Genomic DNA, 89,634 nt, shown 5'->3' with positions numbered 1-89,634 from the left:
CGGCCGTCCGGCGTTCCCGGCCCGTCCTCAGGCCGCCGGGGCCGCAGGGGTGACCGGGGCCGCCGGGGCCGCGTCGGTCTGCAGCGGCACCGGCAGCGGCAGCGGCTCGGACAGGAAGGCCAGCACGTTGTCGACCACCGTCGGCTCGGAGAGCACCCGCCGGTGGCCGAGCCCCCGGGTGGTGATCAGGTGCAGCTGCTCCTCGCCGTACGCCGCCCGCAGCAGTTGCGCCTGCCGGTACGGGACGACGTCGTCCCCCTCGTCGTGCACCGCCAGGATCGGGGCGGTGACCAGCTCCGGGCGGCGGGTGGCGTCGAAGCGCCGCCAGACGTCCCCGGCGTCCGGCAGCAGGTGCCGTTCGATCCGGCGCACCAAGTCCCGCTCCAGGCGCTCGTTCAGGCCCAGGATGGCGGTGAACGCCTCGACCAGGTAGGTGAATTCGGCCAGCCCGGCGATCGAGGCGAGCCGGCCCACCGGCACCCCCTCGGCCATCGCGAGGAAGGTGCAGCACGTTCCGAAGGAGTGCGTGACGGCGGCCTCGAACGGGCCGTCCTGCTCGGCGAGCCGACCGATCAGCTCGCGGTACTCCAGGATCGTGACGCTGCGCCCCCCGGAGTCGCCGTGGCCGGGCGCGTCGAAGGCGACCGGGCTCATCCCGAGGTCCAGCAGCCCGCGCACGTACGGGGTGAAGCGCGAGGCCCGGGAGCGCCAGCCGTGCACCAGCAGCACCGGCCGCGCGCCGTCGCCCCACCGGTAGACCCGCGTCCGCTTGCCGTTGACCAGCAGCTCCGCGGTGCGCGCCCGGTCGTGCAGTTCGCGCTCGGCGGGGCGGACCCGGCTGCGGCGCACCGGGTGCCGGAAGAGCTCGTAGGCCACCCGTCCCGGCGGGGCGGTGGCGAGTAGGGAGGCGGCGTTCAGCGTGGTGCGCACGAGGGCGGTGGCTGGCATGGCCGAGATATTAGCACGACCGTTCGTGCAGTTTAGAAGGCGAGAAAAAGGCCCTGCGGACGGGCGGAACGGGCCGGGCTCAGGGCGGAACGGATCAGGCTCAGGCCGGGGGGAGGCCCAGCAGGCGGCGGGCCGCCCGGAGCATCCGGTCGTAGCGGGACGGGTCGTCGTGCAGCACCGCCAGGCTGTTCGCGCTGTCCATCAGGCCGGTCAGCAGCATGGCCAGCTCCTCCGGGTCGGTGCCCTCGGGCAGTTCGCCGGCCGCCGCGGCCGCCCGGGCCAGGTCGGTCACCAGGCCCTCCCACTCCAGCGCCGACTGCGCCAGCGCGTCCCGCACCGGGCCGGGCCGGGCGTCGAACTCGGCCGTCACCTCGTAGAAGAAGCAGCCGCCGTCGAAGACCCGGCCCCGCGAGTACTCCAGCCACTGCTCGCACAGCGCCAGCAGCCGCCGCACGCCCTCGGGCCGCTCCAGCACCGGGGCCACCACCCGGTCGTGGAAGATCCGCCGGGCCGCCCGGACGGTCGCCAGCTGGAGCTCCTCCTTCGAGCCGAAGCTCGCGAACACGCCGCTCTTGCTCAGCCCGAGGTCGGTCGCCAGCCGCCCGATCGACAGCGCCTCCAGGCCCTCGACCGAGGCGATCTGCACGGCCCGGCCGAGCACCGCCCGCCGGGTCTCGTTGCCGCGCTGGATCCGGCCGTCGGTGGCGGAGTCGATGACCACGGGAGCACCTCCGGCGGGTCGGGTCGGGACACCCGTCAGGGTACGCCGCGGCGGGCGTCAGCCGGTGTGCTCGTCCGGAAGGTACGGGGTCTCGCGCAGGAACAGCGCCCCGCAGGTGTGGCAGTTGTGGTCGGGGTCGACGGTCCAGCGGGTGGCGTCCTGGACGGGGGCGTCGGCGGACAGTTCCCTGCCGCACAGCGCGGTGAGGTCCGCGTCGCGGACGATGTGCCAGCTGACCACGGAGTCCGTGGCACCGGTCGGGTCGGTCTCGGCGCGCATCTGGTGCATCATGATCACCATGGTCCGCCGCCCGGACCGGCCCGGCAATTCGCGCTGCCGCCTGCGCCCCCGTCGCCGTCAGCGCTCCGCCGGGGCCTCCGGCAGCAGCTCGCGGACCTCGATCGGCAGGTTCATCGGCCTCCCGTCGTGTCCCGGCACCGCGGAGACCCGGGCCGCGATCTCGACCGCCCGCGCCTCGTCCGCGCAGTCGACCAGCCACCAGCCGTACAGGAACTCCTTGCCGTCCGGGAACGGCCCGCCGGTGACGACCGGCTCCCCGCCGGTGGCCCGGACGATCCGGGCGGTGGCCGGCTCCGCCAGGCCGCGCGCCTCGACCAGCTCGCCGGTGGCGGTCAGCTCGGCCGCCGTCCGGCGCACGTGGGCGAGGTGGGCGGCGGTGGCCTCCGGGCTCCAGGTGGGGATCGGCGGGACGCGGGTGTCGTCCTGGCTGAAGTGCAGTTGCAGCACGTACCTCACGGCGGGCTCCTCGCGGTGCGGGCGTTCGTCCTTCCGTACCCCGGTCGGAGCCGGGGCGCCGTTCTCGACACCCCGGCCCGCGCCGCCGCGCGCGCGGCGGGTCAGACGTTCGGGCGCAGCGCCCGCCAGGCCGCCAGGGTGGCCAGCAGCAGGGCGGCGCCGGAGATCGAGAAGCCGATCCGGGCGTCGACGTGCTGGGCGACGAAGGTGACGGCGAGGCCGGTGAGCGGGAGGGTGCCGGTCATCGCGCTGCCCCACAGGGCCATCACCCGGCCGCGCATCTCCGGGGCCGAGCGCAGCTGGGCCAGGGTGTTCGCGGTGGCGATGAACCAGATCGAGGTGAGGCCGACCGCGACCATGCCGGGCACCGCGACGTAGATGTTCGGCGACAGCGCGGTGAGCAGGATCGCCGCGGAGGTGGCCAGCGCCAGGCTGCGCACCCGGCGCGGGGTGGGCTCGGGCGAGCCGGCCGCCAGCAGCGCGCCGGGCAGGCCGCCGATGCCGAACGCGGCCATCAGCAGGCCGTACCCGCCGCCGCCCGCGCCCAGCGAGTAGCTGACCAGCGGCGGGAGGGTGAGCCCCATCGCGAAGATCAGACCGCTGGCGGCGGACATCGGCAGCAGGCCGCGGATGAGCGGGGAGCGCCAGGCGTAGGAGAGGCCCTCGCGGGCCTTCGCCTTGGGCCCGCCGGTGGATGCGCGGCGCGGACCGCCGTCCTCGGGGCGGAGCTTGACCAGGGCGAACAGCGGGGCGGCGTAGGCGAGTCCGTTGAAGACGAAGCAGAACCCGGGGCCGCTGGTGGCGAGCAGCGCGCCGGCGATGCTGGGGCCGATCACCCGGGAGGCGTTGAGCGCGACCTCCCAGAGTCCGACGGCGCTGGCCACCGCGCCGGCGCCGACCAGGTCGACCACGAAGACCTGCCGGGCCGTGGAGTCGACGGTGGTGATCAACCCGGTGCAGAGCGAGAGGGCCAGCAGCACCCACAGCCGGATCCCGTCGAAGGCGGCGATCAGGGCCAGCGCCAGGCTGATCGCCATCATCAGGCTCTGGGTGACCAGCAGCAGGCGGCGCCGGTCCGACCGGTCGACCAGCGCGCCGGCCCACGGGCCGAGGAGCAGCGTCGGCCCCCAGGCGCAGGCCGTCTGGACGGTCAACCAGACGGCGTTGTGGGTGAGTTCGAGGATCATCCAGGACATCGCGACGCCCTGGGCGAGGCCGCCGGACGCGGACGTCAGCTGGCCGTAGAACCAGAGGCGGAAGTCCCGTCCCTGCAGTGCGTTGCCCATCCGGGACAGTGCGCGACGGGATGCGGAGGCGGGCTCCGCGGCTGTGGTGGTCATGGTCCCCTCCGGTGGCCGGTCTAGACCTTAACCGGGGAGTCGGGAGCGTCCGCCAGCGAGTTTCGGACCGTGAGACGCCCGGGAGCGGGACGGGGGTCGGACACGAACGGGCGGCCGGTGGCCGCGCGGGAGGCGGTGCGCGGCAGGGCGGCGGCCGCTCAGGAGGCGGTGCGCAGCAGGGCGGCGGCCGCTCAGGAGGCGGTGCGCAGCAGGGCGGCGGCCGGGCCCGGGGTGAGCAGCTTGTCGAAGCTGACGGTAGCGCCGCGCAGCGGGTGGGTGCGGAGCTGAACGCGGTCGGCCAGGGCGTGGATCAGGAACAGGCCGCGGCCGCACTCGGCGTCCAGGTCGGGCACGGCGTCGGCGGCGGGGCCCGGCGGGACGGGGCACGGCAGCGGGGGCAGCACGTGGGTGTCGTACGGGGCGGGGCGGTCCGCGGCGGGCCGGCGGGCGGTGAGCACCCGGGCCGGGACGGAGGCCCGGCCGCGCCGGGTGCGGCAGCGCGGGGCGGGCCGCTCGGCGGCCGGGCGGCGCGGCGCGGCCGGCCGCGGGGCCGGGCGCTCGGCGACGGCGGCGGGGGCGGAGGAGGGCGCGGGCGCGGCCGGGCTGGTGTTGGCCACCTCGATCCGCAGCAGGTCGCCGCTGCGCGAAGCGGTGACCTGGAAGGTGCCCCCCGCGTGGGCGGGCGCGGCGTGCTCGACCGCGTTGGCGCACGCCTCGGTGAGGGCGAGGCCGAGGTCGAAGGCGACCTGCGGGTCGACTCCGGCGGCGTCCATGGCCCCGAGCAGGATGCGGCGGGCGAGCGGCACGCTGGCCGGATCGCGCTTGAGGTGCAGAGTCCACCAGATTTCCACGGGAGATCCCTCCTGGCTGCGGCTCCACATACAACTAGCTATCTCCCCGGCGGTGCACGGCGAACCGTCCGCACGAGCCAAGCCCGCCCGTTCGGCGGATGGACTGGTCCCGTCGGGTGTGCCGATCAGCGCGCGGACGGGTGAGTGCGCCGGTCGGTTTCTCGCCATTCGGGGCCGGTTCACGCCCCTGCCCCGGGGGCGGTTGTAGGCGGTGAGATGATGGCCCGGCCATGACTGACCCCACCGCCGCCGCCCGCCGGGGCGCCGCCGTGCCCGCGCGCCGGGTGCCGGTGGCGGCCTGGGACCTGCGGTTGCTGCGGGCGGTGCCGTTCGCGCTGGTGTGCACGCTGGTCGCGGCCTTCGGGCACGCGCGGGCGGGTGGCGCGGTGGCGCCGGACGTGCTGCTGCTGGGCTTCGCCGCGGTGTGCGCGGCGGCCGCGCTGGTCGGCGGGCGGGAGCGCCCGCTGGCGGCGATCGCGACGGCGCTGGCCGGCGGGCAGCTGGGACTGCACCTGCTGTTCCACTTCTTCGGCGGCGGCCTGGGCGGCGGTGCGCCGATGGCGCACGCGCAGATGGCCGGAGCCGGCGCCGCGGACCCGCTGGCGGTCGTCGCGGGCCGGCTGCTGTGCGACGACGCCCCCGGCAACGGGCTGACCGTCGTCCCGCTGGACACCACGCCGGAACAGGTGGTGAGCGCGGCCGGCCTGGACCCGCAGGCGGTGGTCGCGGCCGCGGCGCCGCACGCGGCGGCCGGCTGGCTGGGGCTGACCCCCGGCATGCTGCTGGGCCACCTGGCGGCGGCGCTGGTCGCGGGCTGGTGGCTGCGGCGCGGCGAGGCCGCGCTGTGGCGGCTGGTGCGGACCGCCGCGCTGACCGCCCGGGAGTGGGCCGCCCCGCTGCGCGGCGCGGTGGCGCTGCTGGGCGCACTGCTGCTGGGTGCCGGGCACCCGGTCGCGCCGCGCCGGACCGGGCGCCCGGAGGACTGGCCGCTGCCGGTGGCGGCGGTGCTGCGGCACAGCCTGCCGCGCCGGGGACCGCCCGCGGTGGCGTTCGCGCGCTGATCGGGACCGGGCAGGAACGCCGGGACCGGGCGCGCACCGCTGCCCCCGTGCCCGCGCCGTGAGCGGGCCGGACGAGTCCCGCTCCTCCCCCCGTGCCGACGCGGCAGCGCCGCGCGGCCCCCTTCCTCAGGAGTCCCCTGATGCGTTCGCTTTCCGCCCGCCGTTCCCTCGGCGCGCTCGTGGTGGCGGCCGGCGCCCTGCTGGCGTCCGCCGTTCCCGCCTTCGCCCACGTCACCGTCCAGCCCGGCAGCGTCCAGCAGGGCGGGTACAGCGCCGTGGCGTTCCGGGTGCCGAACGAGAGCGACACCGCCTCCACCGTGAAGGTCGAGGTCAACCTGCCGCTGGACCACCCGATGGCCTCGGTCCGCACCCAGCCGGTTCCCGGCTGGACGGCGGTGCTGGAGAAGTCGAAGCTCGACAAGCCGCTGGACTCGCACGGCCAGCAGATCACCGAGGCCGTCTCGAAGATCACCTGGACCGCGAACGACGGCACCAAGATCGGCCCCGGGCAGTACCAGGACTTCGCGGTCTCGCTCGGCGCGCTGCCGACCGACACCGACACGCTGACCTTCAAGGCGCTGCAGACCTACGACAACGGCGACGTGGTCCGCTGGATCGAGGAGGCCAAGGACGGGCAGCCCGAGCCGTCCAAGCCCGCCCCGACGCTGAAGCTCTCCAAGGCCGCCACGGCCGACGCCACCGCCGCGGCCGACCACCACTCGGCCGACTCCAGCGGCACCGAGCAGGCCGCCGCGTCCGGCACGAAGGGCTCCGACTCGACGGCCCGCACGCTGGGCGTGGTCGGCATCGTGGTCGGCGTGGCCGGCGCCGCGCTCGGCGCGGCCGGGCTGCGCCGCCGCTCCGGCCAGTCCTGAACCGCCGCCGGGACGGGGCCGCGCGCCCCGTCCCGGCGCTCCGCCCTCCCCTCCGCCCTCCCCCTCCGCACGAGCACCCCGCACCGAGCGCTCCCGCGCTCCCGTGCTCCTGCCGCTCCCCGTACCGACCGCTCCCGTACGAACAGGAAAGTCCCGTGGCCTCCCTCCACCGCCCCCGCCCCCGGCTGCTGACCGCCGCCGCCCTCGTCCTCGGCGCCTCGCTGGCGCTGTCCGCCTGCTCCTCCTCCGGTGGCGGCGGGGAGAGCACCGGGGCGGCGAAGGTCAGCAAGAAGGCGTCGACCAGCCAGTACCAGGGCACCGTGCTCGGCAAGAACTTCGACAAGCCGGACCTGGTGCTGGACGACACCTCCGGGCAGCCGTACGACCTGCGGGCGAAGACCGCGGGCAAGACCGTGCTGCTGTTCTTCGGCTACACCAGCTGCCCGGACGTCTGCCCGACCACGATGGGCGACATCGGCGTCGCGATGTCGAAGCTGACCGCCGAGCAGCGGGAGAAGCTGGCGATCGTGTTCGTCTCCACCGACCCGGAGCGGGACACCCCGCAGGTGCTGCGGACCTGGCTGGACTCGATGGGCAAGGACTTCATCGGGCTGACCGGCGACCTGTCGAAGGTGAAGACCGCGGCCAAGCCGCTCGGCATCCTGGTCGAGGACCCGGTGGTGGACGCCAAGGGCGCGGTCACCTCCACCCACGGCGCGCAGGTGCTCGCGTTCATGCCCGGCGACGACAAGGCGCACCTGCTGTACATGGCGGGCACCTCGATCGACGTCTACAAGCACGACCTGGAGCTGATGGCGAACGGGGTGGCGGTGTGAGCAGCCGGTCGTTCCGGCGCTCCGCGCTGCTCGGGGCGGGGCTGGCGGCCGCGCTCGCGGTCGGCGCGGGCGCGGTGGCGCTCCAGTCCGGCGGCTCCGGCGGCGCGCCGCGGCTGACCGTCGCGGACCCGTACATACCGCTGCCCGCCACGCCCGGCGGGATGGGCGCGGGCTACCTGACCGTCCGCAACGCCGGCGGCGCGGACACCCTGGTGAGCGTGAGCAGCCCGGCCGCCGGGTCGGTGACCATGCACCGGTCGACCGACAGCTCGATGGAGCAGGTCGAGGCGATGGACGTCCCGGCCGGCGGCACCCTCGACCTGTCCCGCGGCGGCGCGCACCTGATGATCATGGACTGGACCGAACAGCCCTCGCTCGGCGACGAGTTGGAGCTCGACCTGCAGTTCGCCAAGGCGGGCCGGGTCGTGGTCAGGGTTCCGGTGAAACCGCTGACGTACCGTCCGGGTAGCTGATCGGCGATGGCGACGAGGAGAGGCACGCACGTGGTGACAGGGGTGAGGCGGCGGCTCGGCGCGCTGCTGGCGGTACTGGTGGCCGCGCTCGGACTGGTGCTCGGCGGGGCGACCGCGGCGTCCGCGCACGCCACCCTGGAGGGCACCGACCCGGAACGGGGCTCGGTGGTGGCGACCGCGCCCGCCGCGGTCACGCTCACCTTCAGCGAGGGCGTCTCGCTGTCCACCGACTCGGTGCGGGTGCTCGACCCGCAGGGCAACGCGGTCGACGACGGCAAGCCCGACCACGTCGACGGCCGGGCCGCCACCGCCCGGGTCGCGCTGCGCTCCGGCCTCGCGAACGGCACCTACACGGTGGCCTGGCGGGCCGTCTCGGAGGACTCCCACCCCGTCGGCGGCGCCTTCACCTTCTCCATCGGCGCCCCCTCCGACACCTCGGTGAACCCCGCCGCCGTGCAGGGCGCCAAGGCCGACGGCGCGGTCGCCTTCGCCTACGGCACCGCCCGCACCGTCGCCTACGCCGCCTTCGCCCTGCTGGTCGGCGCCGCCGCGTTCGTGATCGTGGTGTGGCCCGGCGGCGCGGCCGTGCGCGGCGTGCAGCGGCTGCTGATGACCGGCTGGGTCGCGCTGCTGCTGTCCACCGTCGCCGTGCTGATGCTGCGCGGCCCGTACGAGCGCGGCAGCGGCCTCGGGCAGTCCTTCGACCTGTCGCTGGTGCGCGCCACCCTGGACGAGCGGATCGGCACCGCGCTGGCCGCCCGGCTGCTGCTGCTCGCCGCCGCGGGCGTCTTCCTGTCGCTGCTGGTCGGCCAGCTGGGGACCCAGCAGCCCAAGCCCGCCCCCGCCCCGGAGGTCGACGCCGCCGCCGACGCCGCCGACGCCGCCGGACCCGAGGACGAGGAGGAGGCGGAGGAGGCGGAGCTGCGCCGGCTGGAGCGGGCCGCCGCCGAGCGCCCGCAGCGCGACACCCGGCTCGGCCTCGGCCTGGCCGGACTCGCCCTCGCGCTCGCGCTGTCCGCGACCTGGGTCGGCGCCGACCACTCCTCGGTCGGCCTCCAGGTCCCGCTGGCGCTCCCGCTGGCCGCCCTGCACCTGCTCGCGATGGCCGGCTGGCTCGGCGGCCTGGCCGTCCTCGCCGTCGGCCTGCGCCGCGGCCTGCCCGCCGCCGCCGTCGACCGCTTCTCCAAGCTGGCGTTCTGGCTGGTCGCGGTGCTCGTGGTCACCGGCGTCTACCAGTCCTGGCGCGGCCTCGGCTCCTGGAGCGCGCTGGTCGACACCTCGTACGGGCGGCTGCTGCTGATCAAGGTCGGCTGCGTGGCGGCGATGCTCGGCGTCGCCTGGATCTCCCGCGCCTGGACGGCCCGGCTGCGCGGGACCGACGAGGCGGCGAGCGAAGCGGCGGCGGACGCGAACGCTGCGCGTGCCGGGGGGACGGCGGGCACGGCGGAGGCGGACGCGAACGCTGCGCGTGCCGGGGAGACGGCGGGCACGGCGGTGGGCGCCGGGGCCGGCGGGGCTGACGACGCCCGGGGCGAGTGGGCCACCGAGGCGCCGACCACTGCCGGGGACGTCATGGACGTCACGAGCACGGCGGAGGCGGCGACGGGTGGCGAGGGCGCTGCGGGTGACGGAGCGGGCGCAGGCGCAGGCGCCGCGAACGCGGCGGGCGCCGGAGGCGTCGCGGGCACGGCGGTGGGCGCCGGGGGCCCGGTGGACGTCGCGGATACCGCAGGGGCAGCGGCGGCGGGTGGCGAGGGCGCTGCGGGCGCCGGGGACGTCACGGGCACCGCGAACGTCGCAGGCACCGCAGGGGCAACGGCGGCGGGCGCCAGCACCGTCGCGGGCCAGCCGGACGACGACGTCCGGGGTGCCGGGGGCCGGGGCGAGGATCCGGCGCGGGCCGCCCAGTTGGCCCGCCAGCGGGCGGTGCGCGACCGCGCCCGGGGCGAGCGGGCCGCCGTCGGCTCCCCCGCCCGGGCCGGGTTGCGGCGCAGCGTGGTGGTGGAGACCGCGGTGGCGGTGGCGGTGCTGGTGGTCACCACCATGCTCACCAACTCGCCGCCCGGACGGGTCGCCCAGGCGGTCGCCGACGCGCCCGCGACGGCCGGTGCGGGCGCGAGCGCCTCCCCGGTGCCGGGGCGGACCGAGGAGCTGGAGCTCCCGTACGACACCGGCGGCCGGACCGCCAACGCCAAGGGCACCGCGGTCGTCACCGTCAGCCCGGTCGCCACCGGCCCGAACGCGGTCACCCTGAAGCTCACCGACTCCGCCGGGCAGCCCGCCGAGGTGCCGGAGCTGGAGCTCGCCTTCACCCTCCCCGACCGCGACCTCGGCCCGCTGCCCGTGACCCTGCAGGCGCAGGGCACCGGCAGCTGGACCGGCACCGCTCAGCTGCCGCTGAACGGCGTGTGGGTGGTCTCGGTGACCGTCCGCTCCTCCGACATCGACCAGGTGACGGCCACCCGGCAGCTGAAGGTCGGGCCGTGAGCGGCGGATCGGCCGGGCTGTCCCGGCGGGCGGTGCTCGGCGGGGCCGGGGCCGGGCTCGCGGTGGGGGCGGCCGGCGGGGCGTGGGGCGGGCGGGCCTCCGCGCACGCCCCGGCCGACGGGGTGACGCTGGGCGCGGCCCGGGTGCCGTTCCACGCGGCCCGGCAGGGCGGGATCGTCGAGCCCGCCCAGGCCCGGGTCGAGTGGGCGGCGTTCGACCTGCTGGCCAGCACCGGGCGGGACGGGCTGGCCGCGCTGCTGCGCGGCTGGTCGGCGGCGGCCGCCCGGATGGCCGCGGGCGAGCCCGCCACCGAGGGCGAGAACCAGATCGCGCTGGACGCCGGACCCAGCTCGCTGACCGTCACCTTCGGCTTCGGCGCCACCCTGTTCGACAAGGCCGGGCTGGCCGACCGCCGCCCCGCCGCACTGGTCGAGCTGCCCGCCTTCCCCGGCGACGCGCTGGACCCGGCCCGCTCCGGCGGCGACCTGTGGGTGCAGATCGGCGCGGACGACAGCCTGGTCGCGGTGCACGCGCTGCGGGTGCTGATGCGGCTGGCCACCGGGCTGGCCGCGCCGCGCTGGCTGATGTCCGGCTTCGCCCGCACGCCCGGCGCGACGCCGCACCCGATGACCGGCCGCAACCTGATGGGCCAGGTCGACGGCACCAACAACCCGCGCCCGCAGGACCCGGAGTTCGACGCCACCGTGTTCGCGGCCGGCGGCGACTGGATGGCCGGCGGCAGCTACGCGGTGCTGCGCCGGATCCGGATGCTGCTGGAGGGCTGGGACACCCTGCCGCTGGACAAGCAGGAGCGGATCATCGGCCGCCGCAAGAGCGACGGCGCCCCGCTCTCCGGCGGGCCGGACGCAGTCGAGCGCACCCCCGTCGACCTGGCCGCCACCGACGGGGACGGCGTCCTGCGGATCGCCCCCGACGCGCACGTCCGGGTCGCCGCGGCGGCCTCCAACGGCGGGGCGGCGATGCTGCGGCGCGGCTTCTCCTTCCACGACGGCCTGCTGCCCGACGGCTCCCCGGACGCCGGGCTGCTGTTCGCCGCGTACCAGGCCGACCCGGCGCGCGGCTTCGTGCCGGTGCAGCAGCGGCTCTCCCGCGGCGACGGCCTCTCCCGGTACCTGCGGCACGAGGCGTCGGCGCTGTTCGCGGTGCCGCCGGGCGCCCCCGCGGGCGGGTACGTGGGGCAGCAGCTGCTGGAGGGCTGAGGACGGCGGCGCGGCCGCCCGGTCCGCTGCCCGCAGAGCGGGACGGGGCCGGGCGGCGCCGGGAAAGTGGCTATGGTGAGGAACGGGCCAGGGGTGCCCACGCGTAGGCGCAGTGAGTTCGGAGGCGGTCATGTCGGCGACCCGTTACACCTATCTCGGGCCCGCGGGCACCTTCACCGAGGCGGCGCTGCGCACCCTGCCGGAGGCGGCGACCCGGGAGCTGACGCCGGTGGCCTCGGTCTCGGCGGCGCTGGACGCGGTGCGGGCCGGTGAGGCCGCGGGCGCGATGGTGGCGATCGAGAACTCGGTGGACGGCGCGGTCACCACCACCAGCGACGAGCTGATCAACGGCAGCCCGCTGATGATCTACCGCGAGGTGCTGCTGCCGATCTCGTTCGCGGTGATGGTCCGGCCCGGCACCACCGCGGGCGACGTGAAGACGGTCAGCGGCCACCCGGTGGCGCAGCCGCAGGTGCGGCACTGGCTGGCCGCGAACCTGCCCGACGCGCAGTGGGAGTCGGCGGCGTCCAACGCGGAGGCGGCCCGGCTGGTCCAGGAGGGCCGCTACGACGCGGCGGTGGCGGGGGCGTTCGCCGCGGAGCTGTACGGGCTGGAGGTGCTGTCGGACGAGATCCACGACGTGGCGTCGCCGACCACCCGGTTCGTGCTGGCGGGCCGTCCCGGGCGGGTGTCCTCGGCGACCGGCTGGGACAAGACCTCGATGGTGGTGTGGCTGCCGGACGACCACCCGGGCGCGCTGCTGGAGCTGCTGCAGGAGTTCGCGGTGCGCGGGATCAACCTGATGCGGATCGAGTCCCGGCCGACCGGCGAGGGCATGGGCAACTACTGCTTCCTGATCGACTGCGAGGGGCACCTCAGCGAGCGGCGGGTCAGCGAGGCGCTGATGGGCCTGAAGCGGATCTGCCCGCAGGTGCGCTTCCTCGGCTCCTACCCGCGGGCCGACAAGGGCACCGCCTTCCCGCTCCGCAACGGCACCTCGGACCTGGACTTCGCGACCGCCGCAGACTGGCTCTCGCGCTGCCTGGACGGGCGCGGGGAGCTCTAGGCGCCGCTCCCCGCCGGGGAGGGGGACGACCCGGGCCGGGCGGGGCCGTGCGCGGTCCCGCCCCGTTCACTTCCGACACGCCCGGACGTCACCTGGCCGGCGCAGCCCCGTTCACCAGCGGCGCTGCCGGGCCGGCCGGGCGCGGGGGCGGGCGGGGCGGTTCATCCACAGGACGGCGGGCGGCGTCCACAGGCGGGGTTGTCCCCAGCTGACGGGCAGTTATCCACAGGGACGGGCCCGAGTCGACAAAACGGTAAAGAAACCACCAGGTCCGGTCAGATCATCTGCTAGGGCCGCGTAGTGGACTAATCGGACCAGAGTCGCCCTTGCGCCGACAAATCACCTGGGCGAGCGAGCGAATTCCCTCACCCGGGAAGCCGAATCGAGGTTTGAAACCTGGAATTCCCGGTTCGGACGTCTGCGGACCTTCGGTTCCGCACTGTCCACAGGCCCGGGGGCGATCCTGTGGATAACCCGTCTGCAGGCGGGTTGTCCACCGGGGTTATCCACAGGCGGAGCAGAGTTATCCCCAACCCCGGACGGCCTTCCACCACCCTCTCCCGGGGGCGCGCGGGACAGGATGCCACAATTACGGACAGCCGGTACATAACCGCTCAACCCGCCGCGCGGCCGGGACCCGCCCCCGACCCGACCGGGCGGCGTCCCGGAGCGGCCCCCGCCCACCGGTAGGCTGGGGGCCGTGATCGACCTCCGCCTGCTCCGTGAAGACCCCGAGCGAGTGCGCACCTCGCAGCGCTCCCGTGGCGAGGACGTCGACCTGGTCGACGCCCTGCTCTCCGCCGATGAACGCCGCCGCGCGTCCGGCACCCGCTTCGACGAGCTGCGCGCCGAGCAGAAGCAGCTCGGCAAGCAGGTGGCCGCCGCCAAGGGCGAGGAGAAGGCCGCCCTGCTGGCCCGCACCAAGGAGCTGGCCGCCGAGGTGAAGGCCGCCGACGCCGCCCAGGGCGAGGCGAAGGAGGAGGCCGAGCGGCTGCAGCGCTCGCTGGCCAACCTGATCGACCCGGCCGCCCCGGTCGGCGGCGAGGAGGACTTCGTCACGCTGGAGGAGATCGGCACCCCGCGCGACTTCGCCGCCGAGGGCTTCGAGCCCCGCGACCACGTCGAACTGGGCCAGCTGCTCGGCGCGATCGACACCGAGCGCGGCGCCAAGGTGGCCGGCTCCCGCTCCTACTACCTGACCGGCCCCGGCGCGCTGCTGGAACTGGCCCTGGTCAACATGGCGATGGCGCAGGCGTCCGCGGTCGGCTTCACCCCGATGATCACCCCGGCCCTGGTGCGCCCGGCCGCGATGGACGGCACCGGCTTCCTCGGCCAGGCCGCCGAGAACGTGTACTACCTCGCCGACGACGACCGCTACCTGGTCGGCACCAGCGAAGTACCGCTCGCCGCCTACCACATGGACGAGATCCTGGAGGCCGACCGGCTGCCGCTGCGGTACGCCGGCTTCTCCTCCTGCTTCCGCCGCGAGGCCGGCACCTACGGCAAGGACACCCGCGGCATCATCCGGGTGCACCAGTTCGAGAAGGTGGAGATGTTCGTCTTCACCACCCCCGAGGACGCCGAGGCCGAGCACCGCCGCCTGCTCCAGTGGGAGAAGGACTTCCTGAACGCGCTGGAACTGCCCTACCGGGTGATCGACGTCGCCTCCGGCGACCTCGGCGCCTCGGCCGCCCGCAAGTTCGACATCGAGGCGTGGGTCCCGACCCAGGGCAAGTACCGCGAGGTCACCTCCACCTCCAACACCACCGAGTACCAGGCCCGCCGGCTCTCCATCCGGATGCGCGACGCCGAGGGCACCCGCCCGCTCGCCACCCTCAACGGCACCCTGGTCGCCGTCCCCCGGGTGATCGTCGCGCTGCTGGAGAACCACCAGCGGGCCGACGGCTCGGTGGTCCTGCCCGAGGCGCTGCGGCCCTTCCTCGGCGGAAAGGCCGTGCTGGAGCCGGTCACCAAGTAACCCGCCCCCTTCCTCCAGGAGCACCGCGCACCATGAGCACCGACTCGCTGCCCTACCGGCTGGTCGCCACCGACCTCGACGGGACGCTGCTCACCAGCGCCGAGAACGTCTCCGCCCGCACCCGCGAGGCCCTGGGCGCGGTCACCGCGCTCGGGGCGAAGCACATCATCGTCACCGGCCGCTCGGCCGGCTGGACCAGGCCGGTCCTCGACGAGATCGGCTACACCGGGATAGCGGTCTGCGGGCAGGGCGCCCAGGTCTACGACGCGGGCGCGCACAAGCTGCTCACCTCCGTCACCCTGGACCGGCAGCTGGCCGCGCTCGCCCTCGCCAAGATCGAGGCCGAGGTCGGCCCGCTGGCCGTCGCCGCCAACCAGGACGGCCTGGACGGCGAGGTGCTCGCCGGGCCCGGCTACCGGCTGCGGATCGGCGCCGAACTCCCGCTCCGGGAGGTCTCCCCCGACCTGCTGCTCGCCACCCCCGTCAGCAAGCTGTACATCCAGCACCCCGACCTGACGGACGACCAACTCGCCCACGCCGCCTGGTCGGTGGCCGGTCAACTGGTCGGCATCACGATGGCCGGCGAGGGCATCGTCGAACTCCTCCCGCTCGGCCTGACCAAGGCCACCGGCCTCTCGCTGGCCTCCCGCCGACTGGGCGTCACCGCCGCCGGGACCATCGCCTTCGGCGACATGCCCAACGACGTCCCGATGTTCAACTGGGCCGGGTACGGCGTGGCGATGGGCAACGCGCACGGTCAACTGCGCGCGGTGGCCGACGAGGTGACGGTCAGCAACGACGAGGACGGCGTCGCCGTCGTGCTGGAGCGGGTCTTCGGACTCGGCTGACCACCGGCGAGCCGCGAGCCGTGCTCGGACGGCCGGGCGGCGCTGCCGCCCGGCCGTCCCGCGTTCGCGGTCCCGGTCCCGGTCAGCCGAAGCTGAGGTCGGAGCAGGCGTCCTGGTCCGCGGAGCGGGCCTCCCCGGCGACCTCGGAGGAGACCGGGCCCGGGTCGGAGGGGGCCGCCGCCGTCCCGCCCCCCGCCGTCGCGGCGTAGTCCTTGCCGAGGACCAGCGTGACGGTGCCCGCGGCGCCGCCCGCCTCGACGGTCGCGCCCGGGAACAGCGCGGCGACGGCCTGCGCGTGCGCCTTCTGGGCGGCCGAACCGTACTGGACCACCGTGGTGGCGTGGTTCTGGCTGGCCGCGTTGCCGGTCGAGGTGACGGTGTAGTGGGCGCCCTTCAGGGTGTCGGCGGCCTTGAGGCCGAGTCCGGCCGTGGTGGTGCCGTTGTAGACCGCGACCTTCACGCCGGTGCCGTCGGCGGGCGGGGCGGGCGCCTCGGTGGGTGACGCGGACTCGGTCGCGGGCTCGGACGGGGCCGGGGAGGCGGCGCCGGCGTCCTGCCCGTCCAGGGTGCGGTCGGCCTTCAGCGAGGCCCACAGCTGGTCGACGTCCGGGTGGTTGAGGCCGATCCGGGCGCCCTCGTAGTGCCAGGGCGTGGTGATGAACTTGATGTCGTGCAGGTCGATGTTCTTGAGCGTCATCGCCAGGCCGGTCAGCTTGTCGATGCTGTCCAGGCTCTCGTCCACGGTCAGCGACTTGGTGGCGGCGTCGGCCAGCGGGTACAGCGTGGTCGGGCTCATGCCCTCCGACTTGACCTGCTTGATCAGCGAGGAGAGGAACGCCTGCTGGCGCTTCATCCGGCCGACGTCGGAGCCGTCGCCGATGCCGTGCCGCAGCCGGACGTAGTCCAGCGCGGACTGGCCCTCGACCTTCTGCATGCCCTTCGAGTAGATCAGCTTGCCCTTGCGGGGCAGGTTCGGGTTGAGGTCGCGCTCGTAGATGTCGTTGGGCAGGCAGACCTCGACGCCGCCGACCGCCTTGGTCATCGCGGCGAAGCCCTCGAAGTTGACCACCATGGTGTGGTCGATCCGCAGGTTGGTGAGCTTCTCCACGGTGTTCTGGGTGCAGGCCGGGTTGCCGTCCTTCAGGTCGCCCACCGAGAAGGCGCTGTTGAACATGACGTTGCTCTGCGGACCGGTCCAGGTCTTGTTCCCCAGCATGCACTTGGGTATGTCGACCAGCGCGTCGCGGGGGAACGAGACGCCGACGGCGTGCTTGTGGTCGGCGTAGACGTGCAGCAGGATCGTGGTGTCCGAGCGGGCGCCGCCCTCGTCGCCGCCGCCGAGGTCCTTGTTGTCGCCGTCGCGCGAGTCCGAACCGATCAGCAGGATGTTCATCGGCTTGTTGCCGTTGGCGTCCGCCTCCGCCTCCGGCGGGCGGCTCTCGCTGACGCCGGCGCTGTCCCAGGAGGAGATGTTGGCGTTCAGCCGCCAGTAGAGGAAACCGCCGGTGCCGACCACGGCGAGGCTGGTGCCGACCAGGCTCCAGATCACGATGCGCTTGGTCCGGCGGGGCTTGCGGCGCCCCTGCTGCGCGGCCCGGCGGGCCTCGGCCCGGCCACCGCCCTCCGGCGCGCCCCCGGCGTCCGGCCCCGCCGAGCGCCGGCCGCCCCGGCCCTGCTGCTGCGCGGCCCGGCGGGCCTCGGCCCGGCCGCCGGTCGGAACGGCCTGCCGGTCGTCCGCCCGGCCGTGCGGCGCCCGCGGCCGGGGTACGTCGTCACGCCGTGGCGCATCCTGCCGGTACGGATCGCCCTGCGGGGGGAGGTTCTCCCACCAGCCGGCGTCCTCGTCCGACGTCCCCGCCCTGCGGCCTGTCATACCTGCACCCTTCACCGGAGGCCGCCTTCGGGCGCCTCTACCGCCGCTCCCCCGCCGTTCGCGTCATCGCCGACGGACGGAAGGAAGCCGGAGAGCGGAGCATACAAAGGGATCATTTCCGAGTCACTGCCCGGGGCACGCTCCGTGCAGTGGAACGCGCGTACGCGGATCGCCGGTTCCCGGGCCCGGGTGTGAGGCGCGCAACGCCCCGGAAGCGGCCCCACCAGCGGGAGGGGGCCACCGCGGGCGGGAAGGGCGGGGTAGTCGGGGTCGGCGGGGCGGGCGGGGTGCCCGGCGCGAGCGCGGCGGCGCGTGAGGCGGATCCTCGAAAGTGACGGAGCGTCAAAAACCTTTCCAAAGAATGCTCTTCACCCGTACTTGCGCGCAATTGCCTTGTTAGGCGGGGGTGTTGGAGTCACCCGTCCCCGGTTCCCGTCGAAGGTTCGCCGGCGCAAAGAAGCTGCAACCGGGGTCTGCAATATGCTGCAGCCGAATCCCCGTTCTGCCGCTGTTGCGCCTGGCATATTTCTCGTTGTCAGCAGCACGCAAGAGCAAGCAGACAAGGAGCACCACACCGTGGCTCACCGGGGGAACACCAGGCACGAGCTGTCCGAGAGACCGACCGGCGCCACTGTCGCCGGCGCGTCCGCCCTGACCGGCGGCGACCTCTTGATGGCGCCCGTGGGCAGCGGCGGTTGGGACTACACCACCCCGGTACCGTTCACCAGGTAACCACACCAAGGCACTTGAGACTTCAGGGAAAAGACATGCGGACGATTCGGACGAACTACCTGTTGGCGGCGGCGGGAATTCCAACCTTGCTGCTGGCCCTGGGCGCCCTGTTCACGCGCTCGGCGTCCGGCGTCAGCACCATCGGGTACGTGCTTCTCGGGCTGGGATTCGTCGGAGCCGTCGGAATGGGCGTGGCGCTGGGCCTCAAGATTCGGGGCAGGGGTTGACCGGGACCGGGTTGGACATCGTCCTCGACGGTGTGACCAAGCAGTACGGCGGACGAGCGGCCCTCGACGCGGTGAGCTTCACCGCGCGGGCCGGTCGGATCACCGGGTTCATCGGACGCAACGGCGCCGGCAAGACCACCGCGATGCGGATCCTGCTGGGCCTGGCCGCGGCCGACACCGGCAGCGCGACCATCGGCGGCCGGACCCACCTCGGTCTCCCGCCCGGCACCGTCGGGCACCTGCTGGAACCGGCCTTCCACCCCGGCCGGAGCGGACGCTCCCACCTGCGGATACCGACGACCGCGCTCGGGCTCGACCCGGCCGGCATCGAGGACGTGCTGGGTGACGTCGGCCTGCTGGAGGCCGCCGACCGCCGGGTGCGCGGCTACTCGCTGGGCATGCGCCAGCGCCTCGGCCTGGCCAGGGCCCTGCTCGGGACCCCCCGGGCCCTCATCCTCGACGAGCCGACCAACGGCCTCGACCCCGACGGCGTGCTGTGGCTGCGCGGGCGGCTGCGGAAGGCCGCCGACGAGGGCGTCGCCGTCCTGGTGAGCAGCCACCTGCTCAGCGAACTGGAGCACCTCGTCGACGACGTCGTCTTCCTGCAGGGCAAGGTGCTCTGGCAGGGCAGCCGCGAGGACGCCGCCCGGGAGTCCACCGACGGCAGCCTGGAACAGCTCTACCGCCAGCTCAACGGAACCGGAGTCGCCGCATGAGCGCCGCAGTGACCAGTGCAGCGCCGGCCACCGGCGGAGACCTGAAACGCGCCACCGCGGCCGAGTGGGTGCGGACCCGCACCACCAGGACCTGGTGGGGGCTGCTGCTGACCACCGTGGGCATGGCGGCGATACAGACGCTCGGCGCCACCGCCACCGTCGGCAAGCCGGACGGACTGGACGCCAACACCCCCGAGGGGCTGCACCAGGCCCTGAGCAGCGGCTTCTTCGCCGCGCTGTTCGCGGCCGTCCTGGGGGCGCTGCTCGTCAGCACCGAGTTCCGGCACCGCACGGCCGGGGACTCGATCGTCCTGGTGCGCAGCCGGGAGACCTGGCTGCTCGCCAAGGTGCTGGTCGCCTCGGTGCTGGGCCTGCTGTACACGGTCGTCGGTCAGTTGACCGTGCTGGCCGTCGGAGTGCCGGTGCTGCAGTCCAAGGGCATCGACCACATCGACCTGTGGCACGGCGAGGTGTTCTCCACGATCTGGGGCACCTTCCTGCTCGGTCCCTTCGCGGCCGCCTTCGGCGTCGGCGTCGGCGCCCTGGTGCGCAACCAGGTGGCCTCCGTCGTCGGGCTGGTGCTCTACACCGTGCTGCTGGAGGGCGCGCTCGTGCAGTTCGTGCCCTCGGTCGGCAAGTACCTGCCGGGCGGAGCCATCGCGGCCATCGCCGGTGACCCCACCGTGGAGCACCTGTCGATGCCCTGGGGCTTCCCGCTCTACGCGGCCTGGGCCGTGCTCGTCCTGCTGGCCGGCACCAAGCGCCTGGCCGCCCAGGACGTCAACGGCTGAGGCACGCGATCACCATGGACTTCCCCGCCCGTCGCGGCGGGGGGACGCGCTCGCCGCGACCGCGGCGGGCGCCCGTTCCGAGACCTCCGTGAAGGAGGTGAACATCATGCAGAACACCACCGTCCTGGCCGACCTCTCCGAGGTCGAGGAGCTGGAGGACCTTCAGGCCCCCGGCTTCTGGGAGGGCGTGGCGCTGGGCGGGGCCTTCGGGGCCGCCCTCGGCACCGGCATCGGCATCGGCCTGGCGATCACCTGATCCCGACCCGCTCGCCGCACCCTGTTCCGATCGTCAATCCGCTGTTCGTAGAAGGGAAGTGAACAACCATGAAGGACTCCGTCGTGATCGACCTCGCTGAGGTCGAGGAGCTGGAGGAGCTGCAGGCTCCGGGCTTCTGGAGCACCGTTGGCGGCTTCGCCGTCGGCACCGTCGTGGTCGGTGGCGGCATCGTCGGTGGCATCGCCATCGGCGTCGCGATCACCTGATCCCGACCCGCTCGCCGCACCCCGTTCCGATCGTCAATCCGCTGTTCGTAGAAGGGAAGTGAACAACCATGAAGGACTCCGTCGTGACGGACCTCGCTGAGGTCGAGGAGCTGGAGGAGCTGCAGGCTCCGGGCTTCTGGAGCACCGTTGGCGGCTTCGCCGTCGGCACCGTCGTGGTCGGTGGCGGCATCGTCGGTGGCATCGCCATCGGCGTCGCGATCACCTGATCCCGACCCGCAGGTCAGCAAGTCCCCGGGCCGGCACGGGCGGAAGCACCGTGCGGGCAAAAAAACACGCTCCCTGATGGGTCGACAGCCTGGCAGCTAACGACAACCCGTCACAGGAAGCGCAAATGATGTGAACCAGAAGGAGGTTAGCACATGACGAAGGAACTGATCCAGAGCGAGAGCGAGCTGCTCGTCGAGGAGTTGGAGGAGCTGCAGGCTCCCGGCTTCTGGGACGGCGTGGCGCTGGGCGGTGCGTTCGGGGCCGCCCTCGGCACCGGCATCGGCATCGGTCTGGCCATCACCTGATCCGGTAGCACCTGATCCGGAACGGGGCGGCGGCCTTCGGGTGAGAGCCCGGCGGCCACCGCCCCGCCCTGTTTCCGGCCCCGTTCCCGGCTCCGCTCCCGCCCGTGGAAGCGGGACCGGGAGCGGGACCGGAGGCACCGGACCGCGCACTGATCGACGCGCCCGGCGACACCGGGCGCCTGACCCACCGACCTCCGGAGGAGAACGAGCGTGAGTACGGCCCAGGTTGCGGCCGCGGTGACCGGCCGTGGCCACGACGACATCCTCGACCTGGTGATGCGCCCCGACCTCGACTTCGTCGCGGACGCGGACGGCAGCCGGGTGATCGTGGTCGACCCGGTGCGCGGGCGGCAGCTGCGGATGGCCGGCGGGGCCGCCGACCTGCTGCGCTCGCTGGACGGGACGCGGACCACGTCCTCCCTGATGGACGACCTGGGCGTCGACGACCCGGGTCCGGTCGACCGGGCGCTGGCGCGGTTCGCCGAGCTGGAGCTGACCACGACGAAGGCCGGCGCGGCCGCCCCCGCCGAGCCGCGCAAGGTGCGCCGCTGGGGCTACCGCCCGCCCGCCGTCCTGGAACTGACCCTCCTCGATCCGGCCCGACTGCTGGCCCGGTGCACCCCCGTCGGCCGGGCGCTGGCCTCGCGGCCCGGCACCGCGCTGAGCACCGCGCTGACCGTCGGCGGCCTGGCGCACTTCGCGCTGGCGGGCTCGGCGGCCTGGGCGGAACTGGGACGGCCGGCGAGCGTCACCACCGTCCTGGCGCTGATGCTCACGATGGTGGCGACCACCTTCGTGCACGAGCTCGGCCACGGGCTGTCGCTGGTGCGCGGCGGCGGACGGGTGCACCGGCTGGGCGTGATGCTGATGTACGGCAGCCCGGCGATGTTCTGCGACGTGAGCGAAGCCTGGCGGCTGCCCCGCCGGGAGCGGCTGATGGTGGCGCTGGCCGGGATCCGGGTGCACCTGGCGGTGGCGGGCGCGGCCGGCCTGGCGGCGCCGCTGCTGGAACCGGGCGGGGCGCGGCAGTTGGCGGCGGGCGTGCTGGTCTCCAACCTGCTGATGGCCGGGCTGAACCTCTGCCCGTTCGTGAAGTTCGACGGCTACCTGGCGCTGATCGGCTGGCTGGACCGTCCGAACCTGCGCGTCCAGACCATGGCCGAGGCCGGCCGGGTGGCGGCGCTGACCGTGTTCGGCGGCCTGCGCGGCGAACGGCCCTCGCCGGGACGGGTGCTGTTCGGGGTGGCGTGCGCGCTGACCGGTCCGGCCCTGGCGGTGTCGGCCTTCCTGAACTACCAGGCGTTCGTGCTGGTGACGCTCGGCCAGGTGGGTGGCGCGCTGGTGCTGGCCCTGCTCGGCTGGGTCGCCTTCGTGGCGGTGCGCCGCACCGTGCGCTGGTCCCGGACGGCCAAGGAGCAGGGCGCCGGCGCGGTGCGCCGGACGGTCGGCGCACTGGCCCTGGCCGGTGTGCTCGCCGCGGTGCTGCTCGGGGTGCGGGTGCCGCTCACCTGGACCTCGGTGTACGCCACCACCCCGCAGGGGCCGGTGCTGGTGCTGCCGACCGACCTCGGGACGGACCGACTGGACGGCCGGGCGGTGGACCTGCAGGCCGCGGGCCTGGTCCTGCACCCGGCGGCGGGCCGCGCGACGGTCTGCGGCGGCGTGGAGGACCGCGAGGTCACCGCGCAGGCCGGTTCGCCGATCGCGGTCGGCATCGACACCCAGGTGTCGCGGGCCGTGGTGCCGCTGTGCCCGGACGGCCCGCTCGACCGGGCCGACGGGCTGGCCTCGTTCCGGACCGGCGACGTCCCGCTCGGCAGCTGGCTGGTCGACGTCTTCGTGCTCCCGGCCTGGTCCCGACTGTTCTGACCCGCCCGTCCGCCACCCCGGCAGTCGAGCGGCCGTCCGCCACCCCGGCGGTCGAGCGGCCGACCGCTCCCGCCCCCTCCCTTCCCGTCCCTTCCCCCCGCAGGAGAACGCCATGACCACGCTGGACGCCGGCCCGACCCCGGAACTCCTGGCCGAGGCCGCGCTGCGGCTGCAGCGCTGGGTCTCCGGCTGCTACCCGCAGCCGCTGCCGACCGCCCTGGAGATCGTCGTCGCCCCAGGCGCCGATCCGGCGCCGCTGCTGGCCTCCGGGCTGGTCACCGCGGACACCTGGATCTTCGCGGACCGGGACGCCGCCGCCGTCCTGGCCGGGGCCACCGCCGCGACGGTCGTGCCGACCGACGGCGGATTCGCGTTCAGCGGCGACGAGGTCGCCCTGGCCGACGAGATCTTCATCCAGGTCTTCGACTACTCCTCGATCGGCTTCCTCACCGTGGCCGGCCCGACCGTGGTCCGGATCACCGGCGACGAGGACCTCGCGGCCTTCCTGGCGGACGCCGACCGGGCCGCCGCCGACGGCAGCTTCCCCGAGCAACTCACCCACCCCGCAGTCCAGTTGGCCGACCTTCCGGCCCTGGCCGGGGCGCCCACCGGCAGCGGCTGCGCCCGCCTGCAGCTGGCCGGGGACGGCACCCTGAGCTCCGGCCCGGCCGCCCCCGCGGGCGCCGAGGCCCCGGCCTCCGGGCAGGCCCTGGACGGCGTGCTGACCGCGGGCCTGCTGCCCGCAGCGCACGCCGAACGCCCGTGGCTGGCCCGCTACGTACGGGCCCTGGACGCGGTGCGGCGGCTCAACGCCCGCCGTCCCGGCAGCATCCGGGTGGCCGGCTTCGGCCACCGCTTCTGCCCCGACCTGCCGACCGTGCCGGTCGAGGACGTGGACGCGCCGCTGCTGGTCGCGATCGACGGGCAACCGCACGCCCTGCTGGGCGCGGAGCTGAAGATGTTCCGGATCAACGCGGAGGCGGCCGTGGTGCTGGACGCGCACCAGGTGCTGGAGCCCGCCGCCGCCGAGGAGCACGCGGCCCGCGCGCTCGGCCTGGCGCCCGGCCTGGTCCGCGAACTGCGCGCCACCCTGCTGGAGCGCCTCCACCTGCCCGCGGGCGGCGCCCGGTGACCACCGCACCCGCCCCCGCCACCGCTGTCCCCGCTCCCGTCGCCGCTGCCGCCCGCCTCGATGAACTACCGGGCAGTGCACGTGAGTTGGCTGCCGAACTCGGCCCCGACCTGATCGTCGCGGACATGTACGGCGACCACGGCGGCCCGGTCTACCACGCGCTGTCCGCGGCCGACACGGTGGAGATCCCCGACCTGCTCGCCGCGTTCCGCGGCCTGCGCGGCCCGCTGCTGGAACTGGCCTGCGGCTCCGGCCGGCTGACCGTCCCGCTGCTGGCCGCCGGACACCGGGTCACCGGCATCGACAACTCGCGCTCCCTGCTGACCGTCCTCGCCGAACGGCTGCTGGCCCCGCAGGGCGCACGGCTGGCCGACCGGCTGACCGTCGTCGAGGCCGACATGCGCGAACTGGCGCTGGGCCGGGTGTTCGCCGGCGCGCTGCTCGGCACCACCACCGTCGGGCTGCTCGACCCCGGCACCCGGCCCGCCGTGTTCCGGTCCGTCCGCCGCCACCTCGCCCCCGGCGCCCCGTTCGCACTGACCGTCCACCTGCCCGACGGCTCCGGCACCGCCCCGGCCGGCGAGCCGGTGGAGAGCGTCCACCACTCCGAGGCCGCCGGCGCCCGCTGCACGGTGGTCTCCCACCTGGTCGCGGACCGCTCGCGCCGCCACGTCACGGTGCTGCGCCGCTCCGCGGACGGCCCGCCCGTCGCCCTGACCTCGGTGGTGCACCTGCCGACCGCCGAGGTGCTGGCCGCCGAACTCGCCGACGCCGGTTTCCGGATCGAAGCCACCCGCCCCGTGCGGTCGGCCGGTACGGAGGACGGCTCGGTCCACTCCCTGATCCTCGCGAGGAGCACCTCATGACCGCGGCCCTCCTGACCACGGCCCCCGCCACCGCGACCGGCCCGGCCGCGGCCCGCCCCTACCCGCTGTGGGAGATGCTCGTCCCGCCGAGCCGGTTCGACCTCCCGGAGCGGCAGCTGGTGAGCGCCGCCGGCAGCCGGCTGCGGTTCGCCGACGGCCACGAGGTGATGGACGCCACCAGCGGCCTGTGGAACGTCAACCTCGGCTACGGCAACCCGGCGATCGCCGCCGCCGTGGGCGCCGCCCTGACCGAGGCGTCCTACCTGAGCCTGTTCCGCTACGGCCACCGGTACGCGGTCGACGCGGCCGCCCGGCTGGTCGACGCGGCCGGTCCGGACCGCTACCGGCGGGTGCTGTACTCGACCTCCGGCGGCTCCGGGAACGACCTGGTGATGAAGCTCGCCCGCCAGTACGCCGTCCTGAACGGCGACCCGCGGCGCACTCTGGTGGTCGGCTTCAAGGGCAGCTACCACGGCCTCACCTACGGCGCGTTCGCCGTCAGCGGCGAGGACCTCGGCCAGCAGATGTACGGCGTCGACGTCCGCCAGGTGCGGCACGTCAGCCCCGACCGGCCGGAGGAACTGGAACGCCTGATGGCGCGGGAGGGCCACCGGGTGGCCGCCGTGATCTGCGAGCCGGTGCTCGGCTCGGGCACCCACGTGGTCGGCCCGGAGATGATCGAGGCACTGCTGAGGCTCCGCGCCGAGCACGGCTACCTGCTGGTCGCCGACGAGGTCGCCACCGGCTTCGGCCGGACCGGCCCGCTGTTCGCCTCCGACCGGTGGCCGGACGCGCCCGACCTGCTGCTCACCTCCAAGGGCCTGACCAACGGCACCTGCGCGGCCTCCGCGGTCCTGGTCTCGCACCGGGTCGCGGCCGCGTTCGACCGGCACGACGCACTGCTGGTGCACGGCGAGACGCAGGCCGGCTCCCCGCCCACCTGCGCGGCGATCACCGCCACCCTCGACGAGTTCGCCCGGCTGGACGCGCTGGCCTCCGGCGAGCGCGTCGCCCGCCGCCTCGACGCGGTCCTGGACGGACTGCTGGCGTCCGTCCCCGGCGCGACCGGCACCACCGGCACCGGCTGCTTCCGCTCGCTGCACCTCACCGACGCCGACGGCCGGCCGCTGGACGGCGCGGCCGTGCAGCGCACCATCGAACTGGTCCGCGTCGAGGGCGCGCTGGTCTACACCGGCCCGGGCTGCGTCCAGCTGATCCCGCCGCTGACCAGCAGCGACCAGGACCTCGACGCCCTGGAGCGGGCGCTGCGCACCGGCCTGGCCCGGGCGGCCCGCGAGGTCGGGAACCACCGGTGAACGAGGACCGGCCCGCCGCCGCGATGTGGCAGCGCCCCTCCCGGCTGCACGTGGGCGCCGGCGCGGCCGTCCAGGCCCTGGCGGCCGGGCCGGCCGCCGACACCCTGCTGCTGACCGACCGGGGCCTGCCCGGGTCGGTGACCGGCCCGCTGCTGGCGGCCGCCCGGACCGCCGCCGGCTCCCGGCTGCGCGTGCTGGCCCTGGAACCGGAGACGCTGGCACTGCCGGAGATCGAGCAACTCGCTGACACCGTAAGGGAGTCGGCGCGCGTGGTGGCCGTCGGCGGCGGCAGCGTGCTGGACGCCGCCGCACTGGCCCGGCTGCTGGCCGGCGACCCGGCGGCGATCCGGCGGATCCGTCACGGCGGCGGCCGGCCCGGGCTGGTCGCGCTGACCGGCTCGGCCGCCCCGGCCGGCGGCTTGCACCGATCTCCTTGCCCTGCACCTGAGTTGGTGGCCGTGCCCAGCACGGTCGGCACCGCCGCCGAGGTCAGTGCCGCCGCGACGGTACGGGTGGACGGCGGACGCAAGCTGGTCATGGCCGCGTCGCTGGCCGCGGACCTGGCGGTGCTCGACCCGGCGGCCACCGCCACCCTGCCGCCGGCGCTCCTGCGGGAAGGCGTGCTGGAGGCGCTGTGCCGGCTGCTGAACACCTACCTGCCGGAGCCGGGCCGGCAGGTCCCGCGGGTCGGCGACGCCGAGGCCCGCACCCTGCTGCGTCGGCTGGCCCGGGCCGGACGGCAGGCCGAGCAGGGCCGGGCGTCCGCCGAACTCCGCACCGAACTGGCCCTGTTGAGCGCCCAGACGGTGCTCGGCTGGTCGATGCTCGGCCGGGACCCGTTCGCCGGCAAGGTCTGGTACCTGTCCAACGAGCTGTCCTCGGCGACCGGCGCGCGCAAGATGTCGGCGACGGTGGCGGTGCTGCCCGCCGTGTGGGCGCGGGTGCTCGACGGCGACGCCCGGCTCGGCGACGCGGGCCGGCTCCGCGAAGCCTGGCGGGCCGTCCGGTCGGGCCTGCCCGACCTGCCCGAGCAGCCGGTCACCGGCATCGCCGAACTGGCCCGCCGCTGGGGCGTGCCGCCGTGCCCGTCCGCCGGACAGGACCCGGCCCGGCTGGCCGCCCGCGCCGCCCGGGGCTGGGGCGCCGGACTGCCGATGCTCGGCGCGTTCCGCACCGCCGAACTGACCCGCCTCTACGCCGACGTCCTGGAAGGGGCCATCGCGGCATGATCGACTTCACCCGGACCCTCGACCCGGAGGCGTCCCTCGCCCGCGCCTTCCACCTGGTGCCGCCGGACGGTGCCGACCGGCCGCTCTGGCAGGGCCTGGTCGAACTCGCCTGGGACCAGGACGACTCGGCGCTGGCCGGCCGCACCCTCGCCCCCGAGGTGGTGGGCGCCTGCGGCGTCGCCCGCGGCGACGTGGTGGTCCGGGCGGCCGGCGAGGCGGTGGAGCGGTACGCGCTCCGACCGCTGCCCGCCGACCGCACCGCCTGGCCCGAACTCCCCGGCGAGCGGCTGGACTTCGCCGCCCCCGGCGCCGGACTCGGCGCACCCGGCGCGCCGGTGGCGGCGTACTACCCGGCCCACCGGCTCTCCGACGGCGCCCGGGTGCTCGTCCCGGCCGGACTGGTCGACTACCCGGCCGAGGAGCACCCCGGCTTCGACCCGTCCCCGTCCGGCGCCGCCTCCGGGGACGGCCTCGACATGGCGCTGCGCGCGGCACTGCTGGAGGTGATCGAGCGGGACGCGGTGCTGGTGGCCTGGGCCCGCCGGCTGGCACTGCCCCGGGTCGACCTGGACGGCAGCCTGCGCGGGGCCCCGAACGGCCCCGGCTGGCGGCGGCTCGCCGCGGCGCTGCGGGTGGCCCGCGACGGCGGGGTGGAACCGGTGCTGGCCCGGATCCCGACCGGGGTGCCGGGGGTGTTCTGCGCGGTCGGCGTGGTGCTCGACGAGCACGAGGGGCGGCCGCTGGCCGCGGTCGGCTGCAACGCCGCCGGGGACTGGGGCACCACGCTGGCCGGCGCGCTGCAGGAGGCCCTGCAGATCCGGAGCCTGCTGCGGCTGACCCAGCGCGCCCACCCGGACGTCCCGGCCCCGGAGCTGGTCACCGGGGACGTCGAACGGGCCCGGTACTTCGCGGACCGCCCCGGCGCGGACGCCGCGGCCGCCTGGTGCGCGGGGTTCACCGGCCCGGAGCCGGTCGGCGGCGAGACCCCGCCCGGTCCCCCGGGCGTCCGGCAGCTGGTCGAGGGCCTGGCCGGACAGGGCGTGCAGCCGCTCGCCGTCGAGTTGACGCACCGTCTCCCGCCGGAGCTGCGGGCCATGGGGTGGGCGGCCGTGAAGGTGGTGCCGGTCGGCCTGCAGCCGCTGCGGATGGACGAGCGGACGGCGTTCGGCTGGAACCTGCCCCGGCTGGAGTCCGCGCCGCGGCGCACCGGCTTCGAGGCGCTCCACCGGGGCGGCCCCGCCTGGGCGCCGCACCCGCTGATCTGACGCATGGACGCGCCCGACCGCCCCGCGCCCGACGGCTCTGCCCCCGTCCGCTCCGACCCGTCCGCTCCGACCCGTCACCGAGGAAGCGCCGCCCGTGGCCGCACTGACCATCCGCGTCCTGCCCGGTCCCGGGTCGGAAGCGCCCCGTTCACTGCCCGAGACGGCCTCGATCCGGCTGGTGGCCCGGCTGCCGGCCGGTTGGCGGTGCGTGCCGGTGATGACCGGCGAGGGGTTCGCCGTCGAGGTCGAGCTGCCGGGGCCCGCGCCCGGCCCCGCGCCCGGCCCCGTTCCTGGCCCCGCCCCGGCGGTCGTCATCGCCCGGGCCTTCGCCGAAGCCGGTCTGGCCGGGTGGCGGCTCGACCCGTGCGGGTGATCCCGGGGCGGCGGCCGGGTCAGATCCAGCCGCGTTCCCGGGCGGTGAGCGCCGCCTGGACCCGGTTGGTGGCGCCCAGGTGGCGCATCAGCTCCGCGACCCGGCTCCGGTAGGTCCGCACCGAGATGTTCAGCTCCCGGGCGCCGGCCTCATCCTTGTCCGCCTTGATCATGACCCGCAGCACCTGCTGCTCGTTCTCGCTCAGCCGTTCCTCGTCCGGTCGGGAGGCGTTCTCCCAGAACCGCTCGAACAGGGCGAGCAGGCTGGCCAGCATGCCCGCCTGGTGGACCACGAGCGCCCCCTGCGAGCTGTCCTGCGGGTCGATCGGGACGAGCGCCGTCCGGCGGTCGAAGATCAGCACCCGTTCCAGCGGGCTGTCGGAGATCCGCACCTGCATGCCCTTGGCCATCAGTTCGCGCAGGTAGCCCGCGGTCAGCGGGTCGTCCATCGCCCCGGCGCCGAAGACCGTGCGCATCTCCACCCCGCGCCGCAGGCAGCGCAGGTCCGGCTCCCGGGTGGCCTCGATCGCGCCGGCCGACATCGCGCCGCGGGCCTGCACCGAGAGCAGCTCGTGGTGCGTGAAGAAGGTCAACTCGTCGATGCGCTCCCGGACCTCCTCCAGCCCCTCGACCCGCTCGACGCCGGTCGGCACCGCGTTGCCGATGCCCTGCCGGTGGTCCTCGGCCAGGACCTCGGCGAGGTTGCGGGAGGCGATCACCTCGCGCAGCTCCTCGTGGATCTCGCCCAGCCGCTGCTCGATCAGCCGCTCGACGACCACCCCCGGGTCGGTCGCGGCCAGCCGCTGCCGGCGGTCGAGCTTGACCATGCTCCGCTCCTGCAGGCGCTCCACCACGGCATCGACCTCTCCCGGCTCGAACCCGCAGGCCAGCGCCAGCGCCTCCGGACCGAGCCCGGGACTGCGGAGGATCACCCGGTAGGCCAGTTCCTCGCGCGGCTCCACCGCCAGATGTGTCAGCACGCTGCGATCCACCACTACTCCCCCTGCCCGTTTCGGAGTCCAGGCCGCTACAACTCTCCACCAAAAATTCTCATGATCGTATGGCAGAGATCAAAGCTACTGGAGGGTTCCGCGATCCTTTCTTCTCTTCCCCTTCACACCCCATCCGACCTGCGCAATCATTTGCTGCGATTTGCACCGCCAATGGACGCAAAGGCCGAAATGGCGCGAATAATGCCGTTTCGTCGGGCCACGAACCCAGCGGACGGGGGAATCGGAGAGCGGAGCATACAAAGGAATCATTTCCTGTTCATTAACTGGGCCGTGTTCCGCACGCCCCGCCCACCGGGGCGTCGGTTGTAGGATGACCGGGCAAGGAGTTGTAGGATGACCGGACAGGTCGGTTGGTGCGCGTGGAGAGGAGGGCCCGGCGTGGAGGGGTTGCAGGCGGCGGGGCGGCGGTCGTTGGTGGATGCTGCGATCGACCAGCTGCGGGAGCAACTGGCCTCCGGGGTCTGGGCGGTGGGGGCGCGGATCCCGACCGAGCACGAGCTCGCGGAGCGGCTGCAGGTGGGGCGCAACACGGTGCGGGAGGCGATCCGGGTGCTGGTGCACGCGGGGATGCTGGTGTCCCGGCAGGGGGAGGGGACGTTCGTCCGGTCGACCAGTGACCCGGCGGCGGTGCTGCGCGGGGTGCAGCGGTCGGGGGTGCGGGACGTGCTGGAGGTGCGGGCCGCGCTGGAGACCGAGGCGGCCCGGCTGGCCGCCGAGCGGCACACCCCCGACGACCTGGCCCGGATGCGGGCCGCGCTGGCCCGCGAGGCCGAGGTGATGGCGGCGCACCCGGAGCGGGCCGGCCGGGAGGCCACCGTCGAGCACGACCTGGAGTTCCACACCGCCGTGGTGGAGGCCGCGCACAACCCGGCGCTGACCGAGGTCTACCGGTACTTCGGGGCCTCGGTGCGGGAGTCGATGCGCGCCTCGTTCGGCGACCACGAGATGCCCGAGGTGGCGATCGACACCCACACCGCCCTGGTCGACGCGATCGAGAGCCGGGACCCGGAGCGCGCCGAGGCGGCCTGCCGGGCGCTGCTCGCGGAGCCCACCGCGGCGGTGGAGCAGCTGCTCGCCGCGATCGCCGCGCGGAAGTGACGCGGGGCCCGCGCCCGCCGTCCCCGCAGAACGCACCACCAGCACAGAGAGTCAGTCCAGCCATGTCCGTCACCCGTGCCGTCCAGCCCGCCCTCGACCCGAAGGTCGGTACCCGAACCGCCGCCCGGTTCGCCCACCCCGCCCTGCTGCTGACCGGGATCGTGCTGGTCGCCCTGAACATGCGGGCCTGCCTGGCCGCAGTCTCGCCGATGGTCGTGGAGATCCAGCGGACCTTCGGCCTGTCCGCCACCGCGAGCGGCCTGATCACCACCGTGCCAGTGCTGTTCCAGGGCGTGGGCGCGCCGCTCACCCCGCGGCTGACCCGGCGCTTCGGCACCGAGCGGGTGGTGCTGGGCGCGGTGCTGGCGCTGGGCGCGGGCGTGCTGCTGCGGGTGCTGCCCTCGGTGGCGGCGCTGTACGCGGGCTGCGTGGTGATCGGCGTGGCGATCGCGGTGCTGAACGTGTCGATGCCGGGCCTGGTGAAGCGGGAGTTCCCGCAGAAGGCCGCCATGATGACCGGCGTCTACTCGACCACCATGCTGGTCGGCGCGACCATGGCGGCCGCCCTGTCGGTGCCGCTGGAGCACGCGCTGGGCGGCGGCTGGCAGGCTTCGCTGGGCGCCTGGTCGGTACTGGCGCTGGTCGCCGCGGTGGCCTGGCTGCCGCAGGTGCTGAAGGCCCGGCAGGACCGGACGGTGCCGGTGCGGGTCGCCCCGGCGGTGCCCGTGCCGGACGCCGGCACCAGCCCGTGGAAGTCCGCGCTGGCCTGGCAGATCAGCGTGTTCATGGGCGTCTCCTCGCTGCTGGTGTACACCCTGGTCGCGTGGATGCCGACCATCCTGGCCGACCACGGGATGCCGCGCGGCGAGGCGGGCCTGGTGTTCGCGTTCAGCAACCTGGTGCAGGTGGTCGGCGCCTTCCTGGTGCCGCTGCTGGCCGGCCGGATGACCCGGCAGCGCGGCCTGGCGCTGGTGATGGCCGGGCTGAACGGCGCGGGCGTGCTGTGGCTGCTGCTGGCGCCGGTGTCCGGGGCGTGGTTCTCGGCGACGGTGCTGGGCCTGGCGCAGGGCGGCTCGCTGGGCCTGGGCCTGGCGTTCATCGTGCTGCGCACCCACAGCGTGGTGGGCGCGGCCCGGCTGGGCGGGATGAGCCAGGCGGTGGGCTACCTGGTGGCGGCGGCCGGGCCGGTGGGCGCGGGCGCGCTGCACCAGGTGACCGGCGGCTGGGACGCGACGCTGCTGGTGATGCTGGTGCTGGCCGCGGTCGCGGCGGTGGCGGGCTGGGGCGCGGGCCGCAACCGGACGGTGTGACCGCGCGGGAGCGGCGGGGGCGGGGACGGAAGAGGGCGGGGACGGTCGTGGTGACCGTCCCCGCCCTCCGTGCGTCCGGGAGCCGCTGCGCGCACGCGGGCGGCGTTCCGGGTGCTACTCCTCGCTGCCGAGCGTGAGCCCGGCGAGCTTGACCGAGGCGTACGCGGTGGTGCCGAGCACGACGACCACCAGCAGGCAGAGCGCGGTGGGCAGTTCGACCGGGGCGATGACGGCGCCCTCGGTGACGATCGACTCGGTCAGCGACAGGCCCCACTGCTGGATGGAGAGGGTCTGGGCGCCGCTGACGTAGCCGCCGATCAGGCTCTCCCAGATCAGCGCGTAGGCGAGGCCCGCGATCACCGCGTGCCGGGTGAGCACGCCCAGCAGCAGGAACACCGCGCTGTACGCGGCGCCGGAGGCGAGCGCGCCCACGGTGTAGCCGAGCGCCACCCGGCCGCCGGTGCCGTACAGGATCAGCCCGGCCACGTACATCGGGACGGCGGAGAGCAGCCAGGTGCTCCCGACGGCGACGGCCAGTTTGGTGGTGATGATCTTCCAGCGGGGCAGCGGCTTGGCGAGCAGGTAGACGATCGAGCCGTCCTCGATCTCGGTGGCGATCACGCCGGTGCCGACGACCAGGCCGATGACCGGGACCAGGGTGCCGAGGGCGAGGGTGCCGAGGATCTTGTGCACGAGGTCGAGCCGGTCCAGGTCGCTGCCGCGGGTGAGCAGGGCGACGCCGAGCAGCAGGACCGGGACGGCCAGCAGGATCAGGACCCGGCGGCGGCCGAACAGGCCGCGCGCGGTGAGCCTGGCGACGGTGGTGTTCATCGGGGGCCCTTCAGGACGAGACCAGGTACGAGAAGACGCTTTCCAGCGACTCGTCGGCCGGGGAGACGGTGTACAGGCGGATGCCGGCCGCCCGGGCGACCTTGGGCAGCAGGGTGGTGAAGCCCTGGAAGTCGATCGCCTGGATGCGCAGGGCCCCCGCGGCGGAGCCGCCGATCGACTCCGCGGCGGGGTCGAACTCGATGCCGGAGGTGGAGCCGTCCGCGATCAGCGCCGCGGCCAGCCGCCGGTCGTCACTGGAGCGCACCAGGTAGCGGTGCGGGCGGTCGGTCATCAGGCGGCGGATCTCCCGGAAGTCGCCGGACGCGGCGTGCCGTCCGGCCACCACCACCTCGATGTGGCGGGCGAGCTGCTCGACCTCCTCCAGGATGTGCGAGGAGAACAGCACGGTGCGCCCGTCGGCGCCGAAGCGGCGCAGCAGCTCCATCAGGTGCAGGCGCTGGCGCGGGTCCATGCCGTTGAACGGCTCGTCCAGCAGCAGCACCGCGGGGTCGTGGACCAGCGCGGAGGCCATCTTGACCCGCTGCTTCATGCCCTTGGAGTAGGTGCCGGTGTGCCGGTCCTGGGCGTAGCCCATCTCGACCAGGGCGAGGGCGCGCTCGGCGGCGGCGCCCGGGTCGGGCAGGCCGTGCAGTTCGGCGTTGGCGAGGACGAACTGCCAGCCGGTCAGGTAGTCGTACATCGACTCCTTCTCCGGGACCAGGCCGATCTGCCGGTACACCTCCTGGTTGCGCCAGATCCGGGTGCCGTCCAGGGCGACGGTGCCGGAGGAGGGCGCGAGGAAGCCGCTCATCATGTGGATGAGGGTGGACTTCCCGGCGCCGTTGGGGCCGAGCAGGCCGGTGATGCCCGGTCCGATGGACATGGTGACGTCGTTGACGGCGACCACGTTGCCGAACCAGCGGGAGACCTTGTCGATGGTGATGACGGCCATGGCTGCCTCTCAGACGTTCCGGTAGCGGCGCAGCGTCAGCGCGTGGCCGCCGGCCGTGAGGGCGAGGAGCACGACCAGGAAGACCAGGGCGCCGCCCGTGCCCGGGGCGTACAGGAGGGCGGAGCCGCCGTCACCCAGCGAGAAGAGCTGGTTGACCAGGGCCTCCACCAGGGTGGACGGGGAGATCAGGAACGCCCAGGAGGAGTCGCTCTGCTGCAGCGGGTCGTAGCCCCGGTTGAGCGCGAAGGTGATCATGGCCAGCGCCCTGGTGATCATCAGGAGGCCCATGATCGCGGCCACGCCGAAGCCCCGGCGCGGGGTGAGCGCGGCGATCAGCAGGCCGATCGAGCTGTACAGCAGCGCGTACAGGACGGCGGCGACCAGGCCGTACAGCAGGTGCACCAGGTTGTCGCCGACCGGGAACTCGGCCAGCAGCGCGCCGGTGAACAGCAGCAGCAGCGGCAGCGCCAGCACGATCAGCAGCGCGCTGAACATCGCGGCGAACTTGGCCGCCACGTAGTCGCCGCGGGTGGCCGGGCGGGAGAAGTACAGCGGGACGACGTGGTGCCGCAGGTCCCGGGACATCAGCACGGGCGCCTGCGCGGCCAGGAAGATCTGCGGCAGCACCGAGAACGAGGCCAGGTAGTCGGCGTAGTCCATCGGCATCGACTTCTGCTGGGTGAACAGCGCGATCGCCAGCATCGCCAGCGAGGGCGCGGCCATCCCGCCCAGCAGCAGGAACGGCAGCACCTTGGACCGGCCGGAGCGGCCCAGGCCGAACGCGGCCCGCAGGCTCTGCACGTACAGCGAGCGGGTGGCGTACCGGCGGCCCAGCCGCGGCCCGGTGTACGGGCGGTAGCCGATGTCGTGGATGACGCCGCCGTGGGCGTCGGAGCGGGTGGTCACGCCTGCTCGCCTCCTGCCGACACGGCCCGGTGCGCGTCGTGGCCGTGCTCGTCGTGGCCGTGTTCGTCGTGGCCGTGCTCGTCGCCGTGGTGGCCTTGGTCCGCGTCCTCGTCGGAGCGGGTGCTGAAGATCTCGGCGACCCGGTGGCGGCGCTGCTCCAGCCGGACCAGGCCGAGGCCGAGGTCGTCCACGGTGTCCCGGACGGTGTCGTACGTCTCCTCGCCGGCGATCTCCACCAGCAGGATCCGGCTGCCGTCGGCCCGGACGGTCAGGCCCGCCGCGGTCAGCCGCTCGGTCAGGGCCGCGTCGGCGTCGAAGGACCGGTCCACCGGGTGGTCGGTGACCTCGACGGCCAGCAGCTGGGTGGTGCCGGTGAACGAGGCGGTGGAGGAGGAGCGCAGCAGCTTGCCGCCGTCGATCACCACCAGGTGGTCGCAGGTCCGCTCCAGCTCGCCCAGCAGGTGCGTGGTGACCAGCACCGAGATGCCGAAGTCGGCGTGGACCCGGCGGATCAGCCCGAGCATCTCGTCCCGGCCGACCGGGTCGAGGCCGTTGGTCGGCTCGTCCAGCAGCACCAGCTGCGGGTCGTGGACCAGCGCCTGGGCCAGCTTCACCCGCTGCTTCATGCCGGTCGAGTAGCCGCCCATCGGGCGGTAGCGCTCCTCGTACAGGCCGACGTGGCGGAGCGTGTCGGCGGTGCGCTCGCGGGCCGCCGAGGCGGGCAGGCCGGACATCCGGGCCATGTGCACCACGAACTCGGTGGCGGAGACGTCCGGCGGCAGGCAGTCGTGCTCCGGCATGTAGCCGACGCGTTCGCGGATCGCCGGGCCCTGGGTGGCGATGTCCAGGCCGAGCACCTGACCGGTGCCCTCGGTGGCCGGGGACAGCCCGAGGAGGATCTTGATGAGGGTGGACTTGCCGGCACCGTTCGCCCCGACCAGACCGACCACGCCGGACTCCACCTCCACGGTGAGCCGGTCCAGCGCGGTGACCCGGGAGAACCTCTTGGTGAGGCCGTCCGTCTTGATGACTGTGGACACGGTCATCAACGTAGCCGCGCACCCCCGCCCGGCGGAATGCGCTGCGGAGCCCGGATCGCCTCCCCCCGCAGGATGACCTCCCCGGCCCGCCCCCTAGGGGTAGGGCGGCGGGCCGGGGAGCAATGAGCCTGACGGTTCGTCAACTCACGTGCGCGTAACGGCGGTCAGGCCAGCATGCCGCTCTGCAGGGCGACCACCTGCCGGAACGCCTGCGCGGGCACGCCCTTCGGGTTGGTCATCTGGATCAGCGCGACCACGTCGCCGCTCTGCATCCAGCACAGCCGGCCGGTGGGCTGGCCCCCGGCCTTCTCGTCGGACAGCCGGACGTTCACCTGGGCGCTCGTGGCCGGGTACACCCCGTCGATGTCCAGGTGGGTGGAGGCGATGTCCTTGGTCTCGGACATCACGTTCGCGCCCACGAAGTAGTTGCCGGCCTCGTCGGCGGACCCGAAGTGCAGCAGCCGCAGCTCGGTGCGGGTGCCGTCGGCGGCCGTCCAACCCTGGGCCGCCGCGCCCCGGCAGGCGTCGATGGTCAGCCGCAGGGCGTACGAGTCGTCCTCGGCCAGCATCGCGTCGTGGTCGCACGGGATCCAGCGGCCCGCCACCGACGGCAGCGACGCCGACGCCGAGGGGGAACCGGAGGCCGAGCCCGACGCCGACGGGGACGGGGAGGCCGACCCGGACGCCGACGGGGACGCCGACGGGGACGGGGAACCGGACGGGCCGGTGCCGACCGCGCCCTTCGGCAGCGGCAGCAGCAGCCCGCGCAGGTCCGCCGCGTGCGCCTTGATCTTGGAGTCGGCCGGCGCCGAGGCGCCCAGCGGCAGCGGCGGGAGGCTCAACTCCGGGAAGGCGTACCGGCCGTCGTTCGGCGTGGCCAGGCCCGGCAGGTCGGTGCGCTCCGGCAGGGTCACCAGGACGGCGGTGCCCGCGCCGGTCAGCACGGTCAGCAGCAGCGCCGCACCGACCTGCCACCGGCGGCGCCGGTCGGCCTTCCCCGGCACCGGCAGCGCCTCCGGCAGCGGCGCCTCCGGCAACGGCGGCACCGGGGGCGCCGGGGGCGCCGGGACCTCGGTGACCGGTCCGATCGACTCCGGCCGGGCCTCCGGCCCGGTCTGGGGGGTGGTGTCGCTGCTCATACGGAGGCTCCCGGTCGGGCCAGTCGGTCCAGTTGCTGACGGAACAGGTCCACGACCTTGTTCTGGTCGAGGGGCACCACGCCGAAGACGCGCATCTGCACCAGCAGGTCACCCTCGGCGGAGTAGCAGCTCAGGTAGTCGAGCTGGTCGCCGGGATCCAGCATCGGCAGCGCGCAGCGCGCGTCCGGGTGGTCCGGCACCTGGGGACCGCGCCGGAACAGGTCGGTGTCGTCGATCAGCGCGCCGTACAGCTCGCCCTCCTGCGAGACCGCCTGCTGGTTGAACTGGGCCAGCTGCAGCACCGCCACCATCCGGTTGTCGCCCTGCGTGAGGCTGCGCACCCCGGCACCGGTGAAGTGCAGGCTGTCGAGCGCCTTCTTCCGCTGGTCCAGGTACTTCGCCGGCACCCCGGACAGCAGCAGCTCCTTGGCCTGCTCCAGGTCGCCGTTGCCGCCGAACTCGCTGTCGTTGCCGAACTGCTTGTAGTCCGGCCCGAGCCGGTAGCCGGTGGGCACCGGCAGCAGCAGGTCGCGCAGGTTGCCGAAGTGGTTGCCGTTGGACTTGGCGCCCCACGGGACGGGCGTGCTCGCCGAGGGCGAGGGGGCCGCGACCGCCGCCACCGGCGGTGCCGCGTCGTCCGCGTAGTGCACCCGGATGATCACCTCGCCGATGCCGACACCGGCCAGCGCCGCCACGAGCACCGCCGCGACCGCCTTCGACACCCGCGAGGCGCGCCGCGGCCCGGCCGGGACGGGCTGGACGGCCTGCTCGGCCGGGACGGGCTGGACGGGCTGTTCGGCCGGGGCCGCAGTGGGCTGGGTCGGGACGGCGACGGGCTGCTCGGCCGGGGCCGCAGTGGGCTGGGCCGGGACGGCGGGCCCGGTGGATTCGATGTCGGTCACGCGAGTCGCTCCCACTGGCGCTTGGCGATGTCCTCGAACTGCGCCCGGTCCACCGGGTTCTCGGCGAAGACCTGGACGATCATCAGCACGGTGCCCTTGCGGGCGAGCGCCTCGCCGTAGTGGTAGGTCTCGGTGCTGCGCGCGTAGTGGTAGGTGCCCTTGGCGAACATCAGGTAGCTCTCGGGGTTGCCCGGGATCGTCGAGACCTCCATGTCCGAGGTCGAGCGCGGCATCGCCTCGGTGATCGTCTTCCCCACCGACTCCTGGGCGTACTGGACCAGCACGATCCGGTAGTTGGCGTTGTCCGCGTCCCAGCGCACCGAGGCGGCGCGGCGGAAGCCGTCCTCCAGCAGCGTGGTGAACTCGCGCACGCTGTCGTCGTAGGCCTCGGACCGGTCGGCCACGGACAGCCAGCCGTCGCCCTCGCCGCCGGTGCGGTCCGTGCTGCCGGCCGGGCGGTCGATCAGCAGCTTGCGCAGGTCGCCGTCGATGTCGAGGGGCTGCGGTCCGGCCGCGGCCAGCGCCTTGGGGTCCACCCGCTCGGCGGAGTAGGACAGCTTCGGCGCGGCGATGGCCGGCAGCGGCGTCGGCGGCCGGGAGGACTGGATGCCGTAGCCGACCGCGGCCCCGATCACCGGCCCGGCCAGCACGGCGGTCAGGAACAGCGCGCCCGCGCCGAACTTCCGCCTGGCGCGGACGGGTTCGCCGCCCGACGCGATCAGGTCGGCGGCGCCGGGCGGCGGCGGGAGGAGGGGTGGCGGCGGGAGGAAGGAGGGCGGCGGGGAGGGTTCGGCGGCGGCCGTCCCACCCGCTGCGGCGTCCGCGGGTTCGGTGCTCAACTGTGGCTCCTGGGAAGAGAGTTCGAGACGGCCGTCAGCCGTTGACGAGGCGGTCGCGGGCGCGCTTCATCGCGTCGGCGAGCAACGCCCGGTCCGGGTCGCCCTGCACGTCGACGGTGACCTCGTAGACCACGTCGCCCGCCACGCCGATGCCGACCAACTCACCGGTGTACGCCTGCTGTTCGGGCTTGAAGACGTAGCCCTTGGCGTTCGGGACCCCGCTCACGTCGAACGATTCCCCGTCGTAGCTGCTGTTGTCGGCGAAGCCCTGGGCCCGGTCGGTGCGGCTGAACCGCTTGAGCTCGACCCGCACCTCGCTCTTGCCGTCCCGGGTGCGGTAGGTGCGGGTGGCCGCGTCCTTGAAGTTCCAGGAGTCCAGGACCTCCTTGATGTCGACGTCCTTGCTGTACTGGGCCTGCAGGTCGTCCATGCTCATCATCGCGCCGTCCGGCGAACCGTACGGGTCCGCGTCGTCGGGCACCGGCAGCAGGAAGTACCGCAGGTCACCGCTGTGCTTGCCGCCCGAGACGCTGCCCTGCAGGGTGCTGGACGGGCGCGGGGCCACCGTCGGCTTGGCGGTGGGCGTCGGCGTCGGGCTCGGCGTGGGCGTCGGGCTCGCGGACGGGGACGGCGAGCCGCCGGTGACCGCGGCCGACGGGGCCGCCGCGACGGCGTGGCCGGGACGGTCGGGCTTGCCCACCGCGACGGTGACGGCCGCACTGGCCGCCGTCACCGCGAGCAGGCCCGCCACCGACAGCACCACGCCGACCGCCCGGGGCAGCCGGCGCGGGGCCCCCGGCTGCGGGCCGGGGGCGAGTTCGGGCCCGGCTTCGGGCTCGGGCGCGGGCGCGGAGACGGGCTCGGCCTCGGGCACGGGAACGGGCGCGGGAACGGGCGCGGGAACGTGCTCCGGAGCCGGGTCGGGGCGCGGTTCGGGAACGGACAAGGGTCTCCCCCCAGGGTTCACGTGGCTGCCCGCACGAAGGTGCGAACCGTACCCCCGTCCGGCTCGAACGCGATCGTCATCGCGCGGTGCACGAATTATGTGAGACCTGTGCTCCCGCCAACAACACGGTTGCGCCGTCCAATTGCCGCAATGACGGCCAATCGGACGGTCCGTGACTGAACCGCAACCAGGAGCGGGTCAGCTCCCCTCCGGCCCCTTCCCGGCGGGCGGCTCGGCCGGCCGGCCGGGCTCCCCGGACCCGGGCTGGGCGGGCGCGGACGCGGGCTGGGCGGGGTCCGGCTGGGCCGGTGCCGGCTGGGCCGGGGCCGGCTGGGCGGGGGCGTACTGGGCCGGGACGGGGGCGTACTGCGGGTAGGCGGAGGACTCGGCGAACCGGATGCCCGCGGCCTCGGCCAGCGCGATGTCCAGGCGCTCGCTGCGGATCCGGCGGTCGATGTAGAGCACGCCGTTGACCAGCGGGACCAGCGGACTGGTCGCCAGCATCGTGACCAGGCTGACCAGCGCGGCGAGCACCAGCACGACCGTGATCGTGCCGCGGGTGTCTCCCCCGTCCCCGGAGGCCGCCGCGCCGACCGGCAGCATCACGGCCACCACCATCCGGAGCGGGAAGTTGATCACCGTGGTCCCGATCGCGCCGAGCAGCGAGACCAGCGCGGTGAGGCCGAGGCTGCGCCACCAGTTGTTCCGGTTGAGCTGCCAGGCCCGGCGGACCGCCGTCCGCGCGCCGCTCTCCTCCAGCACCGCCACCGGGATCTGCGGCGCCAGCCGGAACGTCACGTAGAAGGCGCCGCAGCCGACCAGCAGGAACGGCAGCAGCAGCACGTCACCGAACAGGACCGAACCGGCCATCAGGAGCGCCTCCAGCAGCAGCAGCGACCCGTACACCAGCGCCAGCGTCGCGACGGACGCCGTGAGCCGGGGCCGGGCCTCCTGCCACGCCTGGGCGGCCGTCAGCTTCCGGCCGAGGGTGGCGGCCCGCAGCACCACCGTGGCCAGCGGCCCGGCCACCACGTACAGCGCGAGGCCGACCAGGGCGCTCATGCCGAAGAACAGCAGCAGCGGCCGGGCCAGGTTCCACACCTGGGTGTCGGTGGGGTCCATGACGGTGATGTCCGGGAAGTCCTCCACCCCGTCGTACAGGCTGCCGGAGATCAGGAAGGCCACGGCCAGCAACGGCACCGCGCCGATGCCGACGACCACCGAGAGCGGCAGGTACAGCGGGCGGACGTAGCGGCGCACGGTGTCGAAGACGGCGCCGAACATCTCGGCGAAGCCGAGCGGGCGCAGCGGCAGCACGCCGGGCTTCGGCGCGACCGGAACGCCGCCCCACCGGCCCTGCCCCCAGCCGCCGCCGGTGCTCCAGCCGGGCTGCCCGAAGGCCGGACCGTACCCGGGCCAGTGCCCCGGGGCACCCGGGACGCCGCCCGGTCCGGGGGCCTCCGGGCCGGGGGCCGTCGGCCCCTGCGGCTGACCGCCGTTCTGCTGCTGACCCGGACTGCCGCCGTCCCCGCTCATTCCGTTCCCCTCCAGGAAGCCTCGGGCCCGACCCTCGGGCTCCGCTTCTGAGCCTAGGGCCCGGATCGGACCGTCGCGGAGCCGCCCCTGGCCCGGCCTGGGCCCGGTTCCCCGGTCCGCACGACCTGACGGGTCATCGACGGCACCGGCCGGCACCGGTGATCGTGGCGGACACCGGGAACGCCCGCCCCGCACACCCGGGCACCACGCGTCCGGGCACCACGCGTCCGGGCACCGCGGTCCGGAATCCTCCGCCTCCCGAAACCCGTCCGCCCGAGAACGCACGACCGCGCGCCGTCGGATCCCGAGGAGCCGCCGATGAACACCACCCGTCCCCGCCCGCCCCGGGCCCGGCGGCGCCGTCACCGACGTCGCCGGCCCCGACGACCACGACACCCGCCGCTCCGAGGCGTCCTTCGTCGCCGGACTCGCCGAACTCCTGGGCCGGCCCGTTCTGTTCAGCGCCCTCGACGTCCGCCCGTCCGCCTACTGGCCGGCCGCCCCGAACGGCCTGATCACCCGTGCCCGGCTGACAGAGCCGGACGAGGCGGCGGAAGACGCCGACCTCCCCGGCGGCTCCATCTCCGCCGTACGCGACTTCGTCCCCCAGCTGCCGCACCTGAGGCTCGACCCGATCGCCGAGGGCCGCTACGCCGACCCGTTCACCGAGGCCGCCGACCAGCCGCCCGGGCGGTGCGGCCCGGGCCGCCCCGTGCTCAGCCCAACTGGGCGAGACCCTCGGTGGCGATCTTCTCGAAGACGTCGAGGTCGCCCGCGAAGACCGAGTCCGGCACCGGCCAGTGGACCACCAGTTCGGTGATCCCCAGCTCCCGGTACCGGCCCGCCCAGTCGACGAACGCGCCCACCGACTCCAACGGCTTCTCCGCCGTCGACCCCTGCAACAGCACCTTCTCCAGCGACGCCGCGTCCCGCCCGACCGCCGCGCAGGCCGCCGCCAGCTTCCCGAGCTGCCCGGCGATCACCGCGGGCGCCTGCTCCACCGGCACGTCCCCCGGCCCGCGCGGGTCCCCGTACGTCACCCAGCCCTGCCCGTGCTCCGCCGCCAGCCGCAACCCGCGCGGCCCCGTCGCCGCCACGTAGAACGGCACCCGCGGCACCTGCACGCAGCCGGGGATGTTCCGCGCCTCCACCGCCGAGTAGTACGCGCCCTCCCGGGTCACCGCGTCGTTGCGCAGCAACTCGTCCAGCAACCCCACGAACTCCCCGAACCGGTCCGCCCGCTCCCGCGGCGACCACGCCTCCTGCCCCATCGCCGTCGCGTCGAACCCCGTCCCGCCCGCCCCGATCCCCAACGTCAGCCGCCCACCGGACACGTCGTCCAGCGTGATCAGCTCCTTCGCCAACGTCACCGGATGCCGGAAGTTCGGCGACGTCACCAGCGTCCCGAGCCGGATCCGCTCGGTCGCGCACGCCGCCGCCGTCAGGGTCGGCACCGAGCCGAACCAGGGCTCGTCCCGGAAGCTCCGCCAGCTCAGGTGGTCGTACGTGTAGGCCGCGTGGAACCCGAGCTCCTCGGCCCGCCGCCACACCTGCCGCCCCTCGCTCCACCGGTGGATGGGGAGGATCACCGTGCTCAGTCGCATGACCCCGACACTATGCCGTTGAAAGTCCGCCCGGAGCGTGCATACCAGCAGTATGCTTGCTTCATGGCGGCTACCACGCGCATCACGGTCACCCTGCCCACGGAGCAGGTGGCCGAACTGAAGAAGCTCACCGACAACGTCTCCGGCTACGTCGCGGAAGCGGTGGCCCGGCAGATCAGGCACCAACTGGTCGCGGAAGAACTCCGCCGGTACGAGGAACAGCACGGCGCGTTCACGGAAGAGGAACTCGCCGCCGCGCACGCGAGGATCTCCGGTTCGTCCGAGCCGGGCAGCGGAGCGACTGCCGCGTGAGCGTGCGTATCGAGACCGTCGTGCTGGACTCCCAGGGAACGTCCGCCTGGATCTCGCAGGACCGGGGGCTGCTCGCGATGATCAAGGCTTTCCACTCGATGGGGGCCGGCTTGGTCGTCGGCGCCAACACCATCGTGGAGATCTCGCACGCCAGGGCGAACACCGCCCGACTGAACTGGGTGCTCTCGCAGGTCAGGATCGAGCCCGTGACCGAGCACGCGGCCAGAGCCTCCGCGGCGCTTCTCAAGCAGGCCGGTCTGCACGGTCACAAGTACGCCATCGACGCCACCGTCGCCGAGATGGCGCTCCGCCAGCCAGGCCCGGTGGCCATGTTGACCTCGGACATCGACGACATGGCCAAGCTCTGCGGTGACCGGATCCGGCTCATCGCCATCTGATTCGAGGGTGGGTCAGAGCATTCATGGTCCGCGTTTCCGCAGGTCGGACCGTGATGGGTGAACGAGGCTCGACCGACGTCACCAGCGTCCCCAGCCGGATCCGCTCGGTCGCCGTCGTCGCCGCCGTCAGGGTCGGTACCGACCCGAACCACGGCTCGCCCCGGAAGCTCCGCCAGGGAGATCTCCGGATCCCGTCGCCCCGCGTCGTCCGCCGGGACCTCGGGCAGTTCACGGGCCACGCCGGGCATCACCCCGCGCAGCCGATCAACTGCCCGGTCCTTCTTCGGGGACAGGGGCGGAGCGCACCAGCCAGATGTCGTACTCCTCGGTCGTCACGCCGCAGGAGGTGCGGCCGTCGCGCGCCATGGTGACGAACTCGGGCTGCTGCGGGCCGTCGGTGAGGTGCGCTGCCAAGCACGCGTCGTCGTCCCAGCGGACCAGGGCCCATCCGAGGTTGCCCATGCCGCGACCGCCGACGTGGATGAGGAAGGTCCCGTCGGGGGCGAACAGTCCGGACTCCCGCGAGAGCCGGAGCCAGTGCTCGTCGACCCGTGCGGCCCAGTCGGGGGCGCTGAGCGCGACGGTGGCGTCGGGTTCGACGAGGAAACCGACGACTGACAGCCAGACCTCGTCCGGGGACGGCAGGTCGGTGGCGTCCGGTGCGCCGAGAACGGTGAGGCCGGCGGTCTCCAGGAGCAGCCTTCTCGAATCCTCAGGAGAGGCTGACATCATTTCCTCCGGTAGAAGAAGTGGTGGTCTCCGCCAGGCTTGTTCATCTTACTGTAGCGCTCCATCGACGTGTAGCCCTCGGGTGAATTGTCCCATCCGAAATTGACCAGCTCCCGATTGTCGCCGTGCTTGGGTTTTCCGGCGTGGAAGTGCAGGCCAGCGGGATCGTCGGTGTGTTCCACGACCACGCGGGAACCGTTTTCGGTCTCGAATTGACGAAAATTCCCCCAGTGGGTGGGATCGTTGGAGTAGACGTGTCCCGGCATGTTCTTGTACCGCTTGTCCCCGACCACCTTCCATTCCGCGACCGGTTCTTCCCCGTACGGGACGCCCGCCAGCTCGAAGGCGGCCCGCTCGGCCTCCTCGCGGGAGTCGAAGGGGTTGCTGTGCTCTCCCCGGGGCGGGCCCTGGTGTTTTTGGTGGGGGGACAGGCCGAGCGGGTCGCACCAGGTGTGCGGGTTGGCGACGTAGGTGTCCGGGTTCGGGCCCGGGATCAGACCCAGCGGGTCCGGCGTCAGGTACCGGGCGGTCTCAGGGTCGTAGTAGCGGTGGAGGTTGTAGTGGAGGCGGGTCTCGGGGTCGAAGTACTGGCCGGGGAAGCGCAGCGGTGTGTAGGTGGTGCTGTCGGAAGGCCAAGTGGTGTGTCCCCAGAGGCTGGGGGTGGCGCGCCAGGCGATCGATTCGGCGGCCGGGTCGATCAGTTCGGTCGGCGTGCCGATCAGGTCGGTGACGATGGCGAAGAAGCGACGGTCCACCCGCTCCGCCGTACTGATGGCCTCGGTCTGTGTGAGCGGACGGATCCCGTGGTGCTCCCAGCTCAGGGTGTGCGGGCCCGGGAGGTACGGCGCGGAGGTGGTCTGCTCGGCGAGCACCGGGCCGTCCCAGGTGAAGTCCGTGCGCTCCCCGGTGCTGCCCGGGGCCGCGGTCCGCTCCTTGGCGATGCGGCGGCCGAACGGGTCGTAGCGGTACTGCCAGCGGCTGCCGTCCGGAGTGGTGACCTCGGTCAGCCGGTCCTCGGTGTCCCAGGCGTAGTGCCAGACGTCGGGGTTGCGGGAGGACCGGGCGACCCGGCGCACCGTGGTGCGGCCCGCGGCGTCGTACTCGAAGGCCGTCCGGCCCGAGGTGGAGATCCGGGTGCCGGAGTAGGTGCGCTCGCCGACCGCCGACCGGGTGGTGGCGGTCGCGGGCCACGAGGCGCGGGTGATGTTGCCGGCCGCGTCGTAGGCGTAGCTCTCCTCCCACTCCGCTCCCCGGACGGCGGTGACCCTCCCGACCGGGTCGAGGTCGAAGGTGCGGGGCCCGCCCAGCAGGTCGTCGACCGCCGCGAGGGAGCTGTCGGTGCGGTAGGCGTAGGTGCGTCGCTGCAGCGTGCGGTCGGCCGTGCGGGCCGACTGTCCGGTCATCCGGTGCCGGGAGTCCCACTCGCTGGTCAGCACGAGCCGCCGGTCGAAGGACCGGTGGGTCTCCCGCCCGGCCTGGTCGTAGTCGAACGCGATGCTCCCGTCCGGGGTGTTCAGCGCCGTCGCACGGCCCGCGCCGTCGTACGTCCAGATCCCGCAGTGGCCGGTGGGGGTGGTGCGACTCGTCCGGCGGCCGAGGGCGTCACGGGTGATGCGCAGGGTGCGCCCGTTGACCGTCTCCTCCAAGAGGTTGCCGAGGGCGTCGACCGTGCGGGTGACCGTCGCGTCGGCGTTCTCCGCCCGCACCAGGTGGCCCGATCCGTTGTACGCGTACGTCGTCTCCCGGCCGTCGGCGTTCTTCCGGACCAGGTGGCCGATCAGGTCGTAGGAGTACTCGGTGACCGCACCGAGCGGATCGGTCACCGCGGTGACCTGTCCCGCAGCGTCCAGGCGGTACGTCAGGGTGCTTCCCTGGTAGTCGCGTTCGCCGATTACCCGCCCTGCTGCGTCGTAGTCGTAGTGCCAGGTCCGGCCGAGCCCGTCGGTGACCGTGGTCAGCCGCATGTCGGCGTCGTGGGTGAAGGTGACGCGGGCGCCGTCGGGAGTGATGCGGGCGGCGAGCGTCTCGAAGTGGGTGTACTCGAACGCGGTGGTCAGGCCGAGTTGGTCGGTGTGGGCCACCACGTTGCCCTCGCCGTCGTACGTCCACCGCTCGACGCTGCCGTCCGGGCGGGCCCGCTCGGCCAGGTTGCCCTCGACCGTCCAGTGCGACCGGACGGTGCCGCCGAGCGGGTCGGTGATCGCCACGACCCGTCCGAAGGCGTCCCGGTCGTAGCGGATCGTCGCACCGGTGGGGTCGGTGACTTCGACGGGGAGTCCGGCGGGGTCGCAGCGCACGCGTGTGGTGTTGTCGAGGGCGTCGGTGGCCGAGGCGAGGTGGCCGTGCTCGTCGTAGGTGTACGTGGTGGTGGCGCCGAGCGGGTTGGTCTGGGCGGTGCGCAGGCCGTTCTCGTCGTACCTCTGGTACCAGGTGGCGCCGCCGGGTTCGGTGATCGTGACGGGCAGGCCGGGTATGTCGGCGTACCGCGCGGTGGAACGCCCACCGTCGGGTCGGGTGATGGTGGTCAGGTCGCCGGCGCCGTCGTACTCGTAGCGGGTGGTGCGGCCGAGCGGGTCGGTCTCGGCGAGGAGGCGGTCGTGCTCGTCGCGTTCGTAGGTGGTGGTGTTGCCGAGGGGGTCGGTGACGGCGACGACCTGGGCGTGGTGGTTGATCAGGTAGGTGGTGGTGTGGCCCAGCGCGTTGGTCTCGGTGTGGGTGCGCAGACCGGTGGCGGGATCGGGGTCGGAGTAGGTGAAGCGGAAGGCGAGGGTGCCGGTGGTGCCGCCCTCGTCGGTGACGCGGTCGAGGTGGTCGTAGGTGTAGCGGTACCCGGAATCGTTGCGGTCGGTCCAGGAGGTGAGGCGGCCGGTGGCGTCGTTGGTGAAGCGCATCGGCTTGCCGGAGGAGTTGTAGACCGCGCTGAGGTGGCCGTCGGTGTAGGAGTAGCGCATCAGCAGCGCGTCGCCGCCGGTGTCGGTGGCGTTCGCCAGGCGTAGGGCGGTGATGCGGTCGTTGTCGACGGTGACGAGGAGTCGGTAGCCGCCGGAGTGGGTGATGGACCGGGGGACGCCGTCGGTGTCGTAGGCGAGGGTGTAGTGGCGGCCGTGGCGGTCGCGGACCTCGGTGAGTAGGGCTTCGTCGCCGTCGGGGGTGGGGGTGAAGGTCTTGACCAGGCCGGCTGAGGGGTCGGTGACGGTGAAGTGGCCTTCGACCAGGTCGAGTTCGTTGCGGGAGCCGGCCGAGGCGTACACCGGATCACCGGGCTCGGGGTGCGGGTAGGTCTGGGTGATGCGGTCGGGGCGGACGTGGACGACGCCGTCGGCGTCGATCTCCAGGCGTTCGTCGAAGGTGCAGATCCACCGCGCGCCCATCCAACGGCCGGTCAGCAGGCCGGAGTCGAAACTGCGGGTGAACAGCAGCGGCAGCGAGCCGGGCAGCGAGGCGTCGACCTGGTCGATGTACATCCGGCCGGTGGCCATGTCGACGGGCTCGCCGCCGCCGCAGCGGGTGTCCTGCGGGCGGCCCTCGGTGCGTGGGCTCTTCACCTGGTCGCGGCCGCGGCCCTTGGGGTGCGAGCCGCCCCGGCCCGGCCGCCGACCGCCGCCGGAGCGGGGGTGCGGGACGCCGTCCTTGCCCTCGCCGCGCATGATCTTCGCGAGGTCCTTGGCGTGCTTCTCCTCGACCTCGCGGACGTTCTTGGCGACCTGCTTCAGGTTGTCGCCGGCCTTGCGGTAGAAGCCCTTCAACGCCTTTCCGGCGTCCTCCGCGAGGGTCTTGCCGAGCTTCTGCGCCGCGTGCTCCAGCGCCCTGACGATCTGGTTGCTCATTCGAAGCTCACCCCCGCGATCTTCGACTGGAACACCTCGGCGTGAGCGGCGACGGTCTCCGCGTGCTCGTGCATCATCCGCGCGTGCTCCTCCAGCGCGTCCGGATCGATCCGGAACCCGCTGCCACCGCCCCCGCCGCCCGACCCCCCGAGCGCGGACTCCGCGGCCCGGAACACCAACCCGGACACCGCGTTGGCTACCGTGTCCACCAGCGGACCGATCGCGGCCTCCACCACCTGGGCGATGATGTACTGCTCCAACTGCTGTTCCAGGTAGTTGATCAGGCGCTTCGCGGCCTCCTCGATCGCCAGCACCGCGGCCTCAGCGATCCCGAAGGTGGCCACCGCAGCTGCCTGGTCCGCCACCAACGCCGCTGCCAGCGCGACCAGTTCGGCGATCGTCTCGACCTTCATCGCCACGATCACGCCCGCCGCGACGTCCAGCGCCTCCGCCACCACGTGGCACGCCTGGACGAGTTCGTTCAGGTGCTGCTCCGAGACCGACGCCCAGCGCGCCAGCAGCGCCTCGTACGACGCCCCCTCGTACGCCTCGCCCAGGCGCCGCACCGTCGCCGTCGACTCCTGGTGCGAGCTCTCGACGTTCTGCGCGAACTCCCGGACGTGCGCGGCGAACTCGCGCACCTTGTCCTCGTTCACCGTCGGCCAGCTGATGCCGAAGAACGACAGCAACTCCACTACCTCGCCCGGCAGTTCGATCGCCACGCCAAGTCCTCCCCCGAAGACGAACGCACATTTGCCGACCGTAGCCAGGAACGCCGGCCAACAGGCGGACTTTCCCCAGTCTTGACCGTGGGCGGGCAGCGCCCGTTTCCGGTCGAGCACGACTGACGGTCGGCTCCGGCCCGGTGCCCGGGCATGCGCGGGGCGAAGGCAGCCGGAACCGAGCGCATCCGGGCCCACCACGCCGCCCGCCGGGACGACCGGCTCCGACGGACGCGGCGTGAGCGGCACGCTCGTTCTCGACAGCGAAGCACTCTCCAAGCTCTCCCGCCGCCACCGCGACATGACGGTCTGGCTGGACGTCGCCCGCACCCTCGACCTCCTGGTCGTCACCAGCGCCGCGACCCTGGTGGAGGCCCGCGACCCGGAAGTGCCGCAGGCCGCGTTCGACCACGCCGTCTCGCTGGCCAAGGTGCGCCCCGTCACGGAGGAGATCGCCCGCGCCGCGAGCAAGCTCCTCGCGACCGAGGGGCTGCACGGTCACAAGCACGCCGTCGACGCGATGCTCGTGGCCACGGCCCACCTCGAACGCGGCGACGTCACCGTGGTCACGAGCGACGCCGACGATCTCCGCCGACTCTGCCACCCGCGGGTGGCGGTCGAGCCGATCTGAGCGTCCCCCACCCGACGACCTGCCGCGTTCCTCCAGTTCAGTGCGTGATGGGTGAACGAGGCTTGGCCGAGGTCACCAGCGTCCCCGACCGGATCCGCTCGGTCGCCGTGGCCGCCGCCGTCCGTGTCGGCGGCGGCGCGCCGGGTCACGACGACGGAGTGGCGCCCTGGACCACCCGGTCCGGGTGCGCGGGGGCGGGGACGGACGCCTGGCTGGCGACCAGGTCTCGGTAGGGGGCGCAGCGTCCCAGCAGGGTGCGGTGGTCGCCGGCGTCGAGGACGGCGCCCCGGCTCATCACGACCACGTGCTGGGCGTCCTGCACGGTGGAGAGCCGGTGGGCGACCACGATGACGGCTCGGGTGGCGGCGAGGCGGCCGACGATGCTGCGGAAGCGCTGTTCGTTCAGGCCGTCGAGCTGACTGGTGGGCTCGTCGAGGAGGATGATCTCGGCGTCCGAGAGGAGCGCGCGGGCCAGGGCCATCCGCTGTCGTTGTCCGCCGGACAGGTCGGCCTCGCGCCCGATCGGGGTGTCGAGCCCCTGCGGCAGGCGGGCGATGTCCTCGCCCAGTCCGACGGCCTCCAGCGCCGCGTCGAGGTCGTGGTCGGTGGCGGTGCTGCGGCGCCCGAGCTGGAGGTTCTCCCGGACGGTGGCCTCCAGCAGGGTGAACGCCTGGTCGACGTAGGCGATCCGGGCCCGGAGGGCGTCGAGCGGCCAGTGGTCGGCGTCGTGCCCGAGGACGGTGATCGAGCCGCTGGACGGGTGGACGAAGCGGTCGATCAGGGCGAGCGTGGTGCTCTTGCCCGCACCGGAGGCGCCCACCACGGCGGTCAGACCGGTGCGGGCGGTGGTGAAGGAGACGCCGCGCAACGCGGCTTCGGTGGCACCGGCGTGGGTGTAGCCGACGCCGCGGAAGACCACGGCGGGCGCGCCCGGGACGGGGGCGGGCGTCGGACGCGACGTGTCCAGCGGGTCGGCCTCGGGGAGCAGGTCGAGCAGGTCGTTGCAGCGGTCGCGGGCGGCCAGACCGGCCTGCAGGCGGCCGAAGCCGGTGGCGAGCGTGCTCACCGCCGGGACGGTCTGCAGGAGGTACAGCAGGAACGCCGCGAACGCGCCGACCTGCAGGTCCCCGGCGGCCAGCCGGGCGCCGCCGGTGAGGATCACGGCGATCATCGCGAACTGGTTGCCGAGGGTCAGCGCCGCCGGGACGAGTGCGCTCAGCCTCGCGCCCTGCAGCGACACCACCCGCAGTCGTTCGGCGTCGGCGGCGAGGGCCCGCGCGGCCACCGGCTCGGCGCGGTACGCCTTGACGGTGGTCAGGGCGTCGAGGGTGGCGGTGAAGCGCTGGGCGATGCGGCCGACGGCGTCCTGCTGCCCGGTCACGTTGCCCTTCATCCGACGCACGATCAGCAGCACCATGACGGTGAGCACGCCGAGGGCGGCGACCGTGACCAGGGTGAGGACCCAGTCGATCCACACCATCACGAGGAGCGTCGCCAGGACGGTCAGGGCGGCCAGCGGCAGTTGGGTGGCGACCTCGACGACCTGGCGCAGCAGCAGCGCGTCGGAGGTGATCCGGGCCGCGAGCTCTCCCACGCCCTGGGCGCGGACCACGGCCAGCGGCAGCCGCAGGGTGTGCTCCATCAGGCGGGTCCGCAGCCGGTACGCCAGTCGCTCCCCGATCCGGGCGAGCAGGAATCCCGAACCGGTCTGGGCGAGCGCACCGGCGACGGCCGCCGCGCACATCAGCAGCAGGTCGGGGCCGAGCGGCCGGTGGGCGGAGAAGTCGGCGACGACCTCCTGCACCAGGAGCGGGAGGGAGAGGCCGGCGGCGGTGGCACCGAGGGCGAGCAGCAGGGCGCAGGCCAGTCGGACCGGGTGGGAGGTGAGTTCGCGGCGCAGCCGGAGCCGGGACGGGTCGGCGACGCTCGGGGTGGTCCGGGGGGAACGGTCGACGGCCACGGCCAACCTCTCTGCTTGAACGGGACTCGGGGGGCGCGGGGCGCGGGGCCGGACGTGGACCGGGCCGCAGCGGTGAGCTGCGGCCCGGAGACCGGTCGGGCCCGTGGTGCGGGGCCCGACCGGCGTTTCTGCCTTTCCGCGCCGCGAGCGGTGCGGGGTCAGGTCACAGGCAGAGGAGCGTGCTGACCGTGCTGGTCCCGCAGTTGAGGACGCTCAGCGAGCTGGTGCTGGCGAGGGTGTCGTCGATCGGGGCCGCCTCGGTCTCGGGCAGCTCCATGGTCTGGAGGTCGAGGATCGCCATGACGTTTCTCCTTCTCACTACTGTGACCCACCCGGCCGGACGGCCGGGAGTTCGGTGGGGGCGCGGGGTGCGCCCGGTGGTGACGCGCGGCCGTTCCCGGTGCGGCGTCAGTTGCGCTCCCCTGCACCGGTCCAGGGCAGGAACGGGGTTCCGGCCAGGGCCGTGCCCAGGGCGAGCAGGATGCCGGCGGAGCCGGTGGCCAGGTCGGCGGACAGCCGCAGCAACTGGTCCCCGGGGAAGGCGGGGTGGCCCCGGTAGGTGACCTGGTGCAGGGCCAGCAGGGCGCGGTGGCGGTCGAGCAGCCTCCGGTCGTCGGCTTCCACCGTCCGGTGCCGGGTGAGTGCGAGGTAGCCGATCAGTCCGGCCCGGCCGTTGAACAGGCCCGGCTGGATGATGAATTCGGGTTCCGCGGCGCGGCGGATCGCCGCCTGGTGCCGGCCGGTGGGACTGTCCGGCCGGTGGGCGAGCAGGGCGTCGACGGCGAGCCCGATGCCGACGCTGCCGGTCTCGACGTACGGCAGGACACGGCGTCCGTCGACGACCTGGACGGTGCCGTCGGCGACGGCGGCACAGCGGTCGAGGTCGAGTTCGAGGAGCGTCTCGGCCTGGTCCAACAGGGTCCGGTCACCGGTGTGCTCGGCCAGCCGGACGAGGGCCAGGGCGGCCCCGGAGGCACCGGCGATCAGACCGGCGCGCCGCCGGGGGTCCGCCCGTCCGGCCTTCTCCAGGGTGGCGGCCGCGGAGCGGGCGAGGGCGAGGGCGTCGTCCAGGTACCGTTCGTCGTCGAGGGCGGCCGCGAAGTGCAGCAGTGCCAGGGCGATGCCGGGCCCGCCCGTCGCCAGCCCGGTGCCCGGGTCCCCGCCGGCCCGTTCGCCGGTCGCCCCGGGGCCCGGCGGACGGGTCGGCGGGGCTGCGCGTTCGAGCAGGCGGAGGGCCGCCTCGCGCTCGCCGAGCAGGTCGAGGACGTACGCGACGCCGTGGCTGCCGTGGTAGAGGCCGGGCACGGTGGCCCGGGTGCGGGCGGCGTCGACGAGCCAGCGGACGTGCTCGGGGTCGACGGCGGCGCCGGTGGCGTGCAGGGCGTACAGGACGCCCGCGGCACCGTGGGCGATCCCGAGCCCGCCCTGGGTGAACTGGGCGACGTCGCCGGGGAACAGCCGGTCGGTGCGGTCGGGGGTGGCCGTGGCGGCGATCCCGTCGGCCAGGGCGTCCCTGATCCGGGGCCAGTCCGGCTCCGCCGCGGCCAGCAGGGCGCGCGCCTCGGCGCGCCCCCGGCCCAGTTCGGGCCGTTCGGCCCGGCCGTCGCGCGGGGCGGCACCGAGGTAGCGGCGGATCGGCTCCGTGAACCCGGCCGGGACGGGGAAGCGGGCCTCGATGGCGTCGGCGAGTTCCCCGGCCTTGCCGGGGTCGAGCGCGGGGAGCTGCGCCAGCGGGTAGAACAGCCAGAGTCGGACGGCGGCCAGCGCGTAGCGGTCGATCTCCGCTCCGGTGTAGCCCTTCGGTGCGGTGAAGCCGGCGGCACCGAGCGCCGGGCGGATGAACTCCTCGGCCGTGCTGGCCAGTTCGAAGTCGATGAAGCAGAGCTCGCCGTCCGGGCGCAGGATCAGGTTGCGGGGGTGGAGGTCACCGAACACCACTCCGCGGTCATGGATGCCGGCCAGCGTCCGTTCCAGCCGGTCGACGATCCCGAGGGCGTCGCGGGTGTAGGCGGCGACGGCGTCCGGGTCGGCGTCCGGGTGGACGAGCGGGTACTGGGCGGTCAGCCATTCGCTGAGCGAACGGCCCTCGACGTACTCCTGGACCAGGAACTCGTGCTCCCAGACCGTCAGCAGCCCGTACTGCTCCGGCACTCCGGGCAGACCGGCGAGCCGGGTCAGGACCCGGTGCTCGTTGCGGAGCCGGGTGACGGCGTCCACCCCGCGCTGGTCGAGGCCGGCGAGCGGACGGGCCTCCTTGAGCACCACCTGCGGGCCGTCCGCCCCGGCGGCGCGCCCCAGGTAGACGCCACCGGCGTTGGAGAAGTGCAGCACGCGCTCGACGGTGTAGGGCAGTCGGTCGTCGCGCCGGGCGGCGCGGGCCGCGACGGCGGCGGCCACGAAGGGCGGCACCGGCGCCCAGTCGGGTACGGCGAACCCGGGTCCGCGCACGTCGGGCACCCGCCGGCCGTCGGGGCGGGTGAGTGCGAGCACCCGCTCGCCCGCCTCGTTGTGGCAGTACTGCTCGGCGAAGCCGCCGTACCGCAGGTAGAGCGGGCCCTCGCCCCAGCGCAGGTCGCTGAGGACATACGGACCGCGCCGCCCGGCGAGCAGCGGACCGAGGCCGTCGAGACATCGCTCCAGCGCGTCGTCGTCGACCGGGTAGATCGTGCAGAACTTACCGCTGGCGCCGCGCGCCGCGTACTTGGAGTTCTGGACCTGGAGGATCGGCAGTCCGCGGAGGAACTTGAAGGCGATCCGCTCCCGCAGGCAGTACGCGAAGACCGTCTCCAGCACGTCTTCGGCGTCCTCGGCGCACGAGGACACGTGGACCTTCCAGCCCTGGTCCGGCAACCGCACCCCGGTGGGCCTGACCACGGCCCAGATCTCCAGGTCGCCGCGCTCCCAACCGGCCGGCAGCGGGCGGGCGACGGCGTCGAACTCCTCGGCGGCGCTCCAACGGCGGGGGGAGTCGTAGAAGAGCGGGTCTGCGTAGGCGTACGCCTCGTAGCGGTTGTCCAACGGAACCTCCTCGGCGCGGGGGTGCGGACGGGCCGTGGCGCCGGCCGGCGGTGCAGGGGGAGCCCCTCGCCGCCGGTGCGACAACCAGAAGTATTGATTCCCTACGAGTTTGTGAACAACGGAGCGCGGATTCCGTTCCGGCGCAATAAACGCACCGGGCGTGCATTTCGCCCCGCGGGCGAGCCGCAGCGCCGATATGCGCGCCCCCGCCGGCGCGTCGCCTTCTCCGCCGCCGGCCGCGAGGCCGTTCGGCCACCGCGCCGCCCCGTCGATCAACGGCCCGAACTGCTGATTCGAGGCGACCGGTGGACCGGTTCGCCCGACTGCCGCGACCCGGCCGCCGGGGAGCCACCGGCGCGCGAAGGCACAATCACGTCCGGACGAAAAAATTAACGCTGCTCGCATTTTTGTTCGCACCGAAGATTTTCCGCCAAATGGTCCGGCGAATCGTCGTCGGGCCGGAATCCGGCACCGCACGCGGACGCACGGACCCGGCGCCACCGTGGTCACCGGGAAGGGCGGGGGACGGTGTCCGTGCACCCGCTAGCGCAGTGCCGTGGGCACGGATGCACGCTTGCTCGCCGATCTCGCCGAGCGCGGCGCCGACTCGTACGCCTCGCCCAGGCGCTGCACCGTCGCCGTCGACTCCTGGTGCGAGCCCTCCACGTGCTGGGCGAACTCCGGGGTCGCCGGCGCGGGCCGCGGCCGCGCGGGCGGGCGGGCGGGCGGATTTCGTTCTGGTGCGTTCTCCGGGAGTCCACGGGGGTGCCCCCTGGCGTTGGCCGGGCGCTGGCACGCTCACCGGTCGAATCCAGCCATTTCGCAGGGAGTGCCATGCGTTTCCGAGTCCCGTCCGCCGTGCCGCTGCTGGCGGTCGGCGCGGCCCTGGCCAGCGTCGCCACCACCGCTCCGGCCGCGTTCGCCGCGCCCGGGGCGCCGGGTGAGCGTCCCTCGTTCTGCGGTCACGACAACCGAAAGACGCCCTTCGCCCCGTACCTGTGCGCCGAGCCGGGCCAGCTGCTGGACGTGCGGATCGGCGACGTGCACCCGACCCAGCCGTCGCTCGGCTACGACGAGGTGTACTACAAGCTCGGCCGGTACACCCTGGGCAAGGACGCGGTCAACAAGAAGTTCAGCGACTGGTGCGAGGCCGACGGCCGGATCGAGGCGGTCGCGGTGCAGCCGGGCGCGCGCCTGGACGACCCGTCCTCGTTCACCTGCACGCTGCCGGTGGGCGGCGAGACCGCGGACAGCACCGCCGCGATGAAGACCGTGGTGATCGGCCCGGGCGGCGAGCCGTTCCTGACCGACGGGCACCACACCCTGACCTCGTTCTACGAGACCCCGGACGGCGGCGCGGACCTGCACGTGCGGCTGCGGGTGCTGGCCAACCTGAGCACGCTGACCCAGAAGGACTTCTGGGCGCGGATGCAGGCCGAGAAGTGGGTGTACCTGAGCGACCCCGAGGGCAACCCCGTCAAGGTCAACAAGCTGCCGACCTCGGTCGGGCTGGCGAACTTCCAGGACGACAAGTACCGCAGCCTGCTCTACTTCGGCCGCGACATCGGCTACACCCAGGACTCGGTGCCGTTCCAGGAGTTCTACTGGGGCAGCTGGATCCGGGACGCCGCGCCGGTCGACCTGTCGGCCTGGGACCGCAACGACCTGACCAGCTACCTGGCCGCGGTCGAGGGCACCACCCGGGCGATGACCGCGCTGCCGAAGACCGCGCCGATCGGCAGCGGCTTCACCGCCGGCGGCCTGGACGCGCTGGACCAGTGGAACGCCGGGAAGGCCGCCAACAAGGGCGAGTTCGACAAGCTGAGCAAGCCCTACTCGGACGCCAAGCCGGGCAAGCTGGCGTACGCGCTGGAGTACAAGCGGGTCAACGGCCTGGGCTGACCGCCCACTTGACGCCGGCTGGACGCCCGCTCGGCGCCCGCGCAGCACCCGGTCGGCCTCCGCGGGAGTCGCGGAGACCGACCGGGCGTCCGGCCGACCGGGGAGCGGGGAGAGGGCGGAGGCGGGAGCGGGTCAGGGGGCGACGAAGCGTGCGAACGGCGACGGGGCGTCCTTCCCGGCGGACCGGACGGCGTCGACCTGCTCGGCGGTGAGCGCCTTCTTCCAGACCCGGACGTCCGCGATCGCGCCGTTCCAGGGCTTCACCCACAGGCCGCTGTAGCGGATCCGGCCGAACTCCAGCGGGCCGGTGGAGGCGAGCACCCGCGGCGCCTCGGTGGTCTGGGCGAGGACGCCGTCGACGTACAGCGAGATGGTGCCGTCCTTCTTGCTGTAGACGCCGGTGAGCAGGGTCCAGCGGCCGGTGACGGCCTCGGCCTGGGAGGCCGCCGTCGCGCTCTTGGCGATCTCGGAGTCGGTCTGCACCTTGAAGACCCAGCGGTTGCGGAGCTTGTCGGACGCGTCGTCCCGGCCGAGGAAGAACGAGAAGAACTGGGTGCCGTTCTGCGAGACAGCCGCCTTCGGGGTGGTGTCGACGTCGATCCGGACCAGCGCCGAGACGGTGAAGTCGGCACCGGTGTCCACCGCCCCGGTCTCCGACTCGGCGAAGCCCTGCGGGGTGCCGCCCAGCAGCAGCGACTGCCCCTCGTGACCGGTCGCGGTGTCCAGCTTCGCGGTCGGACCGAGCGTCAACTTGGGTGTGACGGTGGCCGGTTCGGGCGGCGGGGCGCTGCTGCTCTGCTGCGCCCGGGTCGTCGGACCGTCGTCGGACATGGTCAGCGCCAGCGCCAGGGCGCCGCCGCCGAGCACGACCACCCCGGCGGCGACGGCGACGATCCGCAGCATCCGCCGCCGACGGGTCTCCCGCTCCGCGGAGTCGGCCATCGCCTGCCAGTACTCGGTGCTGCCGGGGCCGGACTGCGGCCCCCCGCCCGGCCCGTAGCCCCCGCCCATGCCCGTGTTCGCCACGTTCTCCGCCCCATTCGATCCGCGTCCGGCCGTGTCCGCCCCGTTCCGTGGTGAAACTCTAGGCGGCGGTGTTCCCCCGCAGTAGCCCAGGGCGGGGTGCGCCCGCCGCCACCGGGCGGGTCCGCGCCGGGCGAGTGCGCGCCGGGCGGGTCCGGTTGTCCGGCGAGTGCGCGAAGATGGATGGATGACCCCCTCGCCGCGCCCCCGCCTGATCGCCACCGACCTCGACGGCACGCTGCTGTGCTCCGGCGGCACGGTGACCGCCCGGACGGCCGCCGCGCTGGCCGCAGCCGAGGCCGCCGGGGTGCAGGTGGTGTTCGTCACCGGGCGGCCGCCGCGCTGGATGCGGCACCTCGGCCCGCACATCGGCGGGCACGGGGTGGCGATCTGCTCCAACGGCGGCGCGGTGGTCGACGTCCGGCGCGGCGAGCTGCTGGAGACCAGCCCGCTCGACCCGGCCGGGACGCTCACCGTGGTGGAGCGGCTGCAGGCCGAACTGCCCGGCACCGCCTTCGCGTTCGAGTTCCCGGGCGGCTTCGCCCGGGAGCCGGGGTACAACGTGGTGATGTGGGAGTCCGACAAGGAGCACCCGGTGGGCACCGCCGCCGAGCTGCTCGCCGCCGGGCAGGTCGACGGCCTGTTCAAGATCCTGGGCAAGCACCCCGACCTCTCCCCCGACGAGTTCCTGGACCGGGCCCGGGCCGCCGTCGGCCCGCTCGCCGAGGTGACCCGCTCCAGCCCGATCCCGCTGGTGGAGATCAGCGCCCCCGGTGTCACCAAGGCCAGCAGCCTGGCCCGCTGGTGCGCCCAGCAGGGCATCGACGCGGCCGAGGTGGTGGCCTTCGGCGACATGCCCAACGACCTGGAGATGCTGGCCTGGGCCGGCCAGTCCTACGCCGTCGCCAACGCCCACCCGCTGGTGCTGGCCGCCGTGGCGCAGCACACCGTCAGCAACGAGCAGGACGGCGTCGCCGCGGTCATCGAGACGCTGCTCTGACCTCCGCCCGCCCTCACAGGCCCAGGTCCAGCTCCGGCTCCGGGGGAGGCTCCGGCCCCCGGGGCGGGTCCAGGCCGAGCAGGTCGGCCATCGTTCCGGCGGCCCGGACGGCGGCGTCGCCGCAGCAGTTGTTGAACAGGACGTGCACCTCCCGGGCCCGGTCGGCCATCGCGCGCACCCGCGGCAGCCAGGCGGCGAGTTCCTCCGGCGGGTAGTCGTGGCGGAAGCGGTCCTCCTTCGAGCCGGTGCCCCAGGCCGGGCTGCGGCCGTGGAAGCGGACCACCGCGAGGCGCGGGGAGGTGACCGGGGCGACCGGCGGCATCGAGGTGGGCAGGCCCTGCGCGGTGTCCACGGCGACGGCGGCCGCGTCCAGCTCGGCCAGCAGGGCGCGGGTGCCGGCGGCGAGGTCGGGCCGCCACCAGTCGGGGTGGCGGAACTCCACCGCCAGCGGCCAGCCCGCGGTGCGCTCGCGGCACTCGCGCAGCAGCGCCCGGGCCGACGCGTCCGGCGCCAGCCGCGGCGGGAACTGGAACAGCAGGGTGCCGAGCCGGCCGGCCGCGCGCAGCGGTTCCAGGGCGCCGCCGAACCGGGCCCACACCTCGTCCAGCAGCCCCGGGTCGTCCCGCCGCACCGGGCCGTCCCGCCCGGCCGGACGCAGGTCGGCGGGCAGTGCGGCGGCCCGGGTGGGGTGGCCGGTGAGCAGCGAGAACGCCTTCACGTCGAAGCGGAACCCGGCGGGCGTGCGCTCGACCCACAGGGTGCTGTTGCGGGTGCTGGGCAGCGCGTAGTAGGTGGCGTCGACCTCGACGACCGGGAACCTGGTCGCGTAGTGGCGCAGCCGGCCCTCGGCGTCCCGGCGGCCCGCCGGGTACCAGCCGCTGGCCAGCAGTTCCTTGTCCGTCCAGGAGCAGGCGCCGACCCTGATCTCTCCCATGCGACCGCGCCTGCCCCGTCCGGCCCGATCGATGCCCGAGCCGCCGTGACGAACGGGCCGCCGTGACGAACGGGCCGCCGTGACGGCCGGGCCGCCGCGACGAACGGGCCGCCCTGACCGGCCGGGCCGCCCTGACCGGCCGGGCCGCCGCGACGAACGGGCCGCCCTGACCGGCCGGGCCGCCGCGACGGCCGGAGCGCCGTCGTCAGAGCCGGGCGGTCCAGCGGACCCGGGTGCCCTTGCCGTGCGGGCCGGTCTCGTGCCAGGCGTCGCCGCCGAGCGCCTCGGCCCGGCGGGTGAGGTTGCGCAGGCCGGAGCGGCGGCCGCCCTCCGGGATGCCGACGCCGTCGTCGGTGACGGTGAGCAGGACGCCGGGCGGGCCGGTGCGGGTGGGCGAGGGGGAGAGCGGGCGGCCGTCCTCGCCGAGGTGGACGGTGGCGTCCAGTTCGACCGCGACCCGGGAGGCGCGGGCGTGCCGGGCCGTGTTGGAGAGCATCTCGCGCAGCGCGGCCAGCAGTTGGCGGGAGGTCTTCTCGCCGACCAGGCTCTCCACCGGGCCGGCGAAGGTGACGGTGGGCTTGAAGCCGAGCGCCGCCGCGGCCTGGCTGCCCTCGCGCAGCACCCGGGTGCGCAGGGTGTCCGGCTGGTCGTCGGTGTCGCCGTGCTGGAGCGCGTAGATGGTGGTGCGGACCTCCTGGATGGTGGCGTCCAGCTCGTCCACGGCCTGGCCGAGCCGCTCCTGCACCTCGGGGACGACGGCCCGGCGGGCGGCCGACTCCAGCATCATGCCGGTGGCGAAGAGCCGCTGGATGACCAGGTCGTGCAGGTCGCGGGCGATCCGGTCGCGGTCCTGGAAGACCGCCAGCCGCTGCTGGTTGCGCTGGTACTCGGCCAGCCGCAGGGCGAGCGCGGCCTGCGAGGCGAAGGTCTGGGAGAGCTGCCGTTCGGTGTCGGTGAACGGCACCGTCCCGGCCTCGCGCCACACGCACAGCGCGCCCAGCACCCGGCCCGCGGAGACCATCGGCACCGCCATCGCCGGGCCGAACTCCCGGGCCAGCCGGTCGAACTGGGCGTCGGAGGCGGTCGCCGGGGCGGTCGCCAGGTCGTCCAGGTAGAGCGCCTCGCCGGCCAGCAGCCGGGGGGCGAAGCCGCCCTCCGGCAGCAGTTCGCCGGTCAGGTGGTCGGCCCGCTCGCCGGAGGCGTGCGCCACCCGCATCCGGTCCTCGCCGGCCGGGAGCAGGATCATCCCCAGTGCGCCGTCGGCGAGCTCGCGGACCTGCTCGGCGGCGACCGTCAGCGCGATCTGCGCCTCGTCGGTGGACAGCAGCGAGGTGGTGACCGCGGCCGCGCCGGTGATCCAGCGCTCGCGGCGGCGGCCCTGCTCGTACAGCCGGGAGTTCTCGATCGCCACGCCCGCGGCCGCGCCGAGCGCCAGCACCACCTGCTCGTCCTCGGGCGTGAAGGCGCCGCCGCCCTTCTTGCCGGTCAGGTAGAGGTTGCCGAACACCTCGCCGCGGACCCGGATCGGCACCCCGAGGAAGGACACCATCGGCGGGTGGTGCGGCGGGAAGCCGACCGAGCGCGGGTCGGTGGACAGGTCGGTCAGCCGCAGCGGCCGCGGGTCGTCGATCAGCGCGCCCAGGATGCCTTGGCCGGTGGGCAGGTGGCCGATCCGCTTCGCCGTCCGGTCGTCGATGCCGATGTGGATGAAGTCCGACAGGCCGCTGCCGTTCGGGTTCACCACGCCCATCGCCGCGTAGTCGGCGTCCACCAGCTCGGCCGCGCCCGCGGCGATCCGCTGCAGGGTGGCGTGCGGGTCCAGGCCCGCGCCGACCGACACCACCGCCTCCAGCAGCCGCTGCATCCGGTCGGTGACCGCGGCGGCCGACTGGAGCCGCTCGGAGACCTCGGTGACCAGGGTGTCCAGCCCGAGCGAGGAGATCTCGGGGATGCGCGGCCGGCCGCCCGTGGCGGCCGGCTCCTCCGGCGTCTGCATGTCACCAGTGTGCACGTCTGTCATGGTTTGCCCCATTCCCCGGGACGGCCGGACCGGATCAGGCCGCCACCCGCTCGCCCGCCGCCTCGGCTGGCGGCCCGCCCGCAGGCCCGGCCGCCGGCTCGCCCGCCCGTTCCCGCTCGACCATCCCCGCCAGCCGGCCGCCCGGCCGGGCCGCCAGCTCCGACCAGCGGCCGCGCTCGACCACCCGGCCGCCGTCCAGCACCAGCACCTCGTCCACGCTGCCGTCGTCCAGCCCGGCCAGCCGGTGGGTGATCAGCAGCGTGGTGCGGCCCGCGGTGGCGGCCAGCAGGTCGGCGGTCAGCGCGTCCGCGGTGGCGACGTCCAGGTGCTCGGCGGGCTCGTCCAGCACCAGCACCGGGAAGTCCGCGAGCAGCGCCCGGGCCAGTGCGAGGCGCTGGCGCTGGCCGCCCGACAGCCGGGCCCCGTGCTCGCCGACCATGGTGTCCAGGCCCGCCGGCAGGCCGTCCACCCACTCCAGCAGCCGGGCCCGGGCCAGCGCCGCCCGCAGCGCCGCCTCGTCGGCGTCCGGCCGGGCGAGGCGCAGGTTCTCCCGGACCGAACTGTCGAAGACGTGCGCGTCCTGCGCGCACAGCCCGACCACCCGGCGGACGTCCTCGCCCGCCAGCTGCCGGGTGTCGGTGCGGCCGGCCAGCAGCACCGACCCGGCCGTGGGCTCGACGAAGCGCAGCAGCGCCTGCGCCAGCGTGGTCTTGCCCGACCCGGACGCCCCGACCACCGCGATCCGCCGCCCGGCCGCCAGTTCCAGGCCGACGCCGGACAGCGCGTCCCGCTCGGCGCCCGGCCAGCGCACCGTCAAGTCGTTGACAGTGATGGGGAGTTGGACGGCGGGAAGCGGCTGCGGCGCGGCCGGCTCGCGGACCGGGAGCGGGGCGGCCAGCACCTGCTCCAGCCGCTCCCGGGCGGCCCGGGCCCGCTCCCGGTGCCGGACCGCGAGCGGCATCCCGGCCACTGCCTCGAACGCGGCCAGCGGCGTCAGCACCACCACCGCCAGGCACACCCCCGGCAGCGTCCCCGCCGCCACCGCGCTCACCCCGACCGCCGACGCCGCCGCCACCGTCAGGCCCGACACCAGCGCCACCAGCCCCGCCGAGAGGCCGCCCGCAGCGGCCGAGCGGGCCGCCAGCCGGGTCAGCACGCCGTCGGCGTCGGCCGCCGCGCCCAGCCGGCCCGGCAGCGCGCCCGCGACGGTCAGCTCGGCCGTGCCGGTCAGGGTGTCGACCACCGCGGTCGCCAGCTCGCCGCGCGCGGGCGCGTGCCGGCGCTCCGTCCGGCCGGAGACCCGCCGCTCCAGCGCCGGGACGGCCGCGCCCGCCAGCAGCAGCCCGAGCGCCAGCACCAGGCCGGCGAGCGGCAGGAACGCGGCCAGCGCCGCCGAGGCGCCCAGCGAGACCAGCACCGCCACGGCGGCCGGGAGCCGCCAGCGCAGGTGGAAGTCCTGCACCGCGTCGACGTCCGCGACCAGCCGGGACAGCAGGTCGCCGCGCCGGAACTGCGGCAGCCCGGCCGGGGCCAGCCGCTCCAGCCTGCGGTAGACCGCCGTCCGCACCCCGCCCAGCGCCTTCAGCACCGCGTCGTGCGCCACCAGCCGCTCCGCGTACCGGAACACGCTCCGTCCGATGCCGAACGCCCGCACCGAGGTCACCGCGACCATCAGGTACAGCACCGGCGGCATCTGCGAGGCCCGCGAGATCAGCCAGCCGGAGGTGCCCATCAGCGCGACGGCGCAGCCCAGCGCGAGGGCGCCGAGCAGGACGGCGAGCCAGAACCGGGGAACGCGGGCGACGACACCCGGGGGCGTGGGGAACTGCGCGGGCCGGGCGGCGGCCGGGTCGGGCTCCGACGCATCCTCCGTCCTGCGGTCCGTGCCCTGCCGGGCGGCCCCTTCGAGCGGCAGGTCATTGTCGTGCCGGGTCTGCGGGACGGTGCCTTCCGCTTCGCGCAGTTCCCCGCGCCCCTGGTTCCGCGCCTGCGACGGCCCCGGGAGGTGGACGTGGTGGTCGGCGAGGGCGGTGAGGGCCGGGCGGTGGGTGATGAGCAGGACGGTGCGGTCGAGGGTGCGCAGGGTGTCGAGGAGGGCGGCCTCGGTGACGGGGTCGAGGTGGGCGGTGGGTTCGTCGAGGATCAGGACGGGGCGGTCGGCGAGCAGGGCGCGGGCCAGCGCGAGGCGCTGGCGCTGGCCGGCGGAGAGGCCGTGGCCGTTCTCGGCGAGGCGGGCGTCGAGGGTGGTGAAGTCGACGTGCGCGGCGGCGAGGGCGGCGGCGAGCCGCTCCTCGCTCGCGTCGGGGCGGGCGAGCCGGACGTTCTCGGCGACGGTGCCGGCGAACAGGTGCGGGTGCTGCGGGACCCAGGCGACCTGGGCGTGCCAGTCGGCCGGGTCGGTGTCGGCGAGGTCCTGCTCGCCGAGCAGGACCCGGCCGCCGTCGGGGCGGACGAAGCCGAGCAGGGCGGCGGCGAGGGTGGACTTGCCGGCGCCGCTCGGGCCGGTGAGGACGGTGGTGCGCCCGGCCGGGACGGTCATCGAGAAGCCGGACAGGGTCGCGCCGCCGCGGCCGGGGTGGCGCACCGTCAGGTCCTCGACCCGCAGGTCGGTGCCGGTCGGGGCGGGCCGGGTGCCGGTGGCCGGGAGCGGGGTCTCCAGCACCTCGAAGATCCGTCCGGCGGCGGCCAGGCCCTCCGCGCTGGAGTGGAAGAGCGCGCCGACCTGGCGGATCGGCAGGTAGACCTCGGGGGCGAGGACGAGCACCAGCAGGCCGGTCTCCAGGTCGAGGGTGCCGTTGACCAGCCGGAAGCCGATCGAGACGGCGACCAGGGCGACCGAGAGGGTGGAGAGCAGTTCCAGCGCGAAGGAGGAGACGAAGGCGAGCCGCAGGGTGCGCAGGGTGGCGCGCCGGTAGTCCTCGGTGATCCGGCCGATCGCGGCGGCCTGGGCGCGGGCCCGGCCGAAGACCTTGAGGGTGGGCAGTCCGGCGACCACGTCGAGGAAGTGGTGGGAGAGCCGGGAGAGTCCGGCGAACTGGCGGTCGGTGCGGGCCTGGGTGGCGTACCCGATCAGGATCATGAACAGCGGGATCAGCGGCAGGGTGACGCAGACGATCGCGGCGGACTCCCAGTCGGCGCCGAGGATCCGGACCAGCACCACCAGCGGGACGACCACGGCGAGGGCGAGCTGCGGGAGGTAGCGGGCGAAGTAGTCGTCGAGGGCGTCGACGCCGCGGGTGGCGAGGGTGGCGAGGTCGCCGGTGCGGCGGCCGGTGAGGTAGCCGGGGCCGAGCGCGGTGGCGTGGTCGAGCAGCCGGCGGCGCAGGGTGGACTTCACGGTGGCCACCGAGCGGTGGGCGGTGAGTTCGGTGAGCCAGGCGACCAGGGCCCGGCCGAGCGAGACGCCCGCCAGGCCGAGCAGCTGCCCCCACATCCCGGGCCGGCCGTCCTGGAAGGCGCCGACCACCAGCGAGGCGATCAGCGCGGCCTGGGCGATCAGCAGGAGCGCGCCCGCCCCGCCGAGGAGGACGGATCCGGCGAGAAAGGCGCGGGTGGTGCGGGCGTGCGCCAGCAGCCGGGGGTCGATCGGGCGCGTCCGCTGCTGGCGGTCCATCTGTTCTGCTCCTGCGGTCAGTGGTGCGCGGCGGCGGGGATGTGCTGGACGCCGATCCGGCGGCGGAAGACCCAGTACGTCCAGCCCTGGTAGAGCAGCACGAGCGGGGTGAAGACCACCGCGACGACCGTCATCACCTTGAGCGTGTAGGGCGAGGACGAGGCGTTGGTGACGGTCAGCGACCAGTCCGGGTTCAGCGTGGAGGGCATCACGTCGGGGAACAGCGACAGGAAGAGCATCCCGACGGCGGCGACGACGGTCAGGCCGCTGAGCGCGAACGCCCAGCCCTCGCGGGCCAGCCGGTTGGCGCCGAGCGCACCGAGCAGGGCGAGGACGGCGACGACCAGCGCGGCCAGGCTCCAGCCGTTGCCGGAGTGCGCCTGCGTCCAGACCAGGAAGACCAGGGCGAGCACCGCGGTGGCCAGGCCGAGCGCGGTGGCCTGGGCGCGGGCCCGGACCCGGATCTCGCCGGCGGTCTTGAGCGAGGCGAACACCGCGCCGTGGAAGGTGAACAGCGTCAGGGTGGTGAGGCCGCCGAGCAGCGCGTACGGGTTCAGCAGGTCCCAGAGGGTGCCGACGTAGTTCTTGTCGGCGTCGATGTCGACGCCGTGCACGATGTTGGCGAAGGCGACGCCCCACAGGAAGGCGGGCAGCAGCGAGGTCCAGAAGATGGCCAGTTCCCAGTTGCGCTGCCAGCGTTCGCCGCTGCGCTGGTGCCGGTACTCGAAGGAGACGCCGCGGACGATCAGGCAGACCAGGATCAGCAGCAGCGGGATGAAGAAGCCGCTGAACAGGGTGGCGTACCAGTCGGGGAAGGCCGCGAAGGTGGCGCCGCCCGCGGTGAGCAGCCAGACCTCGTTGCCGTCCCAGACCGGGCCGATGGTGTTGATCAGGACGCGGCGCTCGGCGGTGTCGCGGGCCAGCAGCCGGGTGAGGATGCCGATGCCGAAGTCGAAGCCCTCCAGGAAGAAGTAGCCGATCCACAGGACGGCGATCAGGACGAACCAGAGGTCGTGCAGGTGCATGTGATCCGTCCTCAGTACGCGAAGGCGAGGGGCTGGTCGGCGTCCTCGTCGTCGGAGGGGCCGCGCAGGGTCGGGTCCTTGGCGGGCGGCTGCTCGGAGGTGTCGGGCCCGGCGGCGGCGTACTTGGCGAGCAGCTTGACCTCGATGACGGCGAGGATCGCGTAGAGCACGGTCAGCGTGGTCAGGCCGACCACCTGGGTGCCGACGGTGACGTTGGGGGAGACCGCGTCGCGGGTGCGCATCAGGCCGAACACCACCCAGGGCTGGCGGCCCATCTCGGTGAAGATCCAGCCGAAGCTGTTGGCGACCAGCGGGAAGCCCATGGTGAGGATGCCGATCCGCCAGCTCCACCGGGTGAAGAAGACGTTCATCTCGCGGTTCTTGGTGAGCATCAGCTTCGGCGGCTCGTCCTCGCCGGTGCGGTGCTCGGGGGCGAGCCAGAACTTCCGGCGGGTGGTCCACAGGCCGATCAGCGCGGCGGCGAAGGACGTCATGCCGAAACCGATCATCAGCCGGAAGCCCCAGTAGGTGACGAAGATGTTGGGGATGTAGTCGTCGGGCTGTCCGCCGTACTTCGCCGCCTCGGCGGCGGCGGTGTCGTTGATGCCGGGCACCGAGGACGAGAAGTCGTTGTGGGCGAGGAAGGACAGTATCCCGGGGATCTCCAGCTCGACCGAGTTGTGGCCCTTGGACACGTCGCCGACCGCGAAGACCGAGAACGGGGCGGGCGCCTGGGTGTCCCACAGGGCCTCGGCGGCGGCCATCTTCATCGGCTGCTGCTCGAACATCACCTTGCCGAGGGTGTCGCCGCTGATCGCGGTGCCCAGGCCGGCCACCACGGCGATGGCCAGGCCGACCCGCAGCGAGGTGCGCATCGCGGCGGTCTTGCGCCGGTCGGTCTCCTTGCCCCGCTTGGCCCGCCACAGGTGGTAGCTGGCGATGCCGACCACGAAGGCGGCGCCGGTGAGGAAGGCGGCGGTGAGGGTGTGGAAGACCTGGACGACGGTGGTGTTCTGGGTCAGCACCCGGACGATGTCGGTGAGCTGGGCCTTCCCGGTGGCCGGGTCGATCTTGTAGCCGACCGGGTGCTGCATCCAGGAGTTCGCGGCCAGGATGAAGTACGCGGAGAGCGCGGTGCCGATCGCGACCAGCCAGATGCAGGTCAGGTGGACCTTCTTCGGGAGCCGGTCCCAGCCGAAGATCCACAGGCCGATGAAGGTGGACTCGAAGAAGAAGGCGATCAGCGCCTCCATCGCCAGCGGGGCGCCGAACACGTCGCCGACGAAGCGGGAGTAGTCGGACCAGTTCATGCCGAACTGGAACTCCTGGACGATGCCGGTGACCACGCCCATGGCGATGTTGATCAGGAAGAGCTTGCCCCAGAACTTGGTGGCGTGGAAGTACTTCTCCTTGCCCGTGCGCACCCAGGCGGTCTGCAGGCCGGCCACGATCGAGGCCAGGCTGATCGTGAGGGGCACGAACAGGAAGTGGTAGACGGTGGTGATGCCGAACTGCCAACGCGAGACGGTCTCGTGAGCGACTGCTAGGTCCACTGCGCCCTCTCTCGGAATCTGCCTATACCGGACAAAAGGAAGATCTAACACGCGAACGCGCCGTACCATCCCAAGCTTGTCCGCTTGTGAACGTGAACACGTTCACAAGGTCAGTATCCATGATGCTTATCGGAGCGGTCGCAGGGGGTGGCGTTTCGGACCGGGAGCGGCTGACCCGGGGTCAGCGGGCCCCCGAAGGGTCAGTGCTGGTGCGGCAGCGAGAGCCGGAAGGCCGCGCCGTCGCCCGGCGCGGTGCGCAGGGTCAGCTCGCCGCCGTGCGCCGACACCAGGGCGCTGGCGATCGCCAGGCCCAGGCCCGAACCGCCGCTCTCCCCGGCCCGGCGGCTGCGCGAGGCGTCCGCCCGGTAGAAGCGCTCGAACACCTGGACGGCCTGCTCCTCGTCCAGGCCCGGCCCCCGGTCGGCGACCTCCAGCAGGCAGCCGCCCTCCGAGCGGCCCACGCCGATCCGCACCGCGGTGCCGGACGGGGTGTGCTTGACCGCGTTGCCCACCAGGTTGGTCACCACCTGGCGCAGCCGGGCCTCGTCGCCCAGCACCGGGGCGGCCTGCGGGGCGCCCTCGCCGTTCGGGCCGGTCAGCGCGACCGGGCGGCCCGGGTCCAGCGCGGTCAGGTCGTGCAGGGCGTCCGCGGCCAGCGTGCGCAGGTCCATCGGGGCCAGGTTGAGCGGGCGCTCCTCGTCCAGGCGGGCCAGCAGCAGCAGGTCCTCGACCAGCGCGCCGAGGCGCACCGCCTCCGACTCGATCCGGTCCATCGCCCGGTCCACGTCCTGCAGCGCGCCCATCCGGTGCAGCTCGGCGAAGCCGCGGATGCCCGCCAGCGGGGTGCGCAGCTCGTGCGAGGCGTCCGCGACGAAGCGGCGCATCCGCTGCTCGGAGGCGGCCCGGGCGGCGAACGCCGTCTCGATGTGGGTGAGCATCCCGTTCAGCGCCGCGGACAGCCGGCCCGCCTCGGTCCGGGCCGGCAGCTCCGGCATCCGGTACGACAGGTCGCCGTCGGCGATCCGCTGGGCGCCCGCCTCCAGCTGGCGCAGCGGGCGCAGCCCGGCCCGCACCGCGAGCGCGCCCAGGCCCGCGATGCCGACCAGCACCGCGCCGCCGATGGTCAGGAAGGTGGTGCGCAGGTGCGAGATGGTGGACTGCACGTCCGCCAGCGGCACCGCGACCTGCACGTACTTGGGCGCCCCCGGGTCGCCCGCCACGCCGCGCTGCAGCGGCAGCACCAGCGAGCGCCACTCGGTGGCCCGCGGCCCGGAGGCGGTGAACGGCTCGTCCAGCCGCTCGGTCAGCCCCTTGCGGTCCAGCCCGGGCAGCTGCGGGTCCGGGTCGGACTCGCTCAGCGGCTGCCGGATCACCGACAGCACCGAGCCGTCCTCGGCCAGGTAGCGCACCACGTACTCGCTGGGCAGGCCCTGGCCGGAACGGCGGCTGACGGTCTGGGTGCTGCTGAACACCGAGACGGTGCTCTGCTTGGACGGCGTCCGGTGCGACAGCGGTTCGGCGAACCGGTCGAGCTGCTCGTCGGCCCGGTCCACCAGCTGCCCGCGGACGGTGCCCAGCACCAGGGTGTCGCTCACCACCAGGCCGGTGGTGACCAGCAGCAGCGCGAGCACCAGCAGGCGCACCCGCAGCGAGAAGCGGGCCATCTCAGCCGTTCGGCGGGCGGCGCAGCGCGTAGCCGATGCCGCGCACCGTGTGGATCAGCTTGGGGCCGTGCGCCGGGCCGGAGTCGAGCTTGCGGCGCAGGTAGGAGATGTACGACTCGACGATCGACAGGTCGCCGCCGAAGTCGTACGCCCACACGTGGTCGAGGATCTGCGCCTTGGAGACCACCCGGCCGACGTTGGCCATCAGGTAGTGCAGCAGCTTGAACTCGGTGGGGGAGAGCGAGACCGGGACGCCGCCGCGGGTGACCTCGTGCGCGGTCGGGTCCAGGGTGAGGTCGGCCACCACCAGGCGGCCGTCGTCGGCGGGGCCGCCGGCCCGGCGCAGGATCGCCCGGATCCGGGCGATCAGCTCCTCCAGGCTGAACGGCTTGGTGACGTAGTCGTCGGCGCCGACCGCCAGGCCCTGCACCTTGTCGCCGGTGCCGTCCTTGGCGGTCAGGAACAGCACCGGGACGTGCTCGGGGCTCTGCGGCCACTGGGTCTGGTCGCGCAGGCGCTGCACCACGGTGAAGCCGTCCAGGTCGGGCAGCATCACGTCCAGCACGACCAGGTCGGGGCGTTCGGCGGCGACCGCGTCCAGCGCCTCCTGGCCGGTGGCGGCGGAGGCCACCCGGAAGCCGGAGAAGCGCAGACTCGCCGAGAGCAGCTCGCGGATGTTCGGTTCGTCGTCCACGACCAGCAGGAAGGGCTCGCTCCCGGCCTGTCCTGCCGCCGCCGGGTTCGACTGCACTGCGCCTGACACGATTGCTCCGCCTCCCGGCCGGACGAATGGGCCACCCCGGACACCACGGGGCCTGTCCGCGGCGTCCGCCGGGCTGACCCGACCGGACACCGTCAGACAGACCCTAGCCCGACCAGGCTACGCAAAGTGAATGAAGATTGGATTAGTCATCCGCTCGTACCCGAACCGGTACCCGCGCCTCCCCCGGTGCCGCCGCCGGCGCCCCCGCGGCCACCGAAACCGCCCGCGGCGTTGCCCTCGGTGAGCTGGGTGGCGTTGTAGGAGCCGTCCTCGGCCTTGCTGCCCATCACGGTGACGGTCTGGCCGGGCTGCAGGTCGCCGACCTTGCCCTCCTTGGTGGTGGTGACCTTGGTGGAGTCGCCGGTGGTGATCTTGACGGTGGTGCCGTTCGCCTCGGTCAGGTAGACGGTGGTGCCGTCCACCGACTGCACGGTGCCGCGGGTGAAGCCGCCCGCCGCGCCGCCGGGGAACTGGCCGGTGCCGCCCGCCTGCCCGCCCGCCTGCCCGCCGAAGCCGCCGTAGCCGCCGCGGGTGCCGCCGCCGGGGAACTGGCCGCCTCCCGCCCCGGCCCGGTTGCCGGTGCCGCTGCTGGTGCCGCTGTCCTTCTGGTACCAGACGCCGCCCGCGAAGGAGAGCACGGCGATGACGCAGCCGGCCAGCGCCAGGGTCGGCCAGGGGAGCTTGCGGCGCGGTGGCGCGGCCAGCTCGGCGGTGATGTCACGGGCGTCCGGCGCGGTGGCCAGCAGCTCCTGGTCGTCAGACATGGGAGGAGTCTCCTTCTACTCGTGCCGGAGGGCGTCGATCGGGCGCAGCGCGGCGGCCCGGTTGGCGGGGTAGCTGCCGAAGAACAGTCCGATGGCGACGGCGATGCCGAAGGCGCCGAGCACCGACTCGGGGATCACCACCGGCTTGATGCCGACCACCGAGAAGTGCGAGCCGAAGACGCCGGCCAGCACGCCCAGCCCGGCGCCGATCACCGACAGCAGGGTGGACTCGGCGAGGAACTGGCCGAGGATGACCGCGCGGGGCGCGCCGAGCGCCTTGCGGATGCCGATCTCCCTGGTCCGCTCGGCGACCGTCACCAGCATGATGTTGGTGATGCCGATGCCGCCGACCAGCAGCGAGATCGCGGCGACCGCGCCGAGCAGGACGGTGAAGGTCTTGCCGGTGGACTCGCGGGCGCTCAGCAGCGAGGTCTGGTTGCTGACCCGGAAGTCGACCTTGCTGGCGTCCTTGATGGCGTGGGTGCCCATCAGGATCCGGGTGATGTCGGACTGCGCCTCGGTGGTGGTCTCGGCGGAGGACGCCTGCACCAGGATCTGGTTGACCGAGCCGAAGCCGGTGAACGCGTTCTGCACGGTCGGCAGCGGGGCGATCACCACGTCGTCGGGGTCGTTGAAGCCGGTGGAGCCCTTGGTCTTCAGCACGCCGACCACGGTGAACGGGGTGCCGCCGATGGTGATCTTCTTGCCGACCGGGTCCTCGGTGGCGAACAGCTCGGTGGCGGTGGTCGAGCCGAGCACCGCCACCTTGCGGGAGTTCAGCACGTCGTCGGCGGAGAAGTAGTCGCCCTTGCCGACCTTCAGGTTGGAGGTCTCGAAGTAGGCCGGGTAGGTGCCGACGATCTGCCCGGGCTGGTACGAGATGTTCCCGTACAGCGCGGTGCCGCTGGTGGTGACCACCGGCGCGACCGACTTGATGGACGGGGCGTCGGTGGCCGTGGCGAGCGCCTTGGCGTCGTCCACGGTGAGTTTCTTCGCGGCGGTCGCCGAGCCGCGCGAGGCGGAGGAGGAGACGGTCAGCGAGTTGGTGCCGAGCGAGGTGATCGAGTCCTTCACCGCCACCGAGGAGCCGTTGCCGACCGCGAGCAGCAGGATCACCGAGGCCACGCCGATCAGCACGCCGAGCATGGTCAGCGCGGAGCGCACCTTGTTGGCGGCCAGGCCGGCCACCGCGAAGCGGAGCATCTGCCAGGCGATCACGCGACCACCCCCGCGACGGCCAGGGCGGGCGGCGGCCCGTCGACCGGCGCCTGCCGGACGTCCGAGACGATCGCGCCGTCGACCAGCCGGACGACCCGCTTGGCGTGCAGCGCGACCTCGTCCTCGTGGGTGATCACCACCACGGTGCGGCCGCGCGCGTTGAGTCCGTCGATGATGCCCAGCACCTCCTCGGTGGAACGGCTGTCGAGGTTGCCGGTGGGCTCGTCGGCGAGCAGCATCGCGGGCGCGGTGACCAGCGCCCGGGCCACCGCGACGCGCTGCTGCTGGCCGCCGGAGAGCTGGTTGGGCTTGTGCCCGGCCCGGTCGGCCAGGCCGACCATGCCCAGCGCGGCCAGCGCCCGGCGGCGCCGCTCGGCGGCCCGCACGCCCGCGTAGGCCAGCGGCAGTTCGACCTGGGCCAGCGCGGTGGTGCGGGGCACCAGGTTGAAGGACTGGAACACGAAGCCGATCTTGCGGTTGCGGACCAGCGAGAGCTGGCCCTCGTCCAGGTGGCCGACGTCGGTGCCGTCCAGCAGGTAGCGGCCGGAGGTGGGCACGTCCAGGCAGCCCAGGATGTTCATCAGGGTCGACTTGCCCGAGCCGGAGGAGCCCATCACCGCGACGTAGTCGCCCTCCGCGATGTCCAGGTCGACGCCGAGCGGCTCGCCGCCACCGGTCATCGGCCCGCGCAGGGCGTGCACGACGGCGTCGCCGTGGCCGTACGACTTGGTGACCTTGCGGATCTGGATCACCGGGGGCTTGGCGGTGCGCATCAGCGGGTGCCTCCGGCGCCGCCGCCGCTGCGGGTGCCGCCGCCGAAGCCGCCGGCCGCACCGCCCGCCGCGCCGCCGAAGCCGCCCGCCGCGCCGCCCGCGCCCGGGAACTGGCCGGACGGGAAGCCGTTGCCGGTGCCCGCGGTGGTGGAGGTCAGCTCGACCTTCTCGCCCTCGGTCAGGCCCTCGGTGACCTGCACGGTGCTGTCGCCCTCGATGCCGACGGTGACCTGCACCCGCTCGGTGGAGCCGTCGTCGTGCACCACGGTCGCGGTGCGGGTGGATCCGGTGCCCTGGAGGGCCGCGGTGGGCACCGACAGGGCCTGCTCGGCGGAGCCGGTGGTCACCGAGATGGTGGCGCTCAGGCCGGTGCGCAGGGTCGAGGTGTCGCCGCTGATCTGCAGCGTCGCGCCGTACTGCACGGCCCCGTTGGTGGAGCTGGAGGGCAGCGAGGAGACCGACAGCACGGTCGCGTCCAGCTTGGTGTCGGACTGCGCGTTCAGCGTGACGGTGGCCGCCTGGCCCTTCTTCAGCTTGAGCGAGTCCAGCTCGGAGAAGTTCGCGGTGACCTCCATCCCGGACGGGTTGGTCAGCACGATGAAGCCGGACGGGGTGCTGCTGCTCGAACCGCTGCTGGTGGTACCGGTCTTGGCGCCGCCGGAGGAACCGGAGGAGCCGGAGGAGGAGGACGAGCCGGAGGAGCCGGTGCCGGAGACGGTGTCGCCGACCTTGTTGGCGATCGAGGCGACGGTGCCGTCGGTGGTCGCGGTGAGCGTCGTCCCGGTCAGCGCGTCCTTCGCGTTGGCGAGCGTCGCCTCGGCGTTGTCGACCTGCTGCTGGGCCGAGGCGACCTGCGCCTGGTCCACCTTCACGGTGGTCGTGGTGGTCGGCTGCGGGGTGCTCTGGGCACTCGCGCCGCCGGTGCCGCCGCTGCCGGCGCCGGTGCGGCTCGAACCCGACGAGCCGCTGCCGGACGTGCCGGCCACCGTGGTGGTGACCGTCTCGCCCGCCTCGGCCTTGGTCAGGTTGGCCTCGGCCGTGTTCAGCGCGGACTGCGCCTGGTCGACCTGCTGCTGGGCGGCGGCGGTGTCGACGGTGGCGAGCACCTCGCCCTTCTTCACCGCGTCGCCGACCGAGACCTTCACCGAGGTGAGCTTGCCGCCCGTGGTGAAGTCCTGCCCGGCGTCGGACGGTGAGAACAGCGTGCCCGATCCGGACACCGTGGCCTGGACCGTGCCCTTGGAGACGGTGGCGGTCCTGACCTTGGAGCTGGTCGCGGCCTTGCTGGTGCCGCTGTCCAGGGTGGTGTACGCCAGCGCGGCCCCGCCGAGCAGGGCCACGCCGAGCGCGGAGTTGACGAGGACGGCCCCACGCCGTCGCGGAAGCACCTTCATGGCGCAGAAGCATCGTCTCGTGCTCTTGCGCCGCTCTGTGCGGATCCTGAGCGCCGGCTGTGAACAGCGATCCGGACGAATCCCCGCGAACCGACCGCCCGGAGCCCGCCCGCCCACCGGCCGACCACCAGCCCTTGACCCTGCTCCCGGAAACCTCCCAGCAAAGTCCCGTCCCCGCTTCACGCGGGCGCGCCGAGCGGGGGCGGGGCGGGGGTCAGTCGGTGAGCTTCCCCGCGAAGTGGTCCAGGTACGCCTGCATGTCGAAGTGCCCGTGCCCGGACAGCGCGAACACGATCGCCCGCGACTCGCCGGACTCCCGGCAGGCCAGCGCCTCGTCGATCGCCACCCGCACCGCGTGGGTGGACTCCGGCGCGGGCACGATCCCCTCGGCCCGGGCGAAGGCCACGCCCGCCTCGAAGCAGGCGGTCTGCGGCACCGCGACGGCCTCGATCAGCCCGAGCTCCTTGAGGTGGCTGACGATCGGCGACATGCCGTGGTAGCGCAGCCCGCCGGCGTGGATCGCGGGCGGGGTGAAGCCGTGCCCCAGGGTGTGCATCTTCATCAGCGGGGTGGTGCCCGCGCTGTCGCCGAAGTCGTAGTCGTAGCGGCCCCGGGTCAGCGAGGGGCAGGACGCGGGCTCCACCGCGACCGCGCGGACCGCCCGGCGGCCCGCCAACTGCTCGCCCAGGAACGGGAAGGCCAGCCCGCCGAAGTTGGAGCCGCCGCCGGCCGCGCCGATCACCACGTCCGGGTAGTCGTCGATCCGGGCGAACTGGGCCAGCGCCTCCCGCCCGATCACCGTCTGGTGCAGCAGCACGTGGTTCAGCACCGAGCCGAGCGCGTACTTGGCCCGGCCGCCGGCCGCCGCCACCGTCTCGACCGCCTCGGAGATCGCCAGCCCGAGGCTGCCGGTGGCCGCCGGGTCGGCCGCCAGCGCGGCCCGCCCGGCGGCGGTCAGTTCGGAGGGCGAGGCGTGCACCGAGGCGCCGTAGGTCTCCATCAGGGCCCGCCGGTAGGGCTTCTGGTCGTAGGAGACCCGGACCATGAAGACCTCGCAGTCCAGCTCCAGGAAGGAGCAGGCCAGGCCGAGCGCGCTGCCCCACTGCCCGGCGCCGGTCTCGGTGACCAGGCTGGTCACCCCGGCCGCCTTGTTGTAGTGCGCCTGCGCCAGCGCGGTGTTGAGCTTGTGCGAGCCGGTCGGGTTGCCGCCCTCGTACTTGTAGTAGATCCGGGCGGGGGTGCGCAGCGCCCGCTCCAGCCGCTCGGCGCGGACCAGCGGCGCGGGGCGGAAGCGGCGGTACAGGTCGAGGACCGGGCCGGGGACGTCCACCTCGCGCGGGCCGCCGAGCTCCTGGGCGACGAGTTCGGCGGGGAACAGCGAGGCGAGGTCGTCGGCGGTGACCGGCTCCTTGGTGCCGGGGTGCAGCATCGGCGGGAGCGGCTCGGGCAGGTCCGGCAGGATGTTGTACCAGGCGGTGGGGATCAGGTCGGCGTCGTGCTGGCTCATCCGGGCTCTCCCTGCGGTGCGTCGTGCGCTTGCCGCAGGGAGTCCTTCCACCCGGACGGGGCGGGCAATCCGGCCCGCCCGCCCCGCCCGCGTCCTGAGGCCGGGTCAGAGCTCCTTGCGGAACGCCTCCGCGGCCGCCAGGAACAGGTCGTTGCCCTGGACCTCGCCGATCGAGACCCGCGCGCCGTCGCCGGCGAACGGGCGGACCACCACGCCCGCCTCCGCGCAGGCGGCGGCGAAGTCGAGGGTGCGCTCGCCCAGGCGCAGCCAGACGAAGTTGGCCTCGGAGTCGACGACCGTCCAGCCCTGGGCGCGCAGGGCGGCGGTGACCCGGGTGCGCTCGGCGACCAGCGCCTCGACCCGCTCCAGCAGGGCCTGCTCGGCGCGCAGCGAGGCGACCGCGGCGTCCTGGGCGAGCTGGCTGACGCCGAACGGGACGGCGGTCTTGCGCAGCGCGTCGGCGACCGGCTCGTGGGCGATCGCGAAGCCGACCCGCAGGCCGGCCAGGCCGTACGCCTTGGAGAAGGTGCGCAGCACGCAGACGTTGGGGCGGTCGCGGTAGAGCTCGATGCCGTCGGGGACGTCGGCGTCGCGGATGAACTCGCGGTACGCCTCGTCGAGCACGACCAGGACGTCCGCCGGGACGGCGTCCAGGAAGCGGACCAGCTCCTCGCGGTGGATGGCCGCGCCGGTCGGGTTGTTGGGGTTGCAGACGAAGATCAGCCGGGTCCGGTCGGTGATCGCGGCCAGCATGGCGTCGAGGTCGTGGGCCTCGTCGGCGGTCAGCGGGACGGGCACGGGGGTGGCGCCGGCGACCTGGGTGATGATCGGGTACGCCTCGAACGAGCGCCAGGCGTAGATGACTTCGTCGCCGGGGCCGGCCGCGGAGAGCACCAGGGACTGGGCGACGCCGACCGAGCCGGTGCCGGTGGCGACGTGCTCGGCGGGGACGCCGAAGTGTCCGGCGAGTTCGGCGGTCAGGCCGCTGACCGCCATGTCGGGGTAGCGGTTGAAGTCGCCCGCGGCGGCGATCGCGGCCTCCAGCACGCCGGGCAGCGGCGGGTAGGGGTTCTCGTTGGAGGACAGCTTGAAGGCGTCGGCGCCGGCCGGCTTGCCGGGCTTGTAGCTGGGGATGCCGTCCAGGCTGGGCCGCAGGCGGGGGCCGTGTTCGGGCTGAACCACGGGGTTCTCCGTTTCTCGTTCCTCGACGGTGGCGTCGTTCCGCCCCCGGTCGGGTGCTGTGAACGATACCGACCGCCCTCACCCGTGCGGGTGAGATGCTCGTCCGGGTTACGGGCGCGGTTCGGCCATTCTGCCGGGTTCCTTTGGCACATGTCAGAGGTATCCGGGCCGGAAAACCACGGCCTTCCCGGGGCACCCGGCCAAGGCGTCCAAGGAGAAACGTATCTCCGACCTTCTGTAGCGAACCGGTCACGGACCGCCGTCACGCGCCATACGATCGGTCCGCCATGACAGCAGCAGCCAACCAGAACGGTCGACGGGCCACCGCGTCCCGGCGCCTGGAGCGGGCCGGCATCCGGGACGTCGCGGCGGCCGCCGGCGTGTCCATCACCACCGTCTCGGACGCCCTGAACGGCAAGGGCCGACTCCCGGACGAGACCCGCAGCCGGGTCCGCGAGGTCGCCGAGCGCCTCGGGTACCGGCCGTCCGCGGCCGCCCGCACCCTGCGCACCGGGCGGTCGGGGCTGATCGGCCTGACCGTCACCACGTACGGCGAAGAGCCGTTCACCTTCACCGAGTTCGCCTACTTCGCCGAGATGGCCCGGGCCGCCACCAGCGCCGCGCTCGGCCGCGGCTACGCCCTGGTGGTGCTGCCCGCCTCCTCCCGGCACGACGTGTGGAGCAACATCGCGCTCGACGGCACGGTGGTGATCGACCCGCCCGACCAGGACCCGCTGGTCACCGAGCTGTACCGGTCCGGGGTGCCGGTGGTCTCCGACGGGAAGCCGGGCAACTGCCCGGTCACCGCCTGGGTCGACAACGACCACGAGGCCGCCGTGCTCGGCATCCTGGAGCACCTCAGCGAGGCCGGCGCCCGCCGGATCGGCCTGCTCACCGGCACCTCCACCGACACCTACACCCGGCTCTCCACCGAGGCGTACCTCGCCTGGTGCGACCGGGTCGGCCAGGAGCCGGTGTACGAGGCGTACCCGGCGCACGACCCGGCCGCCGGGGCGGTCGCCGCCGACCGGCTGCTGGCCCGCCCGGACCGCCCGGACGCGGTGTACGGCCTGTTCGACCCGAACGGCACCGACCTGCTGGCCGCCGCCCGCCGCTACGGGCTGCGCGTCCCGGACGACCTGCTGCTGGTCTGCTGCAGCGAGTCCGACGTGTACGCCAACACCGAACCCCCCATCACCACGCTCTCCCTGAAACCCCGTCGGATCGGCACCACCGTGGTCAACCTGCTGATCGACGCGATCGAGGGGGTCGACGCCGGCACCGGCACCGCGACCGGCCGGCTCTTCCCGCCGCGCTACCGCACCGCCGGCACCGGCCCGCCGCCCGGCACCCTGATGCCCACCGAGCTGATCGTCCGGGCCTCCTCGCAGCCCCGCGCCCCGCGCACCACCGTCAGCCCGCCCCGACCACCGGGCGAGGTCTAGACCCTTCCGCCCCGCACCGTCCGCCGACCGCCCCGCCACCGGTCGCCCCGCCCGCCGGCCACCACCGGCACGAAACCGGGCGGAACGGGGCGGAACGGACACCCCGGCGGCCGGGCCCGGGCCGGTGCGGGCGGGTCGACAGAAATCGGATACCGACCAGGTGAGGACGACGGGAGAGTACGCTTCCTATGATGGGCGAATGACACCCGAGGACCTCTTCCGCGAACCCGAGCAACCGCACTCGGGCCCCCGCCCCCGCCAGGACCTCGACGTGCTCCCGCAAGGCTCCTACTTCGAACCGGCCGAACCGGCCGGCTACCCGTACGAGGAGACGTACAGCACCTACGGCGGCGCCCGCTACCTGGAGCAGCACTGGGCCCCCGCAAGCGAGTTCGGCACCGACGCGCCCGCGCCCGGCCGCCACTACGCGCCCGCCGGCCAGGCCCCGCACGAGGACCCGCCGACCATCGAGCTCGGCCCGCCGATCGACACCCCGCCCGTCGAGGTGCACTTCCCGTACCCGCAGCCCGAGCCCGGCGAGGGCCCCGGACCGCTGTTCGTCATCGGCGACGTCCACGGCTACCTCGACGAGCTGCTCGCCGCCCTCCACCAGCAGGGCCTGATCGACACCGAGGGCCACTGGTCGGCCGGCCGCTCCCGGGTCTGGTTCCTCGGCGACTTCACCGACCGCGGCCCCGACGGCATCGGCGTCATCGACCTGGTCATGCAGCTCGCCGCCGAGGCCGCCGCGGCCGGCGGCTACTGCCGCGCCCTGATGGGCAACCACGAACTGCTCTTCCTCGGCGCCTCCCGCTACGGCGACGAAGCCGTCCAGTCCACCGCCGGCACCGCCTCCTTCCTCGCCGCCTGGCGCCTCAACGGCGGCCAGCAGCACGACCTGGAACGCCTGCAGCCGCACCACATCAGCTGGCTGTCCCGGCTGCCCGCGATGGCCCTGGAGGACGGCCACCTGCTGCTGCACTCCGACACCACCGCGTACCTGGAGTACGGCGAGACCATCGCCGACGTCAACGACGCCGTGCACGCCCTGCTCGCCGACGAGGGCATCGACGAGTGGTGGGACGCCTTCCGCAAGTTCACCAAGCGCTTCGCCTTCCGCGGCCAGGCCGGCACCATGGCCGCCCAGGAACTCCTCGCCGTCTACGGCGGCTACCGGGTCGTCCACGGCCACAGCCCGATCCCGTACCTCACCGGCGACCAGCCCGAGGACGGCACCCCGCCGAACGTCCCCGGCCCCTACATCTACGCCGACGAGCTCGCCATCGCGATGGACGGCGGCGTCACCATGGACGGACGCCTGCTGGTCGCCCGGCTGCCGCTGAACTGACCCCCCGCGACCGGCACCCGAACTGGAGAACTGAACTCCCGAACTGACGCACTGCCCGGCAACTGCACCGCCGCGCAGGGGAACTGAGCACCCGGAAGTTCCGGAAAGAGGCTGTCGGCCCGCTCCCGCGCACCCCTACCATCGAGGCCACTGACCTCCGTCGACCTCGCGGAACGGGGTACCCATGAGCAACCCCCCGCGCCTGCTCGCCGAGGACCGCGCCGACTTCGCGCGGCTGCTCGACGAGACGCTGCGCGACACCGGCGTCCGACAGGCCCTCGCCGAACCGGGCGACCACCTCACCGCCGAACAACTGCACACCAAGGCGCTCGCCGACGCCGACACCGTCGCCGCACCCGCCGCCCCCGAGTACGCCCACTACCTGGCACTGCGCAGCGCGCTCGCCGAACACCCCGGCACCGCGCCGCCCGCCGGCGCCGGACTGTTCCCCGTCCTCACCGTGCTCACCCCCGTCCTGGCCGGCGCCGCCGGACTCGTCCTGCTGCTGCTCGGCTGGCTGCTGCGCGCCGCCGCGCCCTCGCTCGCCCTCGGCCGCTCCACCGTCACCGCCGGCGTCGTCGCCCTCGCCATCGCCGCCGCCGCCCTGCTGATCGGCGGCGCCGGGCTCGTCCTCACCGCCCTGCGCGACGCCTCCGCCGGCCCCGACCAGGCCGACCCCCAGCAGCACGCCGACCTCGCCGAAGCCCGCGCCGCCTGGCGCGAGGCGCTCCGCGAACGCGCCCTGCTGCCCTGGCTGCACGCCAACCTGGCCGCCGCCCCGGCCATCAGCCCGCTCCCGCACGCCCGGCCCGCCCCGCCCGACCTGCACAGCCCCGGCTACAGCCGCGCCGCCTACTCCTCCCCCGGCTTCAGCAGTCCCGGCGCCGAGGGCCTCACCGACGGACGGGGCCGCCCCCGCGAACGCTCCGCCGAGTTCACCGGCCCCGGCTACTCCTCCCCCGACTTCACCAGCCCGGGACCGGAGGGGCTCACCGACGAGAAGGGGCGGCCCCGCCCCGACGGCCCGGGGTTCACGGGGCCCAACGAGGTCTGAGAGAGCACCGCCAGGGGCTCGGCAGTGCGCGCGTTCAGGGGCTCGGCAGTGCGCGCATTCAGGGGCTCGGGGAACGGCGAGGCCGTGGCTGCCGGCGGTGCACCGCCGGAGCGCGCATCGGCTTCCGGTTCCGTTCACTCCACGCAGCAGCACGAACCTCCGACGGGCTCCGGCCAGCAGCAGCACGGACCCGCCGTTCCCCGGGCCCCTGATTGCTCCCGAGCCGCCTGCCGGCAGCTCCCCGGGCCCCTGATGGAACGGCCGGAACCGGACCGGTCAGGCCGCCGGCTCGCGCCGCAGCGCCAGCGCCACCGGCACGCCCAGGCCGCACAGCAGCGCGCAGCCCGCCCAGACCACGGTGTAGGCGCCCCCGGAGGGAATCCCGGGGCGCAGCAGCAGGTGGTCCAGGACCGCCGCCGCGGCCACCCCGGCCACCGCTCCGGCCAGGGACTTCAGGGTGTTGTACACGCCCGTGCCGATGCCGGTCTGGTCGGCCGGGAGCCGTCGCATCAGCAGCGCGGGCAGCAGGCTCAGCCCCAGGCCCGCCCCGTAGCCCGCCAGCGCGCCGCCGATCACGAACTGCCAGGCCGCCGTGTGCCCGAGGGCGATCAGGCCGTAGCCCGCGGCGCACAGGGCGAAGCCGCCGGCCAGGACGGTGGAGACCTGGTGCCGCGCGGTCAGCCGGTGCGCCGTCACCGCGCCCAGGGTGGCCGCCGCGGTCTGCGGCAGCACCAGCAGGCCCAGTACCAGCGGTACCGCGCCCAGCCCGTAGCCGGTCTCCGCGGGCTTCGCCGCCTCGAAGGCCAGCGTCGGGCCCTGCGCCCCGTACAGCGCGCAGCCCAGCAGGAAGCTCAGGCCGAACACCGGGGCGGTGGCCCGCCGGGCCAGCAGTCGCACGTCCACCATCGGGGTGCCGGTGCGCAGTTCCCGGCGGACGAACAGGGCCAGCAGCAGCGCCCCGGCCGCCGGCAGCGGCAGCGTGACCGCGCCCGGCAGCACCCCGCTCGCGCCCAGGCCGGACAGCAGCAGGGTCAGGCCCAGCGAGAGCAGGGCCGCCCCGGCCCAGTCGATCCGGCCCGCCGCCCGGGTCGCCGACTCCGGGACGAGCCACCACACCACCGGCAGCGCCAGCACCGGCAGCGCCGCCAGCGCCCACAGCAGCGGGCGGGTCGCCGCCGGGTCCGCGCCCAGGCCGCCGACCGCGATCGCGCCCAGCGTCGAGCCCACCGTCAGCGCGCCCACCAGTGGGCCGACCGCCCGTCCGCCGCGCTCCTCGCCGAGGCGGTCGCGCAGGATCGCGAACTCCAGCGGTAGCCAGCAGGCCAGGAACCCGGCCAGTGCCCGGCCGGCCAGCAGCACCGGCAGGTCGGGGGCCAGCGCGGTGACCGCGAAGCCCAGCAGGGTGAGCAGCACGGTGGCCCGCAGCAGCCGCCGGTGCCCGTACAGGTCGCCCAGCCGCGAGGTCAGCGGCACCGCGACGCCCGACACCAGGAACTCCACGCCCAGTGCCAGGCTCAGGTCGGCGGCCCGCAGGTCCAGGTGCTCGCCGAGCCGGGGCAGCAGGATCGGGAACCCGCCCTGCAGCACCCCGCTGGCGAACTCCACCAGTGCGAGCAGCGGGACGGCGGAGGCGGCGGCCCGGGGGAGGCGGGACGGGCGGGGTGCGGCGGCGACGGTCATCGGCGGTTCCGTGGGGGTGCGGAGGGTGGTGGGGGTGGCGGCAAGGATGGCTAACCTGGAGGCCACCGCACCGCCCACGCACGAATCCGTTCCTGCGGCCGACCCCGCGCAAGGATCAGCCATGATCGACGAACTCGACCTGGCGCTCGTCGACGCCCTCCGGGTCGACCCGCGAGCCCCCTGGTCCCGGCTGGCCGCCCCGCTCGGCGTCGATCCCGCCACCCTCTCCCGCCGCTGGTCCCGGCTCACCGCGAACGGCGACGCCTGGGTCACCTGCTACCCCTCCGCCGACCGGATCGGCGCCGGCCTCACCGCCCTCGTCCAGGTCGACTGCCCCGCCGACCGGGTCACCGAGGTCGCCGCGGCCGTCGCCCGGCACCCGCAGACCGCCAGCATCGAGCTGGTCACCGGCGACGCCGACCTGCTGCTCACCGTCGCCGCGTACGACCGCGCCTCGCTCACCGCCTACCTGGTGGACCGGCTCGGCGCCGTCCCCGGCGTCCTGCGCACCCGGACCACCCTGGTCGAACGCACCCTGGTCGAGGGCAGCCGGTTCTCCAACGGCGCGCTGGACGCCGAGCAGCGCCGCGCCATCGCCGCTCCCCCGCCCGGCGGGGCCAAGCCGGTCGCCGACCGCCGGGTCGAGGAGGACCTCGCCCTGATCCAGGCCCTCGGCGCCGACGGCCGGATGCCCTACGCCGAACTCGCCGCCCGGACCGGCCTGCCCGCCACCACCGTCCGCCGCCGACTGGCCGAACTGCGGGACTCCGGACGGGCGGTGCTGCGCTGCGACGCCTCCCCGCGGGTCACCGGCCACCCCGTCGGCGCGATGCTCTGGCTCGACGTCCCGCCCGCGGCCCTGCCCGATGCCGTCCGCCGGCTCAGCGCCCTGCCGCAGACCCGGATGTGCGCCGTCACCGTCGGCCCCGCCAACCTCGTCCTCTACCTGATCGCCCCGCAGCTCCCCGACCTGCGCCGGATCGAGCAGGACCTGGCCCACCACCACCCGGCGGTCCGCGTCCACGACCGGCACGTCACCCTGCGCACCCCCAAACTGGTCGGCCACCTCCTCACCCCGGACGGCCGCCGGACCGGCTACGTCCCGATCGAGCCCTGAGCCCCGTCGGGGGCTCTTCTACCGCACCTTGCCGAGCGCCAGCGCCGCCAGCAGGGCCGCCGCGTCGCCCAGGATCCCGTCGTCGAAGCGGGCCTCGGCGGAGTGGTTGTACGGGGCGGTGAACGGGTCGACCTCCGGGGAGCAGGCGCCGAACATCACGTACGCGGCGGGGACGTGCTCGGCCAGCACCCCGAAGTCCTCGGAGCCGGCCACCGGCCGTGGCATCTCGAAGTAGTGGTCGTCGCCCAGGAGTTCGCGGGCGGTGCGTTCGGCGTACGCGGCCTCGGCGGGGTCGTTGGCGGTCACCGGGTAGCCGTGCTCGACGACCGCGTCGACCTGGCAGCCGTGCGCCTCGCCGATGCCCCGGACCACCCGGACGGCCTCGGCGAGGACCAGTTCGCGGGCGGCGGGGGAGAAGGAGCGGACGGTCGCGCCGAAGGCGGCCTCGTCGGGGATGACGTTCTCCGCGGTGCCCGCGTGGAAGGTGCCGACGGTCAGCACGACCGGGTCGAAGGCGTCGAAGCGGCGGGTGACCATGGTCTGCAGGGCGAGCACCGCCGCGCAGGCGACCGGGACGGGGTCGACCGCCAGGTGCGGGCTGGAGCCGTGGCCGCCGCGGCCCCGGACCACCACCTTCAGGGTGTCGGAGGCCGCCATGATCGGCCCGGGCCGGCCGGCCACGTAGCCGGCGGGCAGCAGGGCGGCACCGACGTGCAGGGCGTACGCGGCGCTGACCCGTTCGCCGGCCGCGTCCAGGACGCCGTCCTCGACCATCAGGGCGGCGCCGCCGTCGCCCTCCTCGCCGGGCTGGAACATGAACACCACGCTGCCGGCCAGCTCTTCGCGGCGGGCGGCGAGCAGCCGGGCCGCGCCGACCAGCGCGGCGGTGTGCAGGTCGTGGCCGCAGGCGTGCATCGCGCCCGGGTTCTCGGAGGCGTACGGGAGACCGGTGTTCTCCGGCACGGGCAGCGCGTCGAGGTCGGCCCGCAGCAGGACGGCGGGTCCGGGGCGGGCGCCGCGCAGGACGGCGGTGACGGAGGAGAGCCGCTCACCGAGGGTGATCTCCAGCGGCAGGCCGTCGAGGGCGTCGAGGATGCGGGCCCGGGTGCGCGGCAGGTGGAGCCCGATCTCGGGGTCGCGGTGCAGGGCCCGCCGCAGTTCGACGAGTTCGGGGTGGAGCGCGGCGGCGTCGCGGCGGAGTCCGTCGAGCGGGGGGTGAACGTCGGCCGACATGGGTGCGCCTCCAGGGTGGACGGGGAGCGGACGGTTCCCCGGCATCCTGGCCCCGGCGCGGCCCGGCCCGGCCCATGCGCACGGATCACCCGGGATCGGCGGGTGCCGCGCACGGATCTTCCAGCCCGGCGGCCTGCTCCGGGGGCGCGGCCGCCGGCAGCACGGCCGCGACCGCCCCGGCCTCGGGACGGTCCCGGGCCCCGGCCCCGCCCCCGGGGGAATGCGGCGCCCGCCCCGACAGCCGCCCGATCGCCCACGAACGCCCCCTCACCAGGACCGGCCCAACTCGGCCACAGCAGTGGCCGATTGGCCCGTAACCCGCCCGGATTCCCCCGGCCGACTGCCACAATGACCGCCATGACGAACCCCCGGCGCACCGCGGGCACCGCCGCCCTCCTGCTCGCCTGCGCCCTCGGCGCCACCGCCTGCGGGTCCTCCGCTCCGCCCGCCCCGGCGCCCGCCCCGGCGTCGACCGGCCCGACCGCCACCGGACCCGAGACGAACACCGTCTTCACCACCGACCGGCCGCTGGACTCCGAGGCACTCACCCGGGCCGCCGAACAGCTGCGCCACCGGGCCGAGTTGCTCGGTCTGCCGAACCCCCGGGTGAAGCCCGGTGACGGCACCCTGACGCTCACCACCGCCGGGCCGGTCGCCGACCGGCTCGCCGCGCTCACCCACCGGGCCGCGCTGGAGATCCGCCCGGTGCTGGCCGCGGTGGTCGACGCCACCCCCGCCCCCGCGGACGCCCCGGACCGGTGGCGGGACCGCCTGGCCGCCCTGGACTGCGCCGCCCCGGCCGCCCAGGCCCAGGCCGCGCCCGGCACCGAACTGCTGGCCTGCGACCGCGCCGACCCGTCCGGGATCCGCTCGAAGCTCGCGCTCGGCCCGATCGCGGTCCAGGGCGCCGAGATCGCCGACAGCAGCGCCGCAGCCGACACCAACGGCGCCGGCTGGCAGGTGCAGGTGCACTTCACCCCGGCCGGCGGCGCCGCCTTCGCCGACCTCACCGGCCGGATCGCCCAACTCCAGGAGCCGGAGAACCAGTTGGCCATCCTGGTGGACGGATACGTCCTCTCGCACCCCTTCGTCGTGGAGGCCATCACCGGCGGACGGGCCGCCATCACCGGCGCCTTCACCAAGGAGCAGGCCGAGGAACTCGCCGCCCAACTCGCCACCCAGGCCCTCCCCGCCGACCTCCACCCCGTCGGCGCGACGCCCTGACCCCCGGCCCGCCTCCCGGTCGCCGCGTCACCAGTCGACCGGCCCGTCCTCATCGAAGAACCCGCCGCTCGGTCCGTCCGGGCCCAGCAGGGCCAGCCGCTCGACGACCGCCGCGCCCTGGTCGGCGGTACGGGTGATGCGGCGGCCGAGGGCGAGCTCCCGGGTGAACCCGGTGTCGCAGGCGCCGGGTGCCGCCGCGTTGACCAGGATCCCCGCCGGGCGCAGCTCGCGGGCGTACTGCACGGTCAGCATGGTGAGCGCGGCCTTGGCGGCCGGGTACGCGGCCAGCGGCGGCTGGCCCGACAGGTAGTGGCCGGGGTCGCTCTGCCGGGCGAACGAGCCGACCGCGCTGGAGACGTTGACGATCCGGGCGGCCGCCGAACGGTGCAGCAGCGGCAGCAGCGCGTTGGTGACGGCCAGCACCCCGAACAGGTTGGTGGCGAACACCTCGCGCATCGTCTCCAGCGTGGTGGCGCTGGGCAGTTGGGCCGCCATCCCGCCGGAGATCCCGGCGTTGTTGACCAGCACGTCCAGTCGGCCGAACCGGTCGCCGACCTGCCGGGCCGCCGCCCGCACCCCCGCGGCGTCGGTGACGTCCAGGGTCAGCGGCCACAGCCGCTCCCCGTCGGCTCCGGCCGCCCGGATGCCGGGGTCCGCGCGCAGCCGGTCGACCGCGGCGGCGGCCCGGTCCGGGTCGCGCGCGGTGACCAGCACGGTCAGGCCGCGGGCGGCGAGTCGGCGGGCGACGGCATGGCCGATGCCCCGGTTGGCCCCGGTGACCAGGGCGATCCTGTCCTCGTTCGTCATGCGCCCAGCTGATCACCACCAACCGGTGGGCAGCCAGGCCGAGTTCGGCATCGACCGATACCGTGGCGGCATGGACCGGCTGGAGACCCGCGAACTCGCCCACTTCCTGGCCCTCGCCGAGGAACTCCACTTCGGCCGGGCCGCCCGCCGGCTCGGCATCTCCCAGCCCGCGCTGTCCCGCACCGTCGCCCGGCTCGAACGCCGGGTCGGCGCACCGCTGTTGCTGCGCGGCGGACGCGAGCAGGCGCTGACCGGGGCCGGGCGGGTGCTCGCCCGCGAGGCCGCCGCCGTGCTGGCCGCCGCGGACGCCGCCCTGCACCGGACCCGCCGGGCCGGGCAGGACGAGCCCCGGCTGGTGCTCGCGGTGAAGCCCGGCGGTGACGGCGGTCTGCTGCCCGCCCTGCTGGCCGCGCACCGCGCCGAGCCGGGCGCGGTCCGGGTCGACGTGCTGCTGTGCGATCCGGCCGAACGCGTCCGCCTGCTGCACGACGGCACCGCCGATCTCGCCCTGCTGCACCACCCGCCGCACGACCTCACCGGCCTCGACACCGAACTCCTGCTGACCGAACGCCAGTTGGCCGTCCTGCCGCGCACCCACCCGCTGGCCGACCGCCCGCGACTGCGGCCCGCCGACCTGGCCGGCGAGCCGACCGTCCGCTGGCAGGGCACCGCCGGCCCGGACCGCACCGGCCCCGAAGTCCGCGACCTCACCCAACTGCAACAGCTCGTCGCCCTCGGCCGGGCCGTCGCCGTACTGCCCGAATCCGTCCGCGGCCAGCTCCGCGCCGACCTGTGCGGCATCCCGCTGCTCGGCGCCGCCCCGACCGCCCTGCTCCTCGCCTGGCCCGAGCACAGCACCTCGCCCGCCACCGCCGCCTTCGTCCGCACCGCCGCCGCACTCGTAGCGGCCTGACGCCCGCCTCAGCGCCAGTACGTGCACGCGAACGCGCCCGTGCCCGCGTCCGCCGCGTGGCGCAGCACCCGGAGCGGGCCGTCCAGCAGCTCCCCCGCCGCGGCGTACTCGGCGTCCGGGTCGTCGCCCGCGCAGGTCGTCCATGCGGTGATCCGGTCGAGCGCCCGGTCGCGCCGCTCGCCGTCGAGGTCCAGGGCCCGCGCGGCGTCCGGGAGGGCGGCCCGTACTTCGGCGGCGGTCAGCAGGAAGTCGCCGAACCAGCCGGGCAGCCGTCGACCCCGACGAGGTGCACGAACCGCTCCGGCAGTTCCGCCGCGTCCCGGTCGGGCAGCACCCCCACCACCCGCACCTCGGTCGACCCCGCCATCGTGCTCCGCCCCTCCACGCCCCGGTCGGCCGCTAGCGCGGAGCGTCGCGGACGTTGCGCTGCAGGACGTCGGTCAGCACTCCGGCAGCGGTGGCGAAGTCGTTGTCGTCGTGCAGGACGATCAACCCGTGGTGGGCCGCGGTGGCGCAGACCATCAGGTCGACGGTGGACAGCGCCCGGACGGCTCCACCGCTCCGGGCGAGCCGGAACTGGGCGGACTCGATCCAGCCCCACACGTTCTTCGGCAGCGGGACGTCGGGATACAGGTCTGCGAACATCTCGCCCATCTGCTCGTAGTGGACGAGGTTGCGGGCGGAACGCCGGAACTCGGTGCGCTGGGGCGCGCACGACCCGATCACGCGCAGGTCGATGTCCTCCCCCCACGCGTCGCTCAGGTGCTGTTCGCGCAACAGGCGCCAGACGGCGGTGGAGTCCGCGAGGTACCGGATCACCCTGCGGAGCGCTTCTCGGCGTCATGGAGCTGCTGCCAGCCCTCGTAGTCCCACTCCTGGGCGACCTGCATGTGCCGGGCGCGCCGGGCAGCGCGCTCGTGCTTCTCGGCGTACTCGCGGAGGGCGGCGTTCACCACGTCTTTCTTGGTCGCGCCTCCGGAGAACCGCAGCGCCTTCGCCAGGGCGTCATCGTCCAGGTCGATGGTCGTCACGCTCATGCATGCCTCCGATATATAAGGCCAACAACACTTTTGAATATAGCAGCGCCCGACCGGGGCCGGGCCGGTGGCCGATCTTCATCGATCAGGAGACCAGAGAAGGCACCACCGCGAAGAGTCGCGTCACTCCGGGCGGACCGGGAAGACCTCGATCTCGCACTTCGCCGCACCGCCGCGCCCGATCCGCGCGTCGCCGGTGACCAGCGGCACGCCCAGGGGGCCTCCGCCAGGGCGACGTACTGGGAGTCGTAGGCGCCGAGGTTGGCGTGCAGTTCCTTCACGCGGTCCCAGACGGCAACGCCTCGCACTTGGCGACGGGGAGCGTCCGGTACGCGGTGACCGCCCGCTCCATCTCCTGCTCGGTGAGCTTGCCGCCACGTTGCATGCCGAGGAGGGCCGACTGGATCCCGTAGTCCAGGAGGGTCGGCGCGTAGACGTCCCCGGCCTCGGCCACCCGGCCACGGAGGAGGTCGCCGTCGGCGCCGTGGGCGGTGAGCACCAGAGGACGTCCGCGGCGCTGACGCGGGCGGTGGTCCCCCGGTTCAGCCGCTCCATCATCTGCGCCCTCGTGGGCCTGGACGCCTCCATGGCGATGAGGCCCTGCATGAACGCCTGGAGCGACTGACCGGCCTGGGCCGCACGGACCTTCAGGGTCCGGACCTGGTCTTCCGGGACGTCCCGGATCGTGAGGACCGTCATGGCTGCGTTCTAGCTTCCATGCCTGCAAAACGCAGATCCGAGGAGATGGAGCGACCGCAGCGCCGCCCGGGGAGCGAAGGCTCCCGGGCGGCGCTGCGGTCGCGTGCGTCAGTCCGCCAGCGGGGGGGAGGCCGTTTTGGCGCGGGCGGGGAACGCGGCGGGCGG

Annotated in this window: 81 protein-coding genes and 2 pseudogenes; 36 read left to right on the top strand and 47 right to left on the bottom strand. The window is 74.2% G+C overall.

Going from position 1 to position 89,634, the window contains the following annotated elements; genetic code table 11:
• Positions 1-27 precede the first annotated feature (27 nt).
• From ACWEO5_RS06185 to ACWEO5_RS06160, 6 genes are all read right to left on the bottom strand, one after another.
• The gene (locus ACWEO5_RS06185; RefSeq protein ID WP_452160609.1) at positions 28-948 is read right to left on the bottom strand and encodes an alpha/beta fold hydrolase; all 921 of its coding nucleotides are present in this window, start codon (positions 946-948) and stop codon (positions 28-30) included.
• Between the two features lie 100 nt (positions 949-1,048).
• The gene (locus tag ACWEO5_RS06180; RefSeq protein WP_452160607.1) at positions 1,049-1,669 is read right to left on the bottom strand and encodes a TetR/AcrR family transcriptional regulator; all 621 of its coding nucleotides are present in this window, start codon (positions 1,667-1,669) and stop codon (positions 1,049-1,051) included.
• A gap of 57 nt (positions 1,670-1,726) precedes the next feature.
• A complete protein-coding gene (locus ACWEO5_RS06175) occupies positions 1,727-1,960 on the bottom strand; it encodes a hypothetical protein (RefSeq protein WP_452160605.1) in 234 nt (77 codons plus the stop codon).
• A gap of 66 nt (positions 1,961-2,026) precedes the next feature.
• Positions 2,027-2,425: a YciI family protein gene (locus ACWEO5_RS06170; protein ID WP_452160603.1), complete on the bottom strand. Its 399-nt coding sequence runs from the start codon at positions 2,423-2,425 to the stop codon at positions 2,027-2,029.
• Positions 2,426-2,526: 101 nt separating this feature from the next.
• The gene (locus ACWEO5_RS06165; RefSeq protein ID WP_452160601.1) at positions 2,527-3,765 is read right to left on the bottom strand and encodes an MFS transporter; all 1,239 of its coding nucleotides are present in this window, start codon (positions 3,763-3,765) and stop codon (positions 2,527-2,529) included.
• A 191-nt stretch (positions 3,766-3,956) separates the two neighbouring features.
• Complete coding sequence (locus ACWEO5_RS06160) at positions 3,957-4,616, bottom strand: ATP-binding protein (protein ID WP_452160599.1); 660 nt, start codon at positions 4,614-4,616, stop codon at positions 3,957-3,959.
• A gap of 230 nt (positions 4,617-4,846) precedes the next feature.
• On the opposite strand from ACWEO5_RS06160, the gene ACWEO5_RS06155 reads away from it, so the two are divergent.
• The 9 genes from ACWEO5_RS06155 (at position 4,847) to ACWEO5_RS06115 (ending at position 15,460) form a co-directional block, all read left to right on the top strand.
• The gene (locus ACWEO5_RS06155; RefSeq protein WP_452160597.1) at positions 4,847-5,677 is read left to right on the top strand and encodes a hypothetical protein; all 831 of its coding nucleotides are present in this window, start codon (positions 4,847-4,849) and stop codon (positions 5,675-5,677) included.
• A gap of 140 nt (positions 5,678-5,817) precedes the next feature.
• Complete coding sequence (locus ACWEO5_RS06150) at positions 5,818-6,552, top strand: YcnI family copper-binding membrane protein (RefSeq protein WP_452160595.1); 735 nt, start codon at positions 5,818-5,820, stop codon at positions 6,550-6,552.
• 155 nt (positions 6,553-6,707) lie between these two features.
• Positions 6,708-7,388, top strand: coding sequence for an SCO family protein (locus tag ACWEO5_RS06145; protein WP_452160593.1), 681 nt, complete (start codon positions 6,708-6,710; stop codon positions 7,386-7,388).
• Entirely contained in the window at positions 7,385-7,861 is a 477-nt protein-coding gene (locus ACWEO5_RS06140) for a copper chaperone PCu(A)C (RefSeq protein ID WP_452160591.1), read from the top strand. The genes ACWEO5_RS06145 and ACWEO5_RS06140 overlap by 4 nt, the downstream gene beginning before the upstream one ends.
• Positions 7,862-7,894: 33 nt before the next feature.
• The gene (locus tag ACWEO5_RS06135) at positions 7,895-10,348 is read left to right on the top strand and encodes a copper resistance CopC/CopD family protein (RefSeq protein ID WP_452160589.1); all 2,454 of its coding nucleotides are present in this window, start codon (positions 7,895-7,897) and stop codon (positions 10,346-10,348) included.
• Positions 10,345-11,568: an iron uptake transporter deferrochelatase/peroxidase subunit gene (efeB, locus tag ACWEO5_RS06130; RefSeq protein ID WP_452160587.1), complete on the top strand. Its 1,224-nt coding sequence runs from the start codon at positions 10,345-10,347 to the stop codon at positions 11,566-11,568. Before ACWEO5_RS06135 ends, efeB begins: the two co-directional genes overlap by 4 nt.
• 130 nt (positions 11,569-11,698) lie before the next feature.
• Complete coding sequence (pheA, locus tag ACWEO5_RS06125) at positions 11,699-12,634, top strand: prephenate dehydratase (RefSeq protein ID WP_452160585.1); 936 nt, start codon at positions 11,699-11,701, stop codon at positions 12,632-12,634.
• A gap of 700 nt (positions 12,635-13,334) precedes the next feature.
• Positions 13,335-14,612 carry a serine--tRNA ligase gene (gene serS, locus ACWEO5_RS06120; RefSeq protein ID WP_344554044.1) on the top strand — a complete coding sequence of 426 codons (1,278 nt, stop codon included), beginning with the start codon at positions 13,335-13,337 and terminating at the stop codon, positions 14,610-14,612.
• 32 nt (positions 14,613-14,644) lie between these two features.
• Positions 14,645-15,460, top strand: a complete 816-nt coding sequence (locus ACWEO5_RS06115) for an HAD family hydrolase (RefSeq protein ID WP_452160583.1) — start codon at positions 14,645-14,647, stop codon at positions 15,458-15,460.
• Positions 15,461-15,542: 82 nt separating this feature from the next.
• Here ACWEO5_RS06115 and ACWEO5_RS06110 read toward each other — a convergent pair whose 3' ends face one another.
• Positions 15,543-17,333: an LCP family glycopolymer transferase gene (locus ACWEO5_RS06110; RefSeq protein WP_452160581.1), complete on the bottom strand. Its 1,791-nt coding sequence runs from the start codon at positions 17,331-17,333 to the stop codon at positions 15,543-15,545.
• A gap of 767 nt (positions 17,334-18,100) precedes the next feature.
• Here ACWEO5_RS06110 and ACWEO5_RS06105 point away from each other — a divergent pair.
• From ACWEO5_RS06105 to ACWEO5_RS06040, 14 genes are all read left to right on the top strand, one after another.
• Positions 18,101-18,292 carry a hypothetical protein gene (locus ACWEO5_RS06105; RefSeq protein ID WP_344554040.1) on the top strand — a complete coding sequence of 64 codons (192 nt, stop codon included), beginning with the start codon at positions 18,101-18,103 and terminating at the stop codon, positions 18,290-18,292.
• A 32-nt stretch (positions 18,293-18,324) separates the two neighbouring features.
• Positions 18,325-19,008 carry an ATP-binding cassette domain-containing protein gene (locus ACWEO5_RS06100; RefSeq protein WP_452160578.1) on the top strand — a complete coding sequence of 228 codons (684 nt, stop codon included), beginning with the start codon at positions 18,325-18,327 and terminating at the stop codon, positions 19,006-19,008.
• The gene (locus tag ACWEO5_RS06095; protein WP_452160576.1) at positions 19,005-19,799 is read left to right on the top strand and encodes an ABC transporter permease subunit; all 795 of its coding nucleotides are present in this window, start codon (positions 19,005-19,007) and stop codon (positions 19,797-19,799) included. Before ACWEO5_RS06100 ends, ACWEO5_RS06095 begins: the two co-directional genes overlap by 4 nt.
• A gap of 106 nt (positions 19,800-19,905) precedes the next feature.
• Complete coding sequence (locus ACWEO5_RS06090) at positions 19,906-20,055, top strand: hypothetical protein (protein ID WP_344554036.1); 150 nt, start codon at positions 19,906-19,908, stop codon at positions 20,053-20,055.
• A gap of 68 nt (positions 20,056-20,123) precedes the next feature.
• Entirely contained in the window at positions 20,124-20,282 is a 159-nt protein-coding gene (locus ACWEO5_RS06085) for a hypothetical protein (protein WP_344554035.1), read from the top strand.
• A gap of 83 nt (positions 20,283-20,365) precedes the next feature.
• A complete protein-coding gene (locus tag ACWEO5_RS06080) occupies positions 20,366-20,509 on the top strand; it encodes a hypothetical protein (RefSeq protein ID WP_452160574.1) in 144 nt (47 codons plus the stop codon).
• A 153-nt stretch (positions 20,510-20,662) separates the two neighbouring features.
• A complete protein-coding gene (locus ACWEO5_RS06075; RefSeq protein WP_344554033.1) occupies positions 20,663-20,815 on the top strand; it encodes a hypothetical protein in 153 nt (50 codons plus the stop codon).
• Positions 20,816-21,025: 210 nt separating this feature from the next.
• Positions 21,026-22,684: a hypothetical protein gene (locus tag ACWEO5_RS06070; RefSeq protein WP_452160571.1), complete on the top strand. Its 1,659-nt coding sequence runs from the start codon at positions 21,026-21,028 to the stop codon at positions 22,682-22,684.
• Between the two features lie 112 nt (positions 22,685-22,796).
• Positions 22,797-23,816, top strand: coding sequence for a daptide biosynthesis RiPP recognition protein (gene mpaB / locus ACWEO5_RS06065; protein ID WP_452160569.1), 1,020 nt, complete (start codon positions 22,797-22,799; stop codon positions 23,814-23,816).
• Positions 23,813-24,682, top strand: a complete 870-nt coding sequence (gene mpaM / locus ACWEO5_RS06060) for a daptide-type RiPP biosynthesis methyltransferase (protein ID WP_452160567.1) — start codon at positions 23,813-23,815, stop codon at positions 24,680-24,682. The genes mpaB and mpaM overlap by 4 nt, the downstream gene beginning before the upstream one ends.
• Complete coding sequence (gene mpaD, locus ACWEO5_RS06055) at positions 24,679-25,998, top strand: daptide-type RiPP biosynthesis aminotransferase (RefSeq protein ID WP_452160565.1); 1,320 nt, start codon at positions 24,679-24,681, stop codon at positions 25,996-25,998. The genes mpaM and mpaD overlap by 4 nt, the downstream gene beginning before the upstream one ends.
• A complete protein-coding gene (gene mpaC, locus ACWEO5_RS06050; protein WP_452160563.1) occupies positions 25,995-27,227 on the top strand; it encodes a daptide-type RiPP biosynthesis dehydogenase in 1,233 nt (410 codons plus the stop codon). Before mpaD ends, mpaC begins: the two co-directional genes overlap by 4 nt.
• The gene (locus ACWEO5_RS06045; protein ID WP_452160561.1) at positions 27,224-28,492 is read left to right on the top strand and encodes a YcaO-like family protein; all 1,269 of its coding nucleotides are present in this window, start codon (positions 27,224-27,226) and stop codon (positions 28,490-28,492) included. Before mpaC ends, ACWEO5_RS06045 begins: the two co-directional genes overlap by 4 nt.
• 94 nt (positions 28,493-28,586) lie before the next feature.
• On the top strand, positions 28,587-28,865 hold the full coding sequence (locus tag ACWEO5_RS06040; protein ID WP_452160559.1) for a hypothetical protein: 279 nt from the start codon (positions 28,587-28,589) through the stop codon (positions 28,863-28,865).
• A gap of 19 nt (positions 28,866-28,884) precedes the next feature.
• On the opposite strand, the gene ACWEO5_RS06035 is transcribed toward ACWEO5_RS06040, so the two are convergent.
• Entirely contained in the window at positions 28,885-29,844 is a 960-nt protein-coding gene (locus ACWEO5_RS06035) for a helix-turn-helix transcriptional regulator (protein ID WP_452160557.1), read from the bottom strand.
• A 411-nt stretch (positions 29,845-30,255) separates the two neighbouring features.
• Here ACWEO5_RS06035 and ACWEO5_RS06030 point away from each other — a divergent pair, with 411 nt between their 5' ends.
• Both ACWEO5_RS06030 and ACWEO5_RS06025 read left to right on the top strand, forming a co-directional pair.
• Entirely contained in the window at positions 30,256-30,975 is a 720-nt protein-coding gene (locus ACWEO5_RS06030) for a FadR/GntR family transcriptional regulator (protein WP_452160555.1), read from the top strand.
• 62 nt (positions 30,976-31,037) lie between these two features.
• Entirely contained in the window at positions 31,038-32,285 is a 1,248-nt protein-coding gene (locus ACWEO5_RS06025; RefSeq protein ID WP_452160553.1) for a CynX/NimT family MFS transporter, read from the top strand.
• Between the two features lie 114 nt (positions 32,286-32,399).
• Here ACWEO5_RS06025 and ACWEO5_RS06020 read toward each other — a convergent pair whose 3' ends face one another.
• The 10 genes from ACWEO5_RS06020 to ACWEO5_RS05975 form a co-directional block, all read right to left on the bottom strand.
• On the bottom strand, positions 32,400-33,116 hold the full coding sequence (locus tag ACWEO5_RS06020) for an ABC transporter permease (RefSeq protein WP_452160551.1): 717 nt from the start codon (positions 33,114-33,116) through the stop codon (positions 32,400-32,402).
• A gap of 10 nt (positions 33,117-33,126) precedes the next feature.
• Positions 33,127-34,068 (bottom strand): ABC transporter ATP-binding protein, encoded by a 942-nt coding sequence (locus ACWEO5_RS06015; protein WP_344554019.1) that lies wholly within the window; start codon positions 34,066-34,068, stop codon positions 33,127-33,129.
• 9 nt (positions 34,069-34,077) lie between these two features.
• Positions 34,078-34,974 carry an ABC transporter permease gene (locus tag ACWEO5_RS06010; protein WP_452160549.1) on the bottom strand — a complete coding sequence of 299 codons (897 nt, stop codon included), beginning with the start codon at positions 34,972-34,974 and terminating at the stop codon, positions 34,078-34,080.
• A complete protein-coding gene (locus ACWEO5_RS06005) occupies positions 34,971-36,020 on the bottom strand; it encodes an ABC transporter ATP-binding protein (protein ID WP_452160547.1) in 1,050 nt (349 codons plus the stop codon). Before ACWEO5_RS06005 ends, ACWEO5_RS06010 begins: the two co-directional genes overlap by 4 nt.
• Before the next feature lie 158 nt (positions 36,021-36,178).
• Positions 36,179-37,153 (bottom strand): hypothetical protein, encoded by a 975-nt coding sequence (locus ACWEO5_RS06000; protein ID WP_452160545.1) that lies wholly within the window; start codon positions 37,151-37,153, stop codon positions 36,179-36,181.
• Entirely contained in the window at positions 37,150-38,055 is a 906-nt protein-coding gene (locus ACWEO5_RS05995; RefSeq protein WP_452160543.1) for a hypothetical protein, read from the bottom strand. Before ACWEO5_RS05995 ends, ACWEO5_RS06000 begins: the two co-directional genes overlap by 4 nt.
• Complete coding sequence (locus ACWEO5_RS05990; RefSeq protein WP_452160541.1) at positions 38,052-38,894, bottom strand: hypothetical protein; 843 nt, start codon at positions 38,892-38,894, stop codon at positions 38,052-38,054. The genes ACWEO5_RS05995 and ACWEO5_RS05990 overlap by 4 nt, the downstream gene beginning before the upstream one ends.
• A 34-nt stretch (positions 38,895-38,928) precedes the next feature.
• Positions 38,929-39,840: a hypothetical protein gene (locus tag ACWEO5_RS05985; RefSeq protein ID WP_452160539.1), complete on the bottom strand. Its 912-nt coding sequence runs from the start codon at positions 39,838-39,840 to the stop codon at positions 38,929-38,931.
• Positions 39,841-40,038: 198 nt separating this feature from the next.
• The gene (locus ACWEO5_RS05980) at positions 40,039-41,376 is read right to left on the bottom strand and encodes a hypothetical protein (RefSeq protein WP_452160537.1); all 1,338 of its coding nucleotides are present in this window, start codon (positions 41,374-41,376) and stop codon (positions 40,039-40,041) included.
• Between the two features lie 716 nt (positions 41,377-42,092).
• Entirely contained in the window at positions 42,093-42,980 is an 888-nt protein-coding gene (locus ACWEO5_RS05975; RefSeq protein ID WP_452160535.1) for an LLM class flavin-dependent oxidoreductase, read from the bottom strand.
• 63 nt (positions 42,981-43,043) lie between these two features.
• Between ACWEO5_RS05975 and ACWEO5_RS05970 the strand changes: the two genes are divergently transcribed.
• Positions 43,044-43,292, top strand: a complete 249-nt coding sequence (locus ACWEO5_RS05970; protein WP_452160533.1) for a hypothetical protein — start codon at positions 43,044-43,046, stop codon at positions 43,290-43,292.
• The gene (locus ACWEO5_RS05965) at positions 43,289-43,690 is read left to right on the top strand and encodes a DNA-binding protein (RefSeq protein ID WP_452160531.1); all 402 of its coding nucleotides are present in this window, start codon (positions 43,289-43,291) and stop codon (positions 43,688-43,690) included. The genes ACWEO5_RS05970 and ACWEO5_RS05965 overlap by 4 nt, the downstream gene beginning before the upstream one ends.
• Before the next feature lie 46 nt (positions 43,691-43,736).
• Here ACWEO5_RS05965 and ACWEO5_RS05960 read toward each other — a convergent pair.
• The 4 genes and pseudogenes from ACWEO5_RS05960 to ACWEO5_RS05945 form a co-directional block, all read right to left on the bottom strand.
• Positions 43,737-43,865, bottom strand: a pseudogene (locus tag ACWEO5_RS05960) (LLM class flavin-dependent oxidoreductase); the annotation flags it as partial.
• 89 nt (positions 43,866-43,954) lie between these two features.
• A complete protein-coding gene (locus ACWEO5_RS05955) occupies positions 43,955-44,419 on the bottom strand; it encodes a hypothetical protein (RefSeq protein WP_452160529.1) in 465 nt (154 codons plus the stop codon).
• Positions 44,419-48,246 (bottom strand): RHS repeat-associated core domain-containing protein, encoded by a 3,828-nt coding sequence (locus ACWEO5_RS05950; RefSeq protein ID WP_452160527.1) that lies wholly within the window; start codon positions 48,244-48,246, stop codon positions 44,419-44,421. The genes ACWEO5_RS05955 and ACWEO5_RS05950 overlap by 1 nt, the downstream gene beginning before the upstream one ends.
• Positions 48,243-48,968, bottom strand: a complete 726-nt coding sequence (locus ACWEO5_RS05945) for a WXG100-like domain-containing protein (RefSeq protein ID WP_452160525.1) — start codon at positions 48,966-48,968, stop codon at positions 48,243-48,245. Before ACWEO5_RS05945 ends, ACWEO5_RS05950 begins: the two co-directional genes overlap by 4 nt.
• Before the next feature lie 238 nt (positions 48,969-49,206).
• On the opposite strand from ACWEO5_RS05945, the gene ACWEO5_RS05940 reads away from it, so the two are divergent.
• The gene (locus ACWEO5_RS05940; protein ID WP_452160523.1) at positions 49,207-49,599 is read left to right on the top strand and encodes a type II toxin-antitoxin system VapC family toxin; all 393 of its coding nucleotides are present in this window, start codon (positions 49,207-49,209) and stop codon (positions 49,597-49,599) included.
• 145 nt (positions 49,600-49,744) lie between these two features.
• Here ACWEO5_RS05940 and ACWEO5_RS05935 read toward each other — a convergent pair whose 3' ends face one another.
• From ACWEO5_RS05935 to lanKC, 3 genes are all read right to left on the bottom strand, one after another.
• Complete coding sequence (locus ACWEO5_RS05935; protein ID WP_452160521.1) at positions 49,745-51,559, bottom strand: ABC transporter ATP-binding protein; 1,815 nt, start codon at positions 51,557-51,559, stop codon at positions 49,745-49,747.
• A gap of 163 nt (positions 51,560-51,722) precedes the next feature.
• Positions 51,723-51,860, bottom strand: a complete 138-nt coding sequence (locus ACWEO5_RS05930) for a SapB/AmfS family lanthipeptide (protein ID WP_176189324.1) — start codon at positions 51,858-51,860, stop codon at positions 51,723-51,725.
• Between the two features lie 107 nt (positions 51,861-51,967).
• Entirely contained in the window at positions 51,968-54,577 is a 2,610-nt protein-coding gene (gene lanKC / locus ACWEO5_RS05925) for a class III lanthionine synthetase LanKC (RefSeq protein ID WP_452160519.1), read from the bottom strand.
• Positions 54,578-55,411: 834 nt separating this feature from the next.
• On the opposite strand from lanKC, the gene ACWEO5_RS05920 reads away from it, so the two are divergent.
• Complete coding sequence (locus tag ACWEO5_RS05920) at positions 55,412-56,479, top strand: ParB-like protein (RefSeq protein ID WP_452160517.1); 1,068 nt, start codon at positions 55,412-55,414, stop codon at positions 56,477-56,479.
• 132 nt (positions 56,480-56,611) lie between these two features.
• Here the strand turns inward: ACWEO5_RS05920 and ACWEO5_RS05915 are convergent, their stop codons facing one another.
• On the bottom strand, positions 56,612-57,505 hold the full coding sequence (locus ACWEO5_RS05915; RefSeq protein ID WP_452160515.1) for a LamG domain-containing protein: 894 nt from the start codon (positions 57,503-57,505) through the stop codon (positions 56,612-56,614).
• A 184-nt stretch (positions 57,506-57,689) separates the two neighbouring features.
• On the opposite strand from ACWEO5_RS05915, the gene ACWEO5_RS05910 reads away from it, so the two are divergent.
• Positions 57,690-58,502, top strand: a complete 813-nt coding sequence (locus tag ACWEO5_RS05910; protein WP_344553993.1) for an HAD family hydrolase — start codon at positions 57,690-57,692, stop codon at positions 58,500-58,502.
• A gap of 13 nt (positions 58,503-58,515) precedes the next feature.
• On the opposite strand, the gene ACWEO5_RS05905 is transcribed toward ACWEO5_RS05910, so the two are convergent.
• The 13 genes from ACWEO5_RS05905 to hisC all read right to left on the bottom strand — a co-directional run bounded on the left by ACWEO5_RS05905 (position 58,516) and on the right by hisC (position 76,912).
• Entirely contained in the window at positions 58,516-59,436 is a 921-nt protein-coding gene (locus ACWEO5_RS05905; protein ID WP_452160513.1) for a DUF72 domain-containing protein, read from the bottom strand.
• A gap of 205 nt (positions 59,437-59,641) precedes the next feature.
• Complete coding sequence (locus ACWEO5_RS05900; protein ID WP_452160511.1) at positions 59,642-61,432, bottom strand: sensor histidine kinase; 1,791 nt, start codon at positions 61,430-61,432, stop codon at positions 59,642-59,644.
• A gap of 58 nt (positions 61,433-61,490) precedes the next feature.
• The gene (gene cydD / locus ACWEO5_RS05895; RefSeq protein ID WP_452160509.1) at positions 61,491-65,069 is read right to left on the bottom strand and encodes a thiol reductant ABC exporter subunit CydD; all 3,579 of its coding nucleotides are present in this window, start codon (positions 65,067-65,069) and stop codon (positions 61,491-61,493) included.
• Between the two features lie 17 nt (positions 65,070-65,086).
• A complete protein-coding gene (gene cydB / locus ACWEO5_RS05890; RefSeq protein WP_452160507.1) occupies positions 65,087-66,094 on the bottom strand; it encodes a cytochrome d ubiquinol oxidase subunit II in 1,008 nt (335 codons plus the stop codon).
• An 11-nt stretch (positions 66,095-66,105) separates the two neighbouring features.
• Positions 66,106-67,647 (bottom strand): cytochrome ubiquinol oxidase subunit I, encoded by a 1,542-nt coding sequence (locus ACWEO5_RS05885; protein ID WP_452160505.1) that lies wholly within the window; start codon positions 67,645-67,647, stop codon positions 66,106-66,108.
• A 200-nt stretch (positions 67,648-67,847) separates the two neighbouring features.
• Entirely contained in the window at positions 67,848-69,311 is a 1,464-nt protein-coding gene (locus ACWEO5_RS05880) for a sensor histidine kinase (RefSeq protein WP_452160503.1), read from the bottom strand.
• 1 nt (position 69,312) lies between these two features.
• Entirely contained in the window at positions 69,313-70,074 is a 762-nt protein-coding gene (locus ACWEO5_RS05875; protein ID WP_344553985.1) for a response regulator transcription factor, read from the bottom strand.
• Positions 70,075-70,220: 146 nt separating this feature from the next.
• Positions 70,221-70,838 carry a hypothetical protein gene (locus tag ACWEO5_RS05870; protein ID WP_452160500.1) on the bottom strand — a complete coding sequence of 206 codons (618 nt, stop codon included), beginning with the start codon at positions 70,836-70,838 and terminating at the stop codon, positions 70,221-70,223.
• Between the two features lie 15 nt (positions 70,839-70,853).
• A complete protein-coding gene (locus tag ACWEO5_RS05865; protein ID WP_452160498.1) occupies positions 70,854-72,056 on the bottom strand; it encodes an ABC transporter permease in 1,203 nt (400 codons plus the stop codon).
• Positions 72,053-72,829, bottom strand: coding sequence for an ABC transporter ATP-binding protein (locus ACWEO5_RS05860; RefSeq protein WP_344553981.1), 777 nt, complete (start codon positions 72,827-72,829; stop codon positions 72,053-72,055). The genes ACWEO5_RS05865 and ACWEO5_RS05860 overlap by 4 nt, the downstream gene beginning before the upstream one ends.
• Complete coding sequence (locus ACWEO5_RS05855; protein WP_452160496.1) at positions 72,829-74,223, bottom strand: efflux RND transporter periplasmic adaptor subunit; 1,395 nt, start codon at positions 74,221-74,223, stop codon at positions 72,829-72,831. Before ACWEO5_RS05855 ends, ACWEO5_RS05860 begins: the two co-directional genes overlap by 1 nt.
• Before the next feature lie 214 nt (positions 74,224-74,437).
• Positions 74,438-75,730: a TrpB-like pyridoxal phosphate-dependent enzyme gene (locus tag ACWEO5_RS05850; RefSeq protein ID WP_452160494.1), complete on the bottom strand. Its 1,293-nt coding sequence runs from the start codon at positions 75,728-75,730 to the stop codon at positions 74,438-74,440.
• Positions 75,731-75,835: 105 nt separating this feature from the next.
• Positions 75,836-76,912, bottom strand: a complete 1,077-nt coding sequence (gene hisC / locus ACWEO5_RS05845; RefSeq protein ID WP_344553976.1) for a histidinol-phosphate transaminase — start codon at positions 76,910-76,912, stop codon at positions 75,836-75,838.
• A gap of 287 nt (positions 76,913-77,199) precedes the next feature.
• Between hisC and ACWEO5_RS05840 the strand changes: the two genes are divergently transcribed.
• The 3 genes from ACWEO5_RS05840 (at position 77,200) to ACWEO5_RS05830 (ending at position 80,759) form a co-directional block, all read left to right on the top strand.
• Positions 77,200-78,357 carry a LacI family DNA-binding transcriptional regulator gene (locus ACWEO5_RS05840; RefSeq protein WP_452160492.1) on the top strand — a complete coding sequence of 386 codons (1,158 nt, stop codon included), beginning with the start codon at positions 77,200-77,202 and terminating at the stop codon, positions 78,355-78,357.
• 199 nt (positions 78,358-78,556) lie between these two features.
• Positions 78,557-79,705: a metallophosphoesterase gene (locus ACWEO5_RS05835; protein WP_452160490.1), complete on the top strand. Its 1,149-nt coding sequence runs from the start codon at positions 78,557-78,559 to the stop codon at positions 79,703-79,705.
• A 184-nt stretch (positions 79,706-79,889) separates the two neighbouring features.
• Positions 79,890-80,759: a hypothetical protein gene (locus tag ACWEO5_RS05830; RefSeq protein WP_452160488.1), complete on the top strand. Its 870-nt coding sequence runs from the start codon at positions 79,890-79,892 to the stop codon at positions 80,757-80,759.
• 276 nt (positions 80,760-81,035) lie between these two features.
• Here the strand turns inward: ACWEO5_RS05830 and ACWEO5_RS05825 are convergent, their stop codons facing one another.
• Positions 81,036-82,439, bottom strand: coding sequence for an MFS transporter (locus tag ACWEO5_RS05825; protein WP_452160486.1), 1,404 nt, complete (start codon positions 82,437-82,439; stop codon positions 81,036-81,038).
• 121 nt (positions 82,440-82,560) lie between these two features.
• Between ACWEO5_RS05825 and ACWEO5_RS05820 the strand changes: the two genes are divergently transcribed.
• Complete coding sequence (locus ACWEO5_RS05820; protein WP_452160484.1) at positions 82,561-83,556, top strand: Lrp/AsnC family transcriptional regulator; 996 nt, start codon at positions 82,561-82,563, stop codon at positions 83,554-83,556.
• Between the two features lie 18 nt (positions 83,557-83,574).
• Here the strand turns inward: ACWEO5_RS05820 and ACWEO5_RS05815 are convergent, their stop codons facing one another.
• Positions 83,575-84,789 (bottom strand): M20 metallopeptidase family protein, encoded by a 1,215-nt coding sequence (locus ACWEO5_RS05815; protein WP_452160482.1) that lies wholly within the window; start codon positions 84,787-84,789, stop codon positions 83,575-83,577.
• A 357-nt stretch (positions 84,790-85,146) separates the two neighbouring features.
• Between ACWEO5_RS05815 and ACWEO5_RS05810 the strand changes: the two genes are divergently transcribed.
• The gene (locus ACWEO5_RS05810; protein WP_452160480.1) at positions 85,147-86,013 is read left to right on the top strand and encodes a SecDF P1 head subdomain-containing protein; all 867 of its coding nucleotides are present in this window, start codon (positions 85,147-85,149) and stop codon (positions 86,011-86,013) included.
• Positions 86,014-86,040: 27 nt separating this feature from the next.
• Here the strand turns inward: ACWEO5_RS05810 and ACWEO5_RS05805 are convergent, their stop codons facing one another.
• Entirely contained in the window at positions 86,041-86,820 is a 780-nt protein-coding gene (locus tag ACWEO5_RS05805; RefSeq protein WP_452160478.1) for an SDR family NAD(P)-dependent oxidoreductase, read from the bottom strand.
• A gap of 79 nt (positions 86,821-86,899) precedes the next feature.
• On the opposite strand from ACWEO5_RS05805, the gene ACWEO5_RS05800 reads away from it, so the two are divergent.
• Positions 86,900-87,733: a LysR family transcriptional regulator gene (locus tag ACWEO5_RS05800; protein WP_452160611.1), complete on the top strand. Its 834-nt coding sequence runs from the start codon at positions 86,900-86,902 to the stop codon at positions 87,731-87,733.
• Between the two features lie 238 nt (positions 87,734-87,971).
• Here the strand turns inward: ACWEO5_RS05800 and ACWEO5_RS05795 are convergent, their stop codons facing one another.
• The 5 genes and pseudogenes from ACWEO5_RS05795 to ACWEO5_RS05775 form a co-directional block, all read right to left on the bottom strand.
• Positions 87,972-88,100 carry a hypothetical protein gene (locus ACWEO5_RS05795; RefSeq protein ID WP_452160476.1) on the bottom strand — a complete coding sequence of 43 codons (129 nt, stop codon included), beginning with the start codon at positions 88,098-88,100 and terminating at the stop codon, positions 87,972-87,974.
• Between the two features lie 32 nt (positions 88,101-88,132).
• Complete coding sequence (locus ACWEO5_RS05790) at positions 88,133-88,552, bottom strand: PIN domain-containing protein (protein ID WP_452160474.1); 420 nt, start codon at positions 88,550-88,552, stop codon at positions 88,133-88,135.
• A complete protein-coding gene (locus ACWEO5_RS05785; protein ID WP_452160472.1) occupies positions 88,549-88,770 on the bottom strand; it encodes a type II toxin-antitoxin system VapB family antitoxin in 222 nt (73 codons plus the stop codon). The genes ACWEO5_RS05790 and ACWEO5_RS05785 overlap by 4 nt, the downstream gene beginning before the upstream one ends.
• A 277-nt stretch (positions 88,771-89,047) precedes the next feature.
• Positions 89,048-89,269, bottom strand: coding sequence for a hypothetical protein (locus tag ACWEO5_RS05780; protein ID WP_452160613.1), 222 nt, complete (start codon positions 89,267-89,269; stop codon positions 89,048-89,050).
• 119 nt (positions 89,270-89,388) lie between these two features.
• Positions 89,389-89,469, bottom strand: a pseudogene (locus ACWEO5_RS05775) (FitA-like ribbon-helix-helix domain-containing protein); the annotation flags it as partial.
• Positions 89,470-89,634: the final 165 nt, after the last annotated feature.

Source organism: Kitasatospora sp. NPDC004272 (genome assembly GCF_053603035.1).
Note: the sequence above shows the minus strand (reverse complement) of the source record. Positions and strands in the feature narration are given on the sequence as shown.

What these genes read in the sequence shown, in the direction of transcription:
- ACWEO5_RS06185 (WP_452160609.1), bottom strand. Translation starts at nt 948, where the DNA reads ATGCCAGCCACCGCCCTCGTGCGCACCACGCTGAACGCCGCCTCCCTA.
- ACWEO5_RS06175 (WP_452160605.1), bottom strand. Translation starts at nt 1,960, where the DNA reads ATGATGCACCAGATGCGCGCCGAGACCGACCCGACCGGTGCCACGGAC.
- ACWEO5_RS06165 (WP_452160601.1), bottom strand. Translation starts at nt 3,765, where the DNA reads ATGACCACCACAGCCGCGGAGCCCGCCTCCGCATCCCGTCGCGCACTG.
- ACWEO5_RS06155 (WP_452160597.1), top strand. Translation starts at nt 4,847, where the DNA reads ATGACTGACCCCACCGCCGCCGCCCGCCGGGGCGCCGCCGTGCCCGCG.
- ACWEO5_RS06150 (WP_452160595.1), top strand. Translation starts at nt 5,818, where the DNA reads ATGCGTTCGCTTTCCGCCCGCCGTTCCCTCGGCGCGCTCGTGGTGGCG.
- pheA (WP_452160585.1), top strand. Translation starts at nt 11,699, where the DNA reads ATGTCGGCGACCCGTTACACCTATCTCGGGCCCGCGGGCACCTTCACC.
- ACWEO5_RS06115 (WP_452160583.1), top strand. Translation starts at nt 14,645, where the DNA reads ATGAGCACCGACTCGCTGCCCTACCGGCTGGTCGCCACCGACCTCGAC.
- ACWEO5_RS06110 (WP_452160581.1), bottom strand. Translation starts at nt 17,333, where the DNA reads ATGACAGGCCGCAGGGCGGGGACGTCGGACGAGGACGCCGGCTGGTGG.
- ACWEO5_RS06105 (WP_344554040.1), top strand. Translation starts at nt 18,101, where the DNA reads ATGCGGACGATTCGGACGAACTACCTGTTGGCGGCGGCGGGAATTCCA.
- ACWEO5_RS06095 (WP_452160576.1), top strand. Translation starts at nt 19,005, where the DNA reads ATGAGCGCCGCAGTGACCAGTGCAGCGCCGGCCACCGGCGGAGACCTG.
- ACWEO5_RS06090 (WP_344554036.1), top strand. Translation starts at nt 19,906, where the DNA reads ATGCAGAACACCACCGTCCTGGCCGACCTCTCCGAGGTCGAGGAGCTG.
- ACWEO5_RS06085 (WP_344554035.1), top strand. Translation starts at nt 20,124, where the DNA reads ATGAAGGACTCCGTCGTGATCGACCTCGCTGAGGTCGAGGAGCTGGAG.
- ACWEO5_RS06075 (WP_344554033.1), top strand. Translation starts at nt 20,663, where the DNA reads ATGACGAAGGAACTGATCCAGAGCGAGAGCGAGCTGCTCGTCGAGGAG.
- mpaB (WP_452160569.1), top strand. Translation starts at nt 22,797, where the DNA reads ATGACCACGCTGGACGCCGGCCCGACCCCGGAACTCCTGGCCGAGGCC.
- mpaD (WP_452160565.1), top strand. Translation starts at nt 24,679, where the DNA reads ATGACCGCGGCCCTCCTGACCACGGCCCCCGCCACCGCGACCGGCCCG.
- ACWEO5_RS06045 (WP_452160561.1), top strand. Translation starts at nt 27,224, where the DNA reads ATGATCGACTTCACCCGGACCCTCGACCCGGAGGCGTCCCTCGCCCGC.
- ACWEO5_RS06025 (WP_452160553.1), top strand. Translation starts at nt 31,038, where the DNA reads ATGTCCGTCACCCGTGCCGTCCAGCCCGCCCTCGACCCGAAGGTCGGT.
- ACWEO5_RS06020 (WP_452160551.1), bottom strand. Translation starts at nt 33,116, where the DNA reads ATGAACACCACCGTCGCCAGGCTCACCGCGCGCGGCCTGTTCGGCCGC.
- ACWEO5_RS06015 (WP_344554019.1), bottom strand. Translation starts at nt 34,068, where the DNA reads ATGGCCGTCATCACCATCGACAAGGTCTCCCGCTGGTTCGGCAACGTG.
- ACWEO5_RS06005 (WP_452160547.1), bottom strand. Translation starts at nt 36,020, where the DNA reads ATGACCGTGTCCACAGTCATCAAGACGGACGGCCTCACCAAGAGGTTC.
- ACWEO5_RS06000 (WP_452160545.1), bottom strand. Translation starts at nt 37,153, where the DNA reads ATGAGCAGCGACACCACCCCCCAGACCGGGCCGGAGGCCCGGCCGGAG.
- ACWEO5_RS05980 (WP_452160537.1), bottom strand. Translation starts at nt 41,376, where the DNA reads ATGAGCGGGGACGGCGGCAGTCCGGGTCAGCAGCAGAACGGCGGTCAG.
- ACWEO5_RS05975 (WP_452160535.1), bottom strand. Translation starts at nt 42,980, where the DNA reads ATGCGACTGAGCACGGTGATCCTCCCCATCCACCGGTGGAGCGAGGGG.
- ACWEO5_RS05970 (WP_452160533.1), top strand. Translation starts at nt 43,044, where the DNA reads ATGGCGGCTACCACGCGCATCACGGTCACCCTGCCCACGGAGCAGGTG.
- ACWEO5_RS05955 (WP_452160529.1), bottom strand. Translation starts at nt 44,419, where the DNA reads ATGTCAGCCTCTCCTGAGGATTCGAGAAGGCTGCTCCTGGAGACCGCC.
- ACWEO5_RS05950 (WP_452160527.1), bottom strand. Translation starts at nt 48,246, where the DNA reads ATGAGCAACCAGATCGTCAGGGCGCTGGAGCACGCGGCGCAGAAGCTC.
- ACWEO5_RS05930 (WP_176189324.1), bottom strand. Translation starts at nt 51,860, where the DNA reads ATGGCGATCCTCGACCTCCAGACCATGGAGCTGCCCGAGACCGAGGCG.
- ACWEO5_RS05920 (WP_452160517.1), top strand. Translation starts at nt 55,412, where the DNA reads ATGCGTTTCCGAGTCCCGTCCGCCGTGCCGCTGCTGGCGGTCGGCGCG.
- ACWEO5_RS05910 (WP_344553993.1), top strand. Translation starts at nt 57,690, where the DNA reads ATGACCCCCTCGCCGCGCCCCCGCCTGATCGCCACCGACCTCGACGGC.
- ACWEO5_RS05905 (WP_452160513.1), bottom strand. Translation starts at nt 59,436, where the DNA reads ATGGGAGAGATCAGGGTCGGCGCCTGCTCCTGGACGGACAAGGAACTG.
- ACWEO5_RS05900 (WP_452160511.1), bottom strand. Translation starts at nt 61,432, where the DNA reads ATGCAGACGCCGGAGGAGCCGGCCGCCACGGGCGGCCGGCCGCGCATC.
- cydD (WP_452160509.1), bottom strand. Translation starts at nt 65,069, where the DNA reads ATGGACCGCCAGCAGCGGACGCGCCCGATCGACCCCCGGCTGCTGGCG.
- cydB (WP_452160507.1), bottom strand. Translation starts at nt 66,094, where the DNA reads ATGCACCTGCACGACCTCTGGTTCGTCCTGATCGCCGTCCTGTGGATC.
- ACWEO5_RS05880 (WP_452160503.1), bottom strand. Translation starts at nt 69,311, where the DNA reads ATGGCCCGCTTCTCGCTGCGGGTGCGCCTGCTGGTGCTCGCGCTGCTG.
- ACWEO5_RS05870 (WP_452160500.1), bottom strand. Translation starts at nt 70,838, where the DNA reads ATGTCTGACGACCAGGAGCTGCTGGCCACCGCGCCGGACGCCCGTGAC.
- ACWEO5_RS05860 (WP_344553981.1), bottom strand. Translation starts at nt 72,829, where the DNA reads ATGCGCACCGCCAAGCCCCCGGTGATCCAGATCCGCAAGGTCACCAAG.
- ACWEO5_RS05855 (WP_452160496.1), bottom strand. Translation starts at nt 74,223, where the DNA reads ATGAAGGTGCTTCCGCGACGGCGTGGGGCCGTCCTCGTCAACTCCGCG.
- ACWEO5_RS05850 (WP_452160494.1), bottom strand. Translation starts at nt 75,730, where the DNA reads ATGAGCCAGCACGACGCCGACCTGATCCCCACCGCCTGGTACAACATC.
- ACWEO5_RS05840 (WP_452160492.1), top strand. Translation starts at nt 77,200, where the DNA reads ATGACAGCAGCAGCCAACCAGAACGGTCGACGGGCCACCGCGTCCCGG.
- ACWEO5_RS05835 (WP_452160490.1), top strand. Translation starts at nt 78,557, where the DNA reads ATGACACCCGAGGACCTCTTCCGCGAACCCGAGCAACCGCACTCGGGC.
- ACWEO5_RS05830 (WP_452160488.1), top strand. Translation starts at nt 79,890, where the DNA reads ATGAGCAACCCCCCGCGCCTGCTCGCCGAGGACCGCGCCGACTTCGCG.
- ACWEO5_RS05825 (WP_452160486.1), bottom strand. Translation starts at nt 82,439, where the DNA reads ATGACCGTCGCCGCCGCACCCCGCCCGTCCCGCCTCCCCCGGGCCGCC.
- ACWEO5_RS05820 (WP_452160484.1), top strand. Translation starts at nt 82,561, where the DNA reads ATGATCGACGAACTCGACCTGGCGCTCGTCGACGCCCTCCGGGTCGAC.
- ACWEO5_RS05815 (WP_452160482.1), bottom strand. Translation starts at nt 84,789, where the DNA reads ATGTCGGCCGACGTTCACCCCCCGCTCGACGGACTCCGCCGCGACGCC.
- ACWEO5_RS05810 (WP_452160480.1), top strand. Translation starts at nt 85,147, where the DNA reads ATGACGAACCCCCGGCGCACCGCGGGCACCGCCGCCCTCCTGCTCGCC.
- ACWEO5_RS05805 (WP_452160478.1), bottom strand. Translation starts at nt 86,820, where the DNA reads ATGACGAACGAGGACAGGATCGCCCTGGTCACCGGGGCCAACCGGGGC.
- ACWEO5_RS05795 (WP_452160476.1), bottom strand. Translation starts at nt 88,100, where the DNA reads ATGGCGGGGTCGACCGAGGTGCGGGTGGTGGGGGTGCTGCCCGACCGG.
- ACWEO5_RS05785 (WP_452160472.1), bottom strand. Translation starts at nt 88,770, where the DNA reads ATGAGCGTGACGACCATCGACCTGGACGATGACGCCCTGGCGAAGGCG.